The sequence below is a fragment of the Myroides phaeus genome, assembly GCF_009799805.1.
Classification (GTDB): domain Bacteria; phylum Bacteroidota; class Bacteroidia; order Flavobacteriales; family Flavobacteriaceae; genus Flavobacterium; species Flavobacterium phaeum_A.
The window spans coordinates 1,757,132-1,872,474 of record NZ_CP047050.1 but is presented as its reverse complement, the minus strand read 5'-3'; the positions used below and the strand labels follow the sequence as shown (position 1 = coordinate 1,872,474).

General features: G+C 34.0%; 96 protein-coding genes, 1 tRNA gene and 2 riboswitches. Of the genes, 41 read left to right on the top strand and 56 right to left on the bottom strand.

Features of this window, described 5'->3' with window-relative positions; genetic code table 11:
* Positions 1–445: 445 nt before the first annotated feature.
* Both GQS07_RS08410 and GQS07_RS08405 read right to left on the bottom strand, forming a co-directional pair.
* Complete coding sequence (locus tag GQS07_RS08410) at positions 446–1,819, bottom strand: peptidylprolyl isomerase (protein ID WP_158210419.1); 1,374 nt, start codon at positions 1,817–1,819, stop codon at positions 446–448.
* Positions 1,806–2,675, bottom strand: coding sequence for a hypothetical protein (locus tag GQS07_RS08405; RefSeq protein WP_158210418.1), 870 nt, complete (start codon positions 2,673–2,675; stop codon positions 1,806–1,808). Before GQS07_RS08405 ends, GQS07_RS08410 begins: the two co-directional genes overlap by 14 nt.
* Positions 2,676–3,081: 406 nt before the next feature.
* On the opposite strand from GQS07_RS08405, the gene GQS07_RS08400 reads away from it, so the two are divergent.
* Positions 3,082–4,674 carry a peptide chain release factor 3 gene (locus tag GQS07_RS08400; protein ID WP_158210417.1) on the top strand — a complete coding sequence of 531 codons (1,593 nt, stop codon included), beginning with the start codon at positions 3,082–3,084 and terminating at the stop codon, positions 4,672–4,674.
* 296 nt (positions 4,675–4,970) lie between these two features.
* The gene (locus GQS07_RS08395; RefSeq protein WP_158210416.1) at positions 4,971–5,654 is read left to right on the top strand and encodes a hypothetical protein; all 684 of its coding nucleotides are present in this window, start codon (positions 4,971–4,973) and stop codon (positions 5,652–5,654) included.
* A gap of 974 nt (positions 5,655–6,628) precedes the next feature.
* Here the strand turns inward: GQS07_RS08395 and GQS07_RS08390 are convergent.
* Complete coding sequence (locus GQS07_RS08390; RefSeq protein WP_158210415.1) at positions 6,629–7,144, bottom strand: DUF2892 domain-containing protein; 516 nt, start codon at positions 7,142–7,144, stop codon at positions 6,629–6,631.
* A gap of 79 nt (positions 7,145–7,223) precedes the next feature.
* Positions 7,224–7,883, bottom strand: coding sequence for an HAD family hydrolase (locus GQS07_RS08385; protein ID WP_158210414.1), 660 nt, complete (start codon positions 7,881–7,883; stop codon positions 7,224–7,226).
* Between the two features lie 101 nt (positions 7,884–7,984).
* Here GQS07_RS08385 and GQS07_RS08380 point away from each other — a divergent pair, with 101 nt between their 5' ends.
* The 9 genes from GQS07_RS08380 (at position 7,985) to GQS07_RS08340 (ending at position 16,876) form a co-directional block, all read left to right on the top strand.
* Positions 7,985–8,527, top strand: a complete 543-nt coding sequence (locus GQS07_RS08380) for an RNA polymerase sigma factor (protein WP_158210413.1) — start codon at positions 7,985–7,987, stop codon at positions 8,525–8,527.
* A 40-nt stretch (positions 8,528–8,567) separates the two neighbouring features.
* On the top strand, positions 8,568–8,972 hold the full coding sequence (locus GQS07_RS08375; RefSeq protein WP_158210412.1) for a hypothetical protein: 405 nt from the start codon (positions 8,568–8,570) through the stop codon (positions 8,970–8,972).
* 4 nt (positions 8,973–8,976) lie between these two features.
* Positions 8,977–9,408 (top strand): hypothetical protein, encoded by a 432-nt coding sequence (locus GQS07_RS08370; RefSeq protein ID WP_158210411.1) that lies wholly within the window; start codon positions 8,977–8,979, stop codon positions 9,406–9,408.
* 78 nt (positions 9,409–9,486) lie between these two features.
* Positions 9,487–10,704: an RsmB/NOP family class I SAM-dependent RNA methyltransferase gene (locus GQS07_RS08365; RefSeq protein ID WP_158210410.1), complete on the top strand. Its 1,218-nt coding sequence runs from the start codon at positions 9,487–9,489 to the stop codon at positions 10,702–10,704.
* 49 nt (positions 10,705–10,753) lie between these two features.
* Positions 10,754–12,337 carry an endonuclease I family protein gene (locus GQS07_RS13765; protein ID WP_233269249.1) on the top strand — a complete coding sequence of 528 codons (1,584 nt, stop codon included), beginning with the start codon at positions 10,754–10,756 and terminating at the stop codon, positions 12,335–12,337.
* Positions 12,338–12,446: 109 nt separating this feature from the next.
* Entirely contained in the window at positions 12,447–13,403 is a 957-nt protein-coding gene (locus GQS07_RS08355; RefSeq protein WP_158210409.1) for an endonuclease I family protein, read from the top strand.
* Between the two features lie 151 nt (positions 13,404–13,554).
* Positions 13,555–14,604: an endonuclease I family protein gene (locus GQS07_RS08350; protein WP_158210408.1), complete on the top strand. Its 1,050-nt coding sequence runs from the start codon at positions 13,555–13,557 to the stop codon at positions 14,602–14,604.
* 109 nt (positions 14,605–14,713) lie between these two features.
* Positions 14,714–15,691: an endonuclease I family protein gene (locus GQS07_RS08345; protein ID WP_158210407.1), complete on the top strand. Its 978-nt coding sequence runs from the start codon at positions 14,714–14,716 to the stop codon at positions 15,689–15,691.
* A gap of 147 nt (positions 15,692–15,838) precedes the next feature.
* On the top strand, positions 15,839–16,876 hold the full coding sequence (locus tag GQS07_RS08340) for an endonuclease I family protein (protein WP_158210406.1): 1,038 nt from the start codon (positions 15,839–15,841) through the stop codon (positions 16,874–16,876).
* A 53-nt stretch (positions 16,877–16,929) separates the two neighbouring features.
* On the opposite strand, the gene GQS07_RS08335 is transcribed toward GQS07_RS08340, so the two are convergent.
* Positions 16,930–17,937, bottom strand: coding sequence for a 3-oxoacyl-ACP synthase III family protein (locus GQS07_RS08335; RefSeq protein ID WP_158210405.1), 1,008 nt, complete (start codon positions 17,935–17,937; stop codon positions 16,930–16,932).
* Between the two features lie 144 nt (positions 17,938–18,081).
* Here GQS07_RS08335 and GQS07_RS08330 point away from each other — a divergent pair, with 144 nt between their 5' ends.
* Positions 18,082–20,502 carry an alpha/beta hydrolase family protein gene (locus GQS07_RS08330; RefSeq protein ID WP_158210404.1) on the top strand — a complete coding sequence of 807 codons (2,421 nt, stop codon included), beginning with the start codon at positions 18,082–18,084 and terminating at the stop codon, positions 20,500–20,502.
* Positions 20,503–20,702: 200 nt separating this feature from the next.
* Here the strand turns inward: GQS07_RS08330 and GQS07_RS08325 are convergent, their stop codons facing one another.
* The 3 genes from GQS07_RS08325 to trxB all read right to left on the bottom strand — a co-directional run bounded on the left by GQS07_RS08325 (position 20,703) and on the right by trxB (position 23,434).
* Positions 20,703–21,665, bottom strand: coding sequence for an ABC transporter ATP-binding protein (locus tag GQS07_RS08325; RefSeq protein WP_158210403.1), 963 nt, complete (start codon positions 21,663–21,665; stop codon positions 20,703–20,705).
* 183 nt (positions 21,666–21,848) lie between these two features.
* Positions 21,849–22,349, bottom strand: coding sequence for a hypothetical protein (locus tag GQS07_RS08320; RefSeq protein WP_158210402.1), 501 nt, complete (start codon positions 22,347–22,349; stop codon positions 21,849–21,851).
* Positions 22,350–22,492: 143 nt separating this feature from the next.
* On the bottom strand, positions 22,493–23,434 hold the full coding sequence (gene trxB / locus GQS07_RS08315) for a thioredoxin-disulfide reductase (RefSeq protein ID WP_158210401.1): 942 nt from the start codon (positions 23,432–23,434) through the stop codon (positions 22,493–22,495).
* Positions 23,435–23,842: 408 nt separating this feature from the next.
* Between trxB and GQS07_RS08310 the strand changes: the two genes are divergently transcribed.
* Positions 23,843–23,917: transfer RNA gene (locus GQS07_RS08310), tRNA-Pro, on the top strand.
* Between the two features lie 101 nt (positions 23,918–24,018).
* Here the strand turns inward: GQS07_RS08310 and GQS07_RS08305 are convergent.
* Complete coding sequence (locus GQS07_RS08305; protein WP_158210400.1) at positions 24,019–24,321, bottom strand: hypothetical protein; 303 nt, start codon at positions 24,319–24,321, stop codon at positions 24,019–24,021.
* A 250-nt stretch (positions 24,322–24,571) separates the two neighbouring features.
* Between GQS07_RS08305 and GQS07_RS08300 the strand changes: the two genes are divergently transcribed.
* Positions 24,572–25,525 (top strand): ADP-ribosylglycohydrolase family protein, encoded by a 954-nt coding sequence (locus GQS07_RS08300; RefSeq protein WP_158210399.1) that lies wholly within the window; start codon positions 24,572–24,574, stop codon positions 25,523–25,525.
* Between the two features lie 329 nt (positions 25,526–25,854).
* On the opposite strand, the gene GQS07_RS08295 is transcribed toward GQS07_RS08300, so the two are convergent.
* The 5 genes from GQS07_RS08295 to GQS07_RS08275 form a co-directional block, all read right to left on the bottom strand.
* Positions 25,855–26,976, bottom strand: a complete 1,122-nt coding sequence (locus GQS07_RS08295; protein ID WP_158210398.1) for a hypothetical protein — start codon at positions 26,974–26,976, stop codon at positions 25,855–25,857.
* A gap of 407 nt (positions 26,977–27,383) precedes the next feature.
* On the bottom strand, positions 27,384–28,289 hold the full coding sequence (gene rluF, locus GQS07_RS08290) for a 23S rRNA pseudouridine(2604) synthase RluF (protein WP_158210397.1): 906 nt from the start codon (positions 28,287–28,289) through the stop codon (positions 27,384–27,386).
* A 48-nt stretch (positions 28,290–28,337) separates the two neighbouring features.
* Positions 28,338–29,171, bottom strand: coding sequence for an alpha/beta hydrolase (locus GQS07_RS08285; RefSeq protein ID WP_158210396.1), 834 nt, complete (start codon positions 29,169–29,171; stop codon positions 28,338–28,340).
* A gap of 45 nt (positions 29,172–29,216) precedes the next feature.
* Positions 29,217–29,996, bottom strand: coding sequence for a zinc ribbon domain-containing protein (locus GQS07_RS08280; RefSeq protein ID WP_158210395.1), 780 nt, complete (start codon positions 29,994–29,996; stop codon positions 29,217–29,219).
* Positions 29,997–29,998: 2 nt separating this feature from the next.
* Positions 29,999–31,093 carry a Nif3-like dinuclear metal center hexameric protein gene (locus GQS07_RS08275; RefSeq protein ID WP_158210394.1) on the bottom strand — a complete coding sequence of 365 codons (1,095 nt, stop codon included), beginning with the start codon at positions 31,091–31,093 and terminating at the stop codon, positions 29,999–30,001.
* Positions 31,094–31,164: 71 nt separating this feature from the next.
* Here GQS07_RS08275 and lpxK point away from each other — a divergent pair, with 71 nt between their 5' ends.
* Positions 31,165–32,190, top strand: a complete 1,026-nt coding sequence (gene lpxK, locus GQS07_RS08270; protein WP_158210393.1) for a tetraacyldisaccharide 4'-kinase — start codon at positions 31,165–31,167, stop codon at positions 32,188–32,190.
* Complete coding sequence (locus tag GQS07_RS08265; protein WP_158210392.1) at positions 32,162–32,974, top strand: purine-nucleoside phosphorylase; 813 nt, start codon at positions 32,162–32,164, stop codon at positions 32,972–32,974. Before lpxK ends, GQS07_RS08265 begins: the two co-directional genes overlap by 29 nt.
* A gap of 551 nt (positions 32,975–33,525) precedes the next feature.
* Here GQS07_RS08265 and GQS07_RS08260 read toward each other — a convergent pair.
* Positions 33,526–35,301 (bottom strand): MutS-related protein, encoded by a 1,776-nt coding sequence (locus tag GQS07_RS08260; protein ID WP_158210391.1) that lies wholly within the window; start codon positions 35,299–35,301, stop codon positions 33,526–33,528.
* Positions 35,302–35,684: 383 nt separating this feature from the next.
* Between GQS07_RS08260 and GQS07_RS08255 the strand changes: the two genes are divergently transcribed.
* Positions 35,685–38,081, top strand: a complete 2,397-nt coding sequence (locus GQS07_RS08255; RefSeq protein WP_158210390.1) for an erythromycin esterase family protein — start codon at positions 35,685–35,687, stop codon at positions 38,079–38,081.
* Between the two features lie 59 nt (positions 38,082–38,140).
* Here GQS07_RS08255 and GQS07_RS08250 read toward each other — a convergent pair whose 3' ends face one another.
* Positions 38,141–39,400: an FAD/NAD(P)-binding oxidoreductase gene (locus tag GQS07_RS08250; protein ID WP_158210389.1), complete on the bottom strand. Its 1,260-nt coding sequence runs from the start codon at positions 39,398–39,400 to the stop codon at positions 38,141–38,143.
* A gap of 893 nt (positions 39,401–40,293) precedes the next feature.
* On the opposite strand from GQS07_RS08250, the gene GQS07_RS08245 reads away from it, so the two are divergent.
* A complete protein-coding gene (locus tag GQS07_RS08245) occupies positions 40,294–40,809 on the top strand; it encodes a transposase (protein ID WP_158210388.1) in 516 nt (171 codons plus the stop codon).
* Between the two features lie 525 nt (positions 40,810–41,334).
* Here GQS07_RS08245 and GQS07_RS08240 read toward each other — a convergent pair.
* Positions 41,335–42,222, bottom strand: a complete 888-nt coding sequence (locus GQS07_RS08240; protein WP_158210387.1) for a bifunctional 5,10-methylenetetrahydrofolate dehydrogenase/5,10-methenyltetrahydrofolate cyclohydrolase — start codon at positions 42,220–42,222, stop codon at positions 41,335–41,337.
* 88 nt (positions 42,223–42,310) lie between these two features.
* Positions 42,311–43,648, bottom strand: coding sequence for a signal recognition particle protein (gene ffh / locus GQS07_RS08235; protein ID WP_090408581.1), 1,338 nt, complete (start codon positions 43,646–43,648; stop codon positions 42,311–42,313).
* Positions 43,649–43,874: 226 nt separating this feature from the next.
* Between ffh and GQS07_RS08230 the strand changes: the two genes are divergently transcribed.
* Both GQS07_RS08230 and GQS07_RS08225 read left to right on the top strand, forming a co-directional pair.
* Positions 43,875–45,554, top strand: coding sequence for an RluA family pseudouridine synthase (locus tag GQS07_RS08230; RefSeq protein WP_158210386.1), 1,680 nt, complete (start codon positions 43,875–43,877; stop codon positions 45,552–45,554).
* A 42-nt stretch (positions 45,555–45,596) separates the two neighbouring features.
* Positions 45,597–46,829, top strand: coding sequence for a DUF445 domain-containing protein (locus GQS07_RS08225; protein ID WP_158210385.1), 1,233 nt, complete (start codon positions 45,597–45,599; stop codon positions 46,827–46,829).
* Between the two features lie 51 nt (positions 46,830–46,880).
* Here GQS07_RS08225 and GQS07_RS08220 read toward each other — a convergent pair whose 3' ends face one another.
* From GQS07_RS08220 to hisS, 5 genes are all read right to left on the bottom strand, one after another.
* Positions 46,881–47,639, bottom strand: a complete 759-nt coding sequence (locus tag GQS07_RS08220) for a hypothetical protein (RefSeq protein ID WP_158210384.1) — start codon at positions 47,637–47,639, stop codon at positions 46,881–46,883.
* A gap of 22 nt (positions 47,640–47,661) precedes the next feature.
* The gene (locus GQS07_RS08215; RefSeq protein WP_090408596.1) at positions 47,662–48,141 is read right to left on the bottom strand and encodes a hypothetical protein; all 480 of its coding nucleotides are present in this window, start codon (positions 48,139–48,141) and stop codon (positions 47,662–47,664) included.
* Positions 48,142–48,319: 178 nt separating this feature from the next.
* Entirely contained in the window at positions 48,320–49,126 is an 807-nt protein-coding gene (locus GQS07_RS08210; RefSeq protein WP_158210383.1) for a DUF4261 domain-containing protein, read from the bottom strand.
* A gap of 152 nt (positions 49,127–49,278) precedes the next feature.
* The gene (locus GQS07_RS08205) at positions 49,279–49,659 is read right to left on the bottom strand and encodes a hypothetical protein (RefSeq protein WP_233269248.1); all 381 of its coding nucleotides are present in this window, start codon (positions 49,657–49,659) and stop codon (positions 49,279–49,281) included.
* A 62-nt stretch (positions 49,660–49,721) separates the two neighbouring features.
* Entirely contained in the window at positions 49,722–51,092 is a 1,371-nt protein-coding gene (gene hisS / locus GQS07_RS08200) for a histidine--tRNA ligase (RefSeq protein ID WP_158210381.1), read from the bottom strand.
* 218 nt (positions 51,093–51,310) lie between these two features.
* On the opposite strand from hisS, the gene GQS07_RS08195 reads away from it, so the two are divergent.
* Positions 51,311–52,552, top strand: coding sequence for an ABC transporter permease (locus GQS07_RS08195; protein WP_158210380.1), 1,242 nt, complete (start codon positions 51,311–51,313; stop codon positions 52,550–52,552).
* A gap of 115 nt (positions 52,553–52,667) precedes the next feature.
* Here GQS07_RS08195 and GQS07_RS08190 read toward each other — a convergent pair whose 3' ends face one another.
* The 9 genes from GQS07_RS08190 to GQS07_RS08150 all read right to left on the bottom strand — a co-directional run bounded on the left by GQS07_RS08190 (position 52,668) and on the right by GQS07_RS08150 (position 62,290).
* The gene (locus GQS07_RS08190; RefSeq protein ID WP_090408609.1) at positions 52,668–53,366 is read right to left on the bottom strand and encodes a pseudouridine synthase; all 699 of its coding nucleotides are present in this window, start codon (positions 53,364–53,366) and stop codon (positions 52,668–52,670) included.
* 96 nt (positions 53,367–53,462) lie between these two features.
* Positions 53,463–56,117 carry a carboxypeptidase-like regulatory domain-containing protein gene (locus GQS07_RS08185; RefSeq protein ID WP_158210379.1) on the bottom strand — a complete coding sequence of 885 codons (2,655 nt, stop codon included), beginning with the start codon at positions 56,115–56,117 and terminating at the stop codon, positions 53,463–53,465.
* Between the two features lie 188 nt (positions 56,118–56,305).
* Positions 56,306–57,112 (bottom strand): GLPGLI family protein, encoded by an 807-nt coding sequence (locus GQS07_RS08180; RefSeq protein WP_158210378.1) that lies wholly within the window; start codon positions 57,110–57,112, stop codon positions 56,306–56,308.
* 134 nt (positions 57,113–57,246) lie between these two features.
* Complete coding sequence (locus GQS07_RS08175; RefSeq protein WP_090408612.1) at positions 57,247–57,708, bottom strand: GNAT family N-acetyltransferase; 462 nt, start codon at positions 57,706–57,708, stop codon at positions 57,247–57,249.
* A 75-nt stretch (positions 57,709–57,783) separates the two neighbouring features.
* Entirely contained in the window at positions 57,784–58,515 is a 732-nt protein-coding gene (locus tag GQS07_RS08170; RefSeq protein WP_158210377.1) for a type II CAAX prenyl endopeptidase Rce1 family protein, read from the bottom strand.
* Positions 58,516–58,600: 85 nt separating this feature from the next.
* On the bottom strand, positions 58,601–59,077 hold the full coding sequence (locus GQS07_RS08165; RefSeq protein ID WP_158210376.1) for a hypothetical protein: 477 nt from the start codon (positions 59,075–59,077) through the stop codon (positions 58,601–58,603).
* 34 nt (positions 59,078–59,111) lie between these two features.
* Complete coding sequence (locus GQS07_RS08160; RefSeq protein ID WP_158210375.1) at positions 59,112–60,062, bottom strand: NAD(P)-dependent oxidoreductase; 951 nt, start codon at positions 60,060–60,062, stop codon at positions 59,112–59,114.
* A 98-nt stretch (positions 60,063–60,160) separates the two neighbouring features.
* Positions 60,161–61,228 (bottom strand): 3-phosphoserine/phosphohydroxythreonine transaminase, encoded by a 1,068-nt coding sequence (serC, locus tag GQS07_RS08155; protein ID WP_158210374.1) that lies wholly within the window; start codon positions 61,226–61,228, stop codon positions 60,161–60,163.
* 3 nt (positions 61,229–61,231) lie between these two features.
* Positions 61,232–62,290, bottom strand: coding sequence for an acyl-CoA reductase (locus GQS07_RS08150; RefSeq protein ID WP_090408627.1), 1,059 nt, complete (start codon positions 62,288–62,290; stop codon positions 61,232–61,234).
* Positions 62,291–62,364: 74 nt separating this feature from the next.
* Here GQS07_RS08150 and GQS07_RS08145 point away from each other — a divergent pair, with 74 nt between their 5' ends.
* The gene (locus GQS07_RS08145; RefSeq protein WP_090408630.1) at positions 62,365–62,715 is read left to right on the top strand and encodes a 4Fe-4S dicluster domain-containing protein; all 351 of its coding nucleotides are present in this window, start codon (positions 62,365–62,367) and stop codon (positions 62,713–62,715) included.
* A gap of 171 nt (positions 62,716–62,886) precedes the next feature.
* On the top strand, positions 62,887–63,126 hold the full coding sequence (locus GQS07_RS08140; protein WP_199269091.1) for a hypothetical protein: 240 nt from the start codon (positions 62,887–62,889) through the stop codon (positions 63,124–63,126).
* A gap of 838 nt (positions 63,127–63,964) precedes the next feature.
* Here GQS07_RS08140 and GQS07_RS08135 read toward each other — a convergent pair.
* The gene (locus GQS07_RS08135; RefSeq protein WP_158210373.1) at positions 63,965–64,372 is read right to left on the bottom strand and encodes an acyl-CoA thioesterase; all 408 of its coding nucleotides are present in this window, start codon (positions 64,370–64,372) and stop codon (positions 63,965–63,967) included.
* Positions 64,373–64,625: 253 nt separating this feature from the next.
* Positions 64,626–64,816, bottom strand: a riboswitch (cobalamin riboswitch).
* A gap of 188 nt (positions 64,817–65,004) precedes the next feature.
* Complete coding sequence (locus GQS07_RS08130; protein WP_158210372.1) at positions 65,005–67,035, bottom strand: LTA synthase family protein; 2,031 nt, start codon at positions 67,033–67,035, stop codon at positions 65,005–65,007.
* 242 nt (positions 67,036–67,277) lie between these two features.
* Between GQS07_RS08130 and rpmH the strand changes: the two genes are divergently transcribed.
* From rpmH to mgtE, 4 genes are all read left to right on the top strand, one after another.
* The gene (gene rpmH / locus GQS07_RS08125; protein WP_081498613.1) at positions 67,278–67,439 is read left to right on the top strand and encodes a 50S ribosomal protein L34; all 162 of its coding nucleotides are present in this window, start codon (positions 67,278–67,280) and stop codon (positions 67,437–67,439) included.
* Between the two features lie 148 nt (positions 67,440–67,587).
* Positions 67,588–70,440, top strand: coding sequence for a carbamoyl-phosphate synthase large subunit (gene carB, locus GQS07_RS08120; RefSeq protein WP_158210371.1), 2,853 nt, complete (start codon positions 67,588–67,590; stop codon positions 70,438–70,440).
* Positions 70,441–70,576: 136 nt separating this feature from the next.
* Positions 70,577–71,899 carry a DNA recombination protein RmuC gene (locus GQS07_RS08115; RefSeq protein ID WP_158210370.1) on the top strand — a complete coding sequence of 441 codons (1,323 nt, stop codon included), beginning with the start codon at positions 70,577–70,579 and terminating at the stop codon, positions 71,897–71,899.
* A 136-nt stretch (positions 71,900–72,035) separates the two neighbouring features.
* Positions 72,036–73,349, top strand: coding sequence for a magnesium transporter (gene mgtE, locus GQS07_RS08110; protein ID WP_158210369.1), 1,314 nt, complete (start codon positions 72,036–72,038; stop codon positions 73,347–73,349).
* A 323-nt stretch (positions 73,350–73,672) separates the two neighbouring features.
* Here the strand turns inward: mgtE and GQS07_RS08105 are convergent, their stop codons facing one another.
* On the bottom strand, positions 73,673–73,900 hold the full coding sequence (locus GQS07_RS08105) for a hypothetical protein (protein WP_158210368.1): 228 nt from the start codon (positions 73,898–73,900) through the stop codon (positions 73,673–73,675).
* A 43-nt stretch (positions 73,901–73,943) separates the two neighbouring features.
* A complete protein-coding gene (locus GQS07_RS08100; RefSeq protein ID WP_158210367.1) occupies positions 73,944–75,188 on the bottom strand; it encodes an MFS transporter in 1,245 nt (414 codons plus the stop codon).
* A 149-nt stretch (positions 75,189–75,337) separates the two neighbouring features.
* Here GQS07_RS08100 and meaB point away from each other — a divergent pair, with 149 nt between their 5' ends.
* A complete protein-coding gene (meaB, locus tag GQS07_RS08095; protein ID WP_233269247.1) occupies positions 75,338–76,414 on the top strand; it encodes a methylmalonyl Co-A mutase-associated GTPase MeaB in 1,077 nt (358 codons plus the stop codon).
* Positions 76,415–76,417: 3 nt separating this feature from the next.
* Here meaB and GQS07_RS08090 read toward each other — a convergent pair whose 3' ends face one another.
* Both GQS07_RS08090 and GQS07_RS08085 read right to left on the bottom strand, forming a co-directional pair.
* Positions 76,418–76,669, bottom strand: a complete 252-nt coding sequence (locus GQS07_RS08090; RefSeq protein ID WP_090408651.1) for a hypothetical protein — start codon at positions 76,667–76,669, stop codon at positions 76,418–76,420.
* Between the two features lie 11 nt (positions 76,670–76,680).
* Positions 76,681–78,051: an MATE family efflux transporter gene (locus tag GQS07_RS08085; RefSeq protein WP_158210365.1), complete on the bottom strand. Its 1,371-nt coding sequence runs from the start codon at positions 78,049–78,051 to the stop codon at positions 76,681–76,683.
* A 133-nt stretch (positions 78,052–78,184) separates the two neighbouring features.
* Between GQS07_RS08085 and GQS07_RS08080 the strand changes: the two genes are divergently transcribed.
* A complete protein-coding gene (locus GQS07_RS08080; protein WP_158210364.1) occupies positions 78,185–78,766 on the top strand; it encodes a hypothetical protein in 582 nt (193 codons plus the stop codon).
* A 107-nt stretch (positions 78,767–78,873) separates the two neighbouring features.
* On the opposite strand, the gene GQS07_RS08075 is transcribed toward GQS07_RS08080, so the two are convergent.
* Positions 78,874–79,776: a PPK2 family polyphosphate kinase gene (locus GQS07_RS08075; protein ID WP_158210363.1), complete on the bottom strand. Its 903-nt coding sequence runs from the start codon at positions 79,774–79,776 to the stop codon at positions 78,874–78,876.
* Positions 79,777–79,848: 72 nt separating this feature from the next.
* Here GQS07_RS08075 and GQS07_RS08070 point away from each other — a divergent pair, with 72 nt between their 5' ends.
* Entirely contained in the window at positions 79,849–80,688 is an 840-nt protein-coding gene (locus GQS07_RS08070; RefSeq protein WP_158210362.1) for a DUF6929 family protein, read from the top strand.
* 166 nt (positions 80,689–80,854) lie between these two features.
* Here the strand turns inward: GQS07_RS08070 and GQS07_RS08065 are convergent, their stop codons facing one another.
* The 6 genes from GQS07_RS08065 to nhaA form a co-directional block, all read right to left on the bottom strand.
* Entirely contained in the window at positions 80,855–82,039 is a 1,185-nt protein-coding gene (locus tag GQS07_RS08065; RefSeq protein ID WP_158210361.1) for an ABC transporter permease, read from the bottom strand.
* A complete protein-coding gene (locus GQS07_RS08060) occupies positions 82,032–83,198 on the bottom strand; it encodes an ABC transporter permease (RefSeq protein WP_262885438.1) in 1,167 nt (388 codons plus the stop codon). Before GQS07_RS08060 ends, GQS07_RS08065 begins: the two co-directional genes overlap by 8 nt.
* 13 nt (positions 83,199–83,211) lie before the next feature.
* A complete protein-coding gene (locus tag GQS07_RS08055) occupies positions 83,212–84,201 on the bottom strand; it encodes an HlyD family secretion protein (protein WP_158210360.1) in 990 nt (329 codons plus the stop codon).
* A 14-nt stretch (positions 84,202–84,215) separates the two neighbouring features.
* The gene (locus tag GQS07_RS08050) at positions 84,216–85,610 is read right to left on the bottom strand and encodes a TolC family protein (protein ID WP_158210359.1); all 1,395 of its coding nucleotides are present in this window, start codon (positions 85,608–85,610) and stop codon (positions 84,216–84,218) included.
* Positions 85,611–85,992: 382 nt separating this feature from the next.
* Positions 85,993–87,624 (bottom strand): ABC-F family ATP-binding cassette domain-containing protein, encoded by a 1,632-nt coding sequence (locus GQS07_RS08045; protein ID WP_158210358.1) that lies wholly within the window; start codon positions 87,622–87,624, stop codon positions 85,993–85,995.
* Positions 87,625–87,763: 139 nt separating this feature from the next.
* The gene (gene nhaA / locus GQS07_RS08040; protein WP_158210357.1) at positions 87,764–89,110 is read right to left on the bottom strand and encodes a Na+/H+ antiporter NhaA; all 1,347 of its coding nucleotides are present in this window, start codon (positions 89,108–89,110) and stop codon (positions 87,764–87,766) included.
* Between the two features lie 810 nt (positions 89,111–89,920).
* Between nhaA and lipA the strand changes: the two genes are divergently transcribed.
* Both lipA and gap read left to right on the top strand, forming a co-directional pair.
* Positions 89,921–90,793 (top strand): lipoyl synthase, encoded by an 873-nt coding sequence (gene lipA / locus GQS07_RS08035; protein ID WP_090408688.1) that lies wholly within the window; start codon positions 89,921–89,923, stop codon positions 90,791–90,793.
* 46 nt (positions 90,794–90,839) lie between these two features.
* Entirely contained in the window at positions 90,840–91,847 is a 1,008-nt protein-coding gene (gap, locus tag GQS07_RS08030; RefSeq protein WP_158210356.1) for a type I glyceraldehyde-3-phosphate dehydrogenase, read from the top strand.
* 60 nt (positions 91,848–91,907) lie between these two features.
* On the opposite strand, the gene yajC is transcribed toward gap, so the two are convergent.
* From yajC to nusB, 3 genes are read right to left on the bottom strand one after another with little or no spacing between them, the layout of a single operon-like run.
* Positions 91,908–92,183, bottom strand: a complete 276-nt coding sequence (gene yajC, locus GQS07_RS08025; RefSeq protein ID WP_090408694.1) for a preprotein translocase subunit YajC — start codon at positions 92,181–92,183, stop codon at positions 91,908–91,910.
* A gap of 26 nt (positions 92,184–92,209) precedes the next feature.
* Positions 92,210–92,659 carry a DUF1573 domain-containing protein gene (locus GQS07_RS08020; RefSeq protein WP_158210355.1) on the bottom strand — a complete coding sequence of 150 codons (450 nt, stop codon included), beginning with the start codon at positions 92,657–92,659 and terminating at the stop codon, positions 92,210–92,212.
* Positions 92,660–92,682: 23 nt separating this feature from the next.
* On the bottom strand, positions 92,683–93,624 hold the full coding sequence (gene nusB / locus GQS07_RS08015) for a transcription antitermination factor NusB (RefSeq protein ID WP_158210354.1): 942 nt from the start codon (positions 93,622–93,624) through the stop codon (positions 92,683–92,685).
* Between the two features lie 501 nt (positions 93,625–94,125).
* Here nusB and GQS07_RS08010 point away from each other — a divergent pair.
* From GQS07_RS08010 to GQS07_RS07990, 5 genes are all read left to right on the top strand, one after another.
* Positions 94,126–95,877: an ABC transporter ATP-binding protein gene (locus GQS07_RS08010; protein WP_158210353.1), complete on the top strand. Its 1,752-nt coding sequence runs from the start codon at positions 94,126–94,128 to the stop codon at positions 95,875–95,877.
* A 76-nt stretch (positions 95,878–95,953) separates the two neighbouring features.
* Positions 95,954–96,313, top strand: a complete 360-nt coding sequence (locus GQS07_RS08005; protein ID WP_090408702.1) for a PUR family DNA/RNA-binding protein — start codon at positions 95,954–95,956, stop codon at positions 96,311–96,313.
* A 68-nt stretch (positions 96,314–96,381) separates the two neighbouring features.
* Positions 96,382–96,450: riboswitch (Fluoride riboswitch) on the top strand.
* A gap of 35 nt (positions 96,451–96,485) precedes the next feature.
* A complete protein-coding gene (locus GQS07_RS08000) occupies positions 96,486–97,742 on the top strand; it encodes a chloride channel protein (protein ID WP_158210352.1) in 1,257 nt (418 codons plus the stop codon).
* Positions 97,743–98,044: 302 nt separating this feature from the next.
* On the top strand, positions 98,045–99,613 hold the full coding sequence (locus GQS07_RS07995; protein WP_158210351.1) for an FMN-binding glutamate synthase family protein: 1,569 nt from the start codon (positions 98,045–98,047) through the stop codon (positions 99,611–99,613).
* 87 nt (positions 99,614–99,700) lie between these two features.
* Positions 99,701–100,612 carry a DMT family transporter gene (locus GQS07_RS07990; RefSeq protein WP_158210350.1) on the top strand — a complete coding sequence of 304 codons (912 nt, stop codon included), beginning with the start codon at positions 99,701–99,703 and terminating at the stop codon, positions 100,610–100,612.
* A gap of 48 nt (positions 100,613–100,660) precedes the next feature.
* Here GQS07_RS07990 and GQS07_RS07985 read toward each other — a convergent pair whose 3' ends face one another.
* The 3 genes from GQS07_RS07985 to GQS07_RS07975 all read right to left on the bottom strand — a co-directional run bounded on the left by GQS07_RS07985 (position 100,661) and on the right by GQS07_RS07975 (position 103,818).
* The gene (locus tag GQS07_RS07985; RefSeq protein WP_158210349.1) at positions 100,661–101,599 is read right to left on the bottom strand and encodes a pyridoxal-phosphate dependent enzyme; all 939 of its coding nucleotides are present in this window, start codon (positions 101,597–101,599) and stop codon (positions 100,661–100,663) included.
* Positions 101,600–101,664: 65 nt separating this feature from the next.
* Positions 101,665–102,597 (bottom strand): peptidylprolyl isomerase, encoded by a 933-nt coding sequence (locus GQS07_RS07980; RefSeq protein WP_158210348.1) that lies wholly within the window; start codon positions 102,595–102,597, stop codon positions 101,665–101,667.
* 66 nt (positions 102,598–102,663) lie between these two features.
* Positions 102,664–103,818 carry an MFS transporter gene (locus GQS07_RS07975; RefSeq protein ID WP_158210347.1) on the bottom strand — a complete coding sequence of 385 codons (1,155 nt, stop codon included), beginning with the start codon at positions 103,816–103,818 and terminating at the stop codon, positions 102,664–102,666.
* Positions 103,819–103,990: 172 nt separating this feature from the next.
* On the opposite strand from GQS07_RS07975, the gene GQS07_RS07970 reads away from it, so the two are divergent.
* The 3 genes from GQS07_RS07970 (at position 103,991) to rplS (ending at position 105,679) form a co-directional block, all read left to right on the top strand.
* A complete protein-coding gene (locus tag GQS07_RS07970; protein WP_158210346.1) occupies positions 103,991–104,323 on the top strand; it encodes a DMT family transporter in 333 nt (110 codons plus the stop codon).
* A 56-nt stretch (positions 104,324–104,379) separates the two neighbouring features.
* Complete coding sequence (gene trmD, locus GQS07_RS07965; RefSeq protein WP_090408726.1) at positions 104,380–105,060, top strand: tRNA (guanosine(37)-N1)-methyltransferase TrmD; 681 nt, start codon at positions 104,380–104,382, stop codon at positions 105,058–105,060.
* Between the two features lie 268 nt (positions 105,061–105,328).
* The gene (gene rplS, locus GQS07_RS07960) at positions 105,329–105,679 is read left to right on the top strand and encodes a 50S ribosomal protein L19 (RefSeq protein WP_158210345.1); all 351 of its coding nucleotides are present in this window, start codon (positions 105,329–105,331) and stop codon (positions 105,677–105,679) included.
* Between the two features lie 226 nt (positions 105,680–105,905).
* Here rplS and GQS07_RS07955 read toward each other — a convergent pair whose 3' ends face one another.
* Together GQS07_RS07955 and GQS07_RS07950 are read right to left on the bottom strand one after the other, a co-directional pair.
* A complete protein-coding gene (locus tag GQS07_RS07955; protein WP_158210344.1) occupies positions 105,906–109,577 on the bottom strand; it encodes a M1 family aminopeptidase in 3,672 nt (1,223 codons plus the stop codon).
* Between the two features lie 3 nt (positions 109,578–109,580).
* The gene (locus GQS07_RS07950) at positions 109,581–110,456 is read right to left on the bottom strand and encodes an ABC transporter ATP-binding protein (protein WP_158210343.1); all 876 of its coding nucleotides are present in this window, start codon (positions 110,454–110,456) and stop codon (positions 109,581–109,583) included.
* 202 nt (positions 110,457–110,658) lie between these two features.
* Between GQS07_RS07950 and GQS07_RS13680 the strand changes: the two genes are divergently transcribed.
* Positions 110,659–110,814, top strand: a complete 156-nt coding sequence (locus GQS07_RS13680; RefSeq protein WP_176770741.1) for a hypothetical protein — start codon at positions 110,659–110,661, stop codon at positions 110,812–110,814.
* 174 nt (positions 110,815–110,988) lie between these two features.
* Here GQS07_RS13680 and GQS07_RS07945 read toward each other — a convergent pair whose 3' ends face one another.
* The 3 genes from GQS07_RS07945 to GQS07_RS07935 form a co-directional block, all read right to left on the bottom strand.
* Complete coding sequence (locus GQS07_RS07945) at positions 110,989–111,948, bottom strand: Fic family protein (RefSeq protein ID WP_158210342.1); 960 nt, start codon at positions 111,946–111,948, stop codon at positions 110,989–110,991.
* Positions 111,949–112,070: 122 nt separating this feature from the next.
* The gene (locus tag GQS07_RS07940) at positions 112,071–113,102 is read right to left on the bottom strand and encodes a PLP-dependent cysteine synthase family protein (protein ID WP_158210341.1); all 1,032 of its coding nucleotides are present in this window, start codon (positions 113,100–113,102) and stop codon (positions 112,071–112,073) included.
* An 81-nt stretch (positions 113,103–113,183) separates the two neighbouring features.
* Positions 113,184–115,244, bottom strand: a complete 2,061-nt coding sequence (locus GQS07_RS07935) for a S9 family peptidase (protein WP_158211351.1) — start codon at positions 115,242–115,244, stop codon at positions 113,184–113,186.
* Positions 115,245–115,343: the final 99 nt, after the last annotated feature.

Here is a 115,343-nt window from a genome sequence, read left to right as displayed (position 1 = left end):
ATAAATTCCACTTTGTGATTATTAATACAATCACCTTTAAAATTCCATATTAACAGTAAATGAATAAAACGCTATCGTCTTACACTTATTTTTAGTGTAAATAGACCATAGCACACTACCCTATTCAAGTAATTAGAAACCAAACACCTTATTCTTAAAAAAGTCTAACTTGTATTTAATTTTTTGTCATCACAAATTTACGCAAACTAATTAATTTTCAAAAGTTTTTAATGTTTCCTACAAATACAAATAAGATTATTTATAAACATTCTATTGTAATGATAATAAGCTAATAATTTTAAAGAATAAAACCTACTTTACTCAAATTGATTGTTTTTTAATGCTTAAAATATCATTTTAGAAAATAAACTCTTTAATTAATAAAAAAACGACATTTCAACCTATTGTCAAAATGTCGTTTTCAATCTCTGTGATTATTATTTTCTTATTTTTTCAGCCAATTATTGCGAAATTTACAATCGCGAAAATCACCCTGAATATTGATATAAGCATCTTTTGTCTTAATAGATACCCATTTTTCTACTTCTTCAGCTTGTTTTTTGTTCAAAGCCATATTCTTAACCTTAGTATAATCTTCTACAAAGTCAATTTTGTGCTCTGGAAACTTCTTATTTACAGTTACAATACGGAAATTCTTCCCTCTTGTTTGCATATCTGTTTTTGTAGCAATTGGAGAAACTTCCCCTTCTTTTAATCCAGAAACCAAGAAATACAACTCTCTATCATCCATATTATTCAATTCAAAACGAGGATCCATTGTCATTGGATCTTTCATAATTCCCCCATTTTGTCTTGTCTCTTTTTCGTCAGATGAAGCTGCTGCTGCCTCTGCAAAAGTGATTTCCTTATTGATAATTTTCTCTCTAATTCCCTCTAATTTCTTCTTAGCTTCAGCTATTGCCTCATCCGTTGGTTTAGGAATTAACAAAATATGGCGTAAGTCCACATATTGTCCTCTAATTTTTTCAACCTGAATAATGTGATATCCATACTCTGTTTCAAATGGCTCAGAAATATCTCCCTCTGCCGTACTGAAAGCAACATCTTTAAACTCTTTTACGAAAGGTGTTTTCTTTGTAATAGAGTAGAATCCTCCATTTGGTGCAGAACCAGGGTCATCTGTAAACAATACAGCCTTACTAAAAAAGCTTGCCCCATTTTCAAGAACATCTTTTTTCATTTCTTTCAAACGGTCAATCACCAATTGTTTTTGCTCTTTTGAAATAACTGGTTTAATAACAATCTCAGCCAATTCAACCTCATCACCTACCATTGGTAATTCATCTTTTGGAATCTCGTTAAAGAACGAACGTACCTCTTCAGGAGTAATCGTAACCTTAGACACAATGTGCTGTTGCATATTTTGTGTCAATTTGTTTTGCTTTACAATATCAAAAAAGTACTCGCGGAATTCCTCTTCAGTCTTTTTGTTGTAAAACTTCAATATCTTATCCATTGAACCTACCTCTTCAACCATTCGGTTTACTTGGTCAGTCATAAAACTCGTAATCTCAGCATCAGTAACCTCTAAACTGTCTTGTACTGCTTGGTGCGCAAAAAGTTTGTCCTCTAATAATTTTTCGAACAAGTCACATCTCGACAAATCTCCAACAGGAATACGTTGTGCTTTTAACTCAATCAACGTTTTGTCAATTTCAGACTCCAAAATAACGTACTCTCCTACTACTCCTACTACACCATCAATCTTTCTTCCTGGCTTAGTCTGCGCTTGTGCGAAACCTACAAAAGACAACGACAGCCCTAAAGCCATTATCATCTTCTTATTAAAAAACTTCATATCTCTTATTGTTTTTAGCATCCTTTAAAATATCTTCTTCAAATTGTTTTAATAACTCCATTTTACGATCGTTTATTACCATCAATCGCAATGATTTTTTCATAAAGTCATACGGTATCACTTTTCCTCTACCTATAACTGATTTTACTTTCACAAAATAAGTACTATTTTCTCCTTCTTCCTCAAAAAAATAGTTGTTTTTTAAATAACTATCCCTATTTCCTCGCTCTATAAACGGTAATTTCTCATAAATCTGTTTTACATCTACCCAAATTGAATCATTCAAAGCATAAGATTTCATATGTAATGACATATCTTCTAACTTCGTTAAATCCTCTTTTTTAGACGATGTAAAGTACTTTTTAATAGTCTTAAAATTGCTGTTGTCATTCATTACATTAACGTAAGACAACTTTACCAGCATATCATCAATCAAGAAATTCTGCTTATACTTACTATAGTACGCTTCCAAATCTTTTTCTTTAACTACGGTATCAATTTGCTGTTGCACTAACTTTTCCAAATACGCTTTAATCAGCAAATCACTTTTAAATTGAGCGACCAATTTATCTATTTCCTCTACTTTATCATCTGATAAGTTAAACTCAGCCGCATCTAATAACAGTCGCTTACTTGCCCACTTATCTATAAATCGAGTTACAATTCCCAAACTATCTTTTTGTGTTGCCCCTAACGGAACAATACTATTTAGTTCATCTCTTTGTAAGTAATTGTTGTTTACCCTTGCTACAGCATTCTTCTTATCACCAGCATCCCCATTGTTTCCACAAGAAGTCAAAACTGTACAACTCGCCAGTAAAATCAAACAATAGCTTAGAATATTACGGTTTTTCATACCAATACATTTTGACTTTTATCAAACTAATTTTCAAAAATACTTATTTAAAGTTAGTTCTTAGCAATCTTTCTTTTATTAATCACCTATTTACAACAAATGGTGTATAAATTAGAACTACTGTAACACAATAATACAACTACTCTTACAAAGCAGAACTATATGTTAACTCTATATTGGCATTTTAATTGCCTTACTGTTTTAAAAAGATTCTATTCCTTTTTTCCACAACGTTATTACTCTAAAAAAGGGATGAATTCAACGCAATTGTACCCAAATAACTAAAGTAAGCTTTAAAAATAAGCATAAAATAACCTACTTAGCAAGTCAAGACACAGCTATAACGCAAAAAACAGCTTTTTTTTATACAAATAATAAGTACTTTTGTAGCCTAAAATTTTTAATAATGAGTTTTTTAAAAGAAATTGATCGTAGACGTACATTTGGTGTTATTGCTCACCCGGATGCTGGTAAAACTACACTTACAGAAAAGTTACTTCTTTTTGGTGGAGCTATTCAAGAAGCTGGGGCTGTAAAAAACAACAAAATTAAAAAAGGAGCTACTTCCGATTTTATGGAAATTGAGCGTCAACGTGGTATCTCTGTTGCTACATCTGTACTTGCGTTCAATTATAAAGACAAAAAAATCAATATTTTAGATACACCTGGACACAAAGACTTCGCTGAAGATACGTTTAGAACGCTAACTGCTGTAGATAGTGTTATCGTAGTAATCGACGTTGCGAAAGGGGTTGAGGAACAAACAGAAAAATTAGTTGAAGTTTGTAGAATGCGTAATATTCCAATGATTGTATTCATCAACAAATTAGACCGTGAAGGTCGTGATGCATTCGAATTAATGGATGAAGTTGAGCAAAAACTACAATTAAGAGTTACTCCTTTGAGTTTCCCAATTGGAATGGGATACGACTTTAAAGGTATCTATAATATCTGGGAAAAAAATATCAACTTATTCAGTGAAGATAGTAGAAAAAACATTGATGAAACAATTAGTATTTCTGACTTAGAATCTCCTGAATTAGATAAAATAGTTGGAGCTAAAGCTGCTGGTACACTACGTGAAGAATTAGAAATCATTGAAGGTATCTACCCTGCTTTTGACAGAGAGGAATATGTAAGAGGAGAATTACAACCTGTATTCTTCGGTTCTGCTTTAAACAACTTTGGGGTACGTGAATTATTGGATTGTTTTATTCACATTGCACCATCTCCAAGAGCAAAAGAATCTGACACAAGAATCGTAGAGCCAACAGAGAAAACATTTGCTGGATTTGTATTTAAAATTCACGCAAATATGGACCCAAAACACCGTGACCGTTTAGCGTTTATCAAAATCGTTTCTGGTACTTTTGAACGTAATACGCCTTACTTACACGTAAGACAAGGTAAGAAATTGAAGTTCTCAAGTCCAAATGCATTCTTTGCAGAGAAGAAAGAAATTGTTGATATTTCTTATGCTGGAGATATTGTTGGTTTACACGATACAGGTAACTTCAAAATTGGAGATACACTGACAGAAGGTGAATTAATGAGTTTCAAAGGAATTCCTAACTTCTCTCCTGAGCACTTCCGTTACATCAACAATGCTGATCCGATGAAATCTAAGCAATTAGAAAAAGGTATCGACCAGTTAATGGATGAAGGGGTTGCACAGTTGTTTACACTTGAAATGAACGGCCGTAAAGTAATTGGTACGGTTGGTGCGTTACAATACGAGGTTATCCAATACCGTTTAGAACACGAATATGGTGCTAAATGTACGTATGAAAACTTCCCTGCTCACAAAGCTTGTTGGGTACGTCCTGACGATCCGAAGAACGAGGAGTTTAAAGAGTTCAAACGTATCAAACAAAAATACCTTGCAATTGATAAATCAGGGCAATTGGTATTCTTAGCGGATAGTGAATTCTCTATTCAAATGACACAAAGTAAATTCCCTTCAGTAAAATTAAGATTTACATCTGAAGAAATTAAATAATACGTTTTTTATAAAACAACAAAACGCTTGGGTATAATGGCTCAAGCGTTTTTTTTGTTTATAATTTCCATATTTTTCTTTCCTCTTAAAATAGCAAACACAACAACACGTTACTTTTCAATTCTCGTAAAAGAGCAAGCTATTCTGAAGTATTACTATTTCTCTTAAAAACGAAGTACCAATAATAGTTTTTAATAACTACCTTGCCAGTCTATTACAAGCTATTCAGTTATCTAAAATACAATGTAGGCTCTACTACAAGCAACACTGTATTTTTAATATTTAAAACAAGTGAAATGAAATTTATTATGATTAAAAACATCAAAACTCCACTCTTATTTTTACTATTAGTTTTTCCAATTCTTATTTACGGACAAAAAGTAAGCAATAACAATCAGGTTAAAAAGATTCCTATATCGCTTGATAATTTAAAAATCTACTTTGAATACTTTAACGATGCTAATCATTCTAATTATCCATTAATTCCCGCTTTAAAAAAAACGACTGTAGATTCAATTGTTCAAAAAGAACGAGGTATGACCATACACTTATCTGAATACAAACAATACGAAGCTGCCCAAATTGTTACCAATAGAAAAAAATATAATGAAGCCATTCAAGAGAAAAGGAATTCGGCAGATATATTAATCCTGACGCAAGCTGACTTAAAAGCTGAAATGTCCAATCATCCTATAAAACCATACCTCGACGATAGCTTTTACAAAAACGGACTACTGCAATGGAGTATTGAAATTGAAGCACTTGACGAAAATAATTCACAGTTAACTTTCATTTTCGATTCTCTGAAAGAAGCACATAGAAAAGAATTTCTAAAAAAGTATATATCAGAAATAAAAGACAGCAATTATAACTTTACAGTACAAGAAATCTATATTCTTAAAACCTTTAAGAAACTCATCTTAAAATATATAACAGCAGCAGACGAAACAGTCGCTTTTAATGCTATTCCTATGCGTTAGTCATTCGTTACCACATTCAAAATCCCCTTCAGTAAAATGAATATTTATAGCTGAAGAGATTAAATAATACATTTTTTATAAAACAACAAAACGCTTGAGTATTATACCCAAGCGTTTTTTTTTGTTTACACTTTTTAAGCGAAACTGCTTCAAATCCTTATAAACACTGGACTTAAACAGTATTCGTTACTATCTCATACGGCATTAAGTCGTAATTACCTCGGAATTAAGTCGTAATTAGTTCGCGAAAAAGGCCTTTAGGTGAGGTAATTACGACTTATTTACGGCTTATTTGCGACTAAATGTCATTTAAAACCATCTCAATCCCTTTATATATAAGGGTTTAGAGAGAATTGAGTACAAAAGTGGGACGGAGTTTATAGTGCATATGATGTCATTTGATAGCAGATGATAGCAAATGATGTCAAAATAACCGCTTTGCCAATTTCTATGTTTCAGCTATTCCTACTTTTGCATTAGATATAACAGACATTTGTTCTGCTTATTACCCCAATACAAGCTTGCTAAGTTCTTTGATATCCTAATAAAACATAAATATCCGTTTGTTATAACTTAACTACTGCTCGAATTATAGTCGTAACTTATTCGAGACTGACACCACACAAATTCGAGAGATGTTCGGAAAACACCCCCTGTTTCCGAGCGAATGTGGGCGTTGTGTCGAACTTGTCTCGAACATAGTATAGACAAAACTCGCGTAAGCCTCGTGTTTACTGTGATACCCAAAACAGCATTTGTACACTAAACAACTATAATTAAGCGGTAGACTATAAGTAGTTTGTTGTTATAAAGGCGAGAACACAAAAGTCAAAGTAAGCCTATCCCTTGTTTTTAGTTTATTCACATAGCACTGCTACTTACTATTGTTATTAATTACAACAAGCAGGTGTAGGCATAAAAAAAAGCCGCACATAAAATGTACGGCTTTCTATATCTTAAAATGAGTGATTCAATTAGAATCTCTTCATTTGTTCTTTCATCATTTTGATTTGATCTTTTAGCATTCCTTGCTTGTCTAATTTTTGAGCTTCACCCAATAATTTTTGAGCTTCAAGCTTTCTGCGTTTAGTCATTGCAATACCAGCCAACTGTAATTTAGCCATTGCTAAATCTTGATCCATATTCAATCCTAACTCTACTGCTTTCTTCATATATTTTTCAGAAGCATTTAAGTTAGTTTGAGATGTCATAATTCCCATTAAATAGTTATAGTAACCATTCTGTTTGCGAACTAAAGCTGTTTCAGGATTCTTAATTTTATTCAACCATTTTTGAGCTCCATCAAAGTCTTGTTTTCTCAATTTTAAGAAAGCTAACAGGATAAACTCATTTTTGTAGTAAAGCAATATTACGATTGCCATTAAAAACAATAAGAAAATTCCGTTTCCGATTCCTCCTTCTACAAATTGCCAAATCGCTGTTGCAAACAATAGCCCAGCTATACCTAATTTAATATATCTATGAAACATCTATGTAAATTAACGTTTGTTATAAAGAAAGCAAAGTTAGTAAAAACTTAGCATTATAAAAATAAACCGAAGCAAATAACTAATCCAAATTAAGAATATAATCTGCGTTTATCTCTGTAAAATCGCGCACTATATAATTTGCTCCCGTATAATCTTGTTGCTTTGAATTAGCACTCTTATATCCGATCACTCGAATACCCGCTGCATTCGCTGCTTTAATTCCGTTTGTACTATCCTCAATCACAATACATTCGTCTTTCGCATTGTGTTTAGCCAACGAAGCCGCTTTTAAGAAAATAGCAGGATCGGGTTTAGACTTAGGTAAGTCTTCTCCACTTACGATATGTGTAAAATAAGGATATAGGTTAAAGCGTTTAAATACGCGGTCTATCGTACTTTTAGAAGCAGATGACCCCACAACCAACTCTACACCTTGGTGATAAAGCCCTTCAATCAAATCTCTTACCCCATCAATTAGCTCCAAATCAGGTTTTGTGTCAAAAGCATCGTTAAACAAAGCGCGCTTGCGAAGCACCATTTCCTGTACGTCTCCCTCTACTCCATATAACTCTTTAATGCGCTCATACGTATTCTTAGTTGAGTGTCCTGTAAAAGAATTGTAAACGTGTTCAGAAATTTCAATTCCCAATTCTGCAAAGTGACTGTGGTATGCATAACGGTGTACCGGTTCTGTGTCCACAATAACACCATCCATATCAAAGATTACTGTCTTTACCATTTTTTCCCACAAAAATAACAGCTTTCGCGAAATAAACCGATATTAATACATATTTTTACCTCTTACCAAAAAACGAACTACACTAACCAAAGCAATACAAATTGACTGACGAAAACGAATTAGTTAAAAGACTAAAAAATAGCGTTACCAAACACGAAGCTTTTCGCGAGTTGATGTCTCTCTATCAAGAGCGACTGTATTTGCATATTCGTACGTTAGTCCTAAACCACGACGATACAGATGATGTACTGCAAGAAACATTCATCAAAATATTTCAAAATATAGATAAGTTTAAAGGCGACAGTAAACTATTTTCTTGGATGTATCGCATTGCGACAAATCAGGCATTGGACTTTTTGAAACAACGCAAGAATAAAATGAAGGTTAATTCAGAAGAACTAAACGAATATCTAATAGACCAATTAGAAGCAGATAGTTTATTTGACGGAGATGAAGCTGAAATACTCTTGCAGAAAGCCATAGCCACCTTGCCTGAAAAACAACAATTAGTGTTTAAGTTGAAGTATTTTGAAGAGCTCGACTATCAAACAATATCAGAAATTGTAGATACCAGTGTCGGAGCTTTAAAAGCATCTTATCACCACGCAGTCAAGAAAATAGAAAAATTTATTAATAGCAATTAAACCTTTAGACATTTATATCGTCTAAGGATAAAGGAGTAATATGAAACAGTTACAAAATACAGATGCCAAAAAAGTTTTTAAAGTGCCAGAGGACTACTTTAAGAATTTAGAACAACGTGTTTTTGATCAGTTGGAAAATGCGCCTACAGAGCCAAAAGTAATTCCTCTAAAACGCAATAGATTCCTATGGGTAGCTGCTGCATCCGTAGTGGCATTGCTTGCTTTGACATTAACTTTTAAATTTGAAAAATCAACTAAGATTGAAACGGAGTCTTTAGAAAATTACTTAGAATACAACCAATCGTATTCCCTTTCTAACGACATCATCAATGCTTTAGATGAAGACGATATTCAAGAAATTGAAAACTCAATAAACATTAACCAAACTCAAATTGATCACTATGTACTATCACATATTGACATTGAGTATTACTTAAATGAATAATAATATGAAAAAAATAATTCCTTTCTTACTTATCCTTTTCGTTTGTCATTCTTCATTTGCACAAGATAAACACGAACAAATTAGATCGCTAAAAATAGCACACCTTACAACACAATTAAACTTAAGTGATAATGAGGCTGAAAAGTTTTGGCCTGTTTATACAGCTTACGATAAAAAGATGGGTGAGTTAAGACATAATGACATTGTTAAATACATTAAAAGAAGTACTGTTGAAGATCTGAATCAAATCAGTGAAAGCGATGCTTCTAAGCGTTTGAAAGAGTTAGTAGAGTTTGAAAACTCGTATTTCTCTACCCGTAAAAAGTTTATCGAAGATGCTAAAAAGATAATTGGAGATAAAAAAATCTTGATTTTAAAGAAAGCGGAAGATGATTTTAACAAAAAGCTCTTAAAAAAATACAAAGAGAAGAAATAAAGAGAAAATAACAATCTATAGTTAAACATATAGCCTACAAAGACGTATATTTGTAGGCTATTTTATTATATTATATTAATGAGACTACACAGAAACCTTGTATTTACAGTAATCGACTCTATTTTAGCAATTTTCAACGACGGAGAGTATGCCGATAAAATGGTGGCGAGAGCCTTAAAAAAGGACAAACGTTGGGGAAGCGCGGATCGTAAATTCGTTGCTGAAACTATTTATGAAATCACGAGATGGAAAAGATTATATGCTGAAATTGCAGAAGTAAAAGAACCATATACCAGAGATGACGCTTGGCGTATTTTTGCTGTATGGGCTGTTTTAAGAGGTTATACACTTCCAGATTGGAAATATTTTGAAAACACTCCTGTTCGTAGAATCAAAGGTAGATTTGACGAACTTACAAAAACAAGAAAATTCAAAGAGTCTATTCCTGATTGGATTGACGAACTTGGATTACAAGAACTTGGAAAAGAAGTTTGGGAGAAAGAAATCACTGCTCAAAATCAACAAGCAAGCGTTATTTTACGTGTGAATACGTTAAAAACGACACGTGAGAAGTTACACGCTATTTTGTTTGACTTAGATATTGAAACTATTATGCCTGAGGAATACCCAGATGCTTTAGTTTTAAAAGAAAGAGCTAATGTTTTTATGACAGACGCTTTTAAAGAAGGATTGTTTGAAGTACAAGATGCTTCTTCTCAACTTGTGGCACGTTTACTTGACGTGAAACCAGGTATGAGAGTTGTTGATACTTGTGCTGGTGCTGGTGGTAAAACATTGCACATTGCTGCTTTGATGGAAAACAAAGGGCAGATTATTGCTATGGATATCTACGAAAGCAAACAAAAACAATTGAAATTACGTGCTAAACGTAATGGGGCATTCAACATTGAATACCGCATCATTGAGGGAACAAAAACAATTAAAAAATTACACGAAAAAGCAGACCGTGTTTTAATTGATGCTCCTTGTAGTGGTTTAGGTGTTTTAAAGAGAAACCCTGATAGCAAATGGAAATTAAGACCTGAATTTGTTGAAGAAATTAAAGCTGTTCAACAACAAGTATTACAGGATTATTCTAAGATATTAAAACCAGGTGGTAAAATGGTTTACGCTACTTGTTCAATCTTGCCTTCTGAAAACGAAAAGCAAATTGAGAAATTCTTAAACAGTGAAGCTGGTCAAGACTTTACTTTCATCGAAGATAGAAAAGTATTGTCGCACGAGTCTGGATTTGACGGATTCTATATGGCTTTATTGGAAAGAAAAAACAAGTAATCTTTTTTCATAGAAAAACTTACAAAACATAATACACTACACTTACCTAATGAAAAAAAACACATTACTTGTTTTAATTGCAGGTTTTATGCTGTCTGTTTTAGGATGTACAAAAGATCCTATTATTACAGAGCCTACTAATACGAAAGTAGAAAAACCTAAACCGACAAAACCAGGAGGAGATAAACCAGGAGATAATGGTGGCAAACCAACAGATCCTTCAAAACCAACTGGCGATGCTGGTGTTGATGCCAACAAACCAAATACGGTAGCTGATTTCAACGATTTTGAAAGCTTTAAAAATTCGCTTAATACATTTAAACTTCAGCCTTATGCAACTTTAGCTGCTGGTCAAGGTAAAGATGGTAAAAACGCTTTAAGCATTAAAGGAGCTACTACTAAAAATGAATATGTATTTACAACTGAAAACCAGACTGTAAACGCAAATGCTAAAACAATCACTTTCTTCCTTAAAGGAACAGCTAATCAATCGCTTTCTTTTAATGTGTATAAAGCGGATGGTTCTTATAATGTTTTCAATTTAAGAACGGATGCAGAGATCAATAGTAAAACAGATATTATTTTATCTAAGGATATCGTTTTAAAGAAAACTGCTATCACAATGAATGATAGTAATACAGCATTTGCTAACAACTATGTAGGGGTTAATATTAATGCTACAAATTGGATTAAAGTTACTTTAGATTTAACTGGTGTTGATTACAACAAAAGTGGTAAAGGATCTGTGTTTGCTTTTAAAGTTGGTAAAAACGGAAACTACAATTTATTGATTGATAGTATTGTTTTTGACAATAACCAACCGACAACACCAACTGAACCTACAGAGCCAGAACAACCTACTACACCAAGTAAACCAGGTGAATTTAATATTCCAAGTGATCAAGCTAATTACTATAAGGGAGTTGATTTCAAGAAAACAGGAATAGCACTAAAAGAAGAGTTAAGTAAGCTTGTGAGTGATACACATACTAAAACGTTGTCTTATGGTAATGTTTGGGATGCAGCTAAAGCAACTGATTTGACACCTGCTGGAAATGAAGTGTATTTATTGTATGGACATAAAGGGACTACTACTGGTACAAAAGCATACACAAGAGGTAAGCAATCTAATGGAGGTGGTCAAGGACAATGGAATAGAGAGCATACGTATGCTAAATCGTTAGGTACGCCTAATTTAGGTGAATCTGGTCCAGGTGCTGATGGACACCACTTACGTCCAGCAGATGTACAATGGAATGCAGCAAGAGGAAACTTGAAATTTGCAAAAGGTTCAGGATTTTCTGGTCCTGTATCTGGTGGATGGTATCCTGGTGATGAATGGAGAGGTGATGTAGCACGTATGATGATGTATATGTATGTTAGATACAACAACAGATGTTTACCTACAGGAGTTGCCGTTGGTTCTACTACTAAAGAGGATAATAATATGGTTGCTATCTTATTAGAATGGAATGCAGCTGATCCAGTATCAGAAATTGAAAGAAACAGAAATAAATACCACGCAAATACTTCTAACCAGTATGCGCAAGGGAATAGAAACCCATTTATTGACAATCCGTACTTAGCTACTCAAATTTGGGGAGGTCCGGAAGCTAAAAATCTTTGGAAATAGACAATATCAATTTTCATATAATTTAAAACTACTCTACTTTGGAGTAGTTTTTTTTTGTCGTAACTTTATTACTATCTAATTAATAGTCAATGTTATAAAATAAAATTATATGAAAAATAAATTATTCCTCTTATTAGGGGTTTCCTTACTGGCATTAAATGCTTGTACCAAAGACCCAATTATAACGGAGCCAGATTTAACACCGGTTGAAAAACCATCTAAACCTACTCCACCCACTACTGATCCAACTGATCCAGGAACAACTGATCCTGTAAAGCCAGGTGATTTTTCAAATATACCTGAAGCACAAAAGGCTTACTACGCAGGTGTGGACTTTACAAAAAAAGGAACTGCTCTTAAAGCTGATTTAACTAATAAGGTTACAAAAACACACACTAAAAAAATAACATATAAACAAGTATGGGATGCTGTTAAGGCTACAGATTACGTTCCTGTTACATCAGGAAACCCCACTGAAGTATATTTAGTTTATGGTCATAAGGAAAAAGGAAGCTCTGCCGAAATGCAAGCTTATACAAGAGCTATAAGCAAACAAGCATCAGGTGGAAGCGGTAATGACACTTGGAATAGAGAACACGTTTATACACAAGATGCAGGTGGTTTTAACACCAATCCTCCTGGTGCTGGAACTGATGCACATAACATTAGACCTGCAGATACAAATTGGAATGGAAAAAGGGATAATCTAAAATTTGCACCAGGTAATGGTTATTCAGGTCCTGTTACTGGTGGATGGTATCCTGGCGATGAATGGAAAGGTGATGTAGCGCGTATGATGATGTATATGTATGTTCGTTATGGAGAGCAATGTTTACCTTCTAAAATTGGAGTGGGTTCTACAACCAGTACTCCAGATGGTATGATTGACCTATTCTTGAAATGGAATGCTGAAGTGCCTGTTTCTGAAAGAGAAAAAACAAGAAACGAATATCTTGGTAATGCTAATAATCCGGCTGGACAAGGAAATAGAAACCCATTTATTGACAATCCGTATTTGGCTACTCAAATTTGGGGAGGTCCGGAAGCAGATAACCGTTGGAAATAAATAAAATTACTTTTCATATACATAAGAGCTACTTTACTAAGTAGCTCTTTTTTTTATCTTAATTTAAGCTGTACCTTAGCAGAAATTGACACGAATCAAACATTTACAAGAACACACTTTAACAAATTATATAATATTAAATCACTCTAATATGAAGAAAAGATCATTACTCTTTTTACTTGGACTTTCATTAATTACTTTCAGTTGTACGAAAGATCCAATTGTAACAGAACCAGATTTAACTCCTGTTGAAAAACCAACTAAACCTAATCCTAATGAACCAGGTGAACCGGGTAAGCCTGAGGAACCAGAAGTACCTGTTACACCAAATATGGGTGATTACCTTATTCCTGCTGAATATAAAGACTATTATAAAGGAATGGACTTTACGCAAGAAGGAATGGCGTTAAAAAAACAATTAGCTAAGTTAATTACCAAAACTCATACCCCTATTTCTTATACTCCAGGTATATGGGATGCATCAGAGATTACAGATGAGGATCCTGATAATCCTAACAACGTAATTCAGATTTACGGATGGGCAGATAAAGATGCCAAACAAATACACGAAAAGCGTTCTGTTCCTAAAATTGATAAAAACAATGGTGCTTCTTCAAAACCTGTTACTCAATTATGGGAAAGAGAACACGTATTTGCTAAATCATTAGCTGTTGATAAAAATAAAAATCAAGAAACATTAGCTACAAAAGGTTATAATGGTGAACTACCTAAAAAAATTGAAGAAATTGCAGGACACGATGCCCATAACCTAAGACCTATCAATAGATCTCGTAATAGCTCAAGAGGAAATAAAAAATTTGTTGACGCAAAAGGTAATTCACATGCTATTGGAAATTATTGGTACCCTGGTGATGAATGGAAAGGTGATGTAGCGCGTATGATGATGTATATGCATATCAGATATGAAAATGAAAACGGTGGTGGCTATACAAAAGCAACTAAAGTTGGAATGCCTTTAAATGATAAAACAGGTATCTTATCTGATGAGATGATTGACTTGTTCTTAAAATGGAATGCAGAAGATCCTGTATCTCCTTTTGAACAAAAAAGAAATACATACCACGGTAATAAATCTAATCCAGGAGCGCAAGGGAATAGAAACCCATTTATTGACAACCCTGAGTTGGCTAACCGCATTTGGGGTATGAAACAATATCCAGGAGTTAATAAATGGAAATAATCTTTTCCAATCCATAATACTAAAGAGCATCTGATTACTTCAGATGCTCTTCTTGTTTGGAGTAATTTGTATCTTTACACTTCTTAAAATAATAATCACATCCCATAGAATGAATAAATATACGTTTGTAGCTATTGCTACCTTTTTTGTAGCATTTACAAGTTGTAAAAAGAATGCAGAAGCCCCTACTCCTATCATAGAAGCAAACCAAGGTTTTAATCCGATTGTGGACACAAACCACAAGGCTAATCTTGTTATTGCAGATAAATATGAAAAGGAATATTACAGTAATATCGACTTGACTAAAACGGGAGAAAGCTTAAAAAACGACTTACACGATTTATTAGTAAAAACACATAAGCAGTTACAATATACTCCGGATATTTGGGAAGCGTGTAAAGTAACTGATGCTGATCCGGCTAATAAAAACAACTTAATACTAATGTATAGTTGGCCTGCAACTGATGCTAAACTTCCTAAGCACCGCCCTTCTATGAGCAAATATGATCAGAACAACAGAAATGTAAATGCTGATCGAGATAAGAAATGGGAAAGAGAACACATCTTTGCTAAATCGTTAGCCAAACCTAAATTAGTGACAAGAGAAGATGATTATGCTTTTACGCCAGAAGGACTAATTGCGGGTGTGGATGCTCATAACCTTAGAGCCATTAATGGGGAGTGGAATGAAGAACGCGGAAATAAACGTTTTACGCAAGGTAGTGGAAATGCAGGTGTGGTAAACGTTGGACGTGAACCTGCTTGGTATCCTGGTGATGAGTGGAAAGGTGATGTAGCGCGTATGGTTATGTATATGTATGTTAGATACGGCAAACAATGTGCTCCTAATTTAGTGGGTACGGGTGCTTTTGAAAACAATACGCAAGGTGGAAATGAAAAAATGCTAAAGCTATTCTTACAGTGGAATGCAGAAGATCCGGTATCTGATATTGAAAAAAGAAGAAATGAATACCACGGTAACCCAACTAAGCGACACGCACAAGGAAATAGGAATCCGTTTATAGATAATCCTTATCTGGCCACTGCTATTTGGGGAGGACCACAAGCAGAAAACAAATGGCAATAAACTAACTGCCAATTATTTACAATATAGTAGAGCATCTGACACGTTCAGATGCTCTTTTTTTAGATAGTTGTTCTATCTTTGCAATAGAAAAGAAAGCACAGTAATAGTTTTTCTTTCTTCACACTATACAACTTTAATACCCTCTATATGAAAAAATATAGTCTTATAATTTTTGCTGCATTTCTTGCACTAACAGCAAGCTGTAGTTCTTCTGACGATAGTTCTCCTATCGATAAACCAGTTATTGACAATCCGTCTACTCCTAATCCTAAACCAGACCCTAAGCCTGAAAATAACAAAGGATTTAACTATATTCCAGTTGATCAAAACCAACGAGCATACTATAAAGATATTGATTTTAGAAAAAGAGGTACAGATCTAAAAAATGATCTACACGAGCTTTTAGAAAACACGCACCATCAATTAAATTACACCCCTGATATTTGGAGAGCCAGCGAAATTACAGATGTAAATCCTGATAATCCAAACGAGGTTATATTAATTTATGGATGGCCAACTAATAGAGAAAAAGATATCATCACAAAAAGAACAATCGATATGGACATGCGTAACCATAAAGGACTTGATGATGATAGACGAAAGAATTATTGGGAAAGAGAACACGTTTTTGCAAAATCTTTAGCTTTTCCTAAGTTAGTAACAAACACTTCAGATTACAATTATGATTATGAAAAGCCTGAAGGTTTAACAGCAGGTGTTGATGCTCACAACCTTAGACCTATCAATGGAGAATGGAATTACATACGCTCTAATAAAAAATTTGCTGAAGGAAGTGGTAATTCAGGTCCTGTTGCAGGTGGATGGTTCCCAGGAGAAGAATGGAAAGGTGATGTAGCACGTATGATGATGTATATGTATGTTCGCTATGGAGAACAATGTATACCTAATCGAATTGGTAATGGAGGTACTATAATCAACCCTCAAACTGGTGAAAGAGATGGAATGGTCAGTATCTTTATGAAATGGAATGCAGAAGACCCTGTATCTGAGATTGAAAAAAGAAGGAATGAACATCACGGTGATCCAAGAAACAGCTACTCACAAGGAAATAGAAACCCATTCATTGACAACCCACATTTAGCAAACTTAATTTGGGGGACTCACAATGATAAAAAATTGAACGCTAAAAACATTTGGACAGAAGTAAAACCTGACCAGAAATAATATAAAAAAAGGTGATCTTAATAGATCACCTTTTTTTGTATCATCATTTTAGCCTACCATCTAAGCATAACACTTCCCCAAGTGAATCCACTTCCGAAAGCTGCCAAGACTACTAAGTCTCCTTCTTTTATTTTTCCTGCCTCCCACGCTTCTGTTAAAGCAATTGGAATTGACGCAGCTGTTGTATTACCGTACTTCTGAATGTTGTTAAACACTTTGTCATCTGGCAATTCAAACTTGTGTTGAATAAACTGAGAGATACGCAAGTTAGCTTGGTGAGGAATCAACATATCAATGTCTGCAACTTTCAAATTGTTTGCTTCTAATCCTTCGTTGATAACTTCACTAAAGCGAACTACTGCATTTTTAAATACAAACTGTCCGTTCATATAAGGTGTGTAACTGATATCATCTGGATTGTTGTCCTCTAAAATATCCGTTACCCATCTACCACCCATTCCTGGAGCGATTAACGCTAATTCTTCAGCGTGCTCTCCTTGTGAGTGAATATGAGTAGATAAAATACCTTGATTCTCATTTTCAGATCGTGTCAATACTGCCGCTCCTGCTCCATCTCCAAAAATAACAGATACACCACGTCCTCTTGTAGTCATATCTAATCCTGCAGAATGTACCTCAGACCCTACAACTAAAACATTCTTATACATCCCTGTTTTAATGTATTGGTCTGCAATAGACAAGGCATAGATAAAACCAGAACACTGTGCTCTAATATCTAATGCAGCTACGGTATTTAACCCTAATTCTCTTTGTAATAAAACACCAGGACCAGGGAAGTAGTAATCAGGACTTAACGTAGCAAATACCACAAAGTCGATATCTTTTGCCTCTACGCCTGCTCTTTCCATCGCAATACGAGCAGCTTTAACTCCCATTCCTGAAGTAGTGTCTTCTTCTAACTTCTTATGTCTTCTTTCATGAATACCTGTTCTTTCAACAATCCATTCGTGATTCGTATCCATCACTTTTGATAGGTCATCATTGGTTACTACATTCTCTGGAACGTAATACCCTAACCCACTTATTTTTGATTTAAACATATTATTAAATTCTTGTTTCACGTGGTGCAAAAATACACTATTAACTAAATAGTAATATCATTTTTGACACAAAAAGCGCAGTTAACTTCTTGAACACTCGTTATTTTCAAGTATATTAGCACACATAACGAAAAACTAACCTCTATGAAAATCATCAAAACAACATTATTGTCTCTTTTTTTGATTACATCTATGTACGCACAAGAAAATATTACTTTCCAAAAGCCATCACAAGAAATTTTAGAACTTGCTGACTATGAAAGAGCTCCATCTATTTCAATGGACAGCAAACTTGAATATATGTTACTTACTTATAGAAGTACGTATAAAACATTATTGGATTTAAACGTAAACGAAATGAGATTGGCTGGTTTGCGCATTGACGTAAACACAAATATTTCAAGTACGGTTACTTATATCACTAACCTAAAAGTTAGAAAAGTTAAGGACACACAAGAAGTTCAAGTAAAAGGACTACCGGCTAATCCGCGTATTACAAATATTACTTGGTCTCCAGATCAGTCTAAACTTGCTTTTACAAATACAATTGAAAACGGAGTAGAACTTTGGGTACTTGATGTAAAATCTGCGCAAGCTACGAAGTTAACGGAAGCGAACTTAAACGCAAATATTGGTAACCCTATTACGTGGTTTAGAGATGGACAAAGTATTTTAATTAATCAGATTCCAGCTAATAGACCAAACTTAATTGACACGTCTAAAAATATTCCAACAGGACCAATTGTTTCTGTTAGTGAGGGTATTGTTTCTCAAAATAGAACGTACCAAGATTTGTTGAAAAACAAAGCAGATGAAGCTAACTTTGAAACTTTAGTTACTTCTGAATTGTATAAAGTTGACTTAAACGGAAACAAAACGCTTTTCAAAAAAGGTGATTTATACGTTGGTACTTCTTTCTCACCAGATGGAGAGTACTTAATGCTTACAACATTACAAAAACCGTTTTCTTACTTAGTGGCATTAAACCGTTTCCCTATGAAATCGGTAGTTTATACAAAAGAAGGTCAAGAAGTAAAAGACGTAAATGATATTCCATTAAGCGAAGTAATGCCAAAAGGTTTTATGGCAGTACGCGAGGGAAAAAGAAATATGGGATGGAGAGCTGACAAACCAGCTACTTTATACTTTGTAGAAGCTTTAGACGGTGGAGACCCTGCTAAGGAAGTAACATACAGAGATGAAGTTTTTAACTGGGAGGCACCATTTAACAACGCTCCAACTTCTATGGTTAAGCTAACGCAACGCTATGGTGGAATTACTTGGGGTAATGACGATATCGCACTTGTATCTGACCAATGGTATGACACGAGAAACGTGCGTACTTTTATGATTAATCCATCTACAAGTAATGAGAACCCTATTAAAATTGAAGATAGAAACTCTCAAGATGCTTATAGTGATCCAGGAAGCTTTGAATTAAAACGCAATGAATATGGTAGATATGTTTTAGCGATTAACGACAACAAAATGTACTTAATCGGTGATGGATATACTGCAAAAGGACAGTTTCCTTTCATTGATGAGTTTGACATCAACACAAAAAACACAAAGCGATTATATCAGTCAAATTACACAGATAAAAAAGAGTCTATCCAATCAATAGAAGATATTAAAAAAGGACTTGTATTAGTATCTATTCAGTCGCCAACTGAGTACCCTAACTACTACTTCCGAAATATCAATAAGAAAAACGACTTAAAAGCAATTACACATTTTAAAAACCCTTTTGAGAGTTTAAATGGTGTTTATAAAGAAGTAATTACTTACAAGCGTGAAGATGGATTAGAACTTTCAGGTACTTTATACTTACCTAAAGGATATGACAGAAAGAAAAAAGCAGAGAAATTACCTTTACTAATCTGGGCTTACCCAAGAGAGTTTAAAGATAAAAACAGTGCGGGACAGGTTACAAACAACCCGAATGAGTTTACCTTCCCATACTACGGTTCTTTTGTGTACTGGGTATCTAAAGGGTATGCTGTATTGGACGATGCTTCTTTCCCAATTGTAGGAGAAGGAACTGAAGAACCAAATGATACTTATGTACAACAATTAGTTGCAAACGGTAAAGCAGCTATTGACGCAGTAGATAAATTAGGATTCATCGACAGAAAAAGAGTTGGTGTAGGTGGACACTCATATGGAGCGTTTATGACAGCAAACTTATTGACATACTCAGATTTGTTTGCAGTAGGTATTGCACGTAGTGGAGCTTACAACAGAACATTGACTCCTTTTGGTTTCCAAACAGAACAAAGAAACTATTGGGAAGTACCAGAAGTGTACAACACAATGTCTCCGTTTATGAATGCTGAAAAAATGAAAACTCCGATGTTGTTAGTTCACGGTGAAGCAGATAATAACCCTGGAACGTTTACATTACAAACAGAGCGTTACTTCCAAGCTTTAAAAGGTTTAGGTGCACCTGTTAGAATGGTTATCTTACCGAAAGAAAGCCATAGTTATGTAGCAAAAGAAAATATTCTTCACTTGCTTTGGGAACAAGATCAGTTCTTAGAAAAACATTTAAAGAATAAAAAATAATAGACAAAAGGCGCTAACTTCATAGGTTAGCGCCTTTTTTATTTCTTACAATATCGATGTCCTATTTTATCACTCGTCTCTTTTAATGACATCACCTTTCAATCATTACTCTTCACACATCACCAACTACTCATTACACATCGCATCACGCATTACTATTTGAAATAAAAAAAGGGACACATTCCTGTATCCCTTATATATTATTGAAACTTTTTAAGTGCTAACTTAATCTTCGTTTTCTTTTCGATATCAAACGGATGGTCAAAGAAAACCACTCTCTCATTACCAAAGAAAGATTTGATTAGATAACCATCTCCTTTAAAATAAGAGTCGATTACCTCTACTTCTATTTGTCCTTTTTGCTTAGACACCATTAATTGATGTGGGTAAACCAATAACATTTCGTCCATTTCAACCTTAGGAGCAAAGTCTGAAATATATAATTCGTTTACCTCTCCAAATAAAGAAGCTACATATTTATCATTTGGAAACTCATATAACTCTTTTGTTTCCCCCATATCAACAACATTACCTTCTCTAAGCACAATAGTTTCATCCGCAAAGCTCAAAGCATCAACACTATCGTGAGTAGCTACAATACAAGTAATTCCTTTCTCCTTTAAGTAAGCAAAAAGGTTTCTTCTCAACAAGCTACGACGAGAGTAATCAATATGACTAAACGGTTCATCTAACAACAACACTTCTGGTTCTAACGCCAAAACACGAGCAATAGCAACTCTTTGTTGTTGTCCACCACTTAAATGTTTAACCTTCACATCAGCAAAATCAGTTAAATCAACCAATTCAATTAACTCTTTTGTTCTGTGTTTTTTGCCTTCCATATCAAAATTAGACAAAAACTTCCCTACGTTTTCAGCAACCGTAGTATGAGGCATTAAGTCAAAATCTTGTGCTAAGTATCTCATTTCATCCATACCTGGCACTAAATGATAAGCAGGTCCTAAAACTTGTTTTTCATTCCAATAGATTTCACCTTCATCTAAATCATGTAATCCATAAATCAACTTTAATAAAGTACTCTTTCCACACCCACTTTCTCCTAAAAGCGCAATGTGTTTTCCCTTTTCAATTACAAGGTCTAATTCGTTTATAACACGTTTTCCCTCTGTATAGCTGAATGATATATTTTTAAGTAAAAGCATTTTTTCTTTTTATGAACCGCAAATATAACAATATCCGTACAAGCACTCTAAAATATTAACTTTATAAAATAAAAAAAGACCACCTAAACAGGTGATCTTCCGATATACTTCTCTATGTTTTTCAGATTAATAGCTAAAATAAACCCAAAAAAGGTTTTCTATCTACTGAAAAACAGAAACAATTTACTCTTTTACTTGTTCTTTCTTTAAAACCAAGTCTAAAGTATAAGCGCTTTCACCTTCGTGTTGAATTTCGTGTCTTAAGACAACTTGCCCTCCTTCTTCGATCAATGTTGAATATTCAACATCATTAAAAAAGGCATTTGGACTTTCAGCATCCGTTCTAACTTGATACTTATTATCTCCTAAAGCTTTCCATGTTCCTTTTCTCTTTTCTTCTTCTCTTTCACATCGGAAATTAACAACTACTTCTTCTAAGACACCTTCTGGTAAAAACGAAATGGTAGACTGAGTTTCACACTCATTTAAACCTAAGTCCATACCATTTAAAAATAAAGCAGCAACAGTCCAATTACCTTCTAAAATATCCTTTACTTCAGGTTCTTCATCTACAGGAGTTTCAACAACTTCATCAGCAACAGTAAATGGCAGTCCATCATCATTACTACAAGAGAACATCATTCCTGCAAGCAACAATGACATAAAAAAATACTTAATCTTCATAATTTGATTAGTTTTTGGTTACAAATACCGAACTTACTAATTAAATTAAAAATAGACTATTTTTTTTATTATAATTTTAACTAAAAAAAGTCCTGAAAGAAATATCTATCAGGACTTTGTATATAATTTAATGTATATAAAGCTTATTTTGAAGCCATAAAGCGTTCAGCGTCTAAAGCAGCAATACAACCAGAACCAGCAGCAGTAATCGCTTGGCGGTAGTCTTTATCTTGAACATCTCCACAAGCAAATACACCTGGGATATTCGTTTTACTTGTTTTTCCTTCTGTTAACAAATACCCAGTCTCATCCATATTTAATTGACCTTTAAAGATATCAGTATTTGGTTTATGACCAATAGCAACGAAGAATCCAGTAGCTGGAATTTCTTTAACCTCGCCTGTTGCATTGTGTTTAACGCGAATACCAGTAACTACGTTTCCGTCTCCTAAAACTTCTTCTGTAACTGTATTCATTAATATTTCGATATTCTCAGTGTTTCGTACACGCTCTTCCATAATAACAGAAGCACGGAATTTTTCACTACGCACAAGCATAGTAACTTTTTTACACAATTGAGATAAATAGTGTGCTTCCTCACAAGCAGAATCACCTGCTCCAACAATCACTACTTCTTGATTTCTGTAGAAGAATCCGTCACAAACTGCACAAGCAGAAACTCCACCTCCTAATGATAGGTAATGTTGCTCTGATGGTAAGTTTAAATATTTAGCTGTAGCACCTGTAGAAATAATCACTGTATCAGCGTGTACTTCAGTAGTTTCATTAATCCACACTTTCTTTACATCACCACTTAAATCTACTTTAGTAGCCCAACCGTCGCGGATATCTGCTCCAAAACGTTGTGCTTGAGCTTGTAATTGCATCATCATTTCAGGACCTGTTACTCCTTCTGGATATCCAGGGAAGTTTTCTACTTCATTTGTAGTAGTTAATTGTCCTCCAGGTTGCATCCCTTGGTATAATACCGGGTTCATATTAGCACGAGCTGCATAAATAGCAGCAGTATAACCTGCAGGTCCAGAACCAATAATCAAACACTTTACTCTTTCTATATTAGACATAATCAATCAGTTTTATATTATATAAACAAAAATACCTTTTTTATTGCCTTTTCAAAATAGGTTATGAAAGAAATAACAAATAGCCGAATCACTTTTATTTATTGTATTGTGATAAAATGGTCATTTTAACTGTACAGAGATAATCTTTGTGAGTTAGTATATCAGTAAATTGCAGTTCGTTTACATAGAAGGTACAAACCATTAAGGCATTTATGTATTACCTAAAGCATATAAGAGGTCGTTTTACGGTGAAAGAGTCATCTTAAAACAATTTATTTCTATTTATTACACTGTGTATAAGAGAAGTAAAATGATCCTTCAAAAAAAATCAATATTTTTTTACAAAATATGCTTTTCAATAAAAAAAATATTATAAATTTGCACTCGCAAGGACGAAATAAGTCTAAGCGGGGTGTAGCGTAGCCCGGTCATCGCGCCTGGTTTGGGACCAGGAGGTCGCAGGTTCGAATCCTGCCACCCCGACAAAAAGGAATCACTATTTAGTGGTTCCTTTTTTTTATGTGGTATAGTCTGCCTACTTTATAGTATTATTACCATATAAAAGCACGTTTGAAATTAGATATCTAAGTTTTAAACTTAAGATCGAAATCTATATCTAACATTTCTGCCTTACCACACATCTCAAGTAAATTTTGAAGATTAGTAATTTGTTGATCTTTTTTCCTTTCAAATAGCCCCTGTAGTTGTGTTAGACCTTTAAACATACCTTTTGTATTACAAACTTTTTCTGCGATTTTTTGTCTAAGTTCATCTGGATGTTGGGCCTCATTATAAAATTTAAAATCTTTTTCTACTTGTTTTAAATAATCAAATAAACTTGATAAAGGGGGAGACACAAAAAAGAGCATTTCTATTTCAACAGTCATTTGGTATAAAGCACTAAAATACATTATGCCTTCCTTCTAATAAAAACAAAAGCTAAACTGAAAAAGTGTTATTTAAAGAAAGTACTGGAAGAGTATATAAATAAAGAGTTATGAAATTATTTTATAACATCTCCTTTAATAAAAGTTTACAAAGGCTTCTCTCAAAATAACAAAGAATCTTTTCTTAAGAGTTTGGGTTGCCATTTATATGATTTAATTTTGAGAAGCAATCTTTAAAAACAAGCGTAAAATGTCCAACTTAGCACAAGATATCCTATTCGGTGTAGCAGTCGCTGATGCTTTAGGAGTTCCAATCGAATTTAAGTTTCCAAATGAAATAGATATAGAATCTGTTAGAACTAATTATCAAAATGAGCCTAATAGACTAACTGGGTTTGGCTCTTGGCATAAACCTGTTGGAACCTTTAGTGATGATTCTTCTCTTACTTTTTGCACAGCTGAATACTTAGCTAACAAAGAAACTAATTTAAATGATCTAATGGATCGTTTCAAAGATTGGATGCAAGAGGGTTATTGGACTGCCGATGGAGACACTTTTGACATTGGAAGAACAACTTTATTTGCTATAGAGAACTTTGCAAATGATTCTAATTGGAAAACAGCAGGACTTAAAACAGAACGCGACAATGGTAATGGTTCATTAATGCGCATATCTCCTTTACTATTACCACTCTTACACGACAAGAACATTACGGATCCTTACAGTTATATTAGCAACTTTAGTAGTTTAACACACGCACATAAAATAGCCATAGATAGCTGTTATATCTATCTTATCTATGCCAAACATCTTGTTTTAACTAAAGATGCACATCTTGCATATGAAAATCTTATACAAGACTTAGCTAATAGCTATCAAGAAAATGAATACTTTAAGCGTATCTTCTCTTTGAATTTTAAAGAGATTGATCCCTGTGAATTTAATAATAGAGGGTTTGTAGTTGGAAGCTTAGAAATTGCTCTTCAAACTATGCTTACTACAAAAAGCTATGAAGAAGCTATTTTAAAGGTTATGTCCTTAGGTAAAGACACAGATACAAATGGGGCTATTATAGGAGCTTTGGCAGGTATTTTGTATGGATTTGAGAGTATTCCTAAGCATTGGTTGAAATCCTTGAAAAGGAAAGAGAATATACGAGAACTTGCTGAGCAGTTGAATATAAAATATAAATTATCACAATAGACAAAATAAAAGAATTAATGACCGATAAATACTGTCAAAAATCGGTCAATGATCTCAAAGTACCGAACCTGTTTACTATTCTTAAATAAAATAAGACATTCAGCTTTTATAGCCAGCTGTTACCCTCAATAAAAAGGGTATTTAGGTAATATTTCTATTTATCTATTTATGAGAAGTGATTCAAATCCTATCAGTATAAAAAAGGAACCACTAAATAGTGGTTCCTTTTTTTATGCGGTACAGTTTGGTGTTTTAGCAATTATTAATACCAAGTAATTTTAATGACAAACCAACATTAGTCTAAAACCTTTATTAAGCCTTCGCTTCTCTTAAAGGTTTACTTTCTTCAACTCCATTTGGATAGTATCCTTATTAAATATCATTTTCCAATGCATTGATTTATCTGTAAGATTATTAATCTGAACAGGAATTGTATCTGGTTGATGCGGATTATTTTCGTAAGATATGACCTTAAAAGTCTCATCCTGATCATTGTAATGGTACTTCATAAAAAGCGAAATACTATCTACATACGAATATGGATTTGGACAATAATACATCTTACCTCTCTCTTCTATATAAATTGTTTTCCAAGCTAAAGTATCATTTTCCCAAGCTTTTTCAGAAACTAATTCCCCATTACGCAGCATCTTTTCAACGTTCCATTTTCCAAAATACTTTTTTGAAAGATGAACATCATAATTATAATAGACCACAAATAAACAAGGAACCACAATACATAATACACGAGCAATTGATCGTGAAAAATTATTGCCAAGTGAGGGTAGCGTACTTTTGTATTGATTAAAAAAACGTATGATATCAACTTTATGTTGTAGAAATAAATTAACTAATCCACACGTTATTAGGATAGATGTAAATAATGTAATGGGTCCGATAGTATAAAAAACATTAATCAAAACAATATTTAGCATAACCGGTAAGAGTACTAATACGCCTAATAAAAGCGTACGTCTAAACAATAAAAGAACACTGCCTATTATCTGAAAAAACGCCACAATCACGGCAAGCCCATAAGAGAACCCATAATATTTCCAAGTTAATTCTGGCCCTGTTAGTGCACCTACTAAAGAATCGTTTATATGATAGGAATGATTAAAGTTGACTTCAAATATTTTTTGAAAACCAAAGTCTAATAGTAAAAAGGCAATCCAATAACGCAATAGTATTGAAAGCCAAGAAACATATTTTACAGAATTAATATTTTTTCTTTTATGCCAATAGATAGAAAAACCAATTGAGAACAATACTGACAATCCCAATGTCAGAAATCCTGCAGGAAGAATAAACTTTGAAAGCTTATAAGGCAAAAGAGGCATAACTATAAAAAGGGTCGTATTTATAGCCCCTACAATTGCTAAAAAAGACAGGGAGAACTTAGAAAACCAATTGGTTTTACTCAATTTCTCATTTGAATCTATCGTATTCATTTAATTAATGTTTTAAGGTTATGTTTAGGTATATGCATACCTAACGTTGTTATTGTACGAAACAAAAGACGTAAGGGTTTTGCAAAAAACATATCCGTATTTCATTAAATATGTTACGAATATAATCTTTAATTAAATACTTGATTAAAAAACATTTATAATCTTGAAAATATTTCATCAAAGAAGTAAGTTGTAGTACTTAGGTGTAACTCAGCAGCATTAATTCTTACTTACAAACACACTGAAGTTGTCGTGTTTTCCTTGATCTAACCGCAGAGTTTATAGGCATTACATCGACCGTAATAGTCTTGAAGAAAACGCTATTACCTTTGGAAGGTAAAAATCCGTAAATAGCCTTGTTTTTCTTGTGAACACATCCCTCTAAAACAAAAAAAGAGAGAATTAAACTAATTCTCTCTTCTTCTTTTACTTAAACGCTCATTTTTAAGCTTTATTTCTCTTGGCTTACTGCTTGTCTTTTCACGATCAAAGTTCCTACGTGGGCGTCTCTCATCTCTTTGTCCAGAATTCTCAGAAGTCATTCTCTTTCTAATACTTTGCTGACTCTCCTCATCTTGATTCAAACTTGCCTCTTCAGTCATAACTGACGGCTCAATCAATCGATTCAATTCTGCAAGTTCTTCTTTTGTCAAATCTCTATACGTTCCAACCGGAATATCTAATGAGATATTGATAACTCGAATACGCTTTAACGCTACAACGTCATAACCAAAAAACTCACACATACGACGAATTTGACGGTTTAACCCCTGCGTTAAAAATATTCTGAATACAGTTTTACTAATAGGCTCTACTCTACACTCTTTTGTAATTGTGTCTAAGATAGGCACACCAGCTCCCATACGCTGTAAAAAACGCTCTGTAACAGGTTTATTTACCGTAACGATATATTCTTTTTCGTGGTTGTTTTTCTGACGTAAAATCTTATTAACGATGTCTCCATCATTCGTCATAATAATTAACCCCTCACTATCCTTATCCAAACGTCCTACTGGAAATATTCTTTTTGGATAGTTTATATAATCAACGATATTATCTCTAACAGTAGAATTAGTTGTACACTCAATACCAACTGGTTTATAGAATGCCAAGTAAACATTCTCCTCATCATTATTTCGAATCAGTTGACCGTTTACTCTAATAACATCATCCTCACTGACTTTTAATCCCATTTCTGGAACAACACCATTTACAGTAATACGACCTTCTTCTATTAGACGATCAGCCTCTCTTCTTGAGCAATATCCAACTTCAGATAGATATTTATTTAAACGTGTTTGTACTTTTTCCATAGCGCAAAAATAAGTATTTTTCTCAACGATAAAACAATTGGTTGCAAACTAATTGTCTTCTATAAAATCTAAGATAGATTGATAGACAACTTTCCCTTGTAAGGAATGTCCTAATCCTTCTGTAGCAACGATATTTTGGTTTAGATCAACCATCTTTTGATGAAACTTCACACAGTCGGTTTCATAAATAACATCATCACCTTTATCGTGTACAAGTAATAAGGGAATTGTACACTTTTCTACCAACAAATAACTTGCATAAGCTTCTATTGGCATTTTAATAACCTGTTCTACTTTCTGAATTAACCTTTTGTGAATCACTGATCGATACCCCATCATAGTCACATAGTTCTTTACAACACTACTATACTCATCTAAACACCCTAACAAAACCGCTTTCTCAACAGAAGGGTATTGATCAACTGCTAATCGATTTAATAGTGAAAACGATCCTAAGGAATGCGAAATAACATACGTTGGTTGAAAGGTTTTCAAACAGAAGTCAATCATATCAGCATAACCAACAATCGTAATCTTCTTACCTGGCGATAGCCCAAGGCCTATAGCGTCAACAGCAATATAGCGATAGTTGTTTCCAAAATACGTAACCATTGCTTCCCATCGATTAGAATTACTTTCCCAACCGTGAAAAAAAAGAATAATAGGTAAATCAGTACGCTCAGCATTCCACTGATACGTTTGTATATAAGAATCCTTATAAGGCAACTGCGTTTGTGCAGCAGAATTTAAAAAAGGAAATACCTCATCAGGTTTAATCTGTCCCTTACGGGGAGAAGTAAGAAACTTGTAGGATATAGCAACAGCGCGTTCCACTGAAAACAGGGAAATTACATTGACAATAAATCCTACAAATTTCTTCATCTTAATAAATAAAAAAAGCCTCTTAATAAATTAAGAGGCCTTAGATTATAATTTAGCTATAATAGCATCAATTTTTTCTCTTTCTTCTTCTGCTAATGCACTATCAACTAAGATACGTCCACTGTGCTCATCTGTAATAATTTTCTTACGAGCTGCAATTTCTACCTGTGTTTGTGGTGGAATAGTGAAGTAAGAACCTCCTGAAGCACCACGCTCAATAGAAACAACTGCTAAACCATTACGAACTCCGTTTCTGATTCTGTTGTAAGCAATCATTAAACGCTCTTCGATATCAGTTTTAAACTCTTCTGATTTCTCTAAAAGAATTTTCTCTTCACGCTCAGTTTCAGCCATGATACTGTTCAATTCAGCTTCTTTATGAGCTAAGTGCTCTTTTCTTGCTGTTAATTTTGAATCAGTTTCAGTGATAGAAGATTTTTTATGTTCAATACTTGCTTTCATTTCCTTAATGTTCTTTTCAGCAAGTTCAATTTCTAATTTTTGAAACTCAATCTCTTTCTCTAAAGAAGTGTACTCTCTATTGTTTTTAACCTCGTTTTGTTGCTCAGTATATCTTGCAATAGCAGCTTTAAACTCTTCGATTGAAGATTTTTTATCTTTAATACCCGCTTCGATATCACTTAAGTCTACATTTAACTTTTCTAAGCGTTTGTTTAGTCCAGCAACCTCATCTTGTAAGTCTTCAACTTCCAGAGGTAATTCTCCTCGCATGTTTCTAATTTCGTCAATTCTTGAGTCGATTAATTGCAAGTCGTATAATGCTCTTAACTTCTCTTCAACGGTTAATTCTTTTTTCTTTGTCATCTTTATAAGTAGTTAACTGGATTCGTATTTACTGTTGATAAAATAACTGCAAAAGTAGTCAATTTTTCTGAAAGTTGTCTAACTATATAATTTTTTATATACCTTTCACTTTCAAAGTGCCCAATATCGGCTAAAACTAACTGATTTTCAGCTTCATAAAACTGATGATATTTTAAATCTGCCGTAATAAATGCATCTGCTTTTTGGCTTAATGCTGCTTTTATAGCAAAACTTCCTGAACCTCCTAAAACAGCAACTCGCTTAATCTTCTTACCAAGTAATGCACTGTGGCGAATTCCTCCTGTTCCTGTTTTTTCTTTTACCATTTTCAAGAATGCAATTTCATCCATCGCTTCTTCTAATTCTCCTATTATCCCCATTCCCACATTCTGTAACTTATTCTCAAGATTGTAAATCTCATAAGCCACCTCTTCATATTCGTGTGCATTAAACAAGGCGTTTAAAATCTTTCCTTGTAAATGTCTTTCAAACGTAACTTCTATCTTGTTTTCTTGTACTGTCTCTAATACGTGTTTTTTACCAATAGTGGGATTACTCTTCTCATTTCCTTTAAAACTCCCCTCTCCTGTCGAAACAAAACTGCAGTTGTCATAATTACCAAGTGCCCCTGCCCCTGCATTAAACAAGGCTGTTCTAATTTCTTCTAACTTATTAAGAGGAGCATATGTAACCAACTTTTGAATATAATTACTTTTCGGAATCAATATCTTGCAGTTTGTAACACCTAATGTATCACAAAATATCTTGTTTACCCCTTCTTGGTGATTATCCAAAGCAGTGTGAATTGCGTAAATAGCGATATCGTTCTTTATCGCTTTAATCACTGCACGCTCTACATAATTCTTACCCGTGATTTTCTTTAAACCAGAAAATAGAATCGGATGAAAACAAACAATCATATTACACTTGCTTTCAATTGCCTCGTCAACCACAGCTTCTAAGGCATCGTGACAAACCAATATACCTGTTACCTCACTATCATAATCGCCAACTAACAATCCTACGTTGTCAAAATCCTCTGCATAGGCCAACGGTGCCAACTCTTCTAACACCGGAATAATCTCTTTTATCTTCATCTTACTAAGTATAATTTTCCTTGAAGTTATTATATTTTCTCAAAGATAAAAAATTTGGTAATTTCGTACCTATGAATCTACTTCGAAACTTACTATTTCCCTTTGCCATCTTATATGGCATAATCACATCTATACGCAATTGGTTTTATACAATTGGGCTATTTAAACGTACCTCTTTTTCTATTCCCACTATTGTAGTCGGAAACCTTAGTGTGGGTGGTACAGGAAAAACTCCAATGGTAGAATATATCATTCGCTTATTGCAAAACGACTTTAAGGTAGCTACCTTGAGTAGAGGATATAAACGCAAAAGTGAAGGTTTCTTTTTAGCAGATGAAAACACTACAATGGAACAAATTGGTGACGAACCTTTTCAATACCACCATAAATTTGAAAACATCAATGTAGCTGTAGATGCAAAAAGGGTAAACGGAATCCAAAATATACTAAAACTAAAACCACAAACACAAGCAATTGTGCTTGATGATGCTTTTCAACACTTGGCTGTTCAAGGGGGCTTCTATATTTTACTAACTACTTATGACGAACCTTACTTTAAAGATTATATGTTGCCAACAGGTAACCTTAGAGAATCACGCAAAGGAGCTAAGAGAGCTAATGTAGTTATTGTAACTAAGTGTCCGAAAGATTTAAGTATTGATAATCAGAATATCATCAGAAAAGAATTAAATTTAAAATCAGGACAATTGTCTTTTTTTACGTATATTGAATTCAGTAAACTTGCATATTCAAAGACAGATACAATCTCTGTTGATGACTTGAAAAAAGAAGAATTTATAATGGTAGCTGGTATTGCTAAACCACAAAGTTTCTTTGACCACTTAAAAAGTGAACAAACAACTTGTTTAACCTACCCTGACCATCATCATTTTTCTAAAGCAGATATTGAGTTAATTTTGAATACTGCAAAAGAGCATAAAATTATTACAACAGAAAAGGACTATGTTCGATTAAAAGATGTAATCCCTTCTGAGAAATTATATTATTTACCAATTCAAACTTCCTTTATTAATAACAACGAGGAATTTGACAAAACAATTTTAAACTATGTGGGATCAAGTACAAGAAACGGTTAAGTATCTATCTGAAAAAACAAATTTTAAACCAGAAATCGGAATTGTTTTAGGTTCAGGATTAGGGAATCTAACAGCAGATATTACTATTGAATATGAAATTCCATATTCTGAAATTCCTAACTTTCCTGTGTCTACTGTTAAAGGACATAAAGGAGCTTTAATCTTTGGTACTATTGGAGGTAAAAAAGTAGTGGCTATGCAAGGGCGTTTCCATTACTACGAAGGGTATGAAATGGCTAAAACTGTTTTCCCTATCCGCGTTATGAAATATATGGGAGTTGAAACATTAATCGTTTCTAACGCTTCAGGAGGTGTTAATCCTTCTTTCAAAGTTGGAGATATTATGATTATCACTGACCATATTAACGCTTTCCCAGACCACCCATTACGTGGAGCAAATGATGAGCGTTTCGGACCTCGTTTCGTAAATATGAACGATGCTTACACAAGAACGTTAATCGACAAAGCTTTAGTGATTGCTAAAGATAAAAAATACGATATCAAACAAGGGGTTTATTACGGATTACAAGGACCTACATTTGAAACATTAGCTGAATACAGAATGGTTCGCGTTGTAGGTGCTGACTGTGTTGGTATGTCTACTGTACCAGAAGTAATCGTTGCTCGCCATATGGATATGAAAGTATTCGGTATCTCTGTTATCTCTGATATGGGTAACGAAGAGGGAATCGTTGAAGCACATCACGAAGATGTTCTTAAAGCTGTACAAGCTGCAGAACCTATCGCTCGCGGATTAATCAACGAGTTAATTGCACAAATTTAATTGTACTTTTTTTATATTGTTAAAGGGCTATTCTACCAGAGGATAGCCCTTTTTCTTTTACTTATAACGAATTTAATTTTAGCAAAAACCGACAAGTGGTTATTTTGACATCATTTGCTATCAAATGCTATCAAATGCACTATTAACTCCGTACCACTTTTTTACACCAATCTCCTCAAACCCTTATAAACAAAGGGATTGACAGGACCTCATATGTACATTAGTCGGAGATAACTCGGAGATAAGTCGTAGATACCTCACCTAAAGGCCTTTTTCGCGAACAAAATACGACTTATCTACGACTCATTTACGATTAACCTCCGTTTAAAACTCTGGAAAACCCCGTATTTACTCACTTTTCTGCTAATTCGCCTTATTTTAAAAACAACCCACATTTTCTGCTTTTATATACTTTTGAGCATCTTATATCAGCAATTCAAGCCTCTTTTTTTAAACAGCTTACCTATTTCTACTTTCAAAAGAGTACTTTCACACACATAAGGACATAAAAAAACACCCTATAAAGGGTGTTCTATTTTTTAAGAATGCAGTTAATCAATAATCTGCATTTTCTTCATAATGAATGTAGCGTTCTTATTCTGACACACACCATCTCTTATTTTGTAGTCAAAGTGTAAATCGTCTTGTTTAATCTCCACTTCAAAACACTTATTAATCAATATCTCTGGATACTCATCTGTCGTATTACAAACCTCTAAATCGTGTGTAGCAATTACACCATACGTTTTCTCGCGAATCAACTTCATAATAACTCCTATCGTACCACTTTGTTTGTCATCTGAGTTTGTTCCTCTTAAAATCTCATCTAACAACACAAAACAAGGCTCTTGCTGTACCTTTTCTATAATCATCTTCAATCGCTTCACCTCTGCATAGAAATAAGACTCACTGTCTTCTAACGAGTCCGTTAAACGCATAGAAACAAATAAAGGCAATGGGAAGAAAGACGCTTGTGAAGCACAAACTGGAGCTCCTACTCCTGCCAATACTAAGTTTACTCCTACAGTACGTAAAAAAGTACTCTTACCTGACATATTAGACCCCGTTAAGATTACAAAGCGTTGGTCGCTAAAACTAATATCGTTACAAACTCTTTTCTTTTCATTTAACAACGGATGTCCAAGCTCTGTAAAGCTCATTTCTCCATCTTCATTTAAGGTCGGAAAACTATACGTTCTGTTGTTATATGAAAAGTTTGCCAGCGAATTTAAAGCTTCTACTTCTCCGATTACCTCAATTGCAATTGGAACCAACTGTGCTTTCTCGCGTTTCCACTCCAAAAAGCGGTGTAACACGTGAATGTGAAACTGCCCCAATCCGTTAAAAATAACCATCACAAATAAATTGGCTACTGTTTCCATTTGCTCAAACAAACGAGATAATACCTTTAACTCCTTACTGGCCTGAAACGAGTCTTTTCTCAATTGCTTGATATATCCTTTCATCTTTTCTGTTGCGAAAGGCTCTTTTTCAATTCTCTTAATAATGGCACTGTAACTATCTATCGTTTCGTGTACCTTATCAGCCCCGCCTAACTCCGCTTGTATATAGCGTATTTTAGACATCGCAAAAATTAAGTTAAACGTAAAGGAAGTAGATATAATATAACCGTAAACAGCACTATCTGTAATCAAATATAGAATTGATGAAACAAGCAAAATAGCCGGTACTAAATAACTCAACACACGAGTCATTTTACTCATCTTAACTACTTCTGACTCACTCCAAGCTTTTAATCGCTTGAAAGCAGCTTCATCTAAATTAGAGATTTTACTATACGCATTAATCTCCTGACGCCATTCTACTTTTTGAGACAACTCTTTGATTGCTTCTTGATTTAGTAAAATAGTCTTAGTGTCTAAATGCCCTTTTAGCAAGTCTGCTAATTTCTGTTTCCCAATAAAAGAGGCTGTTCTATTCAAATATTGAAAAAGCGATTTTGCTCCAAAAATATCTAAGTCAAATGCGTAAGGATGGTCTGTTGTTTTAAACTCATCTCCTCCTTCAAATGGTCTCGCATCTTCATCTAAAAAGGCTAATTCATCTTTATTAATATCCATCAACGCCTGCATATATCTCATACGCCAAGAATATGATGCGTGTAATCTAAGCAGTGCTAAAAACAAGACTACAATACCCCCTGCTATATAGAGATAAAAATAGTCTGCATTAGAAACTGATAGATAGAAGAAATAAATAATCATTAAAAAAACAATTAATCTAATCGCCCCTACTATCTTATACTTACTTCGAATTGAGTTGTATTTCTCTTCAAAAACTTTTTTTCTTTTGCTATAAATCTCCATTAGATGATTTCTTTTTTGGCTATAATTAGCTCAAATGAGCCTGAACAAATATAGTGTATTAAAATGTTCTATATCGTTAAAAATGCACAAAACAAGAACATCTCTATTTTTTGCAACAGAACTAAAACAAATAAAACTTATATTTAAAATCTAATTTTCTTTGTTGTATTTTCTAACTTATAAAGTTTAAAATGCAAACAATTATATTGCCTACCCCCTCTCTTATCTTAACGATTGTTCTAATAAATAATACAAAAGTCTTCCTTGTAATTGTTCCTTTTTTTATCCATTGAACAATTATGACGTTTAATCAAGCGAACAATAGTGTACAATAAAAAATATTTTTACTTGTTATATATACGATAACCAACAAAACACATATAATGAGATTACTTATGACCTTTATCTCTTGTTTTATGCTAACCTTAGCAAACGCACAAGAGCTACAAACAAAGCCATTATCACCCCCTGATTCTAAAGACCTTTCTGATTTATCTTTTTTAAAAGGTGAATTGCAAAACAAGCAAATGGTTATGTTAGGGGAACTTACCCACGCCTATACTACAATTTTCGAAGCTAAAATCAGAGTATTTCAATATTTACACCAAGAGTTAGGATTCAACACCTTTGCTATCGAATCTCCGATGTATGACATTTATAAAATGAATCAACAAGGATTTGATGCTGATGTGTTTAACAATGCTATCTGGGGTGTTTGGAGTCAAGATGATGCATTTCAAGAACTTGTACAATATATTGAAACGAATAACATAAAGGTAATTGGTTTCGACTCTCAGGTTCAAAATTCGGCTAATTTTATAGAGGACTTCTTTGACTTTTGTGAGCAACACAAAATAGCGATTAAACTGGACCAAGACGACTTAGGTATTGTTTTAGAAGGACTACTTGAAAATGCGAAATACGACAACTCGGATATTAAAGCAACTGCTTTTTTGAAAGAAATGAACCGCATTATCAAACAAATAGAGCTTCTACCTGATTCTGATACGACTTATCATTGGCAACAGTTTACCAAAGGAGTTTTAGCGGTAGCAGAAGACGTTATTACTACTAAAGAACCTATTCTAACAAGTGATTTTGCTACTAAAGATCTCAATATTAGAGACAAACAAATGGCCGACAACCTGTTGAGCTATAGCAAGAGAAATCCAACTGAAAAGATTGCGGTTTGGGGTGATAATATCCACGTAATGTACAGCAACCCAAATAGTGGTAATATGTATGCACGCGAGTTTGTATCAATGGGTAAACACATTCAAGATGCATTACAAGACAAGGTATATAGCTTGGCAACATTACACGCTAACGACTCCATATTTGACTCTTCTACAAAAATATGGCATAAAGCACCTATTGCTGCAAATTCTTTTGAAGAGGAATTAGTTCAGCTTGGTACTCCTAACCTGTTTATCTCCTCTAATCAAGAGGCAATGCACCAACCTAAATCGACTCGATTGTTGCATTATGTTGATTTCTCTACAGAAAGACTTGACTTATTTCACGATGGCTACTTATTTATACACAAGGTAAGTAGTCCTTATATAGACTTTAATAAAAGAAAAAGCGCAGCAAAAAAGCCTGAAATCACAACGACAGAACAAGCTACTGTAGCCTCAGAAAAGTTCATTGGTCAATTGATTGACAAATACACAAATCAACCTATTGCTTATGCTACGATAATTCTGAAGGATCTCGAGTTGTATAGAGTAACCGATGAAAATGGGTATTACGAATTACCGTTTGTACCAAGTGCTCAAGCTAATGCTACTTTTGAAGTACAAGCTATGGGCTATAACCCACTTCTTGTGTCACTCCACAAGCTACAAAAAACAGAATTGGTAGAACCAAACTACGAGGAGTTAGCTGAAATTGTTATCAAAAAACAACTCAGTGCCAAGGAGATTGTCAAAGCGGCAATTGCAAATAAAGGTAAAAACCACTCTGATAGTCCGTATAACTTTATGAGATATAGCAGAACGATAGAAAATGTAAACGATAAAAACACCTTAGATTTAGAACTTATCACCAAAGATTACGACCAAGGGTATTTATCTTCTTTTATTACGACTCAACGCCTTGAACAAATTAATTGGAACAATAAAAAAGATAAAAACTTAAAATACGTTTCTCAATTATTACAATTTAGAGAAAACCCAATTCGCTATGCAAATATCTTACACAAGCGAAAATACAAGAAATTCAAACTAAACTTCATTGAGTCTAAAGATGCAAACGAAGACAATTTATACATCATTGCTTTTGAAACAGATCGCAACAAATGGAATTACACCAATAGAACTTATCCAACGAAATATTCAGGTGTTCTATACATCGACAAAGAGAGTTTTGCTATTATAAAAGTTATCGAGAATTGGGAAATAACGCTAAATGAAGTTGAAATAGCTAAAAGATTTAAAGGCTATCCTCGGTTTGCAGATGTCATACAATTTGTCTCTAAAGAGGAGAATATCACTTCTTTTGCCAAAGTGTTAGATGACAATAAATATTATGCTAATAGCTACTTTAATCGTGCCTTCAATGAATATACTAATAAGGAGAATAAAAAAGGAAGCAATGTTTATTTGACCGACTCTTATGCATACGATTTTACAAATGAGAATATAGATGTAATCCCTTATGAGCATAGAGTAAAAGACCTGACCCGATTTGATAGAGCGACCTACGACAAAGTTTTCTGGGACAACTTCTTTCAAGAACATCCAGACTTTGTGCTAAAAAATAAATACACAAAAGAATAAGACCATTTATTTAAACATAAAAAAGCCACAATGTTGATTGTGGCTTTTTCTATATGCGATTAAACTTGTTCTCCTTTCATCATTTTCTCCCAATACAAATAAGGCAATAAATGTTTCTTCAACATCCATAGTCTCCAATGTTCTTTATGACTTGAGAAGACAAGCATTTGTTTTAACTTCGGGTCTGGGATAAACTCATTTTTATAGTTGAACTCTGCCAACACCATTTTTCCATATCCCGTAACCAACGGACAAGAAGAATAACCTTCGTATCCCTTGTTGTCAGCTACTTTCTTTTGGATTAGCTTATAAATATTATCAACTACAACCGGTACTTGCTTACGCACTGCTGCTCCCGTCTTAGCGGTTGGTAATCCAGCTACATCTCCTAATCCAAAGATATTAGCAAACTTCTTGTGTTGTAAACTATTCAGATCTACATCTAACCACCCTGCTTCATTAACCAAAACAGACTCTTTCACAAACTTAGGCGCTGTTTGAGGTGGTGCTAAGTGTAAAAAGTCGAACGACATTTCTACCACACCATCTTCTAATTGACGAACAGCAGTATCATCAGACGTTACAAAACAATGGTTGTCTTGTGTATTTGTCATTTTGAAGTAAACCTTCTTATTATCTGCATCTATCTTAATCGGATTGTGAAACGGTTTAAAGTCGATACCATATCGCTTCACGACATCCATAAGTGTATCTGCAATTTTCTTTACCCCAAATATCACGCTACCTGGCATTGGAAAATAAACCTTTGTCTTTGTGTCTAATCCGTTCTTGCGGAAATAATCACACGCTAAGTACATAATCTTTTGAGGTGCTCCTCCACATTTAATAGGTGTATTGGGTTGTGTAAAAATAGCTGTTCCCCCTTTAAAAGCTTGCAACTGTTTCCACGTATATTCAGGATCAATGTAATTACTACAAACCACCCCTTTATCTACTGCCTCTTGCAGTCCTTCTATCATTGTTAAATCGTTCACCAAACCAGGGCATACCACCAAATAATCATACGTCAATACCGCATTTTTATCTGTTGCCACACTATTGTTATCCACGTCAAAAGAAACCACCTTCTCTTTAATCCATTCTACACCAGTTGGAATTAAATCCTTTGTATTTCTAATTGTCTTTTGCTTGTCATACGCTCCCGCACCAACTAATGTCCACGCAGGCTGATAATAATGTAGTTCAGAAGGATCTATAATTCCAATTTCAAGAGATGAATCCTTCTTTTTCAGCTGAGCTGCAGTCATAATTCCCGCAGTACCAGCCCCTATAATTAATATTTGATAATGAGTTTTCATTTGTTTGATATTTTTTGGTTGGTTACCAAAATATAAAAATATACCCTTTCCTTCTGTAACATTTGTTACAAACTAACCAACACTCCTTTATTTTTACTATTAACGCAAGACATACATCAAATCGTATTATTTAATGTAATTACGCCAATCGCCTAAATAGTTTATTTATGTTTTTCGCAATCAAATTTACTGTAATTATAAGGGGTATCGCAATTTTTGAAGATTAAAAACACAAACAAGACCATCCTATACAATATATCACAGAAAACAATCCCCCAACACATCGGCATAGGCGATACTTCGCGTCTAACATAATACACACAGTATAATATCACATAAATATTAAACACACAGCATATCGGTAGAGACGCGATACTTCGCGTCTAACATAATACACAAAGTAAAATAACACCAAAAAATTAAACACACAACACATCGGTAGAGACGCGATACTTCGCGTCTAACATAATACACGCAGTAAAATATCACCAAAAAATTAAACACACAACACATCGGTAGAGACGCGATACTTCGCGTCTAACATAATACACACAGTAAAATATCACCAAAAAATTAAACACACAACACATCGGTAGAGACGCGATACTTCGCGTCTAACATAATACACACAGTATAATTTTACATAAATATAAAACACACAACACATCGGTAGAGACGCGATACTTCGCGTCTAACATAATACACACAGTAAAATATCACCAAAAAATTAAACACACAACACATCGGTAGAGACGCGATACTTCGCGTCTAACATAATACACACAGTATAATTTTACATAAATATAAAACACACAACACATCGGTAGAGACGCGATACTTCGCGTCTAACATAAAAAAGGAATCATTTTTGTGATATATAATCATAAAAAAATATGTCTAAAAAATATAATAACACTTTTAGAATACCTTCTGCACGAGCTTCTTGGTGGGATTACAGTAAAGACGGGACTTACTTTATTACTATATGCACTAAAAATAAAGTACATTATTTTGGTAACATCGTTAATGATGAAATGGTGCTGAATGATTTAGGAAAACAAGCTTTTAAATATTGGGAAGAAATTACCAAATATCACCCCTACGTCTTAATTGATGCATTTATCATAATGCCCAATCACATACACGGCATAATTATTATAGATAAACCATATCAAAATTTGGAAACACAAACAAATAATCAATTTGGTCCTCAATCACAAAATCTTAGCTCCATAATAAGAGGGTATAAATCTGCTGTTACCAAATATGCGAAATGTAATTCAATAGTCTTTCAGTGGCAACCACGTTTCTATGACCATATTATAAAAAACGCCTTTTCATATCAGAATATTGTAAACTACATTTATATGAATCCGATGGATTGGTATAAGGATAATTTTAATATTTAAAATAAATAATATTGGAAATGTAAACCTCTATATCTCCAAAACATAAATAACAACACGATAGGTATTATTTGGAGACGCGAAGTATCGCGTCTCTACTGATAATCTAAACGCAAATACTCCTCTGAAGTAAGATTGGAAATGCAAACCTCTATATCTCCTAAACATAAATAACAACACAATAGGATTTATTTGGAGACGCGAAGTATCGCGTCTCTACTGATAATCTAAACGCAAATACTCATCTGAAGTAATATTGGAAATGTAAACCTCTATATCTCCAAAACATAAATAACAACACGATAGGTATTATTTGGAGACGCGAAGTATCGCGTCTCTACTGATAATCTAAACGCAAATACTCCTCTGAAGTAATATTGGAAATGCAAACACACAATACATTCAAACAGCATATCGGCATTGGCGATACTTCGCGTCTAACATAATACACAAGACCAATTATTAAACATAAAAAAAAGAGACACAATCTCTTGTGTCTCTTTTCTATAATCTAAATACGAAATGTGCTTATTCTCCTTTAAGTGCTTTACGAGAACGCGCTAATAGTGTATTTTTTAATAACATTGCAATTGTCATTGGTCCTACTCCTCCAGGAACAGGGGTAATAAATGCTGCTTTTTTACTTACCTCGTCAAAGTCAACATCACCAGCGATAACGTATCCTCTTGGCGCATTAGCATCAGCAACACGAGTAATTCCAACATCCACTACTGTAACTCCCTCTTTTACCATATCTGCTTTCAAGAAATGAGGCACACCTAAAGCAGAGATAATAATATCTGCCTCTCTTGTGATAGCTTCAATATTCTTAGTACGGCTGTGCGTTAAGGTAACAGTAGCATCTCCAGGATACCCTTTTCTACTCAAAAGAATACTCATCGGACGACCCACAATATGAGAACGACCAATTACCACTACATTCTTTCCAGCTGTTTCAACTTTATAGCGCTCTAACAACTCCATGATTCCATAAGGCGTAGCAGGCAAGAATGTTTCCATTTCCAATGCCATTCTACCAAAGTTTGTAGGGTGAAAACCATCTACATCTTTGTCAGGGTCGATTGCTAATAAAATCTTTTGTTCATCGATGTGTTTAGGCAAAGGCAACTGAACAATGTACCCGTCAATAGCAGGATCAGCGTTCAATTCTTTTACTTTAGCCAACAGTTCATCCTCTGTTGTGTCTTCTGGTAAAGCTACTAAAGTAGATTCAAAACCTACTTTCTCACAAGACTTAACCTTACTTCCTACGTAAGTTAAACTTGCTCCGTTGCTTCCAACAAGTACTGCTGCTAAATGAGGAACTTTCTCCCCGCGAGATTTCATCTGTTGAACCTCAACAGCAATCTCATTCTTGATATCTTCCGATACCTTTTTTCCGTCTAGTAGTTGCATTAAAAAATAATAAGTGTGTGTTGTTATATATGTAAACTAAAGAAGGTTTAAACTTCATTACGAACCTTAAACCTTCTTGTTTTTATTTTTATTGCATGCCTTTCATTTGGCCCATCATCCTCATCAAATTCTTACCTTTTGAACCTTGCATCATTTTCATCATTTTGCTCATTTGGTCGAATTGCTTAAGCAATTGATTTACTTGTTGGATATCCGTTCCTGATCCTTTAGCAATTCTTTGCTTGCGTTTAGCATCAAGTAGAGACGGTTTAGCGCGCTCTTTTGGAGTCATTGAGTGAATGATAGCTTCTATGTGCTTAAAAGCGTCATCTTCAATTTCTACGTCTTTCAACGCTTTTCCAACACCTGGTAACATTCCTACCAAGTCTTTCATACTACCCATTTTCTTCACTTGTTGAATTTGCGATAAGAAATCGTCAAATCCGAACTCGTTTTTCGCAATTTTCTTTTGAATCTTACGAGCTTCCTCTTCATCATATTGCTCTTGCGCACGTTCTACTAACGAGATAACGTCACCCATCCCAAGGATACGATCAGCTAAACGTTCTGGATAGAACACGTCAATTGCATCCATTTTCTCACCTGTACCAATAAACTTAATTGGTTTATTAACTACAGATTTAATAGAAATGGCAGCCCCTCCACGAGTATCCCCATCTAATTTAGTAAGGATAACCCCGTCAAAGTTTAATCTATCATTAAATGCTTTTGCAGTATTTACAGCATCTTGTCCTGTCATAGAATCCACTACGAATAATGTTTCGTGTGGCGTGATTGCTTTGTGAATATTAGCAATCTCCGTCATCATCTCTTCATCAACTGCCAAACGACCAGCTGTATCGACAATAACTACGTTGAATCCATTTGCTTTTGCGTGCTTAATAGCATTCTCAGCAATTTGTACTGGATTGTTATTTCCTTCTTCTGAATAAACCTCAACACCAAGTTGTTCTCCAACTACGTGTAATTGGTTAATCGCAGCAGGACGGTAAACGTCACACGCTACTAATAAAGGAGTTTTATTCTTTTTAGTTTTTAAAAAGTTAGCCAATTTACCAGAGAAAGTAGTCTTACCTGACCCTTGTAAACCTGACATTAAAATCACAGTTGGATTACCTGACAAGTTGATACCAGCGGCCTCTCCACCCATCAATTGTGTTAGCTCGTCTTTAACGATTTTAACCATCAACTGACCTGGTTGTAGAGTTGTAAGTACTTCTTGTCCTAAGGCTTTTTCTTTTACTATATTGGTAAAATCTTTCGCAATTTTAAAGTTAACGTCGGCGTCTAATAACGCTCTACGTACTTCCTTTAAAGTGTCTGCTACATTGACTTCAGTAATTTTACCATGTCCCTTAAGGATATGAAAGGCTTTATCTAATTTATCGCTTAAATTATCAAACATATCGGTATTATTTTAATACTTTGAGTCGCCAAAGATACTATATAACTCTTTAAGTCACAAAAAGCAAAAGCAGGAAAACATACTTTTTTTAAATAATCTTTTGACAAACCTACTTTTGACAGATTCTACGTCTTCTTTTTCAATACTTTTTAACTCACTTTTTGAGGCACAAGAAATATAACTTTCCCCTTTTTATCCCTATTTTTGCCACTTAATAAACAACAATATGCCTACTTCTAAACCTCTTTTTAGAGTTTTTCAATCTGATATAAGTGCAATCGAACTGCCTAAAAAGTTCACTTATCCCTTTTATTACGAACCTCATCAATTATCTATTCTTGCTGCTAAAGAATTACAAGAAGAGTTAGCTACAAATCCTGTAATCACACCTTTTTTTGACAAGAACAGTCCTGATTACCTATTTTCAGGTAAGATGTTTGGCGTTTTAATCGTAAAAAATAAAGCGGGTGAATTAGGTTATTTCACTGCCTTTTCAGGTAAGTTAGGTCCTCTTTCTCACTTAGAAGGATTCGTTCCTGCTGTCTTTGATATATGGGACAAAGAAGGCTTTTTTATTAAAGATGGGGCTATTCTGACTACGATTAACAATAGAATAGAAGAATTAGAGGCTGACAATACATACCAAGAGGCAAAGGAACTATTGGCTAAGCAACTAAAAGAAGAAGAAACTGCTATAGCGGATAGAAAAGCCGAGGTGAAGCGTTTAAAAAATGAGCGTAAAGCTGCGAGAAATGAGCAAATAGCTATTTTGTCTGATGAGGAGTTTACTGCTTTTAACGACGACTTGATTAAACAAAGTCTTAGAGATAAACACGAATTAAGAGTATTGACAACTTATTGGCAAGAACAAATAGCACAAACAAAAGAGGTTATTGATTCGTTTGAAAATGTGATTAAAGACCTTAAAGAAGAAAGAAAACAAAAGTCGAATGCCTTACAAACAAAGTTGTTTGAACACTACCGCTTTTTAAACAACAGAGGAGAACAACGCGACTTATTAGATATTTTTGAAGAAACGCCAATACAACCACCGGCAGCAGCGGGAGATTGTGCTGCACCTAAACTATTGCAATACGCTTACCTAAATGGGTATAGTCCTATTGCTATGGCCGAGTTTTGGTGGGGCGAATCACCTAAATCTGAAATTAGAAAACATCAACACTACTACCCTGCTTGTCGCGGTAAATGTGAGCCTATTTTAGGACATATGCTACAAGGATTGGAGGTAGATGACAACCCTTTATTGCTTAACCCTGCCTTAAACAAACCGTTAGAAATTGTTTTTGAAGATGAGTACTTCGCGATTGTCAATAAACCAGAGGAATTCTTGTCTGTTCCTGGTATTTTTATTCACGATTCTGTACAAGAACGCATGAAGTTGAGATACCCTAAAGCAAGTGGTCCTTTGATTGTACACCGTTTAGATATGGCTACATCGGGAATCCTAATCATTGCAAAAGACAAAGATTCACACAAAGCATTACAAAGTCAGTTTATCAGAAAAAAGGTTGAGAAACGCTATGTAGCTTTACTTGATGGAGATGTTACTGGTGATGAAGGACTAATCGACTTGCCATTGCGCGTGGACTTAGACGATCGACCTCGTCAGATGGTTTGCTTTGAATATGGTAAATACGCGCAAACAAGATGGGAAGTTATAGAGCGAAAAGAAGGAAAAACAAAAGTATACTTCTACCCTATTACAGGACGTACGCATCAGTTGAGAGTACACGCTTCTCACCCGATGGGGTTAAACACGCCAATTATTGGTGATGATTTGTACGGAACTAAAGCTAATAGACTGCACTTACACGCTAATAAAATTACTTTTAAACATCCAAAAACACAGGAAACAGTATCATTTGAGGTAAAAGAAAACTTCTAACGTCTTATTTTTTAATAACTTTACTTTTTAACTCATTTATATATGCCTGATAAAAAAGCACAATTGCGCAAACACAAACAGATTGCTACTGGATTATTTATCCTAATGGCTGTAGTGTATGTGGTAATGGTTTATAGTTTAAAACACGCCCCTGCAGCTTGGATGGGATATGTCAAAGCCTTTTCAGAGGCAGCAATGGTCGGTGCATTGGCAGATTGGTTTGCTGTTACGGCTTTATTTCGCCACCCGATGGGATTGAATATTCCGCACACCAATTTGATTGTTAATAGTAAAAATAAAATTGGAGACAACTTAGGAGACTTTGTTACTGACAACTTTCTAACCTCTACTAATATTCGCCCTTATGTTGAAAAGATAGACTTGGGAACACTCATTTCTACTTATATCGCAAAAGAGAAGAATCAACAGCTATTAGAAAATGAAATAGCCAATTTAGCCAAGAGAATACTAACTGATTTAGAAGATAAAACCGTTGTTTCTTTCTTAGCTGGAAAAGCGAAAGAGGGTATTGCTGCTATTAATGTACAGAGCTTTGTGGCACAAGGTGTGATGTATGCTGTAGAAAAGGGAGAACACAATAGATTAATTGATGTTATTATTCCGAAAGCACAGGTTTATGTTAAAGAGCACCGAGAAGAGATTTATGCCAAGATTGTTGAGAAACAACCTCTTTTAGGACTTATCGGTGGTAAAACAGTAACAAATCAATTGGTCAATGGGGTAAACACCTTTTTAGAAGATATTGCTCAAGATCCAAATCACAAGATTAGAAAAGAAATTACCCTTCGCTTAGAAATGCTGGCTGTAGATATTGAGGCTTCTGATAAGTGGAAAGCTAAGTTTGATGAGATTATCGGACAGTTTATTACCGATGACCGCATTGAGGATTATGTCAGAGATTTCTGGACTTCTACAAAAGACAATTTATTAAAACAATTAGAGGATAACAACTCTATGTTGAGAACATACATTCAAAAAAGCTTGGCTAATATAGCGGTGGACTTAGAACAAAATGAAGAACTAAGAGCTAAAATAAATAAGTGGATTCAACATACTATTTATCGCCTTGCCCTTAAAAACACAAAAGAAGTTGGTCAATTAATCCGAAATACCGTTGATAGTTGGGATGGTCGTGAATTAAGTGACAAATTAGAACTCGAAGTCGGAAAAGACTTGCAGTTCATCAGAATTAACGGAACTATTGTTGGGGGACTCGTAGGATTGCTTATTTATATCGTTACCAGTTTTATCTAACATTTAGACACTAAAAAAGGCTACAATTCAACATTGTAGCCTTTTTTATGTTTAGTTATCAGCAACTCCTTGTTTGCTAATATCTTTTCCTTTTTTATCTGTAATGGTAATACTCACTCCGTGAAGTGCTTCTATTTCTTGTGCATCTAATAGAATGGTAATTTCCTCTGTTGTCTTTTTGTTTTTAAACTCCAATACTCTTGTTCCCATCGAACCTTGCAGATCTAAGCATCCTTCTAAAACCAAAGCCGGATGTTCGTTCATCTTAACTCCTTTCTTCCAAATCACAAGACGCATTACCTCATCATTAATATTGTCAATACGCCAAGTTTCTCCTTCTACATCAATCACCGCATAAGGTTCTTTATACTTTTGAACGCTCTTGTGTAAACGTGTTCTATCTTGTTGTATCAATGACTTTCGCCACTTTTGTTCCATTGGCGTATCGCGATTAATTCTGTAAATAATCCCATTGTCATCCATCCACAACAAACCGTCTTTCAACATCGTTCCTCTCCATCCTACCGTACTCCAGTCGTCAAGCGTTGACTTGGCAATTGCATTAATCAACTCCTTATCGAAAATTTGGTCAAAACGAACAACAAGCTCTTTTGCCGTGTTCACCTCTGGAATAGGGTAATTTCTATTTAAGGGATAACCAATGTGATTAGCTATTTCCTCTTTGTCGTTATTTTGGAAAACAGCAATTAGCTCATTTACCTTGTCGGCAACAGCAGGAGAAAGATTATTCTCTTGTGCCCAGCTATTCATTCCAATAAAAAGAACGAATAATAATGCGATATGTTTCATAGTGTTATTTGTAATGTAGTATCTATTTTACAAAACGAGTTCTCAAATGGTCTGACAACATTTTCTGTACTTGTCCATCAGATTCCGTAGCCTTTAGGTAGTCGAAGTGAGCTAAAATCTCTTGTCTTCTCGCCTCTGATAAAGTGATATTTGCCGTACTTAAAAAAGTATCAAAAGAAACGTGTGCTGCACAAACGTAGTCATACAAATAGTCTTTCCCTCCTCTTTCCAAAAGCTCTTGGGCTAATAAATTAAACTTGTTGAACACAACAAAATTTAACTGAGCAGTCATCCCCATTGTGATAAACAACTCTCTAACAAGATCAAGACTAACAGTGTGTATTTGCTCACATACCAATTCGGCAATTTGTATTCTAAAAAGGTAGTTTGCGTCTTTAAACTTTGCACCGAATTTTTCATTCCACTCTAAAGCGAGCCACTCGCTATCCTCCTGCGTGTAGTTATCAATAAACTCTTGAAAACTCAGATTAATCATTTGCATACTTACTTTTTTTGTATTCTACCCTTTTTGCAAAACTACAATTATTATAAGAGTTAGAATCAAATAGGACACTAAATATAAAACAAAATGCAGTATTATTATTCTTGTGAAATAACAACACTGCATTGGGTGCTTCTCTTTTTTTAAAGCGTAATAACCAATAAGGTTAATCTATATTTTAGCTTGCTTTAATATCAAGTACTGTTCTCTCTGGTTCTGTTACAGAAAATACTTTGTTACAAACCCACTTCTGACTTTCTTCTAATCCTTGTACCGTATTTCCGTCTTCAATAACTTCTCCTACGTGAGCTAAGTAATAAGCGTAATCCCACAGGCGATTAGCAATGCTGTCTATCAAACTATCATCGTTATAGAAAATCTGTAAATCAGACAAACCTAAAGCGTGTAATCCTACTGTATCCATCAACAACCTACCTTGTTCTGTTTCCTCTACATTATACAAACGCACATTAATAAACAAATCTAAGGCAATGTAATTAGGGTCTTTACAATCTTCTACAAACGCCTGAGTATCTAATAATTTTTGTCCGTGTACAGAAACGATTACTTGTGGATTACTCACTTTAATCATAGCAGCCAACAATTGTTGAACCAATACAATTCGAATACGAGGATCTAAACTACGGCTTAAAAAATCTGTAACTACAATTTCATATTTACACGCAGCATAAGCTTCTTCTGCTTCTGGCCAATGCCAGTTTTGTTGAAAATAAGCATCTGTTAATTCTGCCTTCTGATCGTCTTCAGTGCGGAGTACCACACATTGTGCAGGACCTGTTCCATTCTTTAATTCAATTTGACAATCGGGAAATATAAACACATTAGCATCATTGTCATAACTTGCGTTTGGATATACTTTGTGCAGCTCAGTTAAAACTGCCTCCATATCAATTGTTGGCTTTTCAGTGTACAACAATTTAAACATAGCTATTTTTGGTGCGTTACCTATTTTCTTATGCTTCATAGTTCATTTTATTTTAAGCTGAAGTAACTTCAGTAGATTAATTCTTTATTCTTTATAAATGTAAGGAAAACTGCCTATAAGCCCTAAACTTATTTAACATTTTCGCATTGTTTACTATGCAAAAGTGAAGCCAATTTAACAAGGGAGTCAACTTATTTTTGCAGTTTCTCTGTCTTATAACCCAATTCGTGTAATAAAGCGATTCCGTCTAACACTACTTGTGCTTCTTGTGGTCGCCATCCCTTGCGAATACCGTAATCCAAGGCATAACGTATAAACTTAGGTCGATTCAGATTGACGGTTTCCTCTTCTTTCGTTTGTTCATTGTACAACAACACTCCGTGGTTTAAAGGATTGCCAACGTAGTAATCATCCAGCGTTCGAAAATGTACGAGCAACGCAAAACGACTATATGCATCGACAAATAAGCGAATGCTAAAAACACTTTCATCTGTCTCTGAAATACGAGTAACCTTTGTAGAAAACAAATAAAAACAAGTACCAACTCTTAATGTTCTAAGCGACTTTTTCATACGCATAAAAAAAGGTATGCGACAAAATCACATACCTTCTGTATTATTTTTAATTGAAGTGCTTATTTCAAACGCTCAATTAATTCTTCTAAACTAACTACAGTTTGTTCTCCAGAAGCAAGTTCTTTTAAAGTAAACTTATTGTTACTCATTTCCTCACTACCTACTAACACTGCAAAAGGAATTCCCTTTTTATCTGCAAATTGGAACTGCTTACCAACTTTAGCTTTATCTGGGTATAGTTCTGTTTTTACTCCTGCATCTCTCAATTTCATAACCGCTTGCATTGAGTAACTCATTTCTTCTTCTCCCATATTTAAGAACATCACTTTAGACGCTGCATTTACTGCTTCTGGGAAAAGGTTTAACTCCTCCATTACTAAGTAAATACGATCTAAACCGAAAGAAATACCAACACCACTCATATCTTTTAATCCAAAGATACCAGTAAGGTCATCATAACGACCACCTCCACCAATAGAACCAAGTTTTACTGTTTCAGGAGCTCCAATTTCAAAGATAGCACCTGTATAGTAATTTAATCCACGAGCTAACGTAACATCAAGATTAAGTTTAGCTGTTGCTAAGCCAATTTTCTCTACTTCTTTACCTACAAAAGCAAGCTCTTCTACTCCTTTAGTTCCCTCTTCCGAAGTAGCTAATAACTGGCGTAATTTATCTAATTTCTCTTCGAAAGTACCTGTAAAGTTGAACAATAATTTCACTTTATCAATCGCTTCAGCTTCAATTCCTTTTTCAATCATTTCAGCCTTAACTCCGTCTTCTCCGATTTTGTCTAATTTATCTAAAGCAACAGTAAAGTCGATTAATTTATCACTTGCTCCAATTACCTCAGCAATACCTGATAATATCTTTCTGTTGTTTAATTTGATAGTAACACCGTGAACTCCCAATGCAGTAAATACACGGTCATAAAGCGTTACGAACTCAACTTCTTGCCATAGTGATTTAGAACCGATAACGTCAGCATCACATTGGTAGAATTCTCTATATCTTCCTTTTTGCGGACGGTCTGCACGCCATACTGGTTGCATTTGGTAACGCTTAAATGGAAAGTCAATCTCATTTTGGTGCATTACAACGTAACGTGCGAATGGCACTGTTAAATCATAACGCAATGCTTTTTCTGAAATCTGGTTTGTCAGTTTCAAACTGTTTTTACTTTCTAAAATAGTTTCATCTACTTTACTTAAGTAATCACCAGAGTTAAGAATTTTAAAAATTAAACGATCTCCCTCTTCACCATACTTCCCTAACAATGTGTCTAAATTCTCAAATGAAGGAGTCTCGATGGGATGGAAACCAAATTTTTCAAATCCATGTCGAATAGTTTGCATGATGTATTGTCTTCTTGCCACTTCTGTAGGAGAAAAATCTCTTGTACCCTTTGGAATTCCAGGTTTATTTGCCATCTCTAATTAATTTTTATTCATTTAACATTATACTACAAAACTACTACTTTTTTTAAAAAAACCCTATTCTGAGCGATAGCAATAACAATTTGTTTACTGCAATTAAATAAGTGTCCCTTTTTCATTATTTTATTAATTCTGTTCAATTTAGAGAGTGAATCAAATAATTTTCGATATTTTTACTTCTAAAGCCACATCAATAGTAACGTCTAACCTTCATGATAAAACTTAGTTTAGAGAATATTCGAATTGCCCTTACCAGTATTAAGAGTCAAATCTTGCGTACTTGCATTACTATTTTCATTATTGCAATTGGAATATGGGCATTGGTAGGAATACTATCTGTGGTGTCTGCGCTAAAGAATACCATCTTGACAGACTTTGCGTCAATGGGAGCAAATACCTTTACGATTAGCCAATATGACGTAGCTGGTAAAATGGCAAAAAACAAATCGGTACAACAAGTAAATCCTCCTATTACTTATGCACAAGCACAGAGTTTTAAAGAAGATTATGCCTTTCCTTTGTCTACGGTTTCTATCTCTTTTCAAGCAGCTACAAATATTGAAGTAAAGAACGATATGATGAAAACAGATCCCGAGATTTCTGTTTTAGGGTGTGATGAAAATTACTTATCTAACAGTGGCATTAAAGTAGAACAAGGACGTAACTTTAGTTATACGGATATTGTGAATAATCACTTTGTATGTGTGGTAGGTTCAGACTTTTCTAAGAAAATGTTTAAAGACTTTAGTCCTATTAATCAAATCATTTCTATCAGAGGATATAAGTTTAAAATCATCGGAATTCTAAAAGAACAAGGAAGTACTTTTGGTCAGAATGAAGACCAGCGAGTGTTTATTCCTATTCAAATTGCCAGAACGATATTCAATGCCTCAAATATAAATTACGAATTAAAGGTTAGTTTATTGCAAGACCATTTATTGGACCAAGCAACAGACCAAGCTATTTTGGACTTCCGAAATATCCGTCGCTTATCTCCGGCTCATAAGTCTAACTTTGGGATTGAACGCAGTGATGATATGATTCGCTCTATGCTAACACAGGTTAATATGCTAAATGTTGCCGCTTGGGTGATTGGCTTAATTACAATCTTAGGATCGTCTATTGCTTTAATGAACATTATGCTGGTGTCTGTTACTGAGCGTACCCGTGAAATTGGAGTTCGTAAATCTTTAGGCGCTAAGCGAAAAACAATCGCTTTACAGTTCTTTACAGAAACGGTTATTATTGGCCAACTGGGTGGACTTATAGGTACGCTATTGGGTATTTTAACTGCGTTTGGATTGTCTAAAGCAATGAACTTCTATTTTGTTATTCCGTGGACTGCCATCATTGCCGCTTTTGTAACAACGTTTATTGTTGCGGTTATTTCTGGTTTGTATCCTGCGGTTAAAGCAGCTAAACTTGACCCAGTGGAAGCCTTGAGGTATGAGTAATCAGTGATCAGTAATCTGTATTAGCAATCAGTGATCAGTACTCAGTGATTAGTAATCAGGAATATGTTTTTAAGTATATACAAGAACAATAACCCGAAAACTGTAAACTATAAACCTACTTATAAAACTCTTCTAAATCGAATCCTAATACAGCATTATACTTAGTGTACTGTTCATCAATAGTAGCACGTAGTTTAATGCGTTCTTGTGTTATTGGATGATCAAACTCAAGTTCTAATGCGTGAAGTAGCATAGCGCCAAGGTTATGTGTATCTAACCACAGCTTGTTTTGTTTATTACATCCGTGAGGACGACTACCAATAATTGGGTGGAAGATATGCTTGAAGTGCTTGCGCAATTGATGTTGCCTCCCTGTTTCAGGATGTGCTTCTACCAAAGAATAACGAGAAGTTAGGTGTTGCCCAAAAGGCATATCTACCTCAACGCGTTGCAAGGTTTTATAATACGTTTTTGCCTCTTGTGTTTGCCCACTATCATTTGTAAGCGCGTAATCAATTGTTTCTTCATCAATGGTGTACCCACGAACAATAGCGATGTATTTCTTCTCAACTTTTCGCGTTGCGAAGTCGTCATTCAACACCTTAAGCGTTTCTTTATCTAATGCAAATAACAACACACCAGAAGTTTTTCTGTCTAATCTGTGAACAGGATAAACGTATTGTCCTATCTGATCTCGCAAGATTTGAATAGCATACTCCTGTATATCGCTCGCGATAAACGACTTGTGTACCAGTAAATCTCTTGGTTTATTAATTGCAACGACGTACTCGTCTTGGTAAAGAATTTCTAACATAAGCGCAAAGATAAAATAAGTCTGCACATTCTAAATAGCTAATTCCTAAAAATCAAAAGCTCCTTTCTTGTGGAGAAAAAAGCTTTTTTAATTTATTTAAAAGTTAAAACGTACCGATGCTAAAACTTGTGTGGGTCTAAGTTTAAAACCTGTTCTTGCTGTTTGAATATTATTTACAATGACCTGTTCATATTCCTTTGTATTCAATATATTTCGCCATTCTATATCAAAATCGATCTTCTTTTTATTCCACTTAAAACGATACATCAAATCCATAAAACGATTCGAAAAAGTTTGTTTATCAAAGGTATTCTCCCGATAATCTAACTTCCACACAAAACTTTGGGTTTTAAATGGAATAATATCAAAACGAACATTATGACTTGTAGAATAGCTATATACAGATGTTAGTTCTTCTTTTCGTTCTTGTTTCCCATAATTAAAATCATAGGTGAAGTTTACCCAATCAAAGTGATTATTGCTAATTTGTAAACCATAATTATAATTATACATATTAACATCACGTAAAACCCTATTAATCAACACTTCACTTTTGTTCCTGTTAAAACTAAACATCCCTTTTACATTCATACTCAATTTGCTCAAAAACTTACCTACATTAAGATTTGCCATATGACTAAAATTAGTATTCTTCTTTTCAATAGCTTCTATAACTTGCTGACCATTATCATCTATATGCGTAGAAAACAATACTTTATAATCTATTTTAGTATAACCAATATTCCCATTTGCAAACAATCCGTTGAAAGGGTTTTTGAACTCAAAAGCTATTCTTGAACTAAAACTTTTAGTATCCTCTATCTTATTTTTAAAAGCAATAAAATCTAATCCTCTAAATATGAAATTCGGATATAATTGACTCAAAGGAGTATAACTTGTTGATTGACTTGTACTCCCTCTAATTGTCCACATTGGCGAAAGTTTATAAGAGGTATAAAACGATGGCGTTAAATTCACTTTGTTTTTTGTCGTCTTCTCATCAATCACACGATTGTTTAAAGAAAATGTATTCCATACAATGGGCAAGTTAAAACTCATATCTAACTTAGTACCTTTATAGCTTACCCCTGTCCTTAATACATTATTAAATCGATCGTAATTTAAATCGTTTTGATATTGATTACCAACATTCTCTTTGTTTTGTTGCCAACCATATAAATCTGTTTCTACTTTTCTATTTTCATATACTAAACTATACTCCTCACTAATTGTCCATTTCTTCACTTTCCACGATATAGAAAAAGCATTGTTGGTATAAAAAGTATTATCCATATACTCTTGTTCAAGAGATTCATATTGCTTTAACGCTTCATCTGGAAAATTTAAAGTACTAATAGAAGTAGCATCATAATCTTGTTTATCACGTGTAAAATCAACAAGTGACTTGAAATTGATAAACTTATTCCTTCCTACTGGTATAAGTGTACTCATTGAGTTTTGTAAACTAAACGAAGGTGATTGTACACTTTGATAAATTGGATCAGTATTTAAGAGTAATACCCCTCTATTTTTAGACCTATTTAAACTAATCGTTACATAATCTTTAAAGAAATTATCTTCAGTATTCTTAGTAAAAGTAAATACTGATTTAAAGTTTTCTTCAAACAGGAAACTGTTATTTTTACGACTATAGCGAATCACTTGATCACTGTTATCTTCTGTAATATTTTTAACTTCAGTATACTCCTCTCCCGTGCGTTCTATCTCATTATTGTAATAATACACATTAGTTCTCATCTCTAATTTCTCCGTCAATTTTGTAAGGAAATTAGCTGAAACTAAATGTGATTTATTGAAAAGATAACGAGATTGATCAATTGAAGGAATAGTCGTTTCTGCCATATATAAAGTTGTTCCTATGGATTTAGAATAACTATACGTATCATAACTTCCTACAATAGAAAAGTCTTGTAGTTTATTAGAAATATTGTTTCCTGTATTATTAGCCTCATAATTAAAAAGATACTGTAAACCTTTGCTTAAAAACATAGGAGAAAGCGACGTATTCCACAAAAATGGATCAGCCCCCACTCCAGCTCTTCCACTGCCACTAAAACTAACTTTATCTTTTAATCGAATATTAATAGCTGGACTTTCTGAGGCTATTCTATTCTCTAACATTTTAATGGGTTGATGGTTTTCTAACACTTCTAATTTATCAACGTGAAGATTGGGTAATGCTTTTGTAACCGAAGAGTATCTTCCTCCCATTAAATCCTTGCCTTCTACGTAAAACTTATTAATTTCTTTGCCTTGATATTTAATTTGGCCTTCTTCAGAAACTTCAATACCAGGCATTTTTTTCAAGACATCCTCTAAAACACGATCATTCTTTCCTGCAAATGCTTTTAAGTCAAAAACAATCGTATCATTGTGCTGTGTAATAGCAGATGCTTTAACAAATATCTCTTCTAATTGTGTAGCTTCAGGAACAAGCTCAAACGCAAATTCTTGTGATTCATTTGCTATCTGCTTTGTCTGAGATAAGAAATTTAATGCATTAACCCGAATATTAACTTCAGACTCTTTACTTCTTAAAGCAAGTTCAAACCTACCTTTTTCATCTACCAACTCATAAGCTATAACAGCTTTAGTATTTAAATCTTCAATAATAACTGTAGCGTGATCAATAGGTTGTTTAGTATTATCAAACACCCTCCCCTTTAAAACCACTTGTGCTTGTGTAGTACAGAAGGTAAGTATAAAAAAAAGTAAAATAAAATGTTTCATAAAGTAAAATCGTCTGTACAAAAGCAACCATTTAACAGAGTCAGTTGCACTGTCAATATTGCTATTTCTAATTGGTTTATATGTCAACTGTTATTCATAACGCATTACCTCTTCAAAATTTTGCTACTAAGAACTACCTATTAACAAAAGGAAAAAGGATTACAACAAACAACATCTATATTTGCCTTTTATAGTTTTTCAATATGATTGGTGTCATCTCCAACACGGCTATTTAGATTAGCTTCTGATTCAGAATTAGGCTCAACGTGTATGGTAATTCCACGCTCACTTAAAACTTGTTTTCTTGTTTTATTTGAGGCTATTTCACGTGCTTTAAGCATTCTTTTTGCATCAACAAGCATTGCATCTTCATAACCAAAATATCTACTAACTGTTTGTACCTTTTCACTTTTTCTAAATTCGAAAAGATAATCTGCTTTATCGTCAACTGCTTTTACAACAAAACCTGGTAAGTTCTTAAATTTATAGGGTCCCTCAATCAAATCTATTTCAGTTGTAAACCACACTGTCCATATCCTACCTCGTAACTCTCCTATTGCTTTCTGAACTTTCATCCCTTCATATTCTTCGATTTCTGGGAGTATATCCCACTTAATTTCCTTCAGTGAACTTTCCATCTTCATCAAAGAAGCCCCTACTTTACTAACTACATAAACTTTTTGTCCCTCTCGAATAACAGTCCAATCTAAACGTGTCGCTGCAACTCCAGGAGGAAAGAACATCTCTCCTCTAAACATCGAATTCTTTTCCTCTGCTAAAAACTCAATTAATTTAGATTTTGACTCTGAAGAAAATCTCGATTGATTAGCCCATACATCTAAATACATTTTCTCTGTATAAACACTATCTGCATCTTTTACACTTGGTTTAAACATTACTTCGTATTCATATCGCATTACATCAATTTTATCTTGTGCAATAACATTAAATGAGCTTATAAAGATTATAAGCATAAAATAAAGACTCTTTTTCATAAATAGAATTTTGATATATCAAATATAGCATTAACTGTTTGTTAAAAAAATTAACGATTATAATACATCATATTTCGCCATAAAAAATCCCCAAGCACATAGCACTTGGGGATTCAATTACTTTATTTTGTAGGCTACTCTGCTGTAGCTTTTCTAATCATATCTACGTGTGGGATATTGTCTTCCAAATAATCCTCTGACACTGCTTCAAATCCAAATGAACCGTAAAACTTCTTTAAGTAACACTGTGCTCCGATTTGAATATCTTGCGCTCCAAACTCCTCTTCTATCTTATCAATTGCGTGTTGCATCAATACCTTGCCATAACCATCTTTGCGATAATCAGCGTGAACAGCAACTCGCCCAATAGATATTTCAGGATAACTCAAGCCCGGTGGTACAATACGCGCACAAGCGATAACTTGATTTAATTTAGTTGCATATACGTGAAGACACTGTTTGTCCTTTCCATCTAATTCTGGATAAGCACAATTCTGTTCAACTACAAAAATATCTGTACGCAAACGTATAATATCATATAGTTCCTCATTTGTCAATTCTTCAAATAATTTCGTGTGCCAATGTACGCTGTTCATATAGTGAGCTTTTAAGTTCAATACAAAGGTAAATAATTCTCAAAAAAATCAAATAAAACATTAACACTAAATAGCTTACATCTCAGGAAAATATTTCATTCCGATATAAAACACGGTAAAGGCAAAGCCATTGTTTAAGGCGTGAAACAAGTATCCGTACCAAAAACCAAAGCGTATTCGCACATACCCCATCCCTACTCCTAAAATCAACTGAGGCAAGGTAATCAATGGGGATAACAACAACAAGCGCAGTGATAGTGTGTCAAAATTAAATATGTGCACAAACCCAAACAAGATACTGTAACCGTAAAATACGTATATAAAATTCTGATGCCAATACTTAACTATTCGTTCTTTAAAACGAGTAATAACATAAATTCCCCCTGCCAAAATAGCTAAGAAAACTCCGCTAATACTAATGCCTTTCGCTAAGCTAATATCACCTAATACCTCAACAATAGAAAAAGTACAATACAACAACAATAAAACAAAGCCTATACTAATATACTTAATCCGAAACCGCATAGGCAAACGAAAGATTACCTCTTCTAAAAAAGGTCCAATGACAACTGCAAAAACAAAAAAAAGAGCAAAACCAAATTGCTCTATTAGCTGTTCAAACCCATCGTGCATTGGTAAATCAAAAACCTCATCTATTACACTACTACTGGTTATAACAATCAAAAAGGTAATTAACCACAATTGAAATGTTCGAACCATTTTATACGGTTTGCTCGCCACCATTCCCGATAAATCAGGTTTCCTTACAAAAGACAAATAGTCGCTTAGCAACTGATTAAAATTCATAATACAATTCTTTATGCCCAAGATAAATAAAAAAAGCGACTACTCCCGTAAGAATAGTCGCTCTATTATATCTATTTTTTATTGACTAAAAAAGACCTTTTAATGCATCAAGTGCACCACCTAATCCTTCTTTTCCTCCTGTTAAAGAGCTCAATAAATCTTTAGCATTTCCACCACCTAAGCTGCTTACTAAATCAGTTACTTGGAAACCACTTTCTCCTCCTTTAGATTTAGAAACTAAGCTCTCGATAATTTTTGGAATTACAGAACCTGCGAAGTTCTTAGCAATTCCGTCAGATAATCCTACTTTACTTGTAAGACCACTAATTAAGTTAGTAACCATTCCCATTACAATAGGGTTTGACATTAAGTTACTTGTAGAACCACCTAATAAGCTTGTCAATCCACCGATATCTCCAGCAGAAAGACTGCTTTTTAATCCGTTGATGATACTATCACCTGTTTCTTTTGTAACTGCACCTGCTAAGTCAGAAGAGATTCCTGCTCCACTGATTTCGCTTGAACTAACTTGTTCAATTAATTTTGAAATTTGCTCTATCATAGTATTTATTTTTTTGTGTGCTAAAACTAACCAATTATTTTCTCAATACTTGAATTTTCTCAAATATTTCATCCCAAATTAACACTTTACTCTCATCTGTTGAAGCATTAACATTAGGGGATAAAGAAAACGCTGGTTGCATTAAAACCTGAATAGCAGGATGTGGTTCTTCTTCAAAACGGTCTATTCCAGCAAATAACAAGGCTTCTTCATTAATCTTGTCCACTAAGTCAACCTCATTGATTGCTTCAGGATAAGCACAATTGACAATTCCCAACAAATGGTGTGCATTTTCTAAAACCTCTTTATCTACTAAATAACGTTCGAAATGACGTGTGTGAATTGTTAAAAACTGCGCATCGTGAATAACCTTGTGCTTGTCTGTACTTTTTAGGTCAACAGGAAAATGAATTCCATTTGGCAATACATATTCTCCTTTTAACTCTTCAATCGAATCATCATTATACAGAACGTGCATTCCCAATGCCAAAGCTTTCTGAGCTACTAACTCCCCTGCTTTGTTCATTCCTAAAATACCCAAAGTTTTACCAGCTAATTCAATTCCATTGCCATAAGACTCTTGCAACATCTTGAAGCTTGCATCTCCTTCTAACGGCATATTTCTATTTGACTCTTGTAATAAGCGACACCCCGTTAACAAATGAGCAAACACCATTTCGGCAGTTGCATTAGCCAGTGCCTCTTCAGCCCAAATAACTTTGATACCGTTGCTTTTTAAATGGTCTATCGTTTCTAAATTAACTTGCGTTCCTGCAAAAACAACAGCCTTTAAATGCGCTAATTCATCTATCGTATTTTTGTCTAATAAAGTTCCTCTTTGAACCAATAAGACTTCTATTTCATTCTTTTTAGTATAATTAACCAGTTGTTCGTGAGCAACTCTAACTTCTTTTACTTCAAATCCTATTTCTTCTAAGGCAACCTTAACTTCTTCAGGGATGCCGTCATTTGCTAAAATTCTCATTTGTTCTATTTTATCAATTATACTTGTTTTAACTTGTTTACTTATCTCCCCCTATCTGCTTGCTACGTTATACAACGGTTTACACAAAGCTATGTGTACTAAACAAAGGAGTTCATCTGCTGTAACACAGAAACTAATACTTCCACGCTTTCTAACGGCAATGCGTTATACAAAGAAGCTCTATAGCCACCAACAGAACGGTGTCCTTTGATATTCATTATTTTCGCATCCTGACATAGCGCATCAAAAAGAGGTGCCATTTTCTCTTCTACAAAATCAAAAGTAACGTTCATCTTAGAACGAGAGTCTACTTTTGCAATTCCATTGATAAAATCACAATCGTCAATTGCCTTGTACAACAAAGCTGCTTTTTGATTATTGACTTTTTCTATGGCTGATACCCCACCTAAATTGTGTAACCATCTAAAGTTTAATAAACTTGTATAGATTGCAAACACGTTGGCTGTGTGGTACAAACTCCCTTTATTTATATGCTCTTGATAATTCAGCATATTGGGAATAGAACGCGATGTTTTGCCTAATACCTCTTCTTTAATCAAAACAACACTCAAGCCAGCAGGACCTATATTTTTTTGTGCTCCTGCGTAAATAACATCAATTTTGTCGTAATCAAATTCACGCGAATAGATATCAGAACTCATATCACACACAATAGGGCAATCTGCTTTAGGAACAGCGTTAAACTGTGTTCCGTAAATCGTATTATTTGATGTAAAATGAAGGTAATCAAGTCCGGTTGGTACTATAATATCTTTCGGAATATAAGTAAACTTTTGATCCTCAGAAGAAGCGATTAAGTCCACTTCTCCAAACTGAGTAGCTTGTTCCAAAGCTTTAGTAGCCCAGGTGCCGGTATTGATATAACCAGCCCTGTGCGCTAATAAATTATAAGGAATACGCATAAATTCCATACTGGCTCCCCCTTGTAAAAACAAGGCAGTATACCCTTTGTTTTCCAATCCAAGTAAAGACAAAGCCAATGCTTTTGCTTCTTCTAACACAGCGATAAACTCTTTACTTCTATGCGAGATAGATAAAATAGACATACCGCTACCGTTGAAATTCTGAACAGCTTCAGCCGCTTGTTCATACACTGTGGTTGGCAACAAACAAGGACCAGCCGAAAAGTTATGCACCTTTTTCATTTTCTATAAATCTAATAAGAAACGCAATGTATCTACATTATCTGCATAATCCCATAATTGTGGGCTTTGCGTTTGTCCAAATGCAATACTTCCGTCAATTAAATTATTGGATACAATACACTGTATTTTCTCGTGATCATTTGCAAGACGTGTTTTCACTTCTTCAATATCGTCATAATACTCGTAAAATACAGACGATATAGGTGATGCATAAGTAGTGTCTTCTTTAATTGTCAAGAAACCATTGTCTAACAATTTGAACTCACTCATCAAGAAAACTGCTTTGTTATAGTCGTAGTTATTTGAGTATTTCTCATATTCAATAACATCGCGGTATTCGTACATTCCTTGGTAAAAACCATCAAATACAAAACCTCTTGGCACAAATAACTTAGACACGTTTCTACATCCTAATCCGTAGTAAGTAAATACGTCTTTCCCTAAAGCAACCATATCATCGTGACTTTCTTCGCCATTTAAAACAGCTACTGAGTTTCTGTTTTTACGAATGATATTAGGCACTTTGCTAAAGTAGTAGTCAAAATAACGCGCAGTATTATCACTACCCGTTGCAATAACAGCATCAAAATCTTCCAATTTACCTTTCACAAAAACTACGCGATCAGCAAATTTAGGTTCAACCTCTACCAAGTAATTTGACAAGAAAGGCAATAGTTTCTGGTCGTTTGAAGACATTTTTACTAAAGCGATATTTCCTGACATAAGGACAGATAAGAAATCGTGGAACCCTACTAACGGAATATTTCCAGCTAAAATAAGTCCAACTTTCTTTAAAGGTTCTTTTTCAAAATCATATTGTGAAGTCCACTTTTCTAAGTTTTCTTTAGTCAAAGCATCAGCCCAAGAGCTAATCGAATTAATAACTTGTTCTCTTGTAAACCAACCATTGTAGTTTACGCTACTATTAATTAATTCTTCAAATTCGCAATAAAATCTATCATTATGACAAACATCATTGTTTCTTATAAACTCATTTGTAGCGAATTGGCGTAAAAAGTCTCCAATTTTAACAAATGCAACTTTTTTAACATCTAAATCCATATTGACTTGTATGTGAATTGTTTTGGGTGTAAATTTGCCACAAAGTTAATACATATAAAACAAAAATATAAGCTATGGCAATCATTATAACAGACGAATGCATTAATTGTGGAGCTTGCGAACCTGAATGTCCAAATACAGCGATTTATGAAGGTGCAGATGATTGGAGATACAAAGATGGTACAGCCCTTTCTGGTAAAATCGTTTTACCTGATGGATCTGAAGTAGACGCTGATGCGGCTCAAGAACCAGTATCTGATGAATTTTACTACATCGTACCTTCTAAATGTACGGAGTGTAAAGGATTCCACGAAGAACCTCAATGTGCTGCTGTATGCCCAGTTGATTGTTGTATTCCAGACGACAATCACGTTGAAAGTGAAGAAACACTTTTACAACGTCAAGCATTTTTACACAAGCACTAAAATATAGAAAGCGAAACTTAACAGTTTCGCTTTTTTTGTGTCTTAAAATACAAACCACTACTTACTTTTACCAAATTCCCTACAACTATCCGTTTTTCAAAGAGTTATAAAGTTAAAATCATTTTAATTTCACTAACTTTAGTATATATATTAACCTAAATCTTGTGTAAGATGAAAAAAGAAAATTTGTTGTGGACAACAGTTATGTTATTAGCAAGCACGTTTGCAATAGCAGGAGGTCCTTCTATTCAATTATGGGGTGGAGGTTTATTTGGTTTTAGTGTAGGTTCTATTGCCGCAGTTTATTTGTCTTGGAAAAAAAACAAATCTATACTTTGGGCTATTATCCACTTTGTTTTAGGATGGTTTTATGTAATCTATTATCTCATTACTGGAGGTACTAAAAAATAACAATACTTCAAGCTCTTTCTAAAATGAAAGGGCTTTTTTATTACCTCTCTCCCTATGAACTTCCTTATCCTTTTATTCATCTATTTCCTCAATTACTTTTACTGAGCAATTTTTTAGTCTTGCTAAAAACAGCCTATACTTAATTTGATTGCTTTCCAAATCCTATCATACGTTTCCTATAATTCTATCATACGTTTCCTATAATTCTAATGGAAGCCCCCAGAAAACAAAAAAATGCAATAAGACAAATAATATCAAGTCTTTCATCTAACTTCAGGTGTTCTGTTTTAATTGACAAACCTAATTTGTACTGTACACATTTTTTAGATTAGGTGCAAAAGTTGGGAGCTAAGTATAAACATCTCTTTCCTATACGAAACAAAATAAACAAAGATTTAAAATGTAATGCATTGTGCCTGTAATAAAGAACATATCAAAGCGCAGTTTTAAACACACTATGTTCGAGACATCTACCACATACGTACCACAGAGGTTCGGAAAAAAGGCATTTTCTCGAAGATGTGTGGTACTTATGTGGTACTTGTGTGAAACAAGTATCAAAGAAGCTTATAATAAAAATACTTTAAAGCCTATATAACGCCCTATAATCGGTGATTCATATACTTTATGTATATTCTTAAACAGACATTTTAATTGCTCTACTAATTCTATTTAATACTCTTATAATGTTGCTATTGTATTAAGTATATCCTTTTCTACTTACCTTCAATCTTCAATATAAATACTTTTTTTATTGTAAAAAAATAGGGATAAATCTTTTAAAAGATTTATCCCCCTACCAAAAACTAAAAAATGTAAGATGCTTACAAAATTTAAATTATTCTACCTCATCCAAAATAGGAATCGGTTTAAAATCATCATTCAATGCTACTAAAGTAAACACACCACTTACCACTTGTTGCCTATAATCTTCTTTCATCTTCTCTCTATAGACTTCTACGCGAATGCGAATGCTTGTATTTCCAATTGATTCAACCTTACCAACCATTTCAACTAATGAACCTGCAGGTATCGGTTTAGAGAAATCAATTTTATCACTACTAACGATTACAAAGTTCTTTCTACAAAATCTCGTTGCTGTCATAAAAGCTGTTTCTGTCATCATCATAATCACTCGACCACCAAACATTGTGTTGTGGTGATTCGTAGTATCAGGAAAAACGACTTTAAATACGTGTGTTTCTGCTTTTACTTTTCTCTCCTCTACTGTTTCTTTAAGAACCATTATTATTGCTTATAACTATTTCAATTCGATAAGTACAATGTATGATTACTGATAACAAATGAGAATACTCTTGTTATAGCAAATAACACTGACTTAAAAACGATATGGGAATGGAAAAATAACGTGAAGTATGAATACAATAAAATGCGATTTAGCTTATCAAACAAAAAACTAAATCTCTGCTAAAGTACTTTTAGGCTGTACTTCTTTTATTTGTATTTCAACTTGACATTAAGCTCTAAACCGCGAAAGCATCGTCTTTAAAAAAATAGGCAGGTCTCCTGACTTGTAACAACTTTTATCAACCTTCCCATCGTTTATGACGACAGTGGTTTACTTTGGATAAAAGCCTATGCGTTACTTACAGTTGCGCGACAGTTCGTGATTTTAACACGATTCCCTTTTCATACACAGTTAAGTGTAACCTCTCTTTGTTGATAGATTCCTCCTATATTTAGGAGAACCGAAAAGCGAATATAAAGAAAGTTTTGAGAATAACTATAGAATGCGCTAACGAATGATATTTTTTATTACACTTTAATTACAGCTAATTTTACAATTAATTTACCGTAATGTAATTAGTAATAAATAAAAAAGGAGTCACATCTTATAATGTAACTCCTCTTATTAGCTTATTTATTTTTTAAAATGTCTTGATAAATCTTTATCGTTTTCATCGTTTTATAACTATCCATTTTATCTCGTAAAACCTTAGCGTGTTCTTCTTTCACATCACTTATCTTAAGATCTCTTTTTTGCTTGTTTATCCATTTGTAGAAATAAGGCTGACCATTCTCTATTGAAATTACTCCAATTGAATCTGCTATAAAATTATAATCATTGATTGCAAATCGATATGGAATGTTCTCTTTAAATAAATCGTCTCCCGTATAAGTATATTTAGTATTTGATAATGCTAAATTAAATATAGTTGGAAAAATATCTTTGTGAGAAGCAATAACTTCATCATTAAAATAACTTGGTTTATATTTCTCTGGAATATAAAATAGAATTGGAACACTTCTTTTTAGAAACCCTTGCTCTGGTTTATATTCAAACACTTGTCTAATATTATGGTCTCCTGATGCAACAATAATTGTATTTTCTCCAAATGGCGAATTTTTAATCTCTTTTATTAATCGGGCAAGCTCAGACGCAGCATATTGATGTGAGTAAAAATTAGCATATGCCGTAGCTTCATCTACACGAATCTCCTTTAATAAATTATCAGGCATACGAATAGGCTTTGTTTTAAAGGACTTAGGAACTTCAAAAGGAGTATGGTTACTAATTGTCAACCCAAAAATATACTTAGGTTTAGAAGGGTCTTCTTTTAGTTTATCAAAAATATAGTCAAACAAATAACCATCGTGTACTCCCCAAGCAAATTCCTCTGCATTTGGATATTTGCTCTGAATATTATTTTTTCCCTCAATATAATCATAACCTTGATGTTTAATCATATTATCAATATTACGCCAAGATATACTTGCTCCTGTTAGAAAATACGTACTATACCCATTCTCTTTAAAAGGTAATGCTACCGACGAAGTAAAAGGAGTATCAAAATAAACTGATTGAGATATAATTGTTTTAGGTGTACCTATTAAAAAACTCTCAAGTGTTTGTATTGTCCCATTATAAGCAGATAGTCCATTTTTAAAGTAATACAAATCAGGCAATTCATCAGCCAAATCACCTATTAAATTAAACTCATCTGTATTTATATCAAAGTAATGATTACTCATACTTTCCATTTGAATAAAAATTATGTTAGGAGGATTTTGCTTTAAAAATTCATTATAAGCAGTATGAGCATACATTTCATTGTCGAACAAAGAATCGTTCGTTCCTTTATACATCTTTTGAACCTCAGCAAAACTATTTAAACCAATAGCTTTCAGTTCGCTTTCAATATCTGGATTTATTGCGTTTTCTTTTCGCTCTGAATTAGCAAACTTCAAAGAATACAAGGCATTATAACATAAGGAATTTACAAACTCATTTGTAGTAATATTTGTATGCTCTCTTCTAAGTGTAAAAACACCTACGCTCCCCCTCATTCCAATAAAAAATAAAGGAAATAGTAAAAGCATTATTAAACCGATCACCTTATTATTGGTAGTAGGTAAATTATTAGCACTTCTCTTTACAAAACGAGACACTAATAGTAAACCAAGAATAGCAATAACATATACACCGAGAATTTTAAACAAAGGATAGTCTGTCCAAACTGAATTTAATACTGCTGTAGTATCATCATAAAAGATTCCAAAGAACAATAAATTAATATGAGATTGGAAAAACTGGTAAAAGAAAAAATCTATTGTTATTAAAGAAACAAATACAACTAAGACAAATAATAAATAATACTTAGCAGAACTTAGAAAAACAGAAATAAACTTCGACTCAATTCTCTTAGGTATAAATAAAGAAACTAACCAAAATAAAACTATTGGTAAAAAACCATAACAAATTGCAGACACGTCAAAACGAGCTCCAACAATAAAAGATTCAATAATCCCTGTTTTATAAGCCGCTAACTCAGTAAAGTTTCCATAATTAAGTAAAAAAAATAACCTTCCTATGAAGAACACAAGCAAAAAATATGCGAAATACTTCAAAGAGATTTTACATATTTTCACAAATAAACCTAAATTCATAATGTTTCTATAATTCTATTAAAATGCAAAATTATAAATTCTCACATTATATACTATAATTAGTTACCTTTTCTATTATATTTGCAAGAGAAGGAAAACTCAAAAGAAAAACTAAAAATATTTTTCAAAACATTTTGTAAGAGTAAAAAGACTTTTATATATTTGCACTCGGTTTTGAAAGGACAAGTATTTCGAAGCTGATTTTTTGAGATAGTAAAATTTAAGATTTAAAGATAAAAGCAATGAGCAAAAGAACGTTTCAACCATCGAATAGAAAAAGAAGAAACAAGCATGGTTTCATGGAAAGAATGTCTACTCCAAACGGTAGAAAAGTATTAGCTGCAAGAAGAGCTAAAGGAAGACATAAAATCTCTGTTTCTTGTGAAACAAGACATAAAAAATAATGTTTGTATAAAACATAGCTAAAGGTGTTACTATTATTCGTAACGCCTTTTTTTATAGTCTGTCGGAAACGAAACTATCTATCACACACAACAACACTAAACTTACTTTATTGATTATAAAGTAATTAACATAACAACACAATTAAAGATGCCTAAAGACACTTCCATTAAAACTGTACTAATCATTGGTTCTGGACCAATCATTATCGGACAAGCTTGTGAATTTGACTATTCAGGTTCACAGTCAGCAAGATCTCTAAGAGAAGAGGGAATTAAAGTTATCCTTATTAACTCTAACCCTGCTACAATTATGACTGACCCTTCAATGGCAGATCATATTTACTTAAAACCTTTGACAGCAAGATCAATCATCGAGATCCTTGTGGCGCATCCTGAAATTGATGCTGTACTACCTACAATGGGAGGACAGACAGCATTGAACTTATGTTTAGAATGTGACGATAAAGGTATTTGGTCTGATTTTGGAGTTCGCCTTATCGGAGTTGATATCAACGCTATCAACGTTACAGAGGACCGTGAGCAATTCAAACAATTGTTAGAAAAAATTGACGTTCCTGCTGCACCTGCAAAAACTGCTACTTCTTACTTAGAAGGGAAAGAAATTGCACAAGAATTCGGTTTCCCATTAGTAATTCGTCCTTCGTTTACTTTAGGAGGAACAGGAGCTGCTTTTGTTTACAAAGCGGAAGACTTTGACGAACTATTGAAAAATGGTCTTGAAGCATCTCCAATCCACGAAGTTTTAATTGACAAAGCTTTACTTGGATGGAAAGAATATGAATTAGAATTATTACGCGATAAAAACGATAACGTAGTAATTATATGTACTATTGAAAACATGGACCCTATGGGAATCCACACTGGAGATAGTATTACTGTAGCACCTGCTATGACATTATCAGATAGAACATTCCAAAGAATGCGTGATTTATCTATCAAAATGATGCGTAGTATCGGAAACTTCGCTGGTGGATGTAACGTACAGTTCGCTGTGTCTCCAGATGAAAAAGAAGATATTGTTGCTATTGAAATTAACCCACGTGTATCTCGTTCTTCTGCTTTAGCATCTAAAGCAACTGGATACCCTATTGCTAAAGTAGCTACTAAATTAGCGTTAGGTTATACATTAGACGAGTTACAAAACCAAATTACTAAATCTACATCAGCTTTATTTGAGCCGACTTTAGATTATGTAATTGTAAAAATCCCTCGTTGGAACTTTGATAAATTTGAAGGAGCTGACCGCACATTAGGTCTTCAAATGAAATCAGTTGGTGAGGTAATGGGGATTGGACGTTCATTCCAAGAAGCATTACACAAAGCAACACAATCATTAGAAATTAAACGTAACGGTTTAGGAGCTGATGGTAAAGGTTATACAAACTATGATCAAATCATTGAAAAATTAACTCACGCAAGCTGGGATAGAGTTTTTGTAATCTATGATGCAATCCAACACGGAATTCCATTAAGCAGAATTCATGAAATTACTAAGATTGATATGTGGTTCTTAAAACAATATGAAGAACTATATATGCTTGAAAAAGAAATTTCTAAATATACACTTGAAACTTTACCAAAAGACTTAATGTTAGAAGCGAAACAAAAAGGTTTTGCCGACAGACAAATAGCTCATATGCTAAAAACAGTTGAAAGTAAAGTTCACAATTTACGTGATGAACAAGGAATTAAACGTGTGTTCAAGTTGGTTGATACTTGTGCTGCTGAATTCCCTGCTAAAACACCATACTACTACTCTACTTTTGAATCTGAAATAGAACGCCCTGACGGAACTCGTTATGTTTCTAATGAAAGTGTTGTATCTGACAAGAAAAAAGTAGTTGTATTAGGATCAGGACCTAACCGTATTGGTCAAGGTATTGAGTTTGACTACTCTTGTGTACACGGTGTATTAGCTGCTGAAGAATGTGGATACGAAACAATTATGATTAACTGTAACCCTGAAACTGTTTCTACAGATTTCGATACAGCTAATAAATTATACTTCGAACCTGTATTCTGGGAGCATATCTACGATATCATTCAACACGAAAAACCAGAAGGTGTTATCGTTCAATTAGGGGGACAAACAGCACTTAAACTTGCTGAGAAACTTGAAAGAAACGGTATCAAAATATTAGGTACAAGCTATGACGCATTAGACTTAGCTGAAGACCGTGGACGTTTCTCTACTTTATTAGAAGAGTTAAACATCCCATTCCCTCAGTTTGGTGTTGCTAAAACAGCTGAACAAGCTTTAAAATTAGCAGACGAACTTGCTTTCCCGTTATTAGTACGTCCATCATACGTATTAGGAGGTCAAGGAATGAAAATTGTAATCAACAAGAAAGAATTAGAAGAACACGTAATTGAATTATTAAACTCAATTCCTGGTAACTCTCTTCTTCTTGACCATTATTTAGCTGGTGCTATTGAAGCGGAAGCAGATGCTATCTGTGATGGAGAAAATGTACACATCATTGGTATCATGGAACACATTGAGCCTTGTGGAGTTCACTCTGGTGATAGCCACGCAATGTTGCCTCCATTCAACTTAGGAGAGTTTGTATTAAACCAAATTAAAGACCACACAAGAAAAATTGCTGTAGCTTTAAAAACAGTTGGTTTAATCAACATTCAGTTTGCAATTAAAGATGACGTTGTTTACATCATTGAAGCAAACCCAAGAGCATCTCGTACTGTTCCTTTCATTGCTAAAGCATACGGTGAACCTTATGTAAACTATGCTACTAAAGTAATGTTAGGTGAGAAAAAAGTAACAGACTTTACTTTTAATCCTCAACTAAACGGATACGCTATTAAAACTCCGGTATTCTCTTTTAACAAGTTTAAAAACGTGAATAAAAACCTTGGTCCTGAAATGAAATCTACAGGAGAAAGCATCTTATTCATCGACAATTTAAGAGATGACCAATTCTACGAAATCTACTCTCGTAGAAAAATGTACTTAAGTAAATAAGCTTTTATCTACTATACTCAAGAGGGAGGTTGGTTTTATACTAACCTCCCTTTTTTTGCTACAAACCATAGCAATACTTTATACTCCTACAATCGTTATATTCCTTATTTTTGGGTTTTAAAAACATTTATTCTCTATGTCACAAGAACTCTTAATTGGTCTATTAGCAATTTTAATTATTGTAGCCTTTTTTATAGGAAAATCAGGAAAGAAAGATGGTTCTACTAACGAATCAGCGATTAAACTACAAGCTGAAAACGACTTTCAAAACAAACAAATTCTTCAACTTCAAGATGAAAAACAAAGTATGGAAGATAGCAATGAAATCTTGCGACAAGACAACCAAGAATTAATTGCCCGTATTAGTATTCGCGAAACGGAATTTGCTAATCTTAAAGAGCGCTTAGAACAACAGCAACAGGAAACTCAAGCATTGCAAGAAAAGTTTACGATTGAATTTGAAAACTTAGCCAACAAGATCTTAGAAGAAAAGAGTGAAAAGTTTACCAAACAAAACAAATTGAACTTAGAAACGATTCTTACTCCTTTGCAAGAGAAAATACTTCACTTTGAACAAAAGGTAGAGCAAACACACAAAGAGAGCATTGACCACCACGCGGCATTGCGTCAACAAATCTTTGGTTTACAACAAACCAATATGAAGATGAGTGAGGAAACACTAAACCTGACAAAAGCACTAAAAGGAGATAATAAAATGCAAGGGAATTGGGGAGAAATGATTCTTGAAAGTGTTTTAGAAAAATCTGGTTTAGAAAAAGGTCGCGAATACGAAACACAACAAAGTTATACGACAGAGAATGGAAACAAACTTCAACCGGATGTTGTTATCTATTTACCAGACCAACGCCATATGGTTATTGACTCTAAAGTATCTTTAGTTGCCTATGAACAATACGTTAACACAACAGATGCAGATGAACAAAGACGTTATCTACAAGAACACCTAATATCTATCAAACGCCACATAGATGGTTTGTCTGAAAAGAATTATTTTGAACTGTACAAAGGGACAAGTCCTGATTTCGTTTTATTGTTTATTCCGATTGAAACAGCTTTTTCAACTGCTATTAATGCAGATAATAGTCTATACACAAAAGCATTTGAAAAAAATATAGTTATTGTAACCCCTTCAACTTTGTTAGCAACGCTAAGAACTATTGAATCAATGTGGACACAACGTAAACAACAAGAAAACGCGTATGAAATAGCAAGACAAGCTGGTTTGTTATATGATAAATTTGTTGGACTAATTACTGATTTAACGAAAGTTGGTAAAAAAATTGATGAGACTAAAAACGAATACGAAAGTGCTTTTAATAAATTAAGTGAAGGAAAAGGAAATTTAATTACTTCTGTTCAAAAATTAAAAGATATGGGCGCTAAAGCAAAGAAGAGTTTAGAAAATAATTTACTTGACAAATCGGAAAATAACTCCTAATTTTTCTTTTTTTTGACAACTTTTATATTTGTTTTTAATATAAAACCGGTATAAATTTTAAAATATGCATTCTAAAGCTTATTTTTGTGTTTGTTATTTATCATATCAGTTATAATTACTTTACAAACTTTGTCCTATGACTTTTACAGATATGCACCCAGCAGATATTGCTGAAGCTATTTCAGAAATGAAAAGAAAACAGCGAAACCTTGAATTTTTAAAGCTTTCGCCCGACTTGAAGGTTGAAGTCTTTTCTTTTCTTGACATCAATATCCAAGAGGAAATTGTACACAGTATGACACAAGAGGATTATGCTGATGTATTAAATAACCTTGAGCCTGATGACCGTACTGAATTATTAGAAAACTTTCCAGATGAATTAATTAAGTATTCTATCAACTTATTAAATGATACGGAAAAACAAATAGCTTTAAACCTAATCGGATACAAAGAAGATAGTATTGCCAGACTGATGACGCCCTTGTACATTCAAACAAAGGCAAACAGAACAGTAAAACAAGTTCTTCAGCATATCAAGAAATACGGAAAAAAAGCAGAAACATTAAACTACATCTATGTTGTTGATGATAACAACAAATTAATTGATGACTTAAAGTTGGGTGAGCTTGTACTTGCAAATGAAGACACTTTAATTTCTGAATTAGTAGATGATAGTTTTGTTTCAATCACCTCAACTACTCCAATGGAGGAAGCGTTTGATACGTTTGAAAAATACGACCGATCTGCTTTACCAATTATTACTGAAAAAGGAGTATTGGTTGGAATTGTAACCTTTGATGATATCTTAGATAAAATTAAAGAACGTGATACAGAGGACATCCAGAAATTCGGGGGGATGGAAGAGTTAGATTTATCATATACACATACACCCCTATTTGAATTAGTCCGCAAACGTGCTGGTTGGTTAATTATCCTATTCTTAGGAGAAATGTTAACTGCCTCTGCCATGGGGTATTTCGATGAAGAAATTGAAAAGGCAGTTGTACTTGCTTTATTCGTTCCATTGATTATTTCCAGTGGTGGTAACTCAGGTTCGCAAGCAGCATCACTTGTTATTCGTGCTATGGCGTTAGGAGAATTGAAATTAAACGACTGGTGGTATGTAATGCGTAAAGAGCTTGCTTCTGGGGTTATGCTTGGAGGATTATTAGGTACCATTGGATTCATCCGTATTCTAATCTGGCAAGAAGCAGGAATATACGATTATGGAGAACATTGGGTATTCGTAGGATTGAGTGTATCTGTATCGTTGTTATTCATCGTTCTTTGGGGAACACTATCAGGTTCGTTAATTCCATTTATACTTAGAAAGTTCGGAATGGACCCTGCAACGGCATCTGCTCCATTCGTAGCTACTTTAGTAGACGTTTCTGGATTGATAATCTATTTCTCTATTGCAGCAATGTTCTTAACAGGAAAAATACTTTAAAACGACTTAAAATCAATATAACAAAAAAGCTTGAAGTTAATTCTTCAAGCTTTTTTTATTTTCTCTTATTACTAATGCACTTGTAATAGATAAACATCGCAATCGTATTTCTTTATTTCGTTGTTCTATAAATTGTCTTAGATAGAAACACTTTCTTGTTTTACTTCACAATAAACAGCTTTCGAAGCTATGCATATGCTATACTACATAAGTTATCCTCTATCTAAACACAGGTTTTAGTAAACTAATCTATTTCAGTTGCATTGCCTTGCTACTTGTTTACATCAAGTATTGTTGAACTCTAATAACAACCTTCTTAATCCCTACTTTTTGATTAATAGAAAATTCTTGTTATCAATCGTATTATAAGTCTGTGGATTTACCGTGTCATTATAAGCAGTTACACGCGTAGTGTATTCCTCTTTATAGGTGTTCTCTTGCTTCATCACAACCACTTTTTTTTGCGAATTTTTCACAACCACTTTCTCTTTGCTAACTGTACAACTAATACAGCCTAAAAAAACAACTAATAATAATAACAACTTACCCATATTCATTATATTTAATTGATAATCATAAATATACAAAACGATATTATATCTCCTCTCTAAACTTTACTTTTTTCATATTAGGCAAAAAGGCAGCTATAATTCCAATTAAAGGTAAAAAAGCACAAATGTGGTATATGTGTTCAATAGACGTTTTATCTGCCCACACCCCTAATATAGCTGATCCTAAACCACCCATACCGAATGCAAAACCGAAAAACAAACCAGATACCATACCTATCTTCTTAGGCAACAATTCTTGTGCATACACTAAAATAGAAGGAAATGCAGAGGACATAATTAAACCGATAATAACGATTAATATACCTGTCCAAAACAAATCTACATAAGGCAACAGCAGTGTAAATGGCGCAGCTCCCAATACAGAGAACCAAATAATATACTTACGCCCTACTCTATCTCCAAAGAAACCTCCGATCAAAGTACCTGCGGCAACGGCAATTAAAAAGTAGAATAAATATACTTGTGCTTGGACTTCACTTACGCCAAACTTTTCCATCGTAAAGAATTGGAAATAACTTGAAATACTCGCTACATAAAAATACTTTGAAAAAATCAGCAATAACAAGACAGCTATAGCTGAGTTAACACGAAACTTAGACAATTCAGGAATGCGAATTACCTTTTTCTTTTTGTGAACCGGATTACTTAAAATCCCCTTATACCAAGTACCTATAAAATAATATACAAACTGTGCGACTAAAGCTACAAACACAAACCACAATAAGTGTTGCTGCCCCTTTGGCAATACAATCCACGCTACTAACAACGGAGCTAATGCCGTACCTGTATTTCCACCTATCTGAAAAATAGATTGTGCTAAACTTCGCTTTCCACCTGAGGCAACAAAAGATACTCTTGACGATTCTGGATGAAAAATAGAAGACCCTATTCCAATCAATACAACAGAACACAAGACAATAGCATAACTTGGCGCAAAGCTCAACAACATCACCCCTAACATTGTGCAAATCATCCCATACATTTGAGAATAAGGTTGTGGATTCTTATCTGTATAATTTCCAACTAAGGGTTGTAGTAAAGAGGAAGAAACTTGATAACAAAAAGTAATCATACCTATTTGAGCAAAACTTAGATTATAGTTTTCTTTCAACATCGGATACACAGCAGGCACCACGGCTTGCAATAAATCATTACATAAATGTCCAAAGCTAATTGCTAATAAAATAGGATACACTGTCTTTTGTGCCAGCGATTGCTGTCCTACTTTATCTAACCATTTCTTTTGAAAACCGATAAAATTAATCATATAAATGTTGTTTGTGAGTTCGTAAATATAGCTGTAAAAGCCCTAAAACTTGGTAAATGTGCATTTTAATTTTTAACTGAAGAGATTTTTACTATTTTTACTACTCACACATCTAAAATAATTACTTCATGCATTCGTCTAACTCACAAATGAATAACAAATCGGCATTAAAAGAAAATGAAGGGGTTGAACAACCTCACATTACTAATGCTAATGCTATTCAACGTTTTCAACAAAGACGCAAGCAACGTATCAGTACGGAAGAAATTATCAAGCGAATTACCAACCACGATAAAGTGGCTTTAAGTCAGGGTATCACGCTTATTGAAAGTCTTAATCAAGACCACCATAAACAAGCAGAAGAAATTATTCAAGGTTGTTTACCTTTTGCAAACAAATCTATACGCATTGGTATAACGGGAGTTCCTGGTGTTGGAAAAAGTACGTTTATCGAGTCATTCGGACAACTATTAACAGCAATGGGTAAAAAAGTAGCCGTATTAGCTATTGACCCAAGTAGTAGTATTACCAAGGGAAGTATTTTGGGGGATAAAACAAGAATGGAAGAACTTGTAAAAGATCCTAATGCTTATATCCGCCCTTCTGCATCAGGCGATAGCTTAGGTGGGGTAGCTCGTAAAACAAGAGAAAGCATCATATTATGTGAGGCGTGTGGTTTTGACACTATCTTGGTAGAAACAGTTGGTGTAGGACAAAGTGAAACAGCTGTTCAAAGTATGGTTGACTTCTTTTTGTTGCTTAACTTAGCTGGTGCTGGAGATGAGTTACAAGGAATTAAAAGAGGGATTATGGAAATGGCTGATGCTGTTGTAATAAACAAAGCTGATGGTGAAAATATAAAAAGAGCTCACCAAGCTAAGTTAGACTTTAATAGAGCATTGCACTTATTCCCTAAAAAATCATCTGATTGGACTCCAAAAGTTACTACTTGTAGCGCATTACAAAACACAGGGATTCAAGAAATATGGGATATCATTGAAAAGTATTGTGAATTGACAGCACAAAACAATTACTTCCAAAATCGCAGACAAGAACAGAATCAATATTGGATGATGGAAACCATTAATGAGAACATCTTAATGAATTTCTACAATCACCAAGGTATTAAATCGCTAATTACGGAAAATAAAAAAGCAGTGCAAAACAATGAATTATCACCTTTTGCAGCTGCTCATAAAATTTTAGAATTCTATTTTAAAGAATAAGAATTAGTCTTCTTCTCCCAATTCTTCATCTTCAACATAACGTTCCATTTCTCTCTCGTAAAACTCTCCAGCTTTAACGATCAATCCTTCCATTTCAGCTTCTACTTCAGCTTCTTCATTCTCCTCGATAGTTTCTAAAAACTCGATTTCATCCGTATTTAAGTTGATAATGAATCTTGGAAAATCTAAATGTACAATGAAGATATCATCTGGAAACTCTGTATTATCTGCTAAAACAAATTTAGGTAATTGCATATTATATGATTTTAATTATTTATTAATTTATTTGATAGTTTGTGGAAGCGAAGATATAAAAATATTGCCGCAGTAGTTAATCCTGCTAACAATCCAATCCATATACCTGGCGCACCTACATCGGTGTATAATCCTAAATAGATTGACACAGGGAACCCTATAATCCAATACGATATAAAGGTAATAATCATTGGTATATTTACATCTTGTAATCCACGTAATGCACCAAGTGTTACCACCTGAATACAATCTGATATTTGGAAAATTGCAGCTACTAATAATAATTGTCCTGCTACTCTAATCACTTCGTCATTCAACACAGCATTTACCTCATCTTTGCTGTCTAAAAACAACATTGGAATATAATTGTGAAACAATACAAAACACAAGGCAAATACAGTATAAATGATAATTGCCATTAATAAGATAGAACGAGCTACAACTTTTAACTGCACATAATTTTTAAGTCCTTTCTGGTTTCCAACGCGAATCATTGCTGCTACACTCAATCCACTTGCAAACATAAATGTCATTGACGACATACTCAACGCAATTTGATTTGCCGCTTGAGCTACTGTACCAATCATTCCTGAAAGCCAAACAGCTCCAACGAATAGCGCAACTTCAAAAAAACTCATCATTCCAGAAGGAATCCCAAGTTTACTTATTCTATTTAGCATATCCTTTTTTAAGTCAGTCAACTGCATCTTAGACATAAATGGCTTGAACATCTCTTGGCGATTCAAAGCAAAGTGCATATACACAATCATCACCAAACGCGAAATAAGTGTACCATACGCTGCCCCTAACATCCCCATTTCGGGGAAAATCCACACACCATAAATCAAAACGTAATTACAAACAATATTTGTTACATTGGCAATTATGGTTGCGTACATTGAATTTTTGGTCTGACTTTTACCATCGGCAAACTGCTTATAAGCTTGATACATTACCATTGGAATTAAAGACAACGCCACAATATCTAAGAATGGTTTTGCCAATAAAGTAACATCCTCTGGTTGTCCCATATGCATTAATAACGGCTTAGAAAAAAAGATCAATAAAAACAATCCAATTCCTAAAGTCGTACACAAAAACAAGCCGTTCACAAAAATACTTCTTCCCGTATCTACATCATTCTCAGCATCACTATGTGCTACAAGAGGGGTAATAGCAGTAGAAAATCCAACTCCTAAAGAGATGGCAATAAAGACAAAACTATTAGCTAACGAAGCAGCTGCTAATTCAGTTGCTCCAATTTTACCAACCATAATATTATCTATTACTCCAACAATTGTATGTCCCAACATGGCTAAAATAATTGGATAGGCAAGTCGGATATTGTAATTAAACTCTTTAAAGTAAATAGATAAATTCATCTTTTTTTTTGCAAATATACAGAGTTGAGCCCGAAATAAAATTTTCACTTCTCTTAATAAATTAAAAATGTTTAGCCAACGGCAGGTTTTTTGTTTATATCATCCACTATAAAACTAATAAAACTCAAAACCTATGTTCGCATTAAGTAAAAAATTCGCTTTTACTTTACTAACAGGAGCCTTACTTATAGCTTCACCGGCTATGGCTCAACAAAAAACTAAAGCTTATTACCCTAAAGGATTCCGCGTTGGTTTCGGAATTAATGGTGGAGTACCGACAGATTCGAAATACGATGCTGCTTTAGGTGTTGATGCAAGATTACAATATGATGTAAGCAAAAAAACATCATTTACACTTACCTCTGGATACACTCATTTATTTGATGGAGATAACGGAGATTTAGGTTTAGTACCTGTAAAAGCAGGTTTCAAACAATTCTTAAGCAAAAATATTTATGCTATGGGAGAGTTAGGAGCAGCTATTGGTACACATAAAGAAATGGGGAACTCATTCTTATGGTCTCCTTCAATTGGTTTTGCAAACAAATTCATTGATGTTAGTTTACGTTATGAAAACTACAATGACTACAACACAGACCAAATTGGCGTACGTGTTGCTTATGGTTTTAGCTTAAAGAACTACAAAAAACACAACGAAAAAGCTAAAAACAAGCACAACAATAAGTACAAAAAGAAACACAAGAAAAATAAATAAGCCAGCCAAAAAACACAACAGAAAACAAGCCACAATTAAAAACGCCTACAGCATATTGCTCGTAGGCGTTTTTTACTTTTTATACTTTATGCTTTAGAAACTGTGGATCATTCTTCTTCATTCCCTTTTGTTTGTACATCACCCTCTAACAACATTTTCTTATACCTTTCTAAATCAACTTTTATATCTTCAGCAACCTCTGGTATCTTCACATCTGTAAACTCACTAAATATTTCATCCAATATCTTTGCAAAAATATACCTACAAACTGCTTTATCATCTGCTGGAATAACGTACCACGGACATTCTTCTGTTGATGTTGCATTGATTGCTTCTTCATAATATTGTTGATATAAATCCCAATATTCCCTCTCCTTCACATCTTCAGGCGCAAACTTCCAATTGTGCTTCCCTTGGTCTAATCGCCTTAAAATTCTCTTCTTCTGTTCATCTTTACTCAAGTGTAGGAATATCTTAATAACCACTACTCCATTGTTTTGAATATGTTTTTCAAAGTTCTTAATCTCATCTAACCTATTTTCCCAAAACTCATCTGTAATATCTTCTTCTTTTGTTATGTGTGGCAAGCGTTCATTTAAAACAATCTGCGGGTGAACTCTTGAAACAAGTACATTTTCATAATGTGTCCGATTAAATACTGTAAACTTACCTTTCTCTGGTAAGGCTACATAATGACGCCACAAATAATCGTGTTCTAACTCATAAGAAGTCGGTTTCTTAAAACTCTGAACAACAACTCCCCTTGCGTTGAAAGAGCGAAACACCTCTCTAATCAAACTGTCTTTTCCTGCTGTATCCATCCCTTGTAAGCAAATCAAAACACTGTATTTATTGTGTGCATACATCACATCTTGAAACTTACCAAGTTTTCTACTCAGTCCTTCTAACTTGCGAATAGCCTTCTTTGATGTAATATCTATATCGGGTTTCGTTGGTAATTTTTCCAGTTCAATTGGATTGTCTATCCTATAATTTTCTCTTATCTTCATAACATACTTTTTGTAAAGTAAAATTTACTACTTTTTATTAGTTAAACGAATCATATTCAAATATTTATTTCAATGAAGCAAATTGCATTAGAACTACTTTTCCAAATATTCGGTATAAGCGCAGCTTCTGGCCTTGTCTACAACGATAATCAAATTCACTTAATTGCTGACAACTCGACCAACTTCTACCATTACAATATGGAGAAAGAACAGCTTTTCAAAACACCTTTAACAACAGGAGGTAATGGTATAGACAATATTGTGAAAAGCGAAAAACCAGACTATGAGTCAATCACAACAGATGGCATCAACTATTATATCTTTGGATCAGGTTCAAAGCCTAACAGAATAAACTTGGTTGAAGTAAACAGACTAACAAATGAGGTAATTAGTGAAAATGACTTAGATATTTTATACGACTCAATGAAGAGTTTCGCAAACTTATCTGAGGAAGATTTTAATATAGAAGGAGTTGTTTTTGATGAAGAACAATGGTACTTTTTTAACAGAGGAAATGGCCCTAAGGCAGCTAATGGAATATTTGTTGTAAAGGGAGCAAACATCTTAAATGACTTTCAAATTACTTATACTCCTATAAAATTACCTAAGATTCAGAAAGTACAAAGTAGCTTTACAGATGCTGTAAAAGTAGGTGATAAACTATACTTTTTAGCAGCAGCAGAAGATGGCCAATCTACTTATGCAGATGGAGAAATCAAAGGAACCTTAGTCGGTCGTATTGACTTAAAGAAGTTGAAAGTAGAAAAAACAAAAGTAATTTCTGAGACACATAAGTTTGAAGGTATTACACTGTTTGACCAAAACCAATCAACAACAACATTCTTATTGTGTGAAGACCCAGATAATGACGATAAAGCAACGGGAATTTACAAGTTAACCTTATCTAATTAGCAACTATAATTAAGCTGTATTGTATTAACAACAGCTTAGTTTCTATTACAAAACACATCCATTTTCTTGTCTATTGACACAAAGCCTATAGCACAAGACAACAATAAAAAAGGGAAAGTATAATTGATATACTTTCCCTTTCGTTTCAAAATTATATTGAATCAGTTTATTTCACTTGTTTATAAAATCTTCTATTGGTCCATACAGCCAGTACAAAATAAAATATACAAACTGCCCACATCTCAATAAACAGACTTTTCATTTCAGCTAAAGAAGCACCAAATTGACTCAATGCTACAAAGCCTTGTGCTCCTGCTGTGCTCGGTACAAAAACAGCTACAATCTTTGCCCAAGTAGGGAAAGCAACTGTAGGCCAAGATACCCCAGATAACAATAACGTTGGAATTGAAAAAATTGTTACTGTCATAATTGCATCTTCTCTCTTTCTAAACAAGTTTACAAGAGCCATTCCCATAAAAGTAACCGCTAAAATAAATGGCGTTAAGAACACCATAATTTCAAATAAATTACCTCTTTGTGGAAACGTAAAAATATGCATAACCACACAAATTTCAATTAACAATAACGTCATTGAAATTATTAAATAAGTCAATGCTCTTCCCAAAGTTAAAAACACACTTCCAAAACGTCTGTTTGCAAATGCAAATGTTTCAGGAAACTTATTAAGCTCACGCATTGTACCACCTAAAATTCCCATTCCCGACAATTGCAATGTTTGCAATGCGATAATAAATACTACGGGAATTAAGAACGTAGCATATCCTACGTTGATGTTATACAAAGGAGCTGCTGTAATATTAAATGGTCGTCTTGTAGCAACAGCTTGCTCCATTGGAATACCACTTGATAGCATTTTATTTACCTCTACCTGTCCGTTAAAAGTACCTAAGGCCTTCATAACAGCACCTATTGTTTGCTTGTAATACAACATATAAGAAGCATCACAATAAGCAGACACGTGAGGCATTAATCCTTTTTGTATATCTCGTCCAAAGTCAGCAGGTATTACAATAATCCCCTTAACTTCTTCTTTGTCATATAATTCTTTAGCCATATCAAGGCTTGCCGTATGATAAGCAATAGTTAATTGAGGAGTAGCCTCAATCATTCTGCTCACTTGCTGGCTTAGCTTTGAGTGGTCATTATCAACCACAGCAACAGGTAAGTCGTTAAATGTCTCGTGAGAATACACATACGAATAAAAGAAACCAACTAATAAAACTGAAATAATATAAGACATCACAATAGCTGAGTCTGCAAAAATCAGTTTAAACTCTCTTTTACACGCTTCAATAATTAAAGCAAAACTTTCTATAATTCCCTTAAACATTGTAGCCTCCTCTCTTTAATTTATCATAGTAAAATGGTATTCCTATAATTCCTACACATACAAAAACAGCAAGTGTAATTACATACGTTTGTTGTACACTATTATATGCAAATCCTCTTACCACATAATCCACAATAAAACGCATATAAGCGTGGAATGGAAAAATATAGTTAAAGCCTCTAATGAAAGCACTCATCCCTTCTGGTGGAAATGTATATCCTGCAAAAGAGAAAGCTAATGCAGCATAAGACCCTCCAATTGTAAGAGCTGTTCTCATACTAAACATCACTGAAGCTAAAAAGAAAGCCATACTCTGACATACCACAATAAAAGACAAGAAAAACAGATTAACGACAAAGAAACTGCCGTGAAACGGAATTCCTATCTTGTAGTACAATAAGGCATTCATAAAGAAACCTATGATAGAAAACACAATTGTGTAAGGCAATATCTTACCTAAAATAATAGTAAATATATTTCCATTACCTTGTACTAATAGCTCACGCCCTTTTCTATATCTCAATACAGAACCAAATACATAGATAGAAACCACCATAATTACAATCTGAAATGCCATTGGCATAAACGCAATTGTAAGGTAATATTCATAACTTGTATATGGGTTATACAAAACGTGAGAATCTGTACCTACAGGAGAAACCATAGTTACCGCCTGCTCCATCATTGCCCCACCTTGTTGTAAGGTCTGAATACGCGCACCTGCGGCAAAAGCACCTGCAGTCAACTGAAAATCACGAAGTATTAAACCTGCTGGCAATAAATACTGCCCATTATAATAACACGTAATGTTTGTATAAACACTTTTCTGTACGTTCTTTTGAAAGTTTTTAGGAATAACAACCATTGCAAATGATTCCCCTCTACGAACAGTTCCTTGTCCTTCAATTTCATCAGCAACCTCATATGCAATTTTCATTGTTGATGTTGATTCCAATGTACGTGCAAATTGACGAGATAACTTACTCTTATCTAAATCTAACAAAGTAATCGGTAGATCCCTTGAAACTCCTTTGCCTAATAATGAGGCATAATAGATAAACAGTATCAAAGGGACTCCCAACATCAATACTAATAGCCTCGGACTTGTAAAAATCCTTGTGCATTCTCCCTTAAATATGGACCAAAAACCCTTTTTCACTTTATCTATTTATTTATTTCAAACTACTTTCTAATACTAATGCACTCATCCCTGGTCTTAGACCTTCCACTTTAGTTGTTGGGTATGCTTTAATTAGAAATGTTTTCATATCAAAATCACCTTTTGCTTTTGTAGCACTCCAAGTAGCATAATCACCCTGTGCAGCAATATATTTTACTTCAAGTTCAATATTGTCTTGTCCTAAAGCAGGAATACTAACAGTAAACTTAGTATTCATTTTAAACTTAGGCATCAAGTCTTCTCTAATGTTGAAATAAATCCAAACATCACTTAAATCTACTAAGTTAACTACAGGATAACCAGAGTTTACAATTTCTCCTTTATTAGGCATAATTGTTAATACCTCAGCATTTTGAGGAGCCTTAACTTGTCCCTCACCTTGTAATATTTTCACTTCTTCTACAGCAGCCATTGCTTGGTGCACTTTAGCCATTGCAGCAGTCTTATCTTCAACACGCGCACCTTTCAATGCCATTTGATATTGAGAATGAGCTGCCTTTTGAACTTCTTGTGCTGCCTTATATTGTGTGTAAGCCTCATCTCTTTTTTGAGCAGGCAATACTTTCTCATTAAACAAGTTTTCAATACGCGCATACGTTTTTTCAGCTAATTCAGCTCCAACCTTTGCTTGTTGCCACATATTAAAAGCAGCTTGAATTTCTTCTTCTCTTGCTCCTTTATTAGCTTTATCATCTAAAGCTTGTGCCGCTTTCTGAACAGACTCTGCTTGTGTTAATTTAGCATCAATCTCCGGAGTACTGATTTGCAATAAAACTTGTCCTGCTTTTACTTGCTCCCCTTCTTTTACATAAATATCACTAATACGACCTGGTATCTTTGACGCTACATTAATTTGCGTTGCTTCAACCTGACCTTGAATATAAGACTCTGTTGGAGCACTCATATACCACAATGACACTGTTAAGATAACTACGATTACAAATAGCCCTACAATTGCACTTACTATCTTATTTCTTTTCATCTCTAAATCTTATATTACTTTGTATACTGTAAAAATTCATTACTCAATCCTGTGAATTCAAATAAAGAAGCCAAAGCTACTGCATAATTAAAATGCGCTTGTAACTTCATTAACTTCACACCTGATAATTTCATCTCTGCATCTACCACGTCTGTTGATGTAGCAAACCCTTCAGAGAACGCTTTATTTCGAACACGTAAAAACTCTGTTGCCAGTGTTTCTTGAACTTTTAAATTATCAATTTGTTCTTCTTGCTTTTGAATATCTTGATATAGTTTAGCCACTAACATCTTGATATCACTTTGTGCTTTTATTTCAAACAGCTCAACGCTCTCTTTTGTAGCCTTAGCTGCTCTAATCTCGTTTTTATTTTTAAATCCTTCAAACAATGTATAAGTAACCCCTACACCAATAGTCCAAGGTTTATTGTCATTATTTAAGATATCTAAGCCATTCATTGGGTTATTATGAGCTAAGATCGTTTGTCCAAAAGCCAATACCGTTGGATAATTTGCAGATTGCTTAACCTTAACGCCTTGCTCTGCTAATTCTTTTTGCAAAGCTACTTTTTGTAACTCAGGATAATTCGCAACAGCAGACTCTTGATAGAACGCTAACCCTTCTAAAGAAGGCACGATAAAAAAGTCGCTTTCCAATTCGTTGTTTACAGCTTCTACTTCTAACGTATTTGCTAAAGCTACTCTTGCTAAATTTGCGTCTTTTGTTGCCGCATCCAATTGTCGTTTAGCTTCAGATACCGCTACATCTGCAGAAAGTTTTTCAACTGGAGCAATGATTCCATTCTCCTCCAATTTAGTAGCATCGTGTAAGTGGTTTTCCATTCCTTTTAAAACTTCCTTACGCACAACTACTGCCTCTTCTGCCAACTTAACAGTAAAATATCTCTGAGCAAGCTCTGATATCAATTTATTCTTTGCACTTGCTAACTCTTTCTCACCTATTTCTTTTTCAATAGCGCCTGCCTTTATTGCTGCGTTGATTTTACCTCCCGTAAACAAAGGCATTGTTGCCATGAATCCTCCCATAGCCATACCGCGTTTATTAAAAGTAACCTCCCAATCTCCAAGTACGCCCGGATTTGGAAGATGTACAAAATCACCTACGCCATTTCTTAATCCATTTAAATCAACCCCTAACTGGCGGTCTTTATATATACCTAAACCAAAAGCACGTATTGTAGGATAACGAAGGCCTTTTCTTGCTTTCCATTCAAACTCGTGAACCTCCTCTTTTTTCTCAATAGCTTTTAACAAACTATTCTCCCTATTCATTATTTCATAAGCTTCTGTAAATGTCATTGACTGCCCAAAAGCAGTATTTGTTCCACATACACAAAGAAGAATCCCCCCTACTATAGAAAGACATTTATTCAATTTCAATTTCTTCATTAACTTACATTGTTATTTTAAACATACACAAATATAAAGACTATAAAACTTTGACCTTTACTGTTTTCAAAATCTGCATAAAATTAAACTATTTTATGCAAAAGTAAAGTCATAATCAAAGTATTTAATACTTCCATCAATAGATTACTCATTTTATTTAGAGCTTTACCGCAAACTTTAACTTAATACAGGTTTTGTTTGTTTTCTATTTATTATTCGCAAATTATCAATAAACAAAACATATGCCATTTATACCTTAAACAAACTTAAAAGAAAAGAGCACCCCTCATAAAATATGAAAGATGCTCTTTTCTTATATTGTGAAAGCTTCACTGCGCACTCAATAAAAGTTAAATATAACCTACAAGCTAAGCCAATACGTCTATTTTTCTATTTCGCGTAAACTTTCCATTTTTTTCAATTCTAAGAAGCCTTTAATATCTTCAAAGTGTTCCATTACTCTTTTATTTCCAAACTCAAACACTTTTTCTGCTAATCCATTTAAGAAATCACGGTCGTGAGAAACCAAAATTACTGTTCCTTCAAACTCATTTAAAGCATCCTTAATAATATCTTTTGTTTTCATATCAAGGTGGTTCGTAGGCTCATCCAGAATAAGAACATTATAAGGTTCTAACAACAACTTAACCATTGCCAAACGAGTTTTCTCTCCCCCTGACAACACCTTCACTTTTTTGTGAATATCATCTCCAGAGAACATAAATGCTCCTAAAATATTCTTGATTTGTGTTCTGATATCTCCTTCTGCAATACGATCTACCGTTTCGAATATAGTCAAACTTTCATCTAACAATGACGCTTGATTTTGTGCAAAGTATCCTACTTGAACATTGTGTCCTAACTCTAAACTTCCTTCATAGTCAATTTCTCCCATGATTGCTTTAATCATCGTAGATTTACCCTCTCCATTCTTCCCTACAAAAGCAACTTTTTGTCCTCTTTCAACAACAACATTAGCATTTTTAAACACTACGTGGTTTCCGTAAGACTTACATAATTCATTTACAACAACAGGGTACTGACCTGAGCGAGCTGCTGGTGGAAACTTCAAACGCAAAGCAGAATTATCTACTTCATCTACCTGAATAATTTCTAACTTCTCTAACATCTTAACACGCGATTGCACTTGTAAAGTTTTAGAATAAGTCCCTTTAAAACGCTCGATAAACTCAGTGTTTTCAGCAATCATTTTTTGTTGCTCTTCATATGCTTTCAATTGGTGTGCTCTACGATCTTGACGCAATATCAAATAATCTGAGTACTTCGCTTTATAGTCATAGATTTTCCCCATTGTTACTTCAATCGTACGGTTTGTGATATTATCTACAAAAGCACGGTCATGGGAAATTACCATAACAGCCTTAGCTGAATTAATCAAAAACGACTCTAACCATTGGATACTCTCGATATCCATATGGTTCGTAGGCTCATCAAGTAAGATTAAATCTGGTTTCAACAAAAGAATCTTAGCTAACTCAATACGCATTCTCCATCCTCCACTGAATTCAGAAGTTGGTCTATCCATATCTTCGCGACTAAAACCAAGTCCTTTTAAAATTTTCTCTACTTCTGCATCATAATTAACTTCTTCAACAGAATAAAATTTCTCACTTAATTCAGATACACGCTCAATTAACTTCATATAACTATCACTCTCATAGTCTGTACGTACAGTTAATTCTTCATTAAGTTTATCTATTTCATCTTTCATTGAAAAAACATCAGAAAAAGCTTTAGATGCTTCCTCTCTAACGGTACAGTCATCTTGCGTTAATAAATGCTGCGGCAAGTAAGCAATCACTGCATCTTTAGGTGCTGAAATAGCTCCAGAAGAAGGTTTGTTTTTTCCTGCTACAATTTTTAATAAAGTAGATTTACCTGCTCCATTTTTTCCCATAAGAGCAATCTTATCATTCTCATTGATTGAAAAGTTAACCCCACTAAATAAAGTAGTACCACCAAACTGAACTGAAATATCATTAACTGTTATCATGTAATCTTGTGTATCTGATTTTTAATTAAGTTGCAAATATAGTATTTGTTAGATATCCTATACTATATTACACACAATAAAAAATGCCCAATAAACGATGTTGTTTACTGGGCATTTTTATATTTTATTACTGAGTTTACTACTCTTGTTTTTTCTTTCCTAATACACTTAAAAGTACATATCCGATAATTCCTCCTAAACCAGAAGCAATTAAAATACCTAATTTAGCTTGATCTGGAAACTCTGGATGTAAGTTAATATCGAATGCTAATTCTGTAACGAATAAGGACATTGTAAATCCAATAGACGCTAAGAATCCAAGTCCTATTAAATTTCCGTATGTCATTCCTTTTGGCATTGTTACAACCTTTAACTTGATCAATAATCCTGTTAAACCAGCTACACCAACTACCTTACCTACAAGTAAACCAAATGCTACACCTAAAGTAACAGCACTTAATCCGCTACCTCCTCCTAAAGAAATTGGAATAGCCGCATTCGCTAAAGCAAACACTGGCATTACAAAGAAGCTTACAAAATTATGCATACTGTGCTCCAAACGAATAGCAGGTGGTAAAGCATCAGTAGATACCTTCTGCATCCCTTCAACACATTCCATTTGTTCACCTGTTAAGTTAGGAATTTTATCATCTGGGTCAATCTTGCGGAAACGCTCACGTAACTTATCTATTTTATTTACAAAATAAGCTTCGTGTACTTTTGCTGTAGATGGAATAGCAAATGCAGCTAAAACAGCAGCAATTGTTGCGTGTACTCCTGATAACAAGAATGACAACCATACTCCTCCAATACCGATAATTGCATAATAAACAGTATTTCTAACTCCTAATAAATTACTGATGATTAACAATCCGAAGAATCCTAACCCCATTCCAAGGTTCATTAAAGACAAATCGTTTGTATAGAAAATAGCAATAACCAATACAGCACCCAAATCGTCTGCAATAGCTAAAGCTGTTAAGAACACTTTTAAAGACGTAGGAACGCGATCTCCTAATAAGAATAAAACCCCTAAAGCAAACGCAATATCAGTTGCCATTGGAATTCCCCATCCGTGAGCTGCATCTGTTCCTCCGTTAAAAAACAAATAAACTAAAGCAGGTACTGCCATTCCTCCAATTGCAGCAATAATTGGTAACATTGCTTTTTTAGGAGATGACAATTCTCCCGTAGTTAACTCTCTTTTTAATTCAAGACCTACTACAAAGAAAAATATTGACATTAATCCATCATTAACCCATTCTTTCAAAGAGTGATTTAATACGCTCTCGTTAAAAGAGAAACCGATATGGTTATTTTCCCAAAAATTCACATACTCTGCTGCCCAAGGTGAATTCGCCATAAAAATGGCAATCAAAGCCGCTAAAAACAATACAACCCCTCCAGATGTAGATTTACTCATAAATCTGCTAACTGGATTTGTAATCCATTTATCTGCAGGTGTTACTTTAATTTGATTCTCCATTTTTTAAAATATTTGTAAGCGAATATATGTTTTCTATAGATTTTGGACAAATACAACCCGCTTTTTTTTCCTTTTTTTAAAACATTTTTCTTTTGAAAATACTCAAAATATCAATAATCAAATATTCTAATTCCTAAAATTCATTAATAAAACATTGCCTATATTCTTAATCTATTAAATCTTCTTCATTCATTTCTTATATAATTTTTCTTCTGTTTTTTTTAAGCGTTAAATTCAACTATTTTAATTAGTTATCTAAATAAGCAATCAGCTAAGTCATATTACTTTTTAATATCTATACATAAGTTTAATACTACTATCATTGTAACCTTCTGTGGTACTTGTTTCGGACAAGTACCACAGAAGTACCACACACCTTCGGAAAAAAGGCTTATTTCCGAAGGTGTGTGGGAGATGTGTGGGAGATGTCTCGAACATAGTGCGTTTAAAACTACTCTTTGATAAGTTCTTTATCACAAGCAGAATCAATAATATTATACTTAACCCTTCGTTTATTTATAACACAACACATTGGTTACAACACCTACAAACACAGCAACATCAGTTCACACAATACAACTATGTTGAATTTCACTTAATAAACATTCCAATCATCTATACTGACAAAAAACAGCATCTATAGTCACAAAACAAGTAATATCCTTCTTTTCACAGCCATTTATCGCTACCTAATAAACTGCTAACTCTCTATAATTAGTCATTTTACAATGTAAAATCGACATTTTTAATCTAATCAAAATGTACAATGACTAAGTTTAAGTATATTTGTACTTTGATAAACTGAAAAGTATGAATACAATTTTAGACTCAAATATAGAACCTAAAGCTAAACCAAAATGGTTACGCGTTAAACTTCCGACAGGAAAAAAATACACTGAACTAAGAGGATTAGTTGATAAATATAAGTTAAACACCATCTGTACATCAGGTAGTTGTCCTAATATGGGAGAATGCTGGGGAGAGGGTACTGCTACCTTTATGATTTTAGGTAATATCTGTACTCGTTCTTGTGGATTCTGTGGAGTAAAAACAGGACGACCAGAGACAGTGGATTGGGATGAACCAGAAAAAGTAGCTCGTTCTATCAAGTTAATGTCTATCAAACACGCTGTAATTACAAGTGTGGACCGCGATGACTTAAAAGATGGTGGATCTATTATTTGGGCAGAAACAGTTGAAGCTGTTAGACGTATTAGCCCAGGAACTACAATGGAAACCTTAATTCCAGACTTCCAAGGTATCGAACGCAATATAGACCGTATCATTGAAGTTGCTCCAGAAATCGTTTCTCACAATATGGAAACTGTACGCAGATTGACAAGAGAAGTTCGTATTCAAGCAAAATATGACCGTAGTTTAGAAGTGTTGAAATACTTAAAAGACAACGGTGTCAATAGAACTAAATCAGGAATTATGTTAGGGTTAGGAGAAACAGAAGAAGAAGTTATCCAAACTATGCATGATTTAAGAGCTGTAAACTTAGATGTACTGACTATTGGTCAATACTTACAACCAAGTAAAAAGCACTTACCTGTGAAAGAGTTTATCACTCCTGAACAATTCGAAAAATATGAGAAAATCGGATTAGAATTAGGATTTAGACACGTTGAAAGTGGCGCTTTAGTGCGTTCTTCTTACAGAGCACAAAAACATCTTTTATAATAAAATACAAGGTCGCTTACACAGCGACCTTCTTGTTTTTATATTTATGAAAAAAATAAATATTGCTATTAATGGTTTTGGCCGTATCGGTCGTAACTTGTTCAAACTTCTTTTAGAAAATCCATCGATTGATGTTGTGGCTATAAATGACTTAGCCGACACCAAAACAATGGCTCACTTACTTAAATACGATAGTATTCACGGAATACTAAAACGCGATGTAAGTTGTGATGAACACCATATTATTATAGACAACAAGAAAATACCTTTTTTCAACGAAAAGGAAATAACAGGTTTAGACTGGAAAGCTTTAAATGTAGACTATGTTGTTGAAGCTACTGGAAAACGTAAGACATACGACTTGCTTAAACAACATATAGACCAAGGGGCTAAAAGAGTCATTCTTTCTGTTCCTCCTGAAGATAATGTTATCAAAACAATTGTACTTGGTGTAAATCAAGATATTCTAACGGGAGAAGAGTTAATTATATCTAACGCGAGCTGTACAACAAATAACGCTGCTCCAATGGTTAAGGTGATTAAAGAACTTTGTGGTATGGAACAAGCGTATATAACGACTGTTCACTCTTATACAACAGACCAAAGTTTACACGATCAACCGCATAAAGATTTACGCAGAGCAAGAGGAGCTGCACAGTCAATCGTTCCTACTACAACAGGTGCTGCTAAGGCATTGACAAAGATCTTCCCTGAATATGAAGGAAAAATTGGAGGTGGTGGTATTCGTGTTCCTGTACCTGATGGATCACTGACAGATATTACTTGTTATGTTAAAAGAGAAATAAGCATCGATGAGATAAATACTGCTTTTAAACAAGCGGCAGAAACTGATTTAAAAGGAATTCTTGCTTACACAGAAGACCCGATTGTTTCTGTTGATATTTTAGGCAATACTAATTCTTGTCTTTTTGATGCACAATTGACTTCTGTACTCGACAAAATGGTTAAGATTGTTGGATGGTATGACAATGAAATTGGATACTCCTCTCGATTAATTGACCTAATCACTTACTTTGATAAGATTAAAAAATAATGAACATAAAAAAGCTCCTCAATTAAATTGAGGAGCTTTTTAATATAAAGACTAATTAAATTAGTTTGATGCATTTAATTTTTGGCTCATCTCCATAGAAATTGAAGAACGCTCCATTTTAATTTTACCAGCCATTGTTTCTAAAACAATCGTACCTTCTGATAACTCAGCAATTTTACCGTGAATACCTGACTTAGTTATTACACGCTCTCCTACTTTAATACTTGCTTCGTATTCTTTCTCTTTTTTCGCTCTTTTTTGTTGTGGGCGAATCATTAAGAAATAAATTACCGCAAACATTAAGATAATAGGTAAAAACTGTTGTAATTGTTCCATTGAATTTTAATTTTTAAGTTAGTTCATTATTCGTTACGAGCAGCAACATTAGCTTTAATAGATAAGACTTCTTCTCCTTTTTCAGAATTAGTAACTAACGTTACAGTCTTACTCTGTTGTCCTTGAGCTCCTGTTTGAAATCTTACTTTCAACTTAGAAGTTTCACCTGGTTTAATAGGCGTTTTTTGATACTCAGGAACTGTACATCCACAAGAAGCACTTGCATTAATAATAATTAAATCTGCATCTCCTTCGTTCTTTAATTCAAACTCAGTTGTTACAGCTTCATTATTTTCAATATTTCCAAAATCATGTACCAATCTGTCAAAAGTTACTTTAGGATAAACTCCTTGTTCTTTATTAGATGCTACAATCTCAGCTGCTTTCTCAGGGTCTATACGACTTGATGCGTCTGTATCTTTACAAGAAACAGCTACAAATGCCAAACCTAAAGTTAATAAAATTGCTTTTTTCATAATCTCTTTAGTTTTTTTAAAAACTATATTAGACCTTTTCCGATCTTATTTAATTTATCACCTTCTTGGTATGCTTTAGAAATGTTATCTAAAACTCCGTTGATAAATATACTACTTTTTGATGTAGAATATTCTTTGGCAAGCTCTAAATATTCGTTTATTGTTACTTTTACTGGAATAGAAGGGAATTTTAAAAACTCACAAATAGCCATTTTTAAAATAATTGTATCTAATTCAGCAATACGCTCTGGATCCCAGTTAGGTGTTTTATCTTCAAACTCTTTACTTAATTCTTCAAAATTAAGAATCGTTTTTCTATATAAATTGATTGCAAACTCTTTATCCTCTGAGTCTTTATAAACTTTAGGAACAAAAATTTGAAGATCATTTTCTTTTAACTGACGTAATTGCTTCTGAATCATTGTATTTACCACTGGTAAATCGTCTAAATAAGTAAGCTTACTATCTTCGATGAAAGAATAAATCTTCTCGTTTGGAGCAATGATTTCAGTAAAAAGATTAACTACAAATTGACGATCGTCATTGAATGTAACCTCTTTTTTACTCATATAAGCTTTGTAAAAATCACTTTCTTTCATTTCATCCAATACCATTTGGATATAATGATCGTGAATTTGCCAATCTGTAATTTTTTTCTCTTCTACTTTCGTAGTAATAGAAACTGAATTCTCTAACAAATTCAATACAGCGTTTTCGATAAGACGTCTATTGGGATTTCGTTCTTCTTGTGTAGCTAAATGTTTCTTTTGAGCAAGTGAAACATATTCTTCTTCTTTCTTTCTAACCTCTATTAAAGCAGTAATCATCAATAAGTACAAATCTTGTATACTTTCAATGCTGTGGATTAGAAACTTTTCTCCTGACTGAACCTGTTCAGAATTACTTTGTTGCATCGCATAAAGCGTTTGCATAACCTTTATACGGATGTGTCTTCGGTTTAACATGCTACTTAAGAACTTTTTTATTATTGGATTGTCGTTTGTATAACCGCGCAAAGGTATAAAAATATAGTTTTAATCAAATTATATTTTTTGATAAGTATGTAATTTAACTCTTTTTTAAAACCTATCTTCTCTTTTTTGTCAACAAAAAAGACTTTTTAGTGCTTATTTTACTTTTAATCAGCTGTATAAAAATAACTTAACAAACTACTTTATAACACCTTACAAGTATTCCTAATCATTATTTAAAGCTAAAAACACTTACCTAAGTTCATTTTATTTAAAGCCCAAAAAGTCTTTTAATAAACTATTCTCCCCTCTATTTTTTTTATTTCAAGCTAACTCTTCTTTATGCTAAAACAAATAAATATTGATAGTTTTTTTAATTTTCGAACAATACCTCTTCTATAATAAACCTTTATCTTTGCACACATTAGTAGTTAAACAACTACACAAGCTAAACAACAATTTATCATTACTCTTAAGTGAGTATTACTAAATACTATGAGTGCATTACGTCATCTAAATAAATACTTCTATAAATATAAAACTCGCTTTACAATTGGGGTTTTAATAACAATAGTCGCACAAATATTTACACTTTATACTCCGAAATTAGTTGGAGATTCTATCCGAGTATTAGAACAAATGAATGTTTTTGACAAGCAAGAAGTAACTAAATTGTTGTTGAACAATATTCTATGGATTTTAATCACCACGCTTATTGCTGGATTCCTAACGTTCTTAATGCGTCAGACGTTAATTGTAATGTCAAGACACGTTGAGTTTGACCTAAAAAATGAAATATTCAAACACTACGAAGTGCTATCTCAAAGTTTTTACAAGAGAAATAGAACGGGGGATTTAATGAATAGAATCAGTGAAGATGTTGGAAAGGTAAGACAATATGTGGGGCCTGCTGTGATGTATTCTATCAATACGATTATTCGTTTTGCTGTGGTATTAACGCAAATGTACTTAATCTCACCACAGCTGACTTTGTACTCTTTATTACCGCTTCCTTTATTAGGGTATTATGTCTTCAAATTAAGTCGACAAATAAATCAACGCAGTTCTATTTTTCAAGCCAATTTATCTAAACTTACAACATTTACTCAAGAGATGTTCTCTGGTGTGCGCGTAATTAAAGCATACTCTATAGAGAAAGAAAAACAAGAAGAATTTAGATCGCTAACACAAGAAAGTAAAGACAAATACTTAAACTTAGCTAAATCAAGTGCATTGATTATGCCATTGATGACTTTCCTAATCGGATTAAGTAATCTTGTTGTTATTGCTGTTGGAGCCTTACTATTCTTCAATGGTCAAATTCCTGATATAGGTATTATAGCTCAGTTTATCTTATACATCAATATGCTTACTTGGCCTGTAGCGTCTTTAGGTTGGGTATCTACGATGATTCAAGAGGCTGAGGCTTCTCAGAAAAGAATCAATGAGTTCTTAGAAGAAAAACCAGAGATTTATAACACTAATCCAAACCACACTAATGTAGAAGGTAAGATTACTTTTGAAAATGTGTCTTATACATACGAGGATACGGGTATTAAAGCACTTGATAATGTTTCGTTTACTTTGGACAAAGGACAAACCTTAGCTATTCTTGGAAAAACAGGTTCTGGAAAGTCTACTTTACTTACTCTAATTAGCAGAATGTACGATGTTAATGAAGGACAAATTCTAATTGACAATACTCCTATTAAGGATTGTAATTTAGAAGATTTACGAAATAGTATTGCCGTTGTTCCTCAAGATGCATTCCTATTTTCTGACTCAATTGCTAACAATATACGCTTTGGAAAAGAAGATGCTACAGAAGAAGAAATTATTGCGGTTGCTAAAAAAGCAGCTGTACACGAAAATATCATCCAATTCAACGATGGTTATAACACAATTTTAGGAGAAAGAGGTTTAACGCTTTCTGGTGGTCAAAAGCAAAGAGTTTCGATTGCCAGAGCCTTAATTAAAGATGCTCCTATCCTTATTTTAGATGATTCCCTTTCTGCTGTAGATACAGAAACAGAAGAACGAATTTTACACAATCTGGAGAAACACAGTAAAGATATAACTACCTTAATTGTAACACATAGGGTATCCTCAGCGAAGAATGCTGACTTGATTATTGTTTTAGAAGATGGAAAAGTAATCGAACAAGGTTCACACAACGATCTTATAAATAGCAAAGGGTACTATAGTGAGCTACATCAAAAACAACTAAATGAAAAAGAAATCTTATAAATAGTTGGTTTATTAGGTTTTTTTTTAGACTTTTGAATGCTATATGAACAAATCAATTGATTGATAAGAAGGAATTATGAGAGATAACGAAATGTTAGAAAAAGAGGAAATTTTCTCAAAAGTTTTAAGAGCAGGTAGAAGAACCTATTTCTTTGATGTAAGATCTACAAAAGCAGATGACTATTACATAACAATTACTGAGAGTAAAAAGTTCACAGAAGAAGATGGATCATTTCACTTTAAAAAACACAAAATCTACTTATACAAAGAGGACTTTGGAGCATTTAGAGAGATTTTAGACGAAATGACACAATTCGTTGTTGATCACAAAGGGGAGGAAGTTATTTCAGAAAGACACCAAAAAGATTTCAAAAAAGAATATCAAAAAGGTGATGACGTAAATTCATTTACAGACATTAGTTTTGACGATATTTAATCGTTTGACAACAAAATATTTAAAAGTCCGATTTATACAATCGGACTTTTTTTATACCTTTGTATGACATTTTTATAGGCAATGATGTCTGCCTCGAACCGCTTCTAATTACGAATGCTGATGACGTCTAACATAATAAGTAATATAACACTATATAACTAAATGATAGACTATGGCATTAAATGACTACTTTAAAAAAGAAGCTCTTTCTGCAAAAACACTTTTATCGTATTTTTTAAAATGGACTGTAATCAGTACAATTGCGGGTAGTTTAATCGGTTCTGCTTCTGCGCTATTTTTATTCCTTTTAGAAACAGTAACAGATCTTAGAATTGACACCCCAATCTTACTTTACTTTTTACCTTTAGGTGGATTAATTGTTGGCTTAGTGTATTACTACTGGGGTGGTGATGCTAATAGAGGAAACAACTTATTAATTGACGAATACCACTCTCCTACTCAAACGATGCCTTTAAAAATGGCGCCTTTGGTTTTAATTGGTACCATAATTACACATCTATTTGGTGGTTCTGCCGGTAGAGAGGGAACCGCTGTACAAATGGGAGGAGCTATTGCAGACCAATTCACGAAATACTTTACGATATCACATCAAGATAGACAAACGATTATTCTAATCGGTGTTAGTGCTGGGTTTGCCTCTGTTTTTGGAACTCCCATAGCTGGAACATTATTCGCATTAGAACTAATGCTTGTTGGAAGAGTAAAATACCAATCCCTATACCCTGTGTTAATTGCAGCTTTAACAGCACACTTTACTTGCTTAGCGTGGGGAATTTCACATACCGTTTACCTTATAGATAGCATTCCTAATTTCTCACTTCTATTACTACTCAAACTGATATTTGCGGCAGCAACTTTTGCTATAGCTGCTATTTTATTCGTTAAAACAACAGACTTGTGGTCTGCTTTATTTAAAAAGTACATTGCTTTTCCTCCTTTGAGACCTTTCGTTGGCGCAATTATTTTTATAGCATTGATACTAACAATTGGCAACAATACTTACCTTGGACTTGGAGTACCCACAATTGTAGCGTCTTTCGATGTATCACAAGAATGGAATGTTTTCTTGCTTAAAATACTTTTCACGGGGTTAACCTTAGGAGCAGGTTTTAAAGGAGGCGAAGTAACTCCCCTCTTTTTTATTGGTGCAGCATTGGGAAGTTTTTTAGCACTGTATCTAAACTTGCCTATTAGTTTTCTTGCTGCATTAGGTTTTGTATCTGTTTTTTCAGGCGCTACTAAAACACCTTGGGCATGTACTTTTATGGGAATCGAATTATTTGGCGCAGATGTTGCTATATATATAGCACTGACTTGTATTGTTGCTTTTATGCTCTCAGGAAAACACACAATCTATAAATCACAACGTTTTACCTCTGCGATAAACGCAAATAATAACTCGAAATAAAATAAGATATCAATAAAAATAGTTCGCATAAATAACATATTATCAATTAACTACTATTATTTTAAGATTTAATTATCATATTGTTATTTTTACAATTTTAGAACCACAAAATTAAGGTTACAAAAAGTCTGAAAATTCAAAATCTTTGCTACCTTTGTCCGGTATCTGTGCTAAAATATTGATTGATTTGAAAGTAGAAAAAAAGCATCTTTTAAAATCAATTAACTTTAGAAATGGAATAACTAAATACACTAAAACTATTACAAACTAAACAACAAAAAGATTACATTAAATTCTATTTTATGTTTCACAAAAAATTTTTAAATCGATTTACATTTGGGCAATTAACTGTTGCCATTGTAGTAATTTATTTACTTTATTCTGTAGTATCTGTAGTTCTTTCTTTGAACCCAACCCCTTCTACAGCAAGCATTGTTAACTTAGTTATTTCAGGTATTCTTGCTATACTTGCTTTTACAGACCTTACACAAAATAAACACACAATTCGTAAAAACTACCCAATCTTTGCTCGTTTCAGATATATGTTTGAGTCTATCAGACCTGAAATGCGTCAATACTTCTGGGAAGGTGAATTAGATGGTAAACCTTTTAATAGACGTGAGCGTTCTATTGTTTATCAAAGAGCGAAAAACGAAAAACAAACAGTGTCTTTTGGTATGCAAGATGACCCTAACCGTTTAGGTTATGAATGGGCAGCACACTCTGTATATCCAAAACACGTTTCTGATACAAACTTTAGAACTTTAATCGGTGGTGACCAATGTACACAACCTTATAGTGCGAGTGTTTACAACATTAGTGCAATGAGTTATGGTGCATTGAGTAAAAAAGCAATTACTGCTTTAAACGAAGGTGCTAAAATTGGAGGATTTGCTCACAATACTGGTGAGGGAGGTATTAGTCAATACCACCGTTCTGGAGGTGATTTAATCTGGCAAATTGGTACTGGTTACTTCGGATGTCGTGATGAGAAAGGTTTCTTTAATGATGCCTTATTCGAAGAACGTTCTAACTACCCTGAAGTTAAAATGATTGAGTTAAAACTTTCTCAAGGGGCTAAACCTGGACACGGAGGATTACTTCCTGCTGAAAAAAATACACCAGAAATTGCTGCTATTAGAAGTATTACTCCTCATACAACAGTTCACTCTCCATCTGGACATACTGCATTTTCTAACTCTACTGAATTAATTAATTTTGTAGCTAAACTTAGAAAATTATCAAATGGTAAACCAGTTGGTTTCAAAATTTGTATTGGTAAAAAAGATGAGTTCTTAGACATAATTAATGCAATGCTTGAAACTGGTATCCACCCTGACTTTATCACTATTGATGGTGCTGAAGGAGGAACTGGAGCTGCTCCATTAGAGTTTATTGATTATATGGGTATGGCATTAAATGATGCTTTAGTTTTTGCTAACAAAACATTAATCGAAAACGGTTTAAGAGATAAAGTGAAATTATTAGCTTCTGGTCGTATCATCTCTGCATTTGATATTTCTAAAGCAATGGCTTTAGGTGCTGATGCTTGTTACAGTGCTCGTGGTATGATGTTCGCTTTAGGATGTATCCAAGCTTTACAATGTGATAGCGGATATTGTCCAGTAGGTATTGCAACACAAGATGAAACTCTTTACAAAGGTTTAGATATTACTGATAAGAGAATGCGTGTAGCTAACTTCCACAAAAATACAATGAAAGCTTTAGGAGAATTCATTAGTGCTTGTGGATATGAAGATCCTAAACAAATCGACGCTAAAACTTTCCACAAACGTATTGAACATGGAGTTAATAAAACTTTCCAAGAGATGTACTTCGGAGAATTAGACACAAGAAAAAAACAAGCTTAATTAAAAGCTTACTAAATACAGAAAAGACTGCAATTATATTGCGGTCTTTTTTTTTATCTTCGCTTTTCACTTATCAATCAAATCGTCTTGCAAATAAAACTAAAACACTGGGTTACTTTATTTATACTTTCTCTGGTATGGGGATCATCGTTTATTTTGATTAAACGAGGTATTGAATACTTTACACCCATACAAGTTGGAGCACTAAGAATTACATTAGCTGGTTTATTCTTACTTCCTATTTCAGTTAAACACATTAAGAAAATGCCCAAGAAAAACTTTCCTTGGTTATTTCTAACAGCTGTAGTTGGTAGTTTTATTCCAATGTTCTTATTCCCAATTGCAGAAGTACATTTGAATAGCTCAATTGCCGGTATTTTAAATGCCCTTATGTCTATTTTTGTAATTGTATTAGGTGTAATGTTCTTTAAATACAAAACACACTTAGGCGAAGTATTAGGTGTTTTGTTTGCTTTTATAGGTGTTGTCTTATTATTACAATCACCTGAAAATAGTGTTGCTGTACCTAACGAATGGTTCTACCACTTACTTCTTATTATAGCTGCGCTAATGTATGCGTATAGTGGTTTATTGACCCAGAAATATATGGGAGATATTCCTCCTATTGTATGGACAGCCTTCATAGAATTAGTACTTCTCGTACCTGCATTAATTGTCTTAATTAGTTCAGGATTCTTTCAAACTATTTTAGAACATCCTGAAGCTTTAAAAGGAATTGGGTTTGTATTCTTATTAGCTTTATTCGGAAGTGCTTTAGCAAATATCTTTTACTATAAATTAATCAACGAAACCAATGCAAGCTTTGCATCATCTGTTTCTCTATTAATGCCTCTAATCGCTTTTTGTTGGGGATTATTAGATGGGGAATACTTAGGGTTACTTCAAATATTAGGAGGTGTACTGATTATAGCTGGATTGTATTTTGGTAGAAAAAACATACAGTTGCCTAAACGTAAAAAAGCAATTGAAAAAGCATAAAAAAAGGGAAAGATAATTATCTTTCCCTTTTTCATTTAATATCGCGAATTAATCAAATGGCAAGTTGTCTAAATCAACATTACCACCCGTTAATATAATTCCTACTTTTTTACCACTAAATTGTGGGCGTTCTTTAATTAACACTGCTAATGCTACAGCACTACTTGGTTCTACAATAATTTTCATACGTTCCCAAATAACACGCATTGCACTGATTATTTCGTTCTCACGAACTCTTACAATACTTTCTACATTGTCTTTTATAATCGGAAATGTAATATCTCCTAATTGTGTTCGTAGACCATCTGCAATCGTATTAATCGTCAAATTCCCTTCAATTTGTCCACTTACCAAAGAGCGGAAAGCATCATCTGCTTCAAGTGGTTCTCCACCGATTACAACAATTCCCTCTTTACCAAAATGTTTGGCAGCAAGCGATGTTCCAGCAATAAGTCCACCTCCACCTACTGGCGTAATAATGACATCTAAATCCGGATGATCTTCTAAAAACTCCATTGCTGCAGTTCCTTGTCCAAGAATCACATTCATATCATTTGACGGATGTATAAACGTTGCACCTGTTTCATCCATAATTTGCTTACTCACGCGCTCTCTTGACTCCATAGTTGGAGAACATTCGTGAATATCTCCTCCGTAAACCATAACAGCATTTCTCTTTACTGCCGGGGCATCGTGAGGCATAACAACATAACACTTGACATTCAAATAACGACACGCTAACGCTAATGCTTGCGCAAAGTTACCTGACGAGTGTGTGATAACACCCTTTTCTCTTTGTTCGTCACTTAATTGTAGAACAGAATTAATCGCACCACGCATTTTAAACGCACCAGCACGTTGAAAGTTTTCACATTTAAAATACAAATCACTACCCAAAAAGTTTTCTATATGCCCTGACTCCATAATAGGAGTATTGTGTATATACGGCTTAATACGCTCGTGACAAGCCATCAATTCTTGTTTCATAAATCGCTGATTTTATAAAGAAAAAACTCCCAATCCGAAGACTGGGAGTTCAAAAATATTTTATCTTATTTTACGTCCATTAATTCTACGTCGAATACTAAAGTAGCATTTGGAGGAATAACTCCACCTGCTCCGTTTTCACCGTATCCTAAGTAAGAAGGGATAATGAATCTTGCTTTATCTCCAACTTGTAACAAAGCAATTCCTTCGTCCCATCCTTCGATAACATAACCTTGTCCTAAAGGAAACTCGATTGGTTTTTTACGTTTGAATGAGTTATCAAACTCTTTACCATCAGCTAAAGTACCTTTGTAGTGTACAGAAACGATTTTACCTTTCTCTGCTTTTTTACCAGTACCTTTGATAATCATTTGGTAACGTAAACCACTTTCTGTAGTTTCAAATCCTGCTGCTAATTCTTCTACTGCTTTATCAGCTGCAATTTTAGCATCTTGTTCTCTTCTTGCTCTTGATCCTTCAAAAACTCTGAAAGCTTCAACTGCATTAAATTTTTCAGCATCTGCACCTACTCTAACGATTTCGATTGACTCGATAAGATCTCCTTGAGCTACTGCATCAACTACATCTTGTCCAGCAACTACGTGTCCGAAAACAGTGTGTTTACCATCTAACCAAGGAGTTGCAACGTGAGTAATGAAGAACTGAGAACCATTTGTTCCAGGTCCTGCATTAGCCATAGATAATACTCCTGGAGTATCGTGTCTTAATGAAGGGTGGAATTCATCGTCAAATTGGTAACCTGGTCCACCTGAACCTGTACCTTGAGGACATCCTCCTTGAATCATAAAGTCTGGAATAACTCTATGGAATTTTAACCCATCGTAGTAAGGTTTCCCTTGTGGACGAGCATTATTCTCAAGATTTCCTTCTGCTAAAGCTACGAAGTTACCTACTGTTCCTGGTGTTTTATCCTCTGTTAACTTTACTAAGATTTCTCCTTTTGACGTGTTAAACTTTGCGTAAATACCGTTTTCCATTGTTTATTATATTTTGCATTTAAAATGACGCTTTCTTTTATTCAAAAAAAAGCTGTTTTATACTTTCTAATTTCTTCTTGAGCGCAGATAAATCACAAAAGACATCCCTGCTAAAGCCATTCCGCCAATGCAAACCCCACTCCATCCGAAATATTTCCACAAATATAAACCAAAAGCCGAGCCAAACGCAGTTCCAAGGAAACTAAATGACATATAGACAGTATTTAATCTATTTCTGGCTTCTGGTAATAAAGAGTAAATACGGGTTTGATTAGACACATGAATTGTCTGCAATCCTAAGTCAATCAACACAATACCTATAATCAACCCTATAACTGAAGTGCTTGAAAAGTAAAAAACAAGAAAACTTAAACCTGTCATAAGTATGCCATAAAGTATCAATTTTCTCGCGCCTCCTGCTCCTCCTATTTTTCCAACCAATGGAGCTGCAAAGGCACCACAAGCTCCTATTAATCCAAAAGCACCTATCAACGCTGAATCATAACCAAAGGGTTCATTGTGTAACAACAAAACCATTGTAGTCCAAAAAGCACCAAATTGAGCAAAAGCTAAACTCGTTATTCCTGTTGCTTCTCTTAAAACAGGCTCTTGTTTTATCAACACAAACAGCGACTTATATAAGTCCATTAAATTCCCCGTAAACACAGGTTTATTCTGTGGTAATCTTATTTGAATCATTATTACTAAAAGAACACTAACGGCTGTAGCAATCCAAAACATACCTCTCCATCCTAACCATACACCCACAAAACCACTTATTGTTCTTGAAAACAATATTCCTATCAACAAACCACTGACTACAGTTCCGATTACCTTTCCCCTTTGTTCATCTGACGACAAACTCGCCGCCATTGGTAAAACTAATTGAGGTACTATAGATGTGGCACCAAGTATAAAGCTAATGATTTGCAATACTAAAAAGTTCTTTACTACAGCCGTTAAGGCTAAAGCAATCGTTGCTAAAATAGTAGTGAATATAATTTGCTTCTTGCGTTCTAATTTATCACCAAGAGGAATCATTAGAAACATTCCTATTGCATATCCTGCTTGTGTTAAATACGTCAAAGTACCTGCAGATGATTCTGAAACACCAAACTCATCTGCTATCAGGGGAATTAAAGGTTGACAATAATATAAATTTGCTACAATTAACCCCGTAATTGCAGCCATAAATAAAACATTCGATTTAGATAAACTCATATTACAAAAGTATAGCAATTCAGAAAAACAATTCTAATGCCAAAAAGTAAAATTGATAATTATTACAACTCTTAGATAAATAGCATAAGAATTACCTATAAACTAAAGAGTCTCAAAAAAATACTAAAAAACTATATATCTACCGCTTAATTGATATTTTTGCCAAAAAAACTTGAAGAACATTCTATTCTTATTAGTTGCTATTTTATTAGAAACTATAGCAACCAGCACACTAAAAGCGAGTCACAACTTCACTAAGTTACTTCCGACAATTGTAACAATTGTAGGTTATGCAGGTGCTTTTTACTTTCTAAGCTTAACCTTGCGTACCATTCCAATTGGTATCGCTTATGCTTTGTGGTCAGGAATTGGAATTGTATTAGTAACTGTAGCGGCTTACTTTATCTACAAACAAAAATTAGACGTTCCTGCTTTAATCGGAATTGCCTTTATTATTGTTGGGGTTATCATCATTCAATTATTTTCAAAAAGTCAGGCACACTAATACAATTTTGTTAACTAAGATTTCGATTGTACATTTGCCAAAATTTCACATTTATTATGCGCATAGATATTATTTCAGTTTTACCAGAACTAATAGAAAGTCCTTTTCAAGCTTCTATTTTAAAAAGAGCAATTACTAAAGGATTAGTAGAAGTACATTTTCACAACTTACGTGATTATAGTACCAATAAGCATAAGAATGTAGATGACTACCAATTTGGTGGTGGTGCGGGAATGGTAATGAGTGTTGAACCAATTGACAAATGTATCACAGCACTTAAAGCAGAAAGAGAATACGACGAAATTATTTATATGACTCCTGATGGAGAAACATTAAACCAACAGATGGCTAATGGAATGTCAATGTTGAAGAACATCATTATCCTTTGTGGACATTACAAAGGGGTGGATCAACGTGTACGTGACCATTTCATTACTAAAGAAATCTCTATTGGTGATTATGTACTATCTGGTGGTGAACTTGGAGCAGCAATTTTATGTGATGCTATCATCCGTTTAGTTCCAGGTGTATTGAGCAATGAAACCTCAGCACTGACAGATAGTTTCCAAGATAACTTACTTGCTCCTCCTATTTACACAAGACCAGCGGAATACAAAGGATGGAAAGTTCCTGATATTCTATTAAGTGGAAACTTCGCTGCTATTGATAAGTGGAGAGAAGATAAAGCGTATGAGCATACAAAAAACAGAAGACCTGATTTATTAGATAGAGAATAGGTTCTAAAATATTCTTTCCCTAAACTATTACACTACATCCTTACTAATGTTGTTTTTTAAGACTTCAAATCAAAAGTAAGAATACAAGTAGCAAAAAATAGCGAAAACAAAGGAATAAAAAACTAACAAACAGAATAACAAGCAGTTATTATTAAAAAATAATTACTTGTTATTCTGTTTTATTTTTTATATTTGCACTCGATTTAGACCAACCTCTGGCGAGGTCCGTGTATGTTGTTCTAAGATTAACACATTATACATTATTACAATGGCAGATTTAATGAAATTCGTTCAAGACGAATTAGTTGCAAAAAAAGATTTTCCTGAATTCAACGCAGGAGATACTATCACAGTTTACTACGAAATTAAAGAGGGTGAGAAAAAAAGAACTCAGTTCTTTAAAGGTGTAGTTATTCAAAGAAGAGGTTCTGGAGCTACTGAGACTTTTACTATCCGTAAAATGTCTGGAAACGTAGGTGTAGAGCGTATCTTCCCTGTAAACATGCCAGCTTTAGAAAAAATCGAAGTTAATCAAAGAGGTAAAGTTCGTAGAGCTCGTATCTTCTACTTCAGAGAACTTACTGGTAAAAAAGCAAAAATCAAAGAAAGAAGAAGATAATCAACTTTCTGAGAGTTATAAAAAAAGAGATTGTAGTAATACAGTCTCTTTTTTTTATGCCTATAATTCAGCTGTAATAGCATTGAAAAACAAGTTCTATTTACTATCAAAACGAATTGGATTATCTGAAGTATTATTACACCTAACTTCTGCTATACTATAGTTAAGTACACAAAAAAAGGAGCCTTCACAATGGAAAGCTCCTTTACAAAATATACTTAATTTATTACAACTTCTTACGGTTGTCAAAAGAACGAGTATCAATCAATTTGTAATACGGATCTATACCAACCTCTGTTGGTTCTTCATCTACAATAATTGTAAACTCATTTTCAATTGCAGTTATCTTTACTTTTTTCAAGTAAAGCACCTTTTCGTCTTTCGACTTCTTATCGCTTGTCTCTTTTGACTTATCAACCTTTGCAAAAACACCTACCTCAACATAATCTGCTAAAGGAAGTGATTCTATCACCAAGTCCTTATCTCCTTTAAAAGTTAATTGTTTATCTCCCTTATCGGCATACAACTTCTCTCCTTTTTCACCTGCTCTGTGTTTACTCACAAAAGCCTTTATCTTCACTTCATACTTGCCGTTGTCTAACTTTTTAACCTCAGCTTTATCAACGTAATTATCGTAAAGTGTAATCGTTTCAAACATATCTTTAATCATATATTGCAACGAATCTGGTGTAGCTACTTTTAAATCGGCTACTAACTCCGCTGTTGTTGTAAAAGGAGCCTCTTGAAAAGCAACCTTTTTAATATATGCTTTCAACGTACCATTTAGCTTATCATCTCCAATATAATCACTCAACGTATAGAATACTAACGACCCTTTGTTATAGTGGATGTATTGCTGATTCTCGTTATACATCAATGGTTGTTCTTTCTTTCTCTCGCTACCTCTTCCTCTTAAATAACCATCTAACGCATCTTTTAAGAAACGACGCATTTGTCCTTTCCCATATTCTTGCTCTAATACTTTAAGCGAACTATATTCAGACAAACTCTCTGATAACATCGTTACTCCTTGTACGTTTCCTCCAATCACTTGATGTGCCCACCATTGATGTGCTACCTCGTGAGAAGTAACAGAGAAAGGGTAATCTACTGCATTCTCATCTGTCTCATCTACATCTGCTACAAACCCAATTGTTTCTGAAAAAGGAATTGTATTAGCAAAGGATTGAGCAAATGATCCCATTGTCAATGGAAACTCAATAATACGCGCTTGCTTATGTTGGTAAGGACTAAACTCTTTGCTATAATAAGCTAATGACTTTTTCACACCTGAAATCATACGATCTACATTATATGGATGTCCTTTGTGATAGTACACTTCTATATTGATGTCATTCCATTTCTCTGATTTCACTTCATATCGTCCAGAATTAAACGCATAAAAGTTCAACATCTTTTGGTCCATCTTATAGTGGAAATAACGTCTATCGCCTTCTGTCCACTCTTTTTGCAAATACCCAGGAGCAATTGCAATTTGGTCAGCTGCTGTGCTTACAGTTGTTTCAAATCGAATCCAATCAGAATCACTACTGATATACGTATTTTGCAACGCCTTTTTATCCGATTGCTTTGCCATACGCTCTTTCGGCTGTAAATCGTATTTCTTACGTACCTCATCATCGGTTAACTCACCTCTTTCGCTATACCCTAAAGATGGAAATATACTATTATTGATAAAAGTACCATTCTCTAAGACAGGAGAATTTGAACGCAGTAACGTATTCGGTTTATTAGCAACAGTAAATGTCATCTTTACAGAATCACCAGGTTGAAGTGGTGTTTTAAAACGGTAAAACTGTAACCCTTGCACACTATCTTGAGACAAGAAGTCAGCTCCTTCAATCGCTATCGTATTCTTATAATCAACCAAATAATTAACAAGTAAACTATCTACTGCTTGAGTAGATTTATTCTTCAACACATACGCCCCTTTTGCAGAGAAATCACGCGTATTAGGAAAAATATCAAAGTCTACTTTTACATCAACAATACGAGGTAACACTAACGAAGCATACTTTTTATACGTCTTTTCATATTCCACTTGAAGCAACTCCATTTCTTTCGCTGAATGATAAGTATTCAGTACAGTCGCTTCATAATACAAATAACCACCTATTGATAAGAAACCTACTAAACACAACACTGTTGGTACAACAATCAATGCATTTGCTCGTTGTTTTGCATAAAAAATACGCTCTTTTAAACTACCGAATGTTCCTCTTCTCCAAAACAATAAAGTCAATCCACCTAAGAAACCAACAAATAACAGCCAGTAAAAAGCATAGATATAGAACTTCGTTGCTCCACTGCCAAAACCATTCATATCTGAATAAGAAGACATTGGTAAGTCATTAAAGAAAAACAGTTGTTGTTCTATTCCTATAGCCGTCAATTCAGGCCAAGCAATAGATAAGACTAACAACACAAAGAAACCAATGATATAGTTTCTAAATACCGTTTGAACAGCAATACTAAACAACGCCCAAATGATATAACCTACCCACGAAAAAGCAAGTAAACTACGCAAATACAAGCCTATTTCAAATTGGTAATAACCATTGTAAATTTGAATCCCTATTCCCGTTATCATAATCACTAATAACAATACAAACTGCAATGCTATTAAGGCAAAAAACTTAGAGACAAAGAACACCCAGTTTGGTGTAGCTGTTGAATCTACTAATAAGTTCATTTTAGACAACGAACCTCTTTGTACTAATAATCCAGAACCAAGGAACGTCATAATCAAGATAAACAAATCAAATGTGCTTCCTGGTATTTCTAAGATACTACGCGTTAATGGGAATGTTTTAGTACCGTACATCGTCATAGCAAATCTACCTACAGATACCATAAACAATATTCCAACACCTATTAAGATTAAGAATACTCTATTCTTCGCTAAATATTTAAAATCAAGTTTAGTAAACGCCCATACATTAGTCCAATCTCTTTTACACGAGTAATCGTAAGTAACTTTCGGCAATTCAATTTTAAAGATTCCGATAAAGTTGTTTTTAGTAACGCGTTCTCCTTTTACTTTTTTACCAAAAGACAATGTCATTGGGTGTTGAGAAAAACGGAACATCTTTCCTAACAACACTAAGAAAAAGGCAGTAACACCTAACCATATTAAACGGTTAATGATAAACCATTTTTCTAACGGAAGTCCGTTGTAATTCATCTCATTTACGGTCCAATATTGTGTGTAATAACGCAAAGCTTGTCCGCCTGTCGGATCAATCAACGCTGCTACCACACGATTGTCTAAATCAGAAGCTATACCACTTACAACACCTTGTAAGATGATTAATATCAAAATAACTACAAAACCGATGTACACATTTCGAGTCAAGGTAACTACTGTAAACACAATAGCCCCCATAAACAGCATATTCGGAATGACATTGAACAAATACACTTGTACATAGTTCATAATATTATTTGGTCCAACCAACGTCTCATTTGCCCACGGTAAAAGCGTAGCGATAAACGCAGCTACTCCCATAGACAGTGAAATCATCAGGGTAACCAAGAATGAACTCAAGAATTTACCTGCTAAATAGTCAACTTTAGAAAAGGGATAAGCATAAAGTACGTGATGCACATTATACTTGTAATCCCTGTATATTGAAGCCCCAATAATAGATGGAAACAAAAAGTACAACAGCGAATTAAAGCTATAGATGAAAGAGTTTAACATTAAAGGCGAATTGACAAAACGCAATGAGCTTGTCGTATTCTTCACGGAGTCAAACATTCCCAATGAACTAACCATTGCGAAAAAACACAAGGTAAAAAATATCGCTATGTACAAATAAAAGGTCCAGTTCTTAAACCAACGTTTAAGCTCAAAAGAAAAAATAGTTCCAAACATAGCTTAATCGTTTTTAAGTGCCACAAAATAAACATCCTCTAAGTTTGGTTTCACTTGTGTAAATCCAGCATCTGCTAAAGAATCTTGTGAGTAAGCACGTACATTTAGTTTATTGTCTTGGTTGTATTTTCCAGAAAGAATAGTTAATTCTTTGTTTAGCACCTCAGCCTCTTCACGAACAACCTCCTTCGTCCAAATCATTCCCTCTAACTTTTGTTCTGCTTGCTTAGGCGTACTTCTTTCCAATAGTTTCCCTCCGTTCAAAATAGCCATCTCGTGACATAATTCGTTTACATCATCTACGATATGCGTCGAAAAGATAACCGTATTATTATTACCAATCTCGCGAAGTACATTTAGAAAGCGGTGTCTTTCTGCAGGGTCTAATCCCGCAGTAGGTTCATCTACAATAATCAATTTAGGATCGTTTAACAACAACTGAGCAATTCCAAAGCGCTGTTTCATTCCACCTGAATAGCCACTAACACTTTTGCGTCTTACCTCGTATAAATTTGTAACATCTAATACGCTTTTTACAATTTCACTGCGTTGTTTAGCATTTGAAATCCCTTTCAAACGCGCGAAGTACTCTAACAAATCAAGAGCAGACATATTTGGATAAACACCAAAATCTTGAGGTAGATACCCCAGTATTTTTCTAAACTCATTTTGTTGTTCTAACACATTGATATCACCAAAATGAATAGAACCACTATCTGGTTTTTGCAACGTAGCAATCGTACGCATCAAAGAAGATTTACCAGCACCATTAGGTCCTAATAACCCAAACATTCCTGCACCTATCTCTAAATTTAAACCATCTAATGCTTTAACCCCATTTTTATAAGTCTTACTTAAATTTTCTATAACTAATTTCATAATTCTACTTTTGGTTTACCCTATTAGTGAGTAAAAGACTCTGATTGTTACATCTTTTTTTCAAAAAACTTTGATGCTATTGACTATTTGATTTTATAGTGTCTATGGCTTCTCTTCAAACACAAGCGCTGTTATATAAAGAATCGCATTAAAATAATTAACTATATTTGAAAATACCTTAACCTTATAAAAACCAACTACTATGTTAAAAAAAGCACTATCTATTCTCCTAATCATTTTAGGAATTTATATGATTTACTTAGGCACAAAAGCGAATATGCTCCCTCCTTCAATCACGGGAATTGGCTTTATAATTATCGCGGCATTATTTAATCTTCCGAAAGAAAAAATAAACTAAAACAGTTTTTTTAGAAACAACTAAAAACCAATTCATTACACAAAAACACATCGTTTGATAGTATCATATGACACTATCAAACTAACTATCATATACAAAAAAAGCACCTCAATTGAGGTGCTTTTCTATAGCATAACGCAAAGCTTACTTTACGTAGTTTATTTCATTTTTAGGTTAATCTATGTATTGATACTTTACAAAACGATGTTCCCCTTCCTTTTCCAATAATCCTTTTTCTACAGCCCATTTCAAATCACGGCTTGCGGTAGAACTTGAGATATTCTTATAATTTTGTAAATAATCTTTTCTGCTGAAAAAGTGTTTACCAATCTTATCTTTAAAATACGCTATTCTATCATCTGTTGTTAGCACTTGCGTTTGTGTTAGCAAAACATCTTGAAGCGCTTTTAAAATTATACCCAGCATAAACTCAATAAAGGGCGTTGAGTGTCCCGTTTTATCAGAGATAGACAATGATTTATAATACGCTTCTTGGTTGTCCTTGATTAAACTCTCAATTGGCAAATATTCAAACACGGGATATTTCTGTAGTAAAATTAATGTTTGCCATAAACGCCCCATTCTTCCATTCCCATCTACAAACGGATGAATAAATTCAAACTCGTAGTGAAATACACAACTTTTAATTAAAAGTAAATCACTATCCTCTTTCAAGTAAGCAAACAAATCGTTCATCAATCCCCTCACCATACTGCCACTTGGAGCAACGTGTTCTACTTTTGAACCTTTCACAATCCCCACATTCGTAGAACGCAATTTACCCGGTTTATCAACTAATCCTTGCATTAAAATCAAATGAGCTCGTTCTAACTCACTAAGCTTATTAACTTTAAACGTATTGAGTTGGTTATAAACTTCAATAGCATTTTTAACCTCTGTAATATCTTTCTCAGGAGCAATGATTCGCTTGTTATCTAACAAGGCAGTAATCTGTTCTTCACTCAATGTATTCCCTTCAATTTCCAAAGAAGACTGAATCGTTTTAATCCTATTTTTCTTTCTTAATTCCGTTGTAGGTTTATATAAATGACTTGCATTTATTTCACCTAAACACTCCGAAATTAAGTGAACTAATTCCAATATTTTACTCGTAATTATATAGGGTGGTTTCATCTTTGATAGTGTCATTTGATACTATCAAAGATATAACATTTTGATACTATAGCGTACAAAAAATACATACATACAAAAAAAGCACCTCAATTGAGGTGCTTTTCTATAGCATAACGCAAAGCTTACTTTACGTAGTTGATTTCATTTTTAGGTTCTCCATCTAAGAAACCTTGTTGCTCCATCCAAGAGTCGCTATAAATTTTACTCATATAACGAGAACCGTGGTCTGGGAATAACATTACAACAACGCTATCCTTGTCAAACTCACCTTCAGCAGCATATTGTCTTGTTGCTTGTAACACAGCACCAGAAGTATACCCTAAAAACAATCCTTCTGTACGTGCTAATTCACGAGCAGCTTGTGCAGCATCCTTATCTGTCACTTTCATAAACTTGTCGATTACAGAAAAGTCAGTCGCAGTAGGAATAAGGTTTTTACCTAATCCCTCAATTTTATAAGGAGCAATCTCATTAGGGTCTAACTCACCTGTTTCGTGGTATTTTTTCAATACAGAACCATAAGCATCAACACCTAATACTTTTACGTTAGGATTCATTTCCTTTAAGAACCTTGCAGTACCAGAAATAGTACCACCAGTACCAGAACAACAAACAAAGTGTGTAATCTTACCATTTGTTTGGTTCCATATTTCAGGACCAGTAGATAAATAATGAGCCTCCGTATTCAACTCATTAAAATATTGGTTGATATAAATAGAACCAGGTAATTCTTTATGTACGCGTTTTGCAACTTCGTAATATGAACGAGGGTCATCAGCCGCTACGTTAGCAGGACATACATAAACTGTAGCTCCCATTGCACGTAACATATCGATTTTATCCGGAGATGATTTATCACTAACAGACAACACACATTTGTATCCCTTAATAGCGCTTACCATTGCAATACTAAATCCAGTGTTACCAGAAGTAGTTTCTACAATCGTATCTCCAGGTTTTAAAATCCCTTTCTTCTCAGCTGTTTCAATGATATGTAAAGCAATTCTATCTTTTGCAGAATGCCCTGCGTTAAAAGCCTCCACTTTTCCGTAGAAGTTTCCTTCTAACTTAGCAGTTGCTTTTGGCAATTTTACTAAAGGTGTATTTCCTACAAAAGACAATACATTATCATACGCTTGAATCTCTTCTTTCATAATTTTATTTTTTATTATAGCCTTCACATTGCTGTATCGACTTCCTTTATACCTAACAAATTTACTAAAAAATAGTGCTAACTATTTCGTAATTCCTTCTAAATCGAACATAAAAGCAAACTCTTTTGCTACTTCTTTCAAAGCTTCAAATCTACCTGAAGCTCCTCCGTGTCCTGCATCCATATTTGTATCTAAAAACAACTGATTGTCATTTGTTTTCATCACTCTCAATTTAGCAATCCACTTCGCAGGTTCCCAATACTGCACTTGCGAATCGTGTAATCCCGTAGATACATACATATTCGGATACGCTTGCTCTTTTACATTGTCAATTGGCGAATAAGACAACATATAGTCATAATACTCTTTATCATTTGGGTTACCCCACTCATCATACTCCCCTGTTGTCAACGGAATACTATCGTCTAACATCGTTGTTACCACATCCACAAAAGGTACTTGTGCAATAACACCATTGTACAAATCAGGGCGTTCGTTTACAATAACCCCCATCAACATTCCCCCTGCAGAACCACCCTCTGCATACAAGTGTTCTTTAGAAGTATATCCTTCTTTAATCACGTGTTCAGAACAAGCGATAAAGTCGTTAAACGTGTTTTTCTTTTCTAACAGTTTACCATCTTCATACCAATCACGTCCCATATCTTCCCCTCCGCGAATGTGTGCAATTGCGTACACAAATCCTCTGTCTAACAAACTCAAACGCGTCGTTGAAAAATAAGGTTCCATCGAATATCCGTACGAACCGTAAGCGTATAACAAGAAAGGATTAGAACCATCTTTCTTCATTCCCTTTTTGTACACCATTGAAATAGGCACTTCTACTCCGTCTTTCGCTGTAGCCCAAATACGTTCTTCTACGTAATCGTTCTTGTCAAAAGTTCCCAATACCTCTTGTTCCTTCTTTACCTCTTTCTCTTTGGTTTTCATATTGAAATCAATGATAGAAGCAGGCGTATTTAACGATTGGTAACCATAACGCAAAATGTCAGTGTCAAAGTCAATATTCGTTGTTGTATAAGCATTATACGTTTCACTTCCGAAAGGTAGATAATACCCTTGTTCAGGATTGTTCCAAGGCAAAATACGCAAGTGAACAAGTCCGTTTGAACGCTCAGAAATAACCAAATAATCTTTAAAAATATCAATATCCTCTAACAACACTTCCTCGCGATGAGGGATTACCTCAACCCAGTTTTCAACAGACGTTTGCGTTTCTGTACATTTCATCAACTTAAAGTTGTCTGCATCATCTAAGTTAGTTGTTACATAGAAGTGTTCTCCGTAGTGAGAAATATTGTACTCCAAACCGCGAATACGCTCTTGGAAAACGCGAAACTCTCCATCTGGGTTATTAGACTCTAAAATACGGTACTCACTTGTCAGTGTACTCTCAGAACCAATAACAATATATTTATGTGATTTCTCTTTACTTACATACGTATCAAAAGTTTCATCCTCCTCAAAATACACCAATACATCTTGGTCAACAGCAGTTCCCAATTTGTGTTTATAAATCTTATCTGCTCTAAGCGTTACCTCATCTTTACGAGAGTAAAACAACGTCTTGTTGTCAGCAGCCCACGTAGAACTACCCGTTGTATTTGTAATTTCAATCGGAGAAATCTCACCTGTAATCAAGTTCTTTACATATAGTGTGTATTCTCTACGTGAAACCGTATCCACACCATAAGCAGCCCATTGGTTGTCTTCAGAAACGTTTACTCCACGTAAATGGAAATAAGCGTGTCCTTCTGCCATTTGGTTACAGTCAAAAAGAATTTCTTCTTCTGCCTCCATACTGCCTTTTTTACGAGACATAATAGGATAACATTGCCCTTTTTCAAAGCGAGTTATATAGTAATAACCATTGTAGAAGTAAGGAACCGAACTATCGTCTTCCTTAACTCTCGCTTTCATTTCTTCAAATAAATCCTTTTGGAATTCTTGTGTATGAGCAGTTTGCTCTTGGTAATATGCATTCTCTGCATTTAAGTAATCAATTACTTCTTGATCTTCTCTATCGTTTAACCAAAAGTAGTTGTCAATTCGTGTATGGTTGTGTGCCGTTATCTCGTGAGGTTTCACCTTAGCAACTGGCGCTTGTATATCTATTTTCATCATATTCATTAAAAGTACAAAAGTAAGGTTTTATAACTTGTAGGCATAAAGTTTAGGCATTTAGATTAAAGTGTATAAAAAGAGGTAATAAACCATCAC

Bases quoted from the DNA above. Each gene is read 5' to 3' on its own strand.
- GQS07_RS08410 (WP_158210419.1), bottom strand. From the start codon at position 1,819: ATGAAGTTTTTTAATAAGAAGATGATAATGGCTTTAGGGCTGTCGTTG.
- GQS07_RS08405 (WP_158210418.1), bottom strand. From the start codon at position 2,675: ATGAAAAACCGTAATATTCTAAGCTATTGTTTGATTTTACTGGCGAGT.
- GQS07_RS08400 (WP_158210417.1), top strand. From the start codon at position 3,082: ATGAGTTTTTTAAAAGAAATTGATCGTAGACGTACATTTGGTGTTATT.
- GQS07_RS08395 (WP_158210416.1), top strand. From the start codon at position 4,971: ATGAAATTTATTATGATTAAAAACATCAAAACTCCACTCTTATTTTTA.
- GQS07_RS08390 (WP_158210415.1), bottom strand. From the start codon at position 7,144: ATGTTTCATAGATATATTAAATTAGGTATAGCTGGGCTATTGTTTGCA.
- GQS07_RS08385 (WP_158210414.1), bottom strand. From the start codon at position 7,883: ATGGTAAAGACAGTAATCTTTGATATGGATGGTGTTATTGTGGACACA.
- GQS07_RS08375 (WP_158210412.1), top strand. From the start codon at position 8,568: ATGAAACAGTTACAAAATACAGATGCCAAAAAAGTTTTTAAAGTGCCA.
- GQS07_RS08370 (WP_158210411.1), top strand. From the start codon at position 8,977: ATGAAAAAAATAATTCCTTTCTTACTTATCCTTTTCGTTTGTCATTCT.
- GQS07_RS08365 (WP_158210410.1), top strand. From the start codon at position 9,487: ATGAGACTACACAGAAACCTTGTATTTACAGTAATCGACTCTATTTTA.
- GQS07_RS13765 (WP_233269249.1), top strand. From the start codon at position 10,754: ATGAAAAAAAACACATTACTTGTTTTAATTGCAGGTTTTATGCTGTCT.
- GQS07_RS08355 (WP_158210409.1), top strand. From the start codon at position 12,447: ATGAAAAATAAATTATTCCTCTTATTAGGGGTTTCCTTACTGGCATTA.
- GQS07_RS08350 (WP_158210408.1), top strand. From the start codon at position 13,555: ATGAAGAAAAGATCATTACTCTTTTTACTTGGACTTTCATTAATTACT.
- GQS07_RS08345 (WP_158210407.1), top strand. From the start codon at position 14,714: ATGAATAAATATACGTTTGTAGCTATTGCTACCTTTTTTGTAGCATTT.
- GQS07_RS08340 (WP_158210406.1), top strand. From the start codon at position 15,839: ATGAAAAAATATAGTCTTATAATTTTTGCTGCATTTCTTGCACTAACA.
- GQS07_RS08335 (WP_158210405.1), bottom strand. From the start codon at position 17,937: ATGTTTAAATCAAAAATAAGTGGGTTAGGGTATTACGTTCCAGAGAAT.
- GQS07_RS08330 (WP_158210404.1), top strand. From the start codon at position 18,082: ATGAAAATCATCAAAACAACATTATTGTCTCTTTTTTTGATTACATCT.
- GQS07_RS08325 (WP_158210403.1), bottom strand. From the start codon at position 21,665: ATGCTTTTACTTAAAAATATATCATTCAGCTATACAGAGGGAAAACGT.
- GQS07_RS08320 (WP_158210402.1), bottom strand. From the start codon at position 22,349: ATGAAGATTAAGTATTTTTTTATGTCATTGTTGCTTGCAGGAATGATG.
- trxB (WP_158210401.1), bottom strand. From the start codon at position 23,434: ATGTCTAATATAGAAAGAGTAAAGTGTTTGATTATTGGTTCTGGACCT.
- GQS07_RS08305 (WP_158210400.1), bottom strand. From the start codon at position 24,321: ATGACTGTTGAAATAGAAATGCTCTTTTTTGTGTCTCCCCCTTTATCA.
- GQS07_RS08300 (WP_158210399.1), top strand. From the start codon at position 24,572: ATGTCCAACTTAGCACAAGATATCCTATTCGGTGTAGCAGTCGCTGAT.
- GQS07_RS08295 (WP_158210398.1), bottom strand. From the start codon at position 26,976: ATGAATACGATAGATTCAAATGAGAAATTGAGTAAAACCAATTGGTTT.
- rluF (WP_158210397.1), bottom strand. From the start codon at position 28,289: ATGGAAAAAGTACAAACACGTTTAAATAAATATCTATCTGAAGTTGGA.
- GQS07_RS08285 (WP_158210396.1), bottom strand. From the start codon at position 29,171: ATGAAGAAATTTGTAGGATTTATTGTCAATGTAATTTCCCTGTTTTCA.
- GQS07_RS08280 (WP_158210395.1), bottom strand. From the start codon at position 29,996: ATGACAAAGAAAAAAGAATTAACCGTTGAAGAGAAGTTAAGAGCATTA.
- GQS07_RS08275 (WP_158210394.1), bottom strand. From the start codon at position 31,093: ATGAAGATAAAAGAGATTATTCCGGTGTTAGAAGAGTTGGCACCGTTG.
- lpxK (WP_158210393.1), top strand. From the start codon at position 31,165: ATGAATCTACTTCGAAACTTACTATTTCCCTTTGCCATCTTATATGGC.
- GQS07_RS08265 (WP_158210392.1), top strand. From the start codon at position 32,162: ATGTGGGATCAAGTACAAGAAACGGTTAAGTATCTATCTGAAAAAACA.
- GQS07_RS08260 (WP_158210391.1), bottom strand. From the start codon at position 35,301: ATGGAGATTTATAGCAAAAGAAAAAAAGTTTTTGAAGAGAAATACAAC.
- GQS07_RS08255 (WP_158210390.1), top strand. From the start codon at position 35,685: ATGAGATTACTTATGACCTTTATCTCTTGTTTTATGCTAACCTTAGCA.
- GQS07_RS08250 (WP_158210389.1), bottom strand. From the start codon at position 39,400: ATGAAAACTCATTATCAAATATTAATTATAGGGGCTGGTACTGCGGGA.
- GQS07_RS08245 (WP_158210388.1), top strand. From the start codon at position 40,294: ATGTCTAAAAAATATAATAACACTTTTAGAATACCTTCTGCACGAGCT.
- GQS07_RS08240 (WP_158210387.1), bottom strand. From the start codon at position 42,222: ATGCAACTACTAGACGGAAAAAAGGTATCGGAAGATATCAAGAATGAG.
- ffh (WP_090408581.1), bottom strand. From the start codon at position 43,648: ATGTTTGATAATTTAAGCGATAAATTAGATAAAGCCTTTCATATCCTT.
- GQS07_RS08230 (WP_158210386.1), top strand. From the start codon at position 43,875: ATGCCTACTTCTAAACCTCTTTTTAGAGTTTTTCAATCTGATATAAGT.
- GQS07_RS08225 (WP_158210385.1), top strand. From the start codon at position 45,597: ATGCCTGATAAAAAAGCACAATTGCGCAAACACAAACAGATTGCTACT.
- GQS07_RS08220 (WP_158210384.1), bottom strand. From the start codon at position 47,639: ATGAAACATATCGCATTATTATTCGTTCTTTTTATTGGAATGAATAGC.
- GQS07_RS08215 (WP_090408596.1), bottom strand. From the start codon at position 48,141: ATGCAAATGATTAATCTGAGTTTTCAAGAGTTTATTGATAACTACACG.
- GQS07_RS08210 (WP_158210383.1), bottom strand. From the start codon at position 49,126: ATGAAGCATAAGAAAATAGGTAACGCACCAAAAATAGCTATGTTTAAA.
- GQS07_RS08205 (WP_233269248.1), bottom strand. From the start codon at position 49,659: ATGAAAAAGTCGCTTAGAACATTAAGAGTTGGTACTTGTTTTTATTTG.
- hisS (WP_158210381.1), bottom strand. From the start codon at position 51,092: ATGGCAAATAAACCTGGAATTCCAAAGGGTACAAGAGATTTTTCTCCT.
- GQS07_RS08195 (WP_158210380.1), top strand. From the start codon at position 51,311: ATGATAAAACTTAGTTTAGAGAATATTCGAATTGCCCTTACCAGTATT.
- GQS07_RS08190 (WP_090408609.1), bottom strand. From the start codon at position 53,366: ATGTTAGAAATTCTTTACCAAGACGAGTACGTCGTTGCAATTAATAAA.
- GQS07_RS08185 (WP_158210379.1), bottom strand. From the start codon at position 56,117: ATGAAACATTTTATTTTACTTTTTTTTATACTTACCTTCTGTACTACA.
- GQS07_RS08180 (WP_158210378.1), bottom strand. From the start codon at position 57,112: ATGAAAAAGAGTCTTTATTTTATGCTTATAATCTTTATAAGCTCATTT.
- GQS07_RS08175 (WP_090408612.1), bottom strand. From the start codon at position 57,708: ATGAACAGCGTACATTGGCACACGAAATTATTTGAAGAATTGACAAAT.
- GQS07_RS08170 (WP_158210377.1), bottom strand. From the start codon at position 58,515: ATGAATTTTAATCAGTTGCTAAGCGACTATTTGTCTTTTGTAAGGAAA.
- GQS07_RS08165 (WP_158210376.1), bottom strand. From the start codon at position 59,077: ATGATAGAGCAAATTTCAAAATTAATTGAACAAGTTAGTTCAAGCGAA.
- GQS07_RS08160 (WP_158210375.1), bottom strand. From the start codon at position 60,062: ATGAGAATTTTAGCAAATGACGGCATCCCTGAAGAAGTTAAGGTTGCC.
- serC (WP_158210374.1), bottom strand. From the start codon at position 61,228: ATGAAAAAGGTGCATAACTTTTCGGCTGGTCCTTGTTTGTTGCCAACC.
- GQS07_RS08150 (WP_090408627.1), bottom strand. From the start codon at position 62,290: ATGGATTTAGATGTTAAAAAAGTTGCATTTGTTAAAATTGGAGACTTT.
- GQS07_RS08145 (WP_090408630.1), top strand. From the start codon at position 62,365: ATGGCAATCATTATAACAGACGAATGCATTAATTGTGGAGCTTGCGAA.
- GQS07_RS08140 (WP_199269091.1), top strand. From the start codon at position 62,887: ATGAAAAAAGAAAATTTGTTGTGGACAACAGTTATGTTATTAGCAAGC.
- GQS07_RS08135 (WP_158210373.1), bottom strand. From the start codon at position 64,372: ATGGTTCTTAAAGAAACAGTAGAGGAGAGAAAAGTAAAAGCAGAAACA.
- GQS07_RS08130 (WP_158210372.1), bottom strand. From the start codon at position 67,035: ATGAATTTAGGTTTATTTGTGAAAATATGTAAAATCTCTTTGAAGTAT.
- rpmH (WP_081498613.1), top strand. From the start codon at position 67,278: ATGAGCAAAAGAACGTTTCAACCATCGAATAGAAAAAGAAGAAACAAG.
- carB (WP_158210371.1), top strand. From the start codon at position 67,588: ATGCCTAAAGACACTTCCATTAAAACTGTACTAATCATTGGTTCTGGA.
- GQS07_RS08115 (WP_158210370.1), top strand. From the start codon at position 70,577: ATGTCACAAGAACTCTTAATTGGTCTATTAGCAATTTTAATTATTGTA.
- mgtE (WP_158210369.1), top strand. From the start codon at position 72,036: ATGACTTTTACAGATATGCACCCAGCAGATATTGCTGAAGCTATTTCA.
- GQS07_RS08105 (WP_158210368.1), bottom strand. From the start codon at position 73,900: ATGGGTAAGTTGTTATTATTATTAGTTGTTTTTTTAGGCTGTATTAGT.
- GQS07_RS08100 (WP_158210367.1), bottom strand. From the start codon at position 75,188: ATGATTAATTTTATCGGTTTTCAAAAGAAATGGTTAGATAAAGTAGGA.
- meaB (WP_233269247.1), top strand. From the start codon at position 75,338: ATGAATAACAAATCGGCATTAAAAGAAAATGAAGGGGTTGAACAACCT.
- GQS07_RS08090 (WP_090408651.1), bottom strand. From the start codon at position 76,669: ATGCAATTACCTAAATTTGTTTTAGCAGATAATACAGAGTTTCCAGAT.
- GQS07_RS08085 (WP_158210365.1), bottom strand. From the start codon at position 78,051: ATGAATTTATCTATTTACTTTAAAGAGTTTAATTACAATATCCGACTT.
- GQS07_RS08080 (WP_158210364.1), top strand. From the start codon at position 78,185: ATGTTCGCATTAAGTAAAAAATTCGCTTTTACTTTACTAACAGGAGCC.
- GQS07_RS08075 (WP_158210363.1), bottom strand. From the start codon at position 79,776: ATGAAGATAAGAGAAAATTATAGGATAGACAATCCAATTGAACTGGAA.
- GQS07_RS08070 (WP_158210362.1), top strand. From the start codon at position 79,849: ATGAAGCAAATTGCATTAGAACTACTTTTCCAAATATTCGGTATAAGC.
- GQS07_RS08065 (WP_158210361.1), bottom strand. From the start codon at position 82,039: ATGTTTAAGGGAATTATAGAAAGTTTTGCTTTAATTATTGAAGCGTGT.
- GQS07_RS08055 (WP_158210360.1), bottom strand. From the start codon at position 84,201: ATGAAAAGAAATAAGATAGTAAGTGCAATTGTAGGGCTATTTGTAATC.
- GQS07_RS08050 (WP_158210359.1), bottom strand. From the start codon at position 85,610: ATGAAGAAATTGAAATTGAATAAATGTCTTTCTATAGTAGGGGGGATT.
- GQS07_RS08045 (WP_158210358.1), bottom strand. From the start codon at position 87,624: ATGATAACAGTTAATGATATTTCAGTTCAGTTTGGTGGTACTACTTTA.
- nhaA (WP_158210357.1), bottom strand. From the start codon at position 89,110: ATGGAGAATCAAATTAAAGTAACACCTGCAGATAAATGGATTACAAAT.
- lipA (WP_090408688.1), top strand. From the start codon at position 89,921: ATGAATACAATTTTAGACTCAAATATAGAACCTAAAGCTAAACCAAAA.
- gap (WP_158210356.1), top strand. From the start codon at position 90,840: ATGAAAAAAATAAATATTGCTATTAATGGTTTTGGCCGTATCGGTCGT.
- yajC (WP_090408694.1), bottom strand. From the start codon at position 92,183: ATGGAACAATTACAACAGTTTTTACCTATTATCTTAATGTTTGCGGTA.
- GQS07_RS08020 (WP_158210355.1), bottom strand. From the start codon at position 92,659: ATGAAAAAAGCAATTTTATTAACTTTAGGTTTGGCATTTGTAGCTGTT.
- nusB (WP_158210354.1), bottom strand. From the start codon at position 93,624: ATGTTAAACCGAAGACACATCCGTATAAAGGTTATGCAAACGCTTTAT.
- GQS07_RS08010 (WP_158210353.1), top strand. From the start codon at position 94,126: ATGAGTGCATTACGTCATCTAAATAAATACTTCTATAAATATAAAACT.
- GQS07_RS08005 (WP_090408702.1), top strand. From the start codon at position 95,954: ATGAGAGATAACGAAATGTTAGAAAAAGAGGAAATTTTCTCAAAAGTT.
- GQS07_RS08000 (WP_158210352.1), top strand. From the start codon at position 96,486: ATGGCATTAAATGACTACTTTAAAAAAGAAGCTCTTTCTGCAAAAACA.
- GQS07_RS07995 (WP_158210351.1), top strand. From the start codon at position 98,045: ATGTTTCACAAAAAATTTTTAAATCGATTTACATTTGGGCAATTAACT.
- GQS07_RS07985 (WP_158210349.1), bottom strand. From the start codon at position 101,599: ATGAAACAAGAATTGATGGCTTGTCACGAGCGTATTAAGCCGTATATA.
- GQS07_RS07980 (WP_158210348.1), bottom strand. From the start codon at position 102,597: ATGGAAAACGGTATTTACGCAAAGTTTAACACGTCAAAAGGAGAAATC.
- GQS07_RS07975 (WP_158210347.1), bottom strand. From the start codon at position 103,818: ATGAGTTTATCTAAATCGAATGTTTTATTTATGGCTGCAATTACGGGG.
- trmD (WP_090408726.1), top strand. From the start codon at position 104,380: ATGCGCATAGATATTATTTCAGTTTTACCAGAACTAATAGAAAGTCCT.
- rplS (WP_158210345.1), top strand. From the start codon at position 105,329: ATGGCAGATTTAATGAAATTCGTTCAAGACGAATTAGTTGCAAAAAAA.
- GQS07_RS07955 (WP_158210344.1), bottom strand. From the start codon at position 109,577: ATGTTTGGAACTATTTTTTCTTTTGAGCTTAAACGTTGGTTTAAGAAC.
- GQS07_RS07950 (WP_158210343.1), bottom strand. From the start codon at position 110,456: ATGAAATTAGTTATAGAAAATTTAAGTAAGACTTATAAAAATGGGGTT.
- GQS07_RS13680 (WP_176770741.1), top strand. From the start codon at position 110,659: ATGTTAAAAAAAGCACTATCTATTCTCCTAATCATTTTAGGAATTTAT.
- GQS07_RS07945 (WP_158210342.1), bottom strand. From the start codon at position 111,948: ATGAAACCACCCTATATAATTACGAGTAAAATATTGGAATTAGTTCAC.
- GQS07_RS07940 (WP_158210341.1), bottom strand. From the start codon at position 113,102: ATGAAAGAAGAGATTCAAGCGTATGATAATGTATTGTCTTTTGTAGGA.
- GQS07_RS07935 (WP_158211351.1), bottom strand. From the start codon at position 115,244: ATGAAAATAGATATACAAGCGCCAGTTGCTAAGGTGAAACCTCACGAG.